104 protein-coding genes and 1 pseudogene are annotated in these 113,457 nt (G+C 72.9%); 44 read left to right on the top strand and 61 right to left on the bottom strand.

Going from position 1 to position 113,457, the window contains the following annotated elements; all coding sequences use genetic code 11:
- Window positions 1-32 precede the first annotated feature (32 nt).
- The 6 genes from J4557_RS02825 to J4557_RS02800 all read right to left on the bottom strand — a co-directional run bounded on the left by J4557_RS02825 (window position 33) and on the right by J4557_RS02800 (window position 6,058).
- A complete protein-coding gene (locus tag J4557_RS02825) occupies window positions 33-836 on the bottom strand; it encodes a sugar phosphate isomerase/epimerase family protein (protein WP_208264743.1) in 804 nt (267 codons plus the stop codon).
- Window positions 833-1,963 (bottom strand): dihydrodipicolinate synthase family protein, encoded by a 1,131-nt coding sequence (locus J4557_RS02820; protein WP_208264742.1) that lies wholly within the window; start codon window positions 1,961-1,963, stop codon window positions 833-835. Before J4557_RS02820 ends, J4557_RS02825 begins: the two co-directional genes overlap by 4 nt.
- A complete protein-coding gene (locus tag J4557_RS02815; protein ID WP_208264741.1) occupies window positions 1,960-3,108 on the bottom strand; it encodes a Gfo/Idh/MocA family protein in 1,149 nt (382 codons plus the stop codon). The genes J4557_RS02820 and J4557_RS02815 overlap by 4 nt, the downstream gene beginning before the upstream one ends.
- Before the next feature lie 83 nt (window positions 3,109-3,191).
- A complete protein-coding gene (locus tag J4557_RS02810) occupies window positions 3,192-3,995 on the bottom strand; it encodes an ABC transporter ATP-binding protein (protein ID WP_243775198.1) in 804 nt (267 codons plus the stop codon).
- 20 nt (window positions 3,996-4,015) lie between these two features.
- Window positions 4,016-5,038, bottom strand: coding sequence for an ABC transporter substrate-binding protein (locus J4557_RS02805; RefSeq protein WP_208264739.1), 1,023 nt, complete (start codon window positions 5,036-5,038; stop codon window positions 4,016-4,018).
- Between the two features lie 93 nt (window positions 5,039-5,131).
- Window positions 5,132-6,058 carry an ABC transporter permease gene (locus tag J4557_RS02800; RefSeq protein WP_208264738.1) on the bottom strand — a complete coding sequence of 309 codons (927 nt, stop codon included), beginning with the start codon at window positions 6,056-6,058 and terminating at the stop codon, window positions 5,132-5,134.
- 189 nt (window positions 6,059-6,247) lie between these two features.
- Between J4557_RS02800 and J4557_RS02795 the strand changes: the two genes are divergently transcribed.
- From J4557_RS02795 to J4557_RS02785, 3 genes are read left to right on the top strand one after another with little or no spacing between them, the layout of a single operon-like run.
- Window positions 6,248-7,306, top strand: a complete 1,059-nt coding sequence (locus J4557_RS02795) for a LacI family DNA-binding transcriptional regulator (protein WP_208264737.1) — start codon at window positions 6,248-6,250, stop codon at window positions 7,304-7,306.
- Between the two features lie 41 nt (window positions 7,307-7,347).
- Window positions 7,348-7,968 carry an RNA polymerase sigma factor gene (locus tag J4557_RS02790; protein ID WP_208264736.1) on the top strand — a complete coding sequence of 207 codons (621 nt, stop codon included), beginning with the start codon at window positions 7,348-7,350 and terminating at the stop codon, window positions 7,966-7,968.
- Window positions 7,965-9,026 (top strand): CU044_5270 family protein, encoded by a 1,062-nt coding sequence (locus J4557_RS02785; protein ID WP_208264735.1) that lies wholly within the window; start codon window positions 7,965-7,967, stop codon window positions 9,024-9,026. Before J4557_RS02790 ends, J4557_RS02785 begins: the two co-directional genes overlap by 4 nt.
- 171 nt (window positions 9,027-9,197) lie before the next feature.
- Here J4557_RS02785 and J4557_RS50695 read toward each other — a convergent pair whose 3' ends face one another.
- Window positions 9,198-9,332 carry a hypothetical protein gene (locus J4557_RS50695; RefSeq protein ID WP_279575951.1) on the bottom strand — a complete coding sequence of 45 codons (135 nt, stop codon included), beginning with the start codon at window positions 9,330-9,332 and terminating at the stop codon, window positions 9,198-9,200.
- Between the two features lie 210 nt (window positions 9,333-9,542).
- Here J4557_RS50695 and ybiA point away from each other — a divergent pair, with 210 nt between their 5' ends.
- Window positions 9,543-10,070 carry a riboflavin biosynthesis intermediates N-glycosidase gene (gene ybiA / locus J4557_RS02780; RefSeq protein ID WP_208264734.1) on the top strand — a complete coding sequence of 176 codons (528 nt, stop codon included), beginning with the start codon at window positions 9,543-9,545 and terminating at the stop codon, window positions 10,068-10,070.
- 33 nt (window positions 10,071-10,103) lie between these two features.
- Here the strand turns inward: ybiA and J4557_RS02775 are convergent, their stop codons facing one another.
- Entirely contained in the window at window positions 10,104-12,215 is a 2,112-nt protein-coding gene (locus tag J4557_RS02775) for a DUF1990 family protein (protein ID WP_208264733.1), read from the bottom strand.
- Between the two features lie 149 nt (window positions 12,216-12,364).
- Entirely contained in the window at window positions 12,365-13,150 is a 786-nt protein-coding gene (locus J4557_RS02770; protein ID WP_208264732.1) for an amidohydrolase family protein, read from the bottom strand.
- A 127-nt stretch (window positions 13,151-13,277) separates the two neighbouring features.
- On the opposite strand from J4557_RS02770, the gene J4557_RS02765 reads away from it, so the two are divergent.
- Window positions 13,278-13,655 carry a MerR family transcriptional regulator gene (locus tag J4557_RS02765; protein WP_208264731.1) on the top strand — a complete coding sequence of 126 codons (378 nt, stop codon included), beginning with the start codon at window positions 13,278-13,280 and terminating at the stop codon, window positions 13,653-13,655.
- Between the two features lie 63 nt (window positions 13,656-13,718).
- Here the strand turns inward: J4557_RS02765 and J4557_RS49220 are convergent, their stop codons facing one another.
- Window positions 13,719-14,867: a terpene synthase family protein gene (locus J4557_RS49220; protein ID WP_243775197.1), complete on the bottom strand. Its 1,149-nt coding sequence runs from the start codon at window positions 14,865-14,867 to the stop codon at window positions 13,719-13,721.
- Window positions 14,868-15,848: a terpene synthase family protein gene (locus tag J4557_RS49215; RefSeq protein WP_243775196.1), complete on the bottom strand. Its 981-nt coding sequence runs from the start codon at window positions 15,846-15,848 to the stop codon at window positions 14,868-14,870.
- 117 nt (window positions 15,849-15,965) lie between these two features.
- Here J4557_RS49215 and J4557_RS02755 point away from each other — a divergent pair, with 117 nt between their 5' ends.
- Both J4557_RS02755 and J4557_RS02750 read left to right on the top strand, forming a co-directional pair.
- The gene (locus J4557_RS02755) at window positions 15,966-16,340 is read left to right on the top strand and encodes a phage holin family protein (protein ID WP_208264730.1); all 375 of its coding nucleotides are present in this window, start codon (window positions 15,966-15,968) and stop codon (window positions 16,338-16,340) included.
- A 55-nt stretch (window positions 16,341-16,395) separates the two neighbouring features.
- Complete coding sequence (locus J4557_RS02750) at window positions 16,396-17,253, top strand: Cgl0159 family (beta/alpha)8-fold protein (RefSeq protein ID WP_208264729.1); 858 nt, start codon at window positions 16,396-16,398, stop codon at window positions 17,251-17,253.
- Between the two features lie 76 nt (window positions 17,254-17,329).
- Here the strand turns inward: J4557_RS02750 and J4557_RS02745 are convergent, their stop codons facing one another.
- On the bottom strand, window positions 17,330-18,046 hold the full coding sequence (locus J4557_RS02745; RefSeq protein WP_208264728.1) for an LmeA family phospholipid-binding protein: 717 nt from the start codon (window positions 18,044-18,046) through the stop codon (window positions 17,330-17,332).
- Between the two features lie 113 nt (window positions 18,047-18,159).
- On the opposite strand from J4557_RS02745, the gene J4557_RS02740 reads away from it, so the two are divergent.
- The 6 genes from J4557_RS02740 to J4557_RS02715 all read left to right on the top strand — a co-directional run bounded on the left by J4557_RS02740 (window position 18,160) and on the right by J4557_RS02715 (window position 26,633).
- Complete coding sequence (locus J4557_RS02740; RefSeq protein WP_208264727.1) at window positions 18,160-20,652, top strand: FHA domain-containing protein; 2,493 nt, start codon at window positions 18,160-18,162, stop codon at window positions 20,650-20,652.
- A gap of 53 nt (window positions 20,653-20,705) precedes the next feature.
- Window positions 20,706-21,218, top strand: coding sequence for a VOC family protein (locus tag J4557_RS02735; RefSeq protein WP_208264726.1), 513 nt, complete (start codon window positions 20,706-20,708; stop codon window positions 21,216-21,218).
- 33 nt (window positions 21,219-21,251) lie between these two features.
- Complete coding sequence (locus J4557_RS02730) at window positions 21,252-21,803, top strand: 2Fe-2S iron-sulfur cluster-binding protein (protein ID WP_208264725.1); 552 nt, start codon at window positions 21,252-21,254, stop codon at window positions 21,801-21,803.
- Window positions 21,800-22,774, top strand: coding sequence for an FAD binding domain-containing protein (locus tag J4557_RS02725; protein WP_208264724.1), 975 nt, complete (start codon window positions 21,800-21,802; stop codon window positions 22,772-22,774). The genes J4557_RS02730 and J4557_RS02725 overlap by 4 nt, the downstream gene beginning before the upstream one ends.
- Entirely contained in the window at window positions 22,771-24,828 is a 2,058-nt protein-coding gene (locus J4557_RS02720) for a xanthine dehydrogenase family protein molybdopterin-binding subunit (protein WP_208264723.1), read from the top strand. The genes J4557_RS02725 and J4557_RS02720 overlap by 4 nt, the downstream gene beginning before the upstream one ends.
- A 146-nt stretch (window positions 24,829-24,974) precedes the next feature.
- On the top strand, window positions 24,975-26,633 hold the full coding sequence (locus J4557_RS02715; protein ID WP_208264722.1) for an L-lactate permease: 1,659 nt from the start codon (window positions 24,975-24,977) through the stop codon (window positions 26,631-26,633).
- 5 nt (window positions 26,634-26,638) lie between these two features.
- Here the strand turns inward: J4557_RS02715 and J4557_RS02710 are convergent, their stop codons facing one another.
- On the bottom strand, window positions 26,639-26,884 hold the full coding sequence (locus tag J4557_RS02710; RefSeq protein ID WP_208264721.1) for a DUF2630 family protein: 246 nt from the start codon (window positions 26,882-26,884) through the stop codon (window positions 26,639-26,641).
- A gap of 64 nt (window positions 26,885-26,948) precedes the next feature.
- Between J4557_RS02710 and J4557_RS51495 the strand changes: the two genes are divergently transcribed.
- Window positions 26,949-27,428, top strand: coding sequence for an STAS domain-containing protein (locus J4557_RS51495; protein WP_208264720.1), 480 nt, complete (start codon window positions 26,949-26,951; stop codon window positions 27,426-27,428).
- 18 nt (window positions 27,429-27,446) lie between these two features.
- Here the strand turns inward: J4557_RS51495 and J4557_RS02700 are convergent, their stop codons facing one another.
- The 7 genes and pseudogenes from J4557_RS02700 to J4557_RS02670 form a co-directional block, all read right to left on the bottom strand.
- Window positions 27,447-27,977, bottom strand: a complete 531-nt coding sequence (locus J4557_RS02700; protein ID WP_208264719.1) for a nuclear transport factor 2 family protein — start codon at window positions 27,975-27,977, stop codon at window positions 27,447-27,449.
- Window positions 27,978-28,063: 86 nt separating this feature from the next.
- On the bottom strand, window positions 28,064-28,801 hold the full coding sequence (locus J4557_RS02695) for a hypothetical protein (RefSeq protein WP_208264718.1): 738 nt from the start codon (window positions 28,799-28,801) through the stop codon (window positions 28,064-28,066).
- Window positions 28,802-28,888: 87 nt separating this feature from the next.
- Window positions 28,889-29,662, bottom strand: a pseudogene (locus tag J4557_RS02690) (arginase family protein); the annotation flags it as partial.
- Window positions 29,663-29,772: 110 nt separating this feature from the next.
- The gene (locus tag J4557_RS02685) at window positions 29,773-30,525 is read right to left on the bottom strand and encodes a succinate dehydrogenase/fumarate reductase iron-sulfur subunit (RefSeq protein WP_208264716.1); all 753 of its coding nucleotides are present in this window, start codon (window positions 30,523-30,525) and stop codon (window positions 29,773-29,775) included.
- Window positions 30,526-30,527: 2 nt separating this feature from the next.
- Window positions 30,528-32,465 (bottom strand): fumarate reductase/succinate dehydrogenase flavoprotein subunit, encoded by a 1,938-nt coding sequence (locus J4557_RS02680; protein ID WP_208264715.1) that lies wholly within the window; start codon window positions 32,463-32,465, stop codon window positions 30,528-30,530.
- Between the two features lies 1 nt (window position 32,466).
- Window positions 32,467-33,156 carry a succinate dehydrogenase cytochrome b subunit gene (locus J4557_RS02675; RefSeq protein WP_307799331.1) on the bottom strand — a complete coding sequence of 230 codons (690 nt, stop codon included), beginning with the start codon at window positions 33,154-33,156 and terminating at the stop codon, window positions 32,467-32,469.
- Between the two features lie 225 nt (window positions 33,157-33,381).
- Window positions 33,382-34,602: a PP2C family protein-serine/threonine phosphatase gene (locus tag J4557_RS02670; protein WP_307799328.1), complete on the bottom strand. Its 1,221-nt coding sequence runs from the start codon at window positions 34,600-34,602 to the stop codon at window positions 33,382-33,384.
- Between the two features lie 338 nt (window positions 34,603-34,940).
- Between J4557_RS02670 and J4557_RS02665 the strand changes: the two genes are divergently transcribed.
- Window positions 34,941-36,632, top strand: a complete 1,692-nt coding sequence (locus J4557_RS02665; RefSeq protein WP_208264713.1) for an ABC transporter transmembrane domain-containing protein — start codon at window positions 34,941-34,943, stop codon at window positions 36,630-36,632.
- A gap of 81 nt (window positions 36,633-36,713) precedes the next feature.
- Complete coding sequence (locus J4557_RS02660) at window positions 36,714-38,462, top strand: ABC transporter ATP-binding protein (protein WP_208264712.1); 1,749 nt, start codon at window positions 36,714-36,716, stop codon at window positions 38,460-38,462.
- 63 nt (window positions 38,463-38,525) lie between these two features.
- Here J4557_RS02660 and J4557_RS02655 read toward each other — a convergent pair whose 3' ends face one another.
- Window positions 38,526-40,667 carry a S9 family peptidase gene (locus tag J4557_RS02655; protein WP_208264711.1) on the bottom strand — a complete coding sequence of 714 codons (2,142 nt, stop codon included), beginning with the start codon at window positions 40,665-40,667 and terminating at the stop codon, window positions 38,526-38,528.
- Between the two features lie 175 nt (window positions 40,668-40,842).
- Between J4557_RS02655 and J4557_RS02650 the strand changes: the two genes are divergently transcribed.
- The 4 genes from J4557_RS02650 (at window position 40,843) to J4557_RS02635 (ending at window position 44,336) form a co-directional block, all read left to right on the top strand.
- Entirely contained in the window at window positions 40,843-42,294 is a 1,452-nt protein-coding gene (locus tag J4557_RS02650; protein WP_208264710.1) for a serine/threonine-protein kinase, read from the top strand.
- Window positions 42,295-42,374: 80 nt separating this feature from the next.
- The gene (gene mshB, locus J4557_RS02645) at window positions 42,375-43,274 is read left to right on the top strand and encodes an N-acetyl-1-D-myo-inositol-2-amino-2-deoxy-alpha-D-glucopyranoside deacetylase (protein ID WP_208264709.1); all 900 of its coding nucleotides are present in this window, start codon (window positions 42,375-42,377) and stop codon (window positions 43,272-43,274) included.
- A 21-nt stretch (window positions 43,275-43,295) separates the two neighbouring features.
- The gene (locus J4557_RS02640; protein WP_208264708.1) at window positions 43,296-43,799 is read left to right on the top strand and encodes a DUF6113 family protein; all 504 of its coding nucleotides are present in this window, start codon (window positions 43,296-43,298) and stop codon (window positions 43,797-43,799) included.
- A gap of 24 nt (window positions 43,800-43,823) precedes the next feature.
- Complete coding sequence (locus J4557_RS02635; protein ID WP_208264707.1) at window positions 43,824-44,336, top strand: flavin reductase family protein; 513 nt, start codon at window positions 43,824-43,826, stop codon at window positions 44,334-44,336.
- Between the two features lie 67 nt (window positions 44,337-44,403).
- Here the strand turns inward: J4557_RS02635 and J4557_RS02630 are convergent, their stop codons facing one another.
- From J4557_RS02630 to rocD, 4 genes are all read right to left on the bottom strand, one after another.
- Entirely contained in the window at window positions 44,404-46,020 is a 1,617-nt protein-coding gene (locus tag J4557_RS02630) for a DHA2 family efflux MFS transporter permease subunit (RefSeq protein WP_208264706.1), read from the bottom strand.
- Window positions 46,017-46,667: a PadR family transcriptional regulator gene (locus J4557_RS02625; protein ID WP_208264705.1), complete on the bottom strand. Its 651-nt coding sequence runs from the start codon at window positions 46,665-46,667 to the stop codon at window positions 46,017-46,019. Before J4557_RS02625 ends, J4557_RS02630 begins: the two co-directional genes overlap by 4 nt.
- Window positions 46,668-46,777: 110 nt before the next feature.
- On the bottom strand, window positions 46,778-47,788 hold the full coding sequence (locus J4557_RS02620) for an LCP family protein (protein WP_208264704.1): 1,011 nt from the start codon (window positions 47,786-47,788) through the stop codon (window positions 46,778-46,780).
- 76 nt (window positions 47,789-47,864) lie between these two features.
- A complete protein-coding gene (gene rocD, locus J4557_RS02615) occupies window positions 47,865-49,031 on the bottom strand; it encodes an ornithine--oxo-acid transaminase (protein WP_243775232.1) in 1,167 nt (388 codons plus the stop codon).
- Window positions 49,032-49,242: 211 nt separating this feature from the next.
- Between rocD and J4557_RS02610 the strand changes: the two genes are divergently transcribed.
- From J4557_RS02610 to J4557_RS02595, 4 genes are all read left to right on the top strand, one after another.
- On the top strand, window positions 49,243-49,698 hold the full coding sequence (locus J4557_RS02610; RefSeq protein ID WP_208264702.1) for an Lrp/AsnC family transcriptional regulator: 456 nt from the start codon (window positions 49,243-49,245) through the stop codon (window positions 49,696-49,698).
- A 34-nt stretch (window positions 49,699-49,732) separates the two neighbouring features.
- A complete protein-coding gene (gene rraA / locus J4557_RS02605) occupies window positions 49,733-50,212 on the top strand; it encodes a ribonuclease E activity regulator RraA (RefSeq protein WP_208264701.1) in 480 nt (159 codons plus the stop codon).
- Between the two features lie 154 nt (window positions 50,213-50,366).
- Window positions 50,367-52,430, top strand: a complete 2,064-nt coding sequence (locus tag J4557_RS02600; protein ID WP_243775195.1) for a M6 family metalloprotease domain-containing protein — start codon at window positions 50,367-50,369, stop codon at window positions 52,428-52,430.
- A gap of 176 nt (window positions 52,431-52,606) precedes the next feature.
- The gene (locus J4557_RS02595) at window positions 52,607-53,854 is read left to right on the top strand and encodes a hypothetical protein (protein WP_208264700.1); all 1,248 of its coding nucleotides are present in this window, start codon (window positions 52,607-52,609) and stop codon (window positions 53,852-53,854) included.
- Window positions 53,855-53,912: 58 nt separating this feature from the next.
- On the opposite strand, the gene J4557_RS02590 is transcribed toward J4557_RS02595, so the two are convergent.
- From J4557_RS02590 to J4557_RS02565, 6 genes are all read right to left on the bottom strand, one after another.
- Window positions 53,913-55,094 (bottom strand): Cmx/CmrA family chloramphenicol efflux MFS transporter, encoded by a 1,182-nt coding sequence (locus J4557_RS02590; RefSeq protein ID WP_208264699.1) that lies wholly within the window; start codon window positions 55,092-55,094, stop codon window positions 53,913-53,915.
- 72 nt (window positions 55,095-55,166) lie between these two features.
- Window positions 55,167-55,742: a TetR/AcrR family transcriptional regulator gene (locus tag J4557_RS02585; protein ID WP_208264698.1), complete on the bottom strand. Its 576-nt coding sequence runs from the start codon at window positions 55,740-55,742 to the stop codon at window positions 55,167-55,169.
- A gap of 44 nt (window positions 55,743-55,786) precedes the next feature.
- Window positions 55,787-60,175 carry an SAV_2336 N-terminal domain-related protein gene (locus J4557_RS02580; protein WP_208264697.1) on the bottom strand — a complete coding sequence of 1,463 codons (4,389 nt, stop codon included), beginning with the start codon at window positions 60,173-60,175 and terminating at the stop codon, window positions 55,787-55,789.
- The gene (locus tag J4557_RS02575; RefSeq protein WP_208264696.1) at window positions 60,168-61,142 is read right to left on the bottom strand and encodes an AAA family ATPase; all 975 of its coding nucleotides are present in this window, start codon (window positions 61,140-61,142) and stop codon (window positions 60,168-60,170) included. The genes J4557_RS02580 and J4557_RS02575 overlap by 8 nt, the downstream gene beginning before the upstream one ends.
- Window positions 61,143-62,819: a VMAP-C domain-containing protein gene (locus tag J4557_RS02570; protein WP_208264695.1), complete on the bottom strand. Its 1,677-nt coding sequence runs from the start codon at window positions 62,817-62,819 to the stop codon at window positions 61,143-61,145.
- A complete protein-coding gene (locus J4557_RS02565) occupies window positions 62,820-63,155 on the bottom strand; it encodes a CU044_2847 family protein (protein ID WP_307799323.1) in 336 nt (111 codons plus the stop codon).
- 113 nt (window positions 63,156-63,268) lie between these two features.
- Between J4557_RS02565 and J4557_RS02560 the strand changes: the two genes are divergently transcribed.
- On the top strand, window positions 63,269-63,610 hold the full coding sequence (locus J4557_RS02560; RefSeq protein ID WP_208264694.1) for an MmcQ/YjbR family DNA-binding protein: 342 nt from the start codon (window positions 63,269-63,271) through the stop codon (window positions 63,608-63,610).
- On the opposite strand, the gene J4557_RS02555 is transcribed toward J4557_RS02560, so the two are convergent.
- On the bottom strand, window positions 63,605-64,573 hold the full coding sequence (locus J4557_RS02555) for an alpha/beta hydrolase (RefSeq protein WP_208264693.1): 969 nt from the start codon (window positions 64,571-64,573) through the stop codon (window positions 63,605-63,607). The two genes, J4557_RS02560 and J4557_RS02555, sit on opposite strands and share 6 nt — an antisense overlap.
- Before the next feature lie 96 nt (window positions 64,574-64,669).
- On the opposite strand from J4557_RS02555, the gene J4557_RS02550 reads away from it, so the two are divergent.
- Window positions 64,670-65,215, top strand: a complete 546-nt coding sequence (locus tag J4557_RS02550) for a PadR family transcriptional regulator (RefSeq protein ID WP_208264692.1) — start codon at window positions 64,670-64,672, stop codon at window positions 65,213-65,215.
- On the opposite strand, the gene J4557_RS02545 is transcribed toward J4557_RS02550, so the two are convergent.
- The 6 genes from J4557_RS02545 to J4557_RS02520 all read right to left on the bottom strand — a co-directional run bounded on the left by J4557_RS02545 (window position 65,212) and on the right by J4557_RS02520 (window position 72,639).
- Entirely contained in the window at window positions 65,212-65,970 is a 759-nt protein-coding gene (locus tag J4557_RS02545; RefSeq protein ID WP_208264691.1) for a translation initiation factor IF-2, read from the bottom strand. The two genes, J4557_RS02550 and J4557_RS02545, sit on opposite strands and share 4 nt — an antisense overlap.
- Before the next feature lie 48 nt (window positions 65,971-66,018).
- A complete protein-coding gene (locus J4557_RS02540) occupies window positions 66,019-67,878 on the bottom strand; it encodes an endonuclease/exonuclease/phosphatase family protein (protein WP_208264690.1) in 1,860 nt (619 codons plus the stop codon).
- Window positions 67,879-67,963: 85 nt separating this feature from the next.
- Complete coding sequence (locus J4557_RS02535; RefSeq protein WP_208264689.1) at window positions 67,964-69,439, bottom strand: hypothetical protein; 1,476 nt, start codon at window positions 69,437-69,439, stop codon at window positions 67,964-67,966.
- 52 nt (window positions 69,440-69,491) lie between these two features.
- Window positions 69,492-71,261 carry a serine/threonine-protein kinase gene (locus tag J4557_RS02530; RefSeq protein ID WP_208264688.1) on the bottom strand — a complete coding sequence of 590 codons (1,770 nt, stop codon included), beginning with the start codon at window positions 71,259-71,261 and terminating at the stop codon, window positions 69,492-69,494.
- Window positions 71,258-72,025 (bottom strand): hypothetical protein, encoded by a 768-nt coding sequence (locus tag J4557_RS02525; RefSeq protein ID WP_208264687.1) that lies wholly within the window; start codon window positions 72,023-72,025, stop codon window positions 71,258-71,260. Before J4557_RS02525 ends, J4557_RS02530 begins: the two co-directional genes overlap by 4 nt.
- Window positions 72,026-72,048: 23 nt before the next feature.
- Window positions 72,049-72,639 carry a hypothetical protein gene (locus J4557_RS02520; protein ID WP_208264686.1) on the bottom strand — a complete coding sequence of 197 codons (591 nt, stop codon included), beginning with the start codon at window positions 72,637-72,639 and terminating at the stop codon, window positions 72,049-72,051.
- 154 nt (window positions 72,640-72,793) lie between these two features.
- On the opposite strand from J4557_RS02520, the gene J4557_RS02515 reads away from it, so the two are divergent.
- The gene (locus tag J4557_RS02515) at window positions 72,794-73,750 is read left to right on the top strand and encodes a zinc-binding dehydrogenase (protein ID WP_208264685.1); all 957 of its coding nucleotides are present in this window, start codon (window positions 72,794-72,796) and stop codon (window positions 73,748-73,750) included.
- Here the strand turns inward: J4557_RS02515 and J4557_RS51490 are convergent.
- Window positions 73,734-74,915, bottom strand: a complete 1,182-nt coding sequence (locus tag J4557_RS51490) for an alpha/beta hydrolase family protein (RefSeq protein ID WP_208264684.1) — start codon at window positions 74,913-74,915, stop codon at window positions 73,734-73,736. The two genes, J4557_RS02515 and J4557_RS51490, sit on opposite strands and share 17 nt — an antisense overlap.
- Window positions 74,916-75,069: 154 nt before the next feature.
- Between J4557_RS51490 and J4557_RS02505 the strand changes: the two genes are divergently transcribed.
- Window positions 75,070-76,974 (top strand): glycohydrolase toxin TNT-related protein, encoded by a 1,905-nt coding sequence (locus tag J4557_RS02505; RefSeq protein ID WP_307799320.1) that lies wholly within the window; start codon window positions 75,070-75,072, stop codon window positions 76,972-76,974.
- 37 nt (window positions 76,975-77,011) lie between these two features.
- On the opposite strand, the gene J4557_RS02500 is transcribed toward J4557_RS02505, so the two are convergent.
- Both J4557_RS02500 and J4557_RS02495 read right to left on the bottom strand, forming a co-directional pair.
- A complete protein-coding gene (locus tag J4557_RS02500) occupies window positions 77,012-77,707 on the bottom strand; it encodes a hypothetical protein (protein ID WP_208264683.1) in 696 nt (231 codons plus the stop codon).
- Window positions 77,708-77,773: 66 nt separating this feature from the next.
- On the bottom strand, window positions 77,774-78,721 hold the full coding sequence (locus J4557_RS02495) for a class I SAM-dependent methyltransferase (protein WP_307799319.1): 948 nt from the start codon (window positions 78,719-78,721) through the stop codon (window positions 77,774-77,776).
- Window positions 78,722-78,837: 116 nt separating this feature from the next.
- Here J4557_RS02495 and J4557_RS02490 point away from each other — a divergent pair, with 116 nt between their 5' ends.
- Entirely contained in the window at window positions 78,838-79,182 is a 345-nt protein-coding gene (locus J4557_RS02490; RefSeq protein WP_208264681.1) for a hypothetical protein, read from the top strand.
- Between the two features lie 64 nt (window positions 79,183-79,246).
- Entirely contained in the window at window positions 79,247-80,119 is an 873-nt protein-coding gene (locus J4557_RS02485; protein ID WP_208264680.1) for a crotonase/enoyl-CoA hydratase family protein, read from the top strand.
- Between the two features lie 82 nt (window positions 80,120-80,201).
- Here the strand turns inward: J4557_RS02485 and J4557_RS02480 are convergent, their stop codons facing one another.
- Together J4557_RS02480 and J4557_RS02475 are read right to left on the bottom strand one after the other, a co-directional pair.
- Window positions 80,202-81,200: a CU044_5270 family protein gene (locus tag J4557_RS02480; RefSeq protein ID WP_208264679.1), complete on the bottom strand. Its 999-nt coding sequence runs from the start codon at window positions 81,198-81,200 to the stop codon at window positions 80,202-80,204.
- Entirely contained in the window at window positions 81,197-81,817 is a 621-nt protein-coding gene (locus tag J4557_RS02475) for an RNA polymerase sigma factor (RefSeq protein WP_208264678.1), read from the bottom strand. The genes J4557_RS02480 and J4557_RS02475 overlap by 4 nt, the downstream gene beginning before the upstream one ends.
- Window positions 81,818-82,108: 291 nt before the next feature.
- On the opposite strand from J4557_RS02475, the gene J4557_RS02470 reads away from it, so the two are divergent.
- The gene (locus J4557_RS02470; RefSeq protein ID WP_307799316.1) at window positions 82,109-82,993 is read left to right on the top strand and encodes a polysaccharide deacetylase family protein; all 885 of its coding nucleotides are present in this window, start codon (window positions 82,109-82,111) and stop codon (window positions 82,991-82,993) included.
- Window positions 82,994-83,045: 52 nt separating this feature from the next.
- On the opposite strand, the gene J4557_RS52495 is transcribed toward J4557_RS02470, so the two are convergent.
- Window positions 83,046-83,294: a putative acetyltransferase gene (locus tag J4557_RS52495; RefSeq protein ID WP_151545574.1), complete on the bottom strand. Its 249-nt coding sequence runs from the start codon at window positions 83,292-83,294 to the stop codon at window positions 83,046-83,048.
- 112 nt (window positions 83,295-83,406) lie between these two features.
- On the opposite strand from J4557_RS52495, the gene fdxA reads away from it, so the two are divergent.
- The 7 genes from fdxA to J4557_RS02430 all read left to right on the top strand — a co-directional run bounded on the left by fdxA (window position 83,407) and on the right by J4557_RS02430 (window position 88,988).
- Complete coding sequence (gene fdxA / locus J4557_RS02460) at window positions 83,407-83,733, top strand: ferredoxin (protein ID WP_190860953.1); 327 nt, start codon at window positions 83,407-83,409, stop codon at window positions 83,731-83,733.
- A gap of 170 nt (window positions 83,734-83,903) precedes the next feature.
- Complete coding sequence (gene dapC / locus J4557_RS02455) at window positions 83,904-84,989, top strand: succinyldiaminopimelate transaminase (protein ID WP_208264677.1); 1,086 nt, start codon at window positions 83,904-83,906, stop codon at window positions 84,987-84,989.
- A gap of 184 nt (window positions 84,990-85,173) precedes the next feature.
- Window positions 85,174-85,806 (top strand): DUF4178 domain-containing protein, encoded by a 633-nt coding sequence (locus J4557_RS02450; protein ID WP_208264676.1) that lies wholly within the window; start codon window positions 85,174-85,176, stop codon window positions 85,804-85,806.
- Window positions 85,807-86,376 (top strand): DUF2617 family protein, encoded by a 570-nt coding sequence (locus J4557_RS02445; protein ID WP_208264675.1) that lies wholly within the window; start codon window positions 85,807-85,809, stop codon window positions 86,374-86,376.
- Window positions 86,373-86,807, top strand: coding sequence for a DUF4247 domain-containing protein (locus tag J4557_RS02440; RefSeq protein ID WP_208264674.1), 435 nt, complete (start codon window positions 86,373-86,375; stop codon window positions 86,805-86,807). The genes J4557_RS02445 and J4557_RS02440 overlap by 4 nt, the downstream gene beginning before the upstream one ends.
- Window positions 86,808-86,817: 10 nt before the next feature.
- On the top strand, window positions 86,818-87,243 hold the full coding sequence (locus tag J4557_RS02435; RefSeq protein ID WP_208264673.1) for a DUF350 domain-containing protein: 426 nt from the start codon (window positions 86,818-86,820) through the stop codon (window positions 87,241-87,243).
- A gap of 191 nt (window positions 87,244-87,434) precedes the next feature.
- A complete protein-coding gene (locus J4557_RS02430) occupies window positions 87,435-88,988 on the top strand; it encodes a polyamine aminopropyltransferase (protein WP_307799314.1) in 1,554 nt (517 codons plus the stop codon).
- Between the two features lie 13 nt (window positions 88,989-89,001).
- Here the strand turns inward: J4557_RS02430 and J4557_RS02425 are convergent, their stop codons facing one another.
- Entirely contained in the window at window positions 89,002-89,703 is a 702-nt protein-coding gene (locus J4557_RS02425; RefSeq protein WP_208264672.1) for a MerR family transcriptional regulator, read from the bottom strand.
- Between the two features lie 77 nt (window positions 89,704-89,780).
- On the opposite strand from J4557_RS02425, the gene J4557_RS02420 reads away from it, so the two are divergent.
- Entirely contained in the window at window positions 89,781-90,923 is a 1,143-nt protein-coding gene (locus tag J4557_RS02420) for an acyl-CoA dehydrogenase family protein (protein WP_208264671.1), read from the top strand.
- Window positions 90,924-91,045: 122 nt separating this feature from the next.
- On the opposite strand, the gene J4557_RS02415 is transcribed toward J4557_RS02420, so the two are convergent.
- Complete coding sequence (locus J4557_RS02415; protein WP_208264670.1) at window positions 91,046-92,698, bottom strand: sialidase family protein; 1,653 nt, start codon at window positions 92,696-92,698, stop codon at window positions 91,046-91,048.
- Between the two features lie 218 nt (window positions 92,699-92,916).
- Here J4557_RS02415 and J4557_RS02410 point away from each other — a divergent pair, with 218 nt between their 5' ends.
- Both J4557_RS02410 and J4557_RS02405 read left to right on the top strand, forming a co-directional pair.
- Entirely contained in the window at window positions 92,917-94,578 is a 1,662-nt protein-coding gene (locus J4557_RS02410; RefSeq protein WP_208264669.1) for a serine/threonine-protein kinase, read from the top strand.
- Between the two features lie 285 nt (window positions 94,579-94,863).
- Entirely contained in the window at window positions 94,864-95,349 is a 486-nt protein-coding gene (locus J4557_RS02405) for a GNAT family N-acetyltransferase (RefSeq protein WP_208264668.1), read from the top strand.
- On the opposite strand, the gene J4557_RS02400 is transcribed toward J4557_RS02405, so the two are convergent.
- The 4 genes from J4557_RS02400 to J4557_RS02385 form a co-directional block, all read right to left on the bottom strand.
- Entirely contained in the window at window positions 95,336-96,043 is a 708-nt protein-coding gene (locus tag J4557_RS02400; protein WP_208264667.1) for an MBL fold metallo-hydrolase, read from the bottom strand. The two genes, J4557_RS02405 and J4557_RS02400, sit on opposite strands and share 14 nt — an antisense overlap.
- Before the next feature lie 210 nt (window positions 96,044-96,253).
- The gene (locus J4557_RS02395) at window positions 96,254-96,445 is read right to left on the bottom strand and encodes a hypothetical protein (RefSeq protein WP_208264666.1); all 192 of its coding nucleotides are present in this window, start codon (window positions 96,443-96,445) and stop codon (window positions 96,254-96,256) included.
- Between the two features lie 144 nt (window positions 96,446-96,589).
- Entirely contained in the window at window positions 96,590-97,480 is an 891-nt protein-coding gene (locus J4557_RS02390) for an acetate uptake transporter family protein (protein WP_208264665.1), read from the bottom strand.
- Between the two features lie 167 nt (window positions 97,481-97,647).
- Complete coding sequence (locus J4557_RS02385; protein ID WP_307799312.1) at window positions 97,648-98,397, bottom strand: polysaccharide deacetylase family protein; 750 nt, start codon at window positions 98,395-98,397, stop codon at window positions 97,648-97,650.
- Between the two features lie 64 nt (window positions 98,398-98,461).
- Here J4557_RS02385 and J4557_RS02380 point away from each other — a divergent pair, with 64 nt between their 5' ends.
- Entirely contained in the window at window positions 98,462-99,526 is a 1,065-nt protein-coding gene (locus tag J4557_RS02380) for an MGDG synthase family glycosyltransferase (RefSeq protein ID WP_243775194.1), read from the top strand.
- Here the strand turns inward: J4557_RS02380 and J4557_RS02375 are convergent.
- The 3 genes from J4557_RS02375 to sigJ all read right to left on the bottom strand — a co-directional run bounded on the left by J4557_RS02375 (window position 99,480) and on the right by sigJ (window position 102,381).
- The gene (locus J4557_RS02375; protein WP_243775218.1) at window positions 99,480-100,376 is read right to left on the bottom strand and encodes a DMT family transporter; all 897 of its coding nucleotides are present in this window, start codon (window positions 100,374-100,376) and stop codon (window positions 99,480-99,482) included. The two genes, J4557_RS02380 and J4557_RS02375, sit on opposite strands and share 47 nt — an antisense overlap.
- Window positions 100,376-101,251 (bottom strand): DMT family transporter, encoded by an 876-nt coding sequence (locus J4557_RS02370; protein ID WP_208264661.1) that lies wholly within the window; start codon window positions 101,249-101,251, stop codon window positions 100,376-100,378. Before J4557_RS02370 ends, J4557_RS02375 begins: the two co-directional genes overlap by 1 nt.
- A gap of 221 nt (window positions 101,252-101,472) precedes the next feature.
- A complete protein-coding gene (gene sigJ / locus J4557_RS02365; protein ID WP_208264660.1) occupies window positions 101,473-102,381 on the bottom strand; it encodes an RNA polymerase sigma factor SigJ in 909 nt (302 codons plus the stop codon).
- A gap of 179 nt (window positions 102,382-102,560) precedes the next feature.
- Between sigJ and J4557_RS02360 the strand changes: the two genes are divergently transcribed.
- Both J4557_RS02360 and J4557_RS02355 read left to right on the top strand, forming a co-directional pair.
- Window positions 102,561-103,223, top strand: a complete 663-nt coding sequence (locus J4557_RS02360) for a hemerythrin domain-containing protein (RefSeq protein WP_208264659.1) — start codon at window positions 102,561-102,563, stop codon at window positions 103,221-103,223.
- Between the two features lie 15 nt (window positions 103,224-103,238).
- Complete coding sequence (locus tag J4557_RS02355) at window positions 103,239-104,711, top strand: MFS transporter (RefSeq protein ID WP_208264658.1); 1,473 nt, start codon at window positions 103,239-103,241, stop codon at window positions 104,709-104,711.
- On the opposite strand, the gene J4557_RS02350 is transcribed toward J4557_RS02355, so the two are convergent.
- From J4557_RS02350 to J4557_RS02315, 8 genes are all read right to left on the bottom strand, one after another.
- Entirely contained in the window at window positions 104,704-105,993 is a 1,290-nt protein-coding gene (locus tag J4557_RS02350; RefSeq protein ID WP_208264657.1) for an MFS transporter, read from the bottom strand. The two genes, J4557_RS02355 and J4557_RS02350, sit on opposite strands and share 8 nt — an antisense overlap.
- Window positions 105,972-107,159 (bottom strand): glycosyltransferase family 4 protein, encoded by a 1,188-nt coding sequence (locus J4557_RS02345; protein ID WP_208264656.1) that lies wholly within the window; start codon window positions 107,157-107,159, stop codon window positions 105,972-105,974. Before J4557_RS02345 ends, J4557_RS02350 begins: the two co-directional genes overlap by 22 nt.
- 478 nt (window positions 107,160-107,637) lie before the next feature.
- Complete coding sequence (locus tag J4557_RS02340; protein WP_208264655.1) at window positions 107,638-108,378, bottom strand: hypothetical protein; 741 nt, start codon at window positions 108,376-108,378, stop codon at window positions 107,638-107,640.
- Window positions 108,379-108,414: 36 nt separating this feature from the next.
- Complete coding sequence (locus J4557_RS02335; RefSeq protein ID WP_208264654.1) at window positions 108,415-109,206, bottom strand: hypothetical protein; 792 nt, start codon at window positions 109,204-109,206, stop codon at window positions 108,415-108,417.
- A 128-nt stretch (window positions 109,207-109,334) separates the two neighbouring features.
- Window positions 109,335-109,667: a DUF6317 family protein gene (locus J4557_RS02330; RefSeq protein WP_243775193.1), complete on the bottom strand. Its 333-nt coding sequence runs from the start codon at window positions 109,665-109,667 to the stop codon at window positions 109,335-109,337.
- A complete protein-coding gene (locus J4557_RS02325; protein ID WP_208264652.1) occupies window positions 109,654-110,133 on the bottom strand; it encodes an SseB family protein in 480 nt (159 codons plus the stop codon). The genes J4557_RS02330 and J4557_RS02325 overlap by 14 nt, the downstream gene beginning before the upstream one ends.
- 106 nt (window positions 110,134-110,239) lie before the next feature.
- Window positions 110,240-111,427, bottom strand: coding sequence for a S8 family serine peptidase (locus tag J4557_RS02320; RefSeq protein WP_208264651.1), 1,188 nt, complete (start codon window positions 111,425-111,427; stop codon window positions 110,240-110,242).
- A 1,409-nt stretch (window positions 111,428-112,836) separates the two neighbouring features.
- On the bottom strand, window positions 112,837-113,106 hold the full coding sequence (locus tag J4557_RS02315; protein WP_208264650.1) for a hypothetical protein: 270 nt from the start codon (window positions 113,104-113,106) through the stop codon (window positions 112,837-112,839).
- Between the last annotated feature and the right edge of the window lie 351 nt (window positions 113,107-113,457).

Genomic DNA, 113,457 nt, shown 5'->3' with positions numbered 1-113,457 from the left:
CGGCTCGCCGCGGGTGGACGTCGCCCGGGGGGTCATACGACGTGCTGGGCGAAGCGGGACAGGGCGAGGTCGAGGGCGGCGGGGCCGGGCATCGCCCAGAGCTCGTCGTTGAAGATCTCGACCTCGATCGGGCCGGTGTAGCCGGTGGCGTCCACCGCCTCGCGGAACCGGCGCAGCTCGATGCGGCCGTCGCCGAGCATGCCGCGGCCGGTGAGGACGCCCTCGGGCAGCGGCGTCACCCAGTCGGCGACCTGGAACAGCGCGATCCGGCCCTCCGCGCCCGCGCGCGCGATGCCGTCCCACACGTCCGGGTCCCACCACAGGTGGTAGGTGTCGACCATGACGCCGACCTGCGCGGACGGGAACGGCGCGGCCAGGTCGAGGGCCTGGGCGAGGGTGGAGACGACGCACCGGTCCGAGCAGTACATCGGGTGCAGCGGTTCCAGCGCCAGCCGGACGCCGTGCTCGCCCGCGTAGGGCGCCAGCTCGGCGAGCAGGTCCGCGACCCGCGACCGGGCGCCGTCCAGGTCCCGGGAGCCGTCCGGCAGGCCGCCGCTGACCAGGCACAGGACGGGGGTGCCGAGCGCCGCGGCCTCCTCGATCGCGCGGCGGTTGTCGGCCAGGGCGTCCGGGTTCTGGAAGAAGCCGCTCCGGCACAGCGACGTGACCGCGAGGCCGTGGTCCCGGACGAGCTTCGCGGTGCGGGCCAGGCCGTACTCGGCGACGGGCTCGCGCCACAGGCCCACGCCCGCCACGCCGGCGGACGCGCACCCCGCGAGCAGGTCGGGGACGGGCCAGTGCCGGGTCGTCCACTGGTTGAGGCTGAACCTGGTCATGCGGCCCCCTGGACGGTCAGCCAGGCGCGCATCCGGGTCGCGGCGAGGTCCGGGTCGGGGAGGAGCCCGGCCGCGTCGGCGAGCCGGAACAGCCGGGTCAGGTGCGGGACGGACCGCGCCGACTCCAGCCCGCCGACCATCCGGAAGTGCCGCTGGTGGCCGGCCAGCCAGGCGAGGAACACGACGCCGGTCTTGTAGTAGAAGGTGGGGGTCTCGAAGAGGTGCCGGGCGAGCGGCAGCGTCGGTGCGAAGATCTCGTCGTAGGCGTCCGAGCCCCGGTCGAGGGCGTGCAGCGCGGCGGCGGCCGCCGGGGCGATCGGGTCGAAGATCCCGAGCAGCGCGTCGCTGTGCCCCTCGGCGTCGCCCTTGATCAGCTCCGGGTAGTTGAAGTCGTCGCCGGTGTAGAGCCGGACGCCGGCCGGCAGGCGCCGCCGGAACGCGATCTCCCGGCCGGCGTCCAGCAGCGAGATCTTGACGCCGTCGACCGACGCGGCGTGCTCGCCGATGAGCGCCAGCACCGCGTCGGCGGCGGCGTCCAGGTCGGACGAGCCCCAGTAGCCCTCGAGCGCCGGGTCGAACATCGGGCCGAGCCAGTGCAGGACGGCCGGGTTCCGCAGCTGCGGCAGCAGCCGCCCGTACACCGCCGCGTAGTCCTCCGGCCCGCGCGCGGCGGCGGCGAGGTGGCGGCTCGCCATCAGCACCGGGACGGCACCGGCGCCCTCGATGACGCCGAGCTGCTCCTCGTAGGCGGCGGTGATCTGCTCCAGGGTCGCCGGGCCGGGCGGGAGCTGGTCGGTGCCCGCTCCGCAGACGATCCGGCCGCCTGCTGAAAGCGCTTCCTCACTGCTGCGCACGATGAGCTCCCGGGTCGTCGCCCAGTCCAGCCCCATCCCGCGCTGCGCCGTGTCCATCGCCTCCGCGACGCCCAGCCCGTACGACCACAGGTGGCGGCGGAACGCCAGCGTCGCGTCCCAGTCCAGCGAGTCGCCGAACGGATCGGCGACCACGTGCGCCGCCGCGTACGCGACCCGCGACGACGCCGGCCCGGACGGCGGGGGATAGGCGCGCGGCTCGCCCATCGTGTACGGGACGAGCGTCCCGTCCGGTTCCGGCAGCTCGATCTTCATCGCCGCAGCTCCGGCACCTCGAGGCGGCGCCCCTCGCGCCACGCCTGGAGCCCGAGCTCCGCGAGCTGCACCCCGCGCGCGCCCGCGTAGAAGTCCCAGGAGAACGGCGCGTCCTCGGTGACGTGCCGCAGGAACATCTCCCACTGCGTCTTGAAGCCGTTGTCGAACTCGGTGTTGTCGGGGATCTCCTGCCACTGCGCGCGGAAGTCCTCCGTCGCCGGCAGGTCCGGGTTCCACACCGGCTTCGGCGTCATCGACCGGTGCTGGACGCGGCAGCGCCGCAGCCCCGCGACGGCCGACCCCTCCGTCCCGTCGATCTGGAACTCCACCAGCTCGTCGCGGAACACCCGGGTCGTCCACGACGAGTTGATCTGCGCGACGATCCCGCCGTCCAGCTCGAAGATCCCGTACGCGGCGTCGTCGGCGGTCGCCTGGTACGGCTTCCCGTCCTCGTCCACCCGCTCGGGGATGTGCGTCGCACCGAGCGCCTGCACGGACCTGACCTGGGCGATCGCGTCGAGCACGTACCGCCAGTGGCAGAACATGTCGAGGATGATCCCGCCGCCGTCCTCGGCCCGGTAGTTCCAGGACGGCCGCTGCGCCTCCTGCCAGTCGCCCTCGAACACCCAGTAGCCGAACTCGCCGCGCACCGACAGGATCCGGCCGAAGAAGCCGCCGTCGATCAGCCGCTTAAGCTTCAGCAGGCCCGGCAGGAACAGCTTGTCCTGCACCACGCCGTGCTTGATGCCCGCCTCGTCGGCGAGCCTGGCGAGCGCGAGCGCGCCCGCCAGGTCGTCGGCGAGCGGCTTCTCGGTGTAGACGTGCTTCCCGGCCGCGACCGCCGCGCGGATCGCCTCGACGCGGGCGCTGGTGACCTGCGCGTCGAAGTAGACCTCGGTGTCCGGACGGGCCAGCGCCTCGTCCAGGTCGGTCGTCCAGGCGTCCAGCCCGTGCCGCGCGGCGAGGTCCCGCAGCTTCGTCTCCGACCGGCCGACCAGCACCGGCTCCGGCCACAGGTCGGTGCCGTCCGCCAGCCGCAGCCCGCCCTGCTCGCGGATCGCGAGGATCGAGCGCAGGAGGTGCTGCCGGTATCCCATCCGGCCGGTCACGCCGTTCATGACGATCCCGATGGACTTGCGTGCCATCCCGTTCCTTCCCAGCCTTCGTAATGTGGGCAGTGGTGATGGAGCCGGCGTCGCGAGGAGCCGGCTCGACGGTGGAGGAGCCGCTAGTCGAGCGCCGCGCCGGCGCCGAGGAGCCTGCGGATCCGGCCCGTGACGCGGGCGAACTCGGGCTGCGCCATGGTCTCGGCGTAGTCCCGCTCCGCGGGCAGGTCCACGTCGATGACCTCGGCGATCGTGCCGGGCCTGTCGGTCATCACCACGACCCGGTTCGCCAGGTACGCGGCCTCGGCGACCGAGTGCGTGACGAGCAGGACGGTGGTCCCGGTCTCCCGCCAGATCCGGTTCATCTCGATGTTGAGCTGCTCGCGGGTGAGCGCGTCGAGCGCGCCGAACGGCTCGTCCATCAGCAGGACGGGCGGCTCGTGCAGCAGCGCCCGGCACAGCGCGACCCGCTGCTGCATGCCGCCGGACAGCTCGTGCGGCAGCGCGTCCTCGAAGCCGGTGAGCCCGGTCATCTCCATCAGCTCGGCGGTGCGCCGCCGCGCCTGCTCGGCGGGCATCTTGCGCATCTCCGCCTGGAGCAGGATGTTCTTGCGGGCGCTGCGCCACTCCAGCAGCGCGGCCCGCTGGAACACGTAGCCGATGTCGGCGCGCGGTCCCGCGACCTGCTCGCCGCGCAGCCGGACGGTCCCGCTGGACGGCTTGAGCAGCCCCGCGACCAGCTTCAGCAGGGTCGACTTCCCGCATCCGGACGGCCCGACGATCGCGACGAACTGCCCCATCGGGACGTCCAGCGACACCTCGCGCAGCGCGGTGACGTCGCGCTTCTTGCTGCGGAACCGGACGGCCACCTCGTCGATCCCGACGGCGGAGGCCTGCTCCGCCGCGGCCTTCCCCGGTTGGCTCATGGTCTTCATCGCCCGTCCGCTCATCCCTGCGCCGCCAGCTGCGGCGACCAGTACTTCGACGGCTCCTCGGCCTTGCCGATGACCCCGGTCTGCTGGAACAGCGTGATCGTCTGCTTCCAGTCGTCCTCGGTGTCGACGCCGGGCGCCTTGCCCTGCGTCGCCTGCGTGTGCAGCAGCGTCAGCGTGGTCTTGAACTGCTCGGCCACGACCGGCGTGGGCGGCAGCTGCTCGGACGCGCCGGCCATGCTGGCGACCGCGCCCTGCGGGTCGGACTCGGCGGCGCTCCACGCCTCGCTGGTGGCGGCGACCATGTCCTTGACCAGGTCGCCGTCGCTCTTCAGCTTCCGCTCGCCGACCAGCAGGCCGTTGGAGAAGAAGTTGACCCCGAAGTCGGAGTAGCGCAGGTACGACACCGGCTTGCCGGACTTGCTCGCGACCGTCGGGCCCTGGTCGTTGGCGAACCCGACGAGGCCGTCCGCCTTGCCGGAGATGACCGCGGCGATCTTCCCGGCCGGGTCGGTGTTCTGCAGCTGGACGTCGCTCTCCGACAGCCCGTTCTTCTTCAGGAACACCGGGAACGTGCGCGACAGCGCGTCGCCCGCGGTGATGGCGATCTTCTTGCCCTTGAGGTCGGCGGGCGCCTTCAGGTTCTTGCTGCTGAACGCCTGCACCGACGCGGGCGTGGTCTGGAGGAACACCCCGATGCTCTTGATCGGCATGCCCTTGTCGACGGCGGCGAGCAGGGCCGGGGTGTCGGCCCAGCCGAAGTCGGTCTGCCCGGCGCCGGTCGCCTGGACGGTCTTCTGCGAGCCCTGGCCCGCCTTGATCTCCAGGTCGATGCCGTGCTTCTCGTAGATGCCCTTCTTCTTGCCGTAGTAGAACGGCGCGTGCTCGCCGTAGGGGTACCAGTTCAGCGTGAGGGTGACCTTCTTCAGCTTCTTGCCCGAGGCGCCGGTGGTCTCGCCCGAGTCGCCGCCGCAGGCGGCGGCCGCCAGGGCCATGGCCGGGACCAGGACGGAGACGGCGAGGATGCGGAGTTTCATGGGACGGTCCTCCATGGGTGGGGTGAGCTACCGGCCGGACGGCCGGTTCGTGGAGGCGGGTTCGGACGGGGCCCGTTCGGAACGGGCGCCGGGTCAGTAGGTGGTGGTGACCGCCTCGCCGCGGCGGCTGGCGTGCCAGGGGAGCAGCAGCTTCTCGGCGATCTCGACGGCGACGAACAGCACGACGCCGATGGCGGACATCACCAGCAGCCCGGCGAACAGCATCGGGGTGTCGATGTTGCCGTTGGCCTGCAGGATCACGTAGCCGAGGCCCTCGTTCGCGCCGACGAACTCGCCGACCACGGCGCCGGTGACGGCCAGCGTCACGGCGACCTTCAGGCCGGAGAACAGGTGCGGCAGCGAGGCCGGGAGCCGGATCTTGCTGAAGGTGGCGAACGCGCTCGCGCCCATCGTGGACGACAGCTGCAGCATCTCCGGGTCGACCGCCTTCAGCCCGGCGACCATCGAGATCACCACCGGGAAGAACGCGATCAGCACCGCCACGACGATCTTGGGGCCGATGCCGAAGCCGAGCCAGACCACGAACAGCGGAGCGATCGCGATCTTGGGGATGACCTGCGCGAACAGCAGGATCGGGTAGAGCGTGCGCTCGACCGTGCTGGAGTACACCATGATCACCGCGGCGAAGACCCCGATGGCCACCGCGAGCGCGAAGCCGATGAGGGTCTCGTAGGTCGTCACCCAGGTGTGGTGCCAGATGTAGCCCCACTTGTCGCCCATGAGCTTCAGCGTCGTCCACGGCGAGGGCACCAGGTACGCCTCGACCAGTTTGAACGCGGTGATCGCCCACCAGGCGGCGAAGCAGGCCACGAGCAGCGCGACCGGCCGCCAGGCCGACTCCAGCGCGCCCGCGATCCGTTCGCCCGCGCCCGGCCGGGCGCGGGCGACGACCCCCGCGGCGTCCGCCGCCGGCTTCTCGTCCGACGTGCCGTGCCCGCGCCGGGGCCGGTTCGCCGAGCGCGGGGGGTCGTCCCCCCGCGAGAGGTGCTGACTCACCATGGTTCCTCCGGGACCGTGCCGAGAAAGCGCGTTCAGAAAGCGCTTTCTGAGGTACCGTAAGAACCTGCGCCGGGCGCGGTCAAGAGGGTCTTTCCGAACCGGCCCGCCGCGCGGCGGCCGGCGAGGGGCCGCGGGACGGCCGCGTCTCCCGCCCGGAGGCGCGGGAGACGGCTCCCACGAGGAGGACGCATGACCGAGGCGGCGGACGAGCCGCGCACCGGGGACCGGGCGTACGTGACGCTGCAGGACGTCGCCCGGCAGGCCGAGGTGTCGCTGGCCACGGCCTCCCGCGTGCTCAACGGGACGTCGCAGGTCAGGGCGGACCTGCGGGAGCGGGTGCTGGCCGCCGCCGCCGAGCTCAGCTACACCCCGAACGCGCACGCCCAGGCGCTCGCCAGCTCCTCCAGCAAGGCGGTCGGGGTGATCTGCCACGACGTCAGCGACCCCTACTTCGCCGCCGTCGCCCGCGGCGTGATGCGCACCGCCGCCGCGCACGGGATGCTCGTCATGCTGGCCAGCACGTTCCGCGACCCGTCCCGCGAGATCGAGTACGTGGCGATGCTGCGCGCGCAGCGGGCCCGCGCGATCCTGCTGATCGGCTCCGGCTTCGAGGACCGCGACTGGGAGCGCTCGATGGCCGGCGAGCTGGAGCCCTACCAGCGCACCGGCGGGCGCGTCGCGGTGCTCAGCCGGCACCGCAGCCTCAAGGTCGACGCCGTCCTGCCGCAGAACCGGGAGGGCGCCGGGGCGCTCGCCCGCGCACTGCTCGACCTCGGCCACCGCGACTTCGCCGTCCTCACCGGGCCCCGCGCGCTCACCACCGTCTCCGACCGGCTCGGCGGCTTCACCGAGGCGCTCGCCGAGGCGGGCGTGCGGCTGCGCGAGGAGCACATCGTCGAGGAGTCCTTCACGCGCGACGGCGGGTACCGCGCGGCGACCGAGCTGCTGCGCCGCGAACCCCGTCCGACCTGCGTGTTCGCGGTGACCGACGTGATGGCGATCGGCGCGCTCGCCGCGCTGCGCGACCACGGTGTCGCGGTGCCGGGCGAGATCTCCCTCGCGGGCTTCGACGACATCCCGATCGTGCGCGACCTGGCGCCGCCGCTCACCACCGTCGCGCTGCCGCTGGAGGCGATGGGCGAGCACGTCATGGGCCTCGCCCTCCGCGAGCCGGCGGCCCGCCGCAGCCGCATCGAGCGCGTCGCCGGCCACGTCATCCTGCGCGACAGCACCGCCGCCCCCCGCTGACCGTCAGGGAACCCGCGCGCCCGCGCGGACATGAGACGGGCATGAACCCGGATACCCCCACGGACGCCGACTTGTGGCGCCGGGCGAGGGACGGCGACGAGCGCGCGTTCGGCGTGCTCTTCGACCGTCACGCGCGCACCGTCTACAACCACTGCTTCCGGCGGACGGCGAGCTGGTCGGAGGCCGAGGACCTCACCTCGGTGGTCTTCCTGGAGACCTGGCGGCGGCGGGCCCGCGTCGACCCGCCGTCCGGCTCGCTGCTGCCCTGGCTGTACGGCGTCGCCACCCACGTCCTGCACAACCACCGGCGCAGCCTGCGCCGCCATCGGGACGCCCTGGCGCGGATGCCCGCGCCGGTGCCCGAGCCGGAGGACGCCGATGAGGTCGCGGCGCGGCTGGACGCCGAGCGGCGGATGCGGCGGGTCCTCGACGCGATGGGGAGGCTGCCGCGGCGCGACCGCGAGGTGCTGATCCTGTGCGTCTGGGAGGAGCTGGACTACGCCGAGGTCGCCGAGGCGCTCGGGATCCCGGTGGGGACGGTGCGGTCGCGGTTGAACCGGGCCCGCGGCAGACTGCGGGGCCTCGTGGCGGAACCCGAGCCGCCAACCGGACACAAGAGGAGCAACAAGAGCAATTCGCACCTCGCGGAGGAGAGCCGATGAACGACCTGATGCCACCGCCCCGGCGGGACATGCCGCACGTCGAGGCCCGCCGCGCCCACCTTCTGCGCGAGACGCGCGAGCGCCGCGCGGCGCCTGCGCACCGGACGGTGCCGCGCTGGACGTACGGCGGGCTCGGCGCCGTCCTCGCCGCGGGCGGTGTCGCCGCGGCCGTCGCCCTCGTCCCCGCCGGCGGGGACGGCGGCGCCGTGCGGAACGGACCGGGGCGGTACGAGAACGTCGCCGCGACCGAGGTCTTCGGCCGCGCGTCCCAGGCCGCCGCCGCGCAGCCCGACCTGCACCCCCGGCCGGACCAGTTCGTCTACACCCGGTCCAAGGCGTTCCAATCGGCGCCCGCGGGCGCGCGCGGCGGTGGGGCGCGGCAGTGGACCGACCGCGAGGACTGGCTGTCCGCGGACGGCAGGCGCCCCGGCGTCGTGGTCGAGACCGGCGCCGGCGACACCCTGGGCAGGATGTGGGTGTGCCGGGGTTCGGCCGACTACGACCGCCGCGAGGCCGACGCGAAGGCGCACGGGCATCAGCCGAAGGTCGACCTCGCCGACCCGCCGAAGGGCTGCCGCAACCAGCCCGCCGTGCGCGGCGGCCTGCCCGCCGACGCCAAGGCCATGCGGGCCTGGCTGTACCGGCACGCCAAGCCGGGCGCCCCGTCCGACGTCGGGGCGTTCCTCGCGCTCGGCGACGCGCTCAGGTCCGGGTACATCGGGTCGACGACCCTCGCCGCCCTGTTCGAGGCCGGGAAGACGATCCGGGGCGTCACCGTCACCCGCAACGCGGTCGACACCGCCGGGCGCCGCGGCATCGCGGTCGGGCAGACCTGGCGGGGCGACCGCCACGAGCTGATCTTCGATCCGAGGACGTACCGGTACCTGGGCGAGCGCCTGCTCGTGGACCACCGCGACACCGTCACGCCGACCCCGGGCGCGCCGTCGAACGGCGTGACGCCGCCGACGGGGACCGGGCTGAAGGACGGGACCGTCCTGTCGGGATACGCGCAGATCCGGGTCGCGATCACCGACCGCGTCATGCAGCCCCCGCGCTGACCGCCCCGCGTTGACCTGCGGCGAGTCCTCGTTGCGGCGGCGGCCCTAACGACGACTCGCCGCACCTCAACGGAGGGGGGCGGGGCGTGCAGGTCGGTGAACCCGGGTGAAAAGAAACAGGACCCGCTCGGTGTGCGAGCGGGTCCTGAGCGCGGCCGAATATACGGCCGGTCAACGTGCGGCGAGGTCGTCCTCCGAGGAGGCCGCCTCGGCGTCCAGAGGACGCTCGGAGTCGCTGTCCGCGGGGCGGCGCTCCGGCCACGAGTTGATCCGCGTGCGACGAGGGTTCGCCAGAGCGTTGTCCATTTCTACTGCTGTCCTCCCGTTGACGACGGCCCGTGATTCTCGGCATCCGGGCCGACCGAAATAAGAAGATCTTCCCCGATACCCCACCCGGTTTAGCAAAATGGTCTAGACCGCGCGGCCTGCACCCGTGACAACGCTCCACCCGGGTGCCGCATTCCGCCGCCCGAAACCGGCTCGCGCCCCGGGTCCGGCCCTGCCACCATCGTCGGCATGGACGTCCAGCAGCTCATCCGCCTGCACGACGCGGGCACCCCGCCGAAGTACCTGTTCTTCTGGGGCCACCGGACGCCGGGCCCCGGCTATCTCAGCCAATGGTGGCCGTCGCCTTTCACCGTCGGCGGAGTGACCTATGCCACGGCGGAGCATTACATGATGGCCGAGAAGGCCCGGCTGTTCTCCGACGAGGAAACGGCCGCCGCCGTCGTCGCCGCGCCCCACCCGGGCGCCGCCAAGGACCTCGGCCGCCGCGTCCGCGGCTTCGACGAGGACGCCTGGGCCGCCCACCGCACGTCCATCGTCGTCGCCGGGAACCGGGCGAAGTTCACCCAGAACGCGGAGCTGCGCGACTACCTCGCCGCCACCCGTTCCCGCGTCCTCGTGGAGGCCAGCCCCCTCGACCGCGTCTGGGGCATCGGCCTCGCCGCCGACGATCCGCGCGCCGCGAACCCCGCCGAATGGCAGGGGCGGAACCTCCTGGGCTTCGCGCTGATGACCGTCCGCGACTCGCTCACCGCCTGACCCGCGTCCCGCTGGCCGCGAGCGGCCCCGGCGTCAGCCGCCCGCGTCCCGGACGCCGGCCCCCGCGTCCCGCGCGGTGCGCCGCGCGGCGAGCGCCGCTTCGGTGAGGTCGGCCATGCGCAGGCACGCCCGCCGCTGGTATTCGAGCTGGGTCGGGCGGCCGAACAGGGCGAACCCGAGCCGGACGACCGGATCGCGGATGCCGGCGACCTGCGAGAAGGCGCGCAGGCGGAACTCCACCTCCCCGGTGTCGAGCCACTTGAGGACCTCCTGGTCCATCTGGCCGCGTTCCAGGTGCCCGTCCAGCGTCCGGTAGTTCCAGCCCCACACGCGCGCCCGCCGCCCGTCCTCCTCGACGACCGTGTCGACGACGTCGCCGACCCGGACGCCGAGGTGGAAGCGCAGCCCGAAGAACCTCGCCTCCAGCAGCATGTCGGCGCCGGGCTCGGGCTCGCCCGACCGGTAGGCGCTCCGGATGATCCGCGGATCGGCGAACTCGTAGTCCCGGACGAGGCGGCGCGCGATCTCCCAGCTGCCCTCCGGCTCCGGCGGGCCGGGGCGCTCCAGCGGGAGCGGCTGGCGGCGGTCGTCGATGTGCCAGCCGGCCGGCCCGGCGTTCTCCGGCCGGTCCCGGGCCTCGAAGTTCACGGGCCGCTCCGGCAGCCCCTCGAAGAGCCGCTGGAGCCGGCGGTGCTCTCGTGGGCCCCTGCGCTGGGTGGTGCCCTTCCGGCGGCGGGTCAGGCCCGTGCCCGTGCGGAGGTCGACCTGCTGGACGGCGTCGTAGGAGCGGCGCCGCACCTGCTGGAGCGGACCGGCGGGCCGCAGCCCCGTGATCGGGTGCCGTGCCGGGTTGAAACGCACCGGCACGGGGTCGTCGGTGCGCGCGGGCCGCGTGAGGACCAGTTCCCCGAACCGCTCCCACGGTCCGAGTTCGGTGGCCACGACCAGGTCCATCCGGATCGGCCCCTCGCCGGCGGCACGGGCCAGGGCGGCGGTGTCCCCCCGGAGGGGGCGCCGCGCGACCGCGCCCAGCAGGACGTGGCGGTCGCCCGCGGTGTACGGCAGCAGGCAACCGTAGAAGCCGGGCCCCCATCGCGCCGCCGGGCGGAGCAGGTGGCGGCCGAGCCGTCCGTGGCCCGTCGTGGCCAGCAGCAGCTCGGCGGTCGCCGGTTCACCGCCGTCCGCGGCGTCCGCGGGCTGCCGCCATCGCAGCGCCAGCCCGAGGACGTCCGGGAACGGGGACGGCAGGCCGACCGCCCGGGACAGCCGCGCCAGGCCCCGCAGCTCCGCCGTGTCGTCCAGCAGCGGGACGCCCCAGAAGCGGGACGTGCCGGACAGCCGCAGCGTCGCGTCGAGGACGAGCCCGCGGGCGTGCAGCGCCCGGCCGCCGCGCGCCTTCGCCAGCGCGGTGAACGCCCGGGCGAGCGCGCCGGCCACCGGCCCGACGAGATGGCGCCCGTCGAACCGCGAGGAGTCCCCGGCGATCTCGGTCCGTTCGGTGAGGACCTCGACGTCCCCCGCCGGCCGCCCCCCGGCCAGCTCGGCCACCCGGCAGCAGAAGTGCGTCCACATGTGGAGCTGCATCTCCTTGGCCATGCGCACCCGGTCGTAGAGCAGGTCCGCCAGCCGGTCGCCGCTCCGCGTCCACGACTCGATGGTGAACCGCAGCGCGCCGTCCTCGGTGTCCTTCGCGCGGAACTCGATCTCGCCCGCCTCGATGTGCCCCTGGAGGGTCGCGAGCCGGAAGGACCGCGGCGTCCGCTCCACCACGCGCACCGGGAGGTTCCACGGGCCCGGCATGTGGACGTCGTACTCGTCGCCGAGCTCCAGCCGCGGGGAGGACCCGGAGATCTTGTCGAAGACCGCGAACTCGACCGGGGACGCGGTGTTGACGTCGGCGCGCAGCCGGTCCATCAGCGCGGGCGCGTCCAGGTCGCTGCCGACGATCCGGACCGAGTAGCGCCGCTGGTAGACGGGGCCGACCCCCTGGCGCAGCCCCTGGACCCGGTCCCCGCCGCGCTGCGGGAGCCGCGCCGGGTCGAAGCCCGGCCCCGTCCGGAGCCGCTCCCGCTGCGTCGTGCGGGCCGTCCGGCGCCATCGCCAGAGCGCGATGCCCGCCCCCGCCGGCCAGCGTGCGGCCCGCACACGCTGCCGCCACCGTCTCCGCACGGCGCCCCCCGGATGACTCGCGCCTTCGCCGCCACGTCCTCACCACGCGTGTCTTCGTGCTGGTCAGGCCCTACCCGCGCCGGCGGTGCCCAACCAGCGCCGCCCGCCGGCGCGGGTCCGCGTCCTCAGAGGGCGAGCATCTCGGCGAGGGTGCCGCCGAGGACCCGGTCGCGGACCTCGCCGGGGGACGTGGCGCGCTCGACGGTCAGGCGCGCGAGCACGGGATCGCCGTAGGGCGCGTCGGAGCCGAACAGGGTGCGGTCGGGGATCTCCGCGATCGCCACCCGCACCGCGAAGACGATGGGCGCGGTGGACAGCTCCAGGTACATGTTCGGCGTGTCGCGGACGAGCTCGATCGCGCGCATCCAGTGGGCCCCGCCGAGCTGGCTCACCACCAGCGGGACGCGCGGGTACCGGCGGGCGAGCCCCGCGAGCGTCTCCAGGTCGTCCCCGGTGGCGGGCGCCGACCCGTGCACCACGACGGGCAGGCCGCCGTGGTCGCGGGCGGCCCGCAGCACCGGTTCCACGAGGTCGGCGCGGCCCGGCGGCGGCGTCAGCTCGCCGATGCCGTGCAGGCCGGCCCCCACCACGTCGCGTTCCACGGTCGCGGCGATCTCCTCGCCGGCCAGGTCGAGCGGGACGGACAGGAACCCGATGAAGCGGTCCGGGCGCGCCGCGAGGGCGGCGGCGTGCTCCGCCCAGGCGGCCCTGTAGGAGTCGAGCGAGTTCGCCCGGCCGCCGAGGCTCCTGCCCAGGACGTCCATCTCCCGGCGCAGCGACGCCAGGTCGGCGGCCCGCTCGGGATGCGGGCGGGTCGCGAACAGCACCGCCCGGTCGACCCCGGCGTCGTCCAGCAGGGCGATGTGGTCCTCGACGGGATCGTGGACGTGCCCGTGCGCATCGATGATCATCTTTTCCTCCGGTGCGGAATAGGGCACCACCGTCACTCCTTGACACCGTTGGAAGGTCAAGCCGAGAAGGCCGCCCGTGCTGATCGGGAAGCCGTGCTGATGGCAGGAGCGCGCTGATGGGAGAGCCGTGCTGATCGGGGAGCTGTCCCGGCGCACCGGGGTGAGCGAGCGGCTGATCCGCTACTACGAGGACCAGGGCCTGCTGGAGTCGCGCCGCCGCGCCAACGGCTACCGCGAGTACGGCGACGACGCCGAGCTGACGGTGGCCCGGATCCGGGCGCTCCTCGCCGCCGGCCTGCCGACGCGGTCGATCGCGCGCCTCCTGCCCTGCGCCGCGGGCGTCGACGCGCTGCGCCCGTGCCCCGGCACGCTGGAGGTGCTGCACGATCGGCTTGAGGAGCTCGACCGCCGCGCCGCCGAGATCGCCGAGGCCCGCGCCCTGCTCACCCGCACCATCACCCGCACCGAGGCCGTCGCCGCACTGGACGGAGACGGCGCCGGCTGACGGCGCACCGCCCACCGGGTCCGGCCGGCGGCGGTGGGAGAGCGGCCGTCCGCGCGGCGACGGTCAGCCGATGGTGGTCGGGCCGAGGCGGAGGGCGGCGGCCTTCGGCGGGCGGACGGGTTCGCGCTGGTCGTAGCGGGCGGTCTCGCGGTGCCACGTGAGGATGCCGGCCATCCAGTCGCGGAGCTCCGAGACGTAGGCGTCGAGGGCGGCGCGGGTGTCGCCGTCGAGACCCATGTCGGCGGCCAGGGCCGGGAGTTCGGCGGTGGCGAGCCGCTCGAACTGGCGGCGGCGGGACGCCATGAGGTCGTTGACGATGGGGATCGCCTCGTCGCGCCCGCAGTCGAGGAAATGCTGCACGGCGAGGACGCCGTTGCTCAGCTCGCCGTCGTACTCGATCTCCTTCTGGTAGGAGAAGACGTCGTTGAGGAGGCACGCGCAGTCCATCGCGGACGCGTCGATCTCCTGGAGGGTGCGGGTGGCGAGGACCTCGGCGGGGATCTCGCGGAAGAGGCCGATGCGCGTCAGGGCCATCGTGAGTTCGGACCCGAAGGTGCGGCGGCGCATCTCGATGTAGTCGACGGGGTCGGGAATGCGGGACTGGAGCTGGTTGTGCAGTTCCCACAGCCAGCTGTCCACCATGTGCTCGACGGCGGCGCGGAACTCCCGGCGGCCCCGGCCGTTCATGGGGGACGCGGTGCGGTGCCAGAGATCGATGAGGCCGGTCTCGAAGGGGTTCTCGGGGACGGGCGTGGGGCCGCAGTCCAGCGGCATGAACGCGGGGATGCGCGAGCAGAACCGTTTCGCGCCGGCGAAGTCGCGGTCGCGGTTGAAGACGGCGGGGAAGTAGTCGTCGCCGAAGGTGCCCCACGCCAGCCACTGGGTGGCGAGGTCGAGGGACTCGGGCGCGGAGTCGGGGTCGATGGACGCCGAGCAGACCGCGAAGTCGAACCCGGCGAGCTTCTCGGCCGTCCAGAGCGGGACGGGATGCCGGGGGAGCGGCGCGAGCATCCCCATGGCGGCGCACCAGGCGATGACGTTCTTCCGCGCCCTTCCCCGGTGCGGGTTCACGCGCGCCCGGTACGGCATGTCGAATTCCGGGAGGGGCGTCGGGCCCACCTTCTGGTACGGGACGTGGGGACGGCTGAGGCGGGCCGACCCGACCAGGGCGGGGATGCGGGTGGCCGACATCCCGATGGACTTCTCGTTCATTTAGCGGCTGGAGCGCAGGTGCCATTCGTGGCCGCCGGACTGCCAATCCTGGAGGCCCTTGACGTAGGCGGTGACGGCGGCCCTCTCCGCGGGGGTGAGCGTGTGCTCCTCGTAGAGCGGGGGGAGCTCGGTGAGGGCGGTGTTCTCGAACTGGCGCAGCCGCGAGGTGAGCAGGTCGTTGACGGTGTCGGCGGCCTGCTGGGGCGCGACGCCGAGGAAGTGCTCGACGACCAGAACGCAGTTGTTGATCTCGCCCTCGGTCTCCGTCTCGCGCTGGTAGGAGAAGATGTCGTTGCGCAGGTGGACGCCGTCGGCGAAGGCGTCCTTCAGCACGCGCAGCGGGCGGGTGCCGACGACGCGGGCGGGGACCTCGACCCCGGCGGCGTGCTCGACGAGGTCCGCCGACCAGGGGGCGCCGCCGACCTTGCGGCGCATCTGGACGTACTCGACGGGGTTGGGGACGCGTCCGGTGCTGATGTTGGACAGCTCCCACAGCGACTCGCGGAGCAGCGCGTCGGTGCTCTCGGCGAAGCGGCGGCGCCAGGCCGGGGAGCGGGCGGGGACGGTGCGGGCCCACAGGTCGGCGAGGCCGCGCTCGACGGCGTTCCGCGGTTCGGGCGGTTCGAGCGACATGAACGCGGGGAGCCGGTCGAGGTAGGCGCGGGCGCCCGCCTGGTCCTGCGGCCGCTTGAACACCTCGAGGAAGTGGTCGTCGAAGTAGAAGACCCAGACGTACCAGTCGGTGACGAGGTCGAGTTCGGGGCGGTCGCAGTCGGGATGGGTGTAGGCGCACAGCAGGGCGTAGTCCATCGCGTCGAGCGCGGCCTCGTCCCAGACATCGGGGGTGCCGGGGTCGCGGGTGTCGTCGAGCATGCCCATCGCGCGCGCCCAAGCCGTGCTGTGGGCGCGGGCCCGCTCCAGGTGCGGGTTCAGCCGGACCGGATACGGGACGTAGAAGTCGGGCAGCTCGAACGGTTGCATCGACCGGACACGCCTTCCTACTCGGGGACGGTTCGCAACTTACAGCAGGCGCAAAGTCGCGGACAGTGACATCTCCCTCTCCTGAATCCTTCGCAATGCAACGGGTAAGTCGAGGTCATGGCGAAGTCGCGAGCCGCGGCGAAGATCAAGGACGATCCGGTGGAGGAGAACCTGGCACTCGTCCGGCAGGTCATCGATGCCGCGCAGCAGGAAATGGTCACGAAGGCGCGCAAGCGGGTGCCCGCGCTGCGGTTCGGCGCGCTGGCGGGGGCGCTCGGGGTCATGGCGACCGCGGCGTCGTACCGCATGAACGTGCAGCTGCTGGAGCGCAAGCTGCCGCCGGAGCTGGCGTCGTTCGTCGCGGCGCTGGCGTACGGGGGCGGCGCGGGGGCGGCCGCGATGGCGGCGTCCCGCAAGTGGAAGGGGCTGCCCGCGCCGCTGCCGACGGAGACGGCCCGGCAGGTCGCGGAGATCATCACCGACTCCGGCTGAAGCGCCGCGGGCCCCCCGATTGACAGCGCCGCATGATCGTCACAGACTCGGCGGAGTGCGCATCGGCGAGCTGACGGACGTCCGGGCCGTCCGGCCGGAGGCGGTCGCCGAGGCGGTGGCCCGCCGGGTCCGGCCCCCGTCCCTCCCCGACCGGCCGTTGATCATCGCGGCGGACCATCCGGCGCGGGGAGCGCTCGCGGCGGGCGGCGATCCGGTCGCCATGGCCGACCGCGGCGACCTGCTCGAACGGCTCTGCACGGCGCTGGAGCGCCCCGGCGTGGACGGCGTGCTCGGCGCGCCCGACGTCATCGAGGACCTGGCGCTGCTGGGCGTGCTCGACGGCAGGCTCGCGATCGGCTCGATGAACCGGGGCGGGCTCGCGGGGTCGGTGTTCGAGATCGACGACCGGTTCACCGCCTACGACGCGGACGCGATCGCGGCGTCCCGGCTCGACGGCGGCAAGATGCTGCTGCGCATCGACGACGGCGACCCGGCGACGGCCCGGACGCTGGAGGCGTGCGGGCGCGCCGTCACGGGCCTGGCGGGGCACCGGCTGCTCGCGATCGTGGAGCCGTTCGTCGCGCACCGCGCCGAGGGGCGCCTCCGCAACCTGCTGACGCCGGAGGCGATGATCCGCGCGGTGTCGGTCGCGTCCGGGCTCGGCGCCACGTCGGCGTACACGTGGCTGAAGGTGCCGGCCGTGCCGGACATGGAGCGGGTCGCGGCGGCGACGACGCTGCCGCTGCTGCTGCTCGGCGGCGACATCGGCGACGACCCGCGCCCCGTGCTGGACGGGTGGCGCCGCGCCCTGCGGCTGCCCGGCGTGAGGGGCCTGGTCGCCGGCCGCTCCCTGCTCTACCCGCCGGACGGCGACGTGCGCGGCGCCGTGGACGCCGCCGCCGAACTCCTCTGACCCCGCCGCGACCCCCGCCGCGACCCCCGCCGCGACCCCCGCCGCGACCCCCGCCGTGATCCGGCGCGGGCGCGGGTCAGGAGTCGCTGAACTTCACGTTGCGGCCGGTCACGTGGAGGCCGACGCCGGCGGCCGAGACGGTGACGCTCTGGAACGTCAGCCCCATCGGCAGGCCCTTCACCGGGACGGTGAAGTCGAGGTCGTTGCCGATGTCGGAGCGCGAGAACCCCTCGATCGACTGGGTCCGCACCACGATGCTGTTCCCCTGCTTGGTGACCGTCGCGGTGGCGGTGGCCTCCGTGATCCCGAGGTCCATCTTGGCCTTGACCAGGTTGTTCCCGGCGGCCGTCAGCACGAGGTCGGGATTGTCGCTGGCGCTCGCGAGGTCCTTGAAGCTGACGAACGCGGTGCCGTCCACGCTGCCGAGCGTGCCGCTGCTGAAACCGGAGTCGACCCGGACGTCCCGAGCGCGCACTTTGAGGTTCGTGATGCGCAAGGGGCCCTCGGTGATTCTGCCCGCCTCGAGCCGCACATCGCCGAAGTGGCGGGACACGACCTGGGTGAGGAACGGGAATCCCTTGATCGTCACTTTCGGCGTCGTCGGGAATCCCTCCTTTTTGATCTGCACAGCCATCTCGTGCTGCGCGAAGACCACGCCGCCGCGGTCGGCCGCCGCGATGAGCAGCGCGAGCAGCACGACGGCGCAGATCAGGACGGTCAGCCACCGTGGCCGCCCGCGCCGCGGAAGGCGTTCGACACGGGTGACGGCGGCCGCGCCCGGCGGATTCGCCATGGCGTTCACTCAATTCCGTCGCCGGGGCCGTGTCAATGGGACCGGTGTCCCGTGAATACCGGGCCGGAAAAAGGGGCCGCGACATTTCCGGGGCGAGGACTTACACTCCCCGCATGACGGCCGGACCTTCCGCCGAATCGCTCGCCGCGCCCGTTCTCGTCGTCCGCACGCGGGACCGGGTGCACCGGCTGCGTCCCGGGGGCTCCTACCGCATCGGCCGCGACCCCGCGTCCGACATCGCGCTGTCGGATCCGCGCGTCTCGTGGTGGCACGCCGTGCTGCGGACGGGCCCGGACGGATGGCTGATCGAGGACGTCGGCAGCAGGAACGGCACGTTCTGCCAGGGCGGACGCATCGAGCGGATGGAGATCGGCGGGCAGCGGACGTTCCTGCTCGGGCACTCCACCGAGGGCGAGAGCCTCTCCTGCTTCCCGGAGAGCCCGCCGCCGAGCCGCCGCCAGGTGTACCCGCCGGCGGCCGGGCACGGGGCGCCGCCCGCCCAGTCGCCGACGCCGCCGGGCCGCGGGGCGGGGAACCCGCGCCCGCCGTCGGGCACGGCGCCGCCCGTCCCGCAGCGGCCCCCGTTGCCCCGCACGGTGCCGCCGCCGCGGCCGGAACCGGCCGCGGGGTTCCGGCCGAGCGTCGACCGGAACCCCAGCCAGATCATCCGGGTGGCGCCGAAGACGCTGCGGATCGGCCGCGCCGCCGACAACGACATCGTCGTGCCGGACCTGGTGGTGTCGCGGCACCACGCGGAACTGCGCAGCCTCGGCCCGGGACGGCACCGGATCGTCGACCTCGGCAGCCACAACGGCACCTACGTCAACGGCAACCGGGTCGAGTCGGCGGAGTTCACCGAGAACGACCTGCTCGGCATCGGGCACGCCACGTTCCAGCTGGTCGGCGAGGAGCTGCGGGAGTACGTCGACACCGGCGACGTGTCGCTGTCGGTGGAGGACCTGATCGTCCGGACGCCCGAGGGCAAGGTGATCCTGGACGGGGTCGGCTTCCCGATCCCGGAGCGATCGCTGGTCGGGGTGATCGGGCCGTCCGGCGCGGGCAAGTCGACGCTGCTCGGCGCGGTCACGGGGACGCGGCCCGCGACGGAGGGGACGGTCCGCTACGACGGCCGCGACCTGTACTCCGACTACGACGAGCTGCGGCACCGCATCGGCCTCGTCCCGCAGGAGGACATCCTGCACACCCAGCTCGACACGCGGAAGGCGCTGCTGTTCGCCGCCGAGCTGCGGTTCCCCGGCGACACCCGCAAGCAGGAGCGCGAGCAGCGGGTGGACGAGGTCATCGGCGAGCTCGGCCTCACCGCGCACGCCAAGACCCGCATCGACCGGCTGTCGGGCGGCCAGCGCAAGCGGGTCAGCGTCGCCCTGGAGCTGCTGACCAAGCCGTCGCTGCTGTTCCTCGACGAGCCGACGTCCGGCCTCGACCCGGGCCTGGACAAGACCGTCATGGAGATGCTGGCGGAACTGGCGCACGACGGCCGGACGGTCATCGTCGTCACGCACAGCGTCGCGAACCTGGACGCCTGCGACCGGCTGCTCGTGCTCGTCCCGGGCGGGCGCCTCGCCTACTACGGGCCGCCCGCGGAGGGGCTGGAGCACTTCGGGAAGAAGTCGTGGGCGGAGGTGTTCCAGGCGTTCGACCGGGAGCCGGACCGGGACTGGGCCACCGAGTTCCGCGGCTCGCCGCGTCATGCCCGGTACGTGGAGAGCGGCCGGCAGGGCGGCGCCGTGCAGGCCGACACGGCGGTGCCCGCGCCGCCGCCCCGGCAGCAGTCCCGGTTCGCGCAGCTCAGCACGTTGTGCCGGCGCTACCTCGCGGTGATCGCGTCCGACCGCAGCTACCTGGTGCTGCTCGGGGTGATGCCGCTGATCCTCGGCGGGCTGAGCGCGGCGATCCCGGCGCCGAAGGGGCTGACGGGGCCCTCGCCCAACGCCGACGCCGCGTCCAAGCTGATGGTGCTGGCGTTCGCGGCGTGCTTCGCGGGCACCGGCAACGCCGTCCGCGAGCTGGTCAAGGAGCGGACGATCTACAGCCGGGAGCGCGCGGCGGGCCTGTCGGCGGGCGTGTACCTGATGTCGAAGCTGCTGGTCCTCGGGGTGATCACGGCGCTGCAGGCGGTGGTGCTGGCGCTGATCGGGACGATCGGGGTGAAGCTGCCGCCCTCCGGGACGTTCACGGCGGTGCTGCCGGAGCTGATGCTGGCGATGGCGCTGCTCGGCGTGGTGTCGATGACGCTGGGGCTGCTGGTGTCGGCGTCGGTGAACAGCTCGGAGAAGACGCTGCCGCTGCTGATCGTGCTGTCGATGGGGCAGCTCGTGCTGTCCGGCGGGCTGGTGCGGCTCGCGGGCAAGCCGGGGCTGGAGCAGCTGGCGTGGCTGTCGCCGTCCCGCTGGGGGTTCGGCGCCGCCGCCGCGACCATCGACCTCGACTCGATCATGCCGCACCCGGGCGGCGCCGACCCGGCGTGGAAGCACGCGGTGAGCGCCTGGGGCATGGACCTCGGCATCGCGGCGGGCCTCGGCGTCCTGTTCTCCCTGCTGGCCTGGTACCGGCTGTACCGGCTGCGGCCCCGGCGCCGCCGCTGATCACGTGACGGCCGCCACGGGTTCGGCCCGGTGCGGCCGGGCATGCGAGCGGTATGAGCGCGAGGGGGATCGATCACGTCGGGGTGACCGTCCCGGACCTGGAGGCGGCCACCGCGTTCTTCGGCGCCGTGCTGGGGGCGCGGCCGCTGTACGACACGCTGCGCAGGGAGGACGGGCCGGTCACCGGACCGGAGACCGAGCGGCGCCTCGGCGTGCCCGCGGGCACCGAGGAGGTCGCGGTGCGGATGCTGCGGCTGCCGAACGGCCCGGGCCTGGAGCTGTTCGAGTTCCGCGGCACCGAGCGCCGCCCGCCCGCGCTGCCGAGCGACTTCGGCTGGCAGCACGTCGGCTTCTACGTGGACGACCTGGACGGGGCGGCGCGGAGCGTGGAGGACGCCGGCGGGGTGCTGCTCGGCGATCCGCAGCGGCTGCCGGGCCCCGAGTCCGGTGAGCACAACCGGTACCAGTACGCGCGGACGCCGTGGGGCAGCACCTTCGAACTGCTCACCTACCCCGATCCGCAGCCGTACGAGAAGGGCACCGCCGAGCGCCGCTGGACGCCCTGACTGCGCGTGCCGATCCCGGGTAGGGCCCCGGGCATGGACAGCGAAGTCACCCCGGTACACGCCGAGATCGCGCTGGTCGTGAACGGGACCGAGCACCGGCTCCGCGTCGACACGCGCGCGTCGCTGCTGGACACCCTGCGCGAGGACCTCGGGCTGACCGGCTCGAAGAAGGGCTGCGACCACGGGCAGTGCGGCGCGTGCACCGTCCTGCTGGACGGCCGCCGGGCGAACGCGTGCCTGGCCCTCGCCGTTGCGCACGACGGCGCCGAGGTCGTCACCGTGGAGGGGCTCGCGCGGGACGGCCGTCTCAGCCCGCTTCAGGAGGCGTTCATCGAGCACGACGGGTTCCAGTGCGGCTACTGCACGCCCGGGCAGCTCTGCTCCGCGACGGCCGTCCTGGACGAGGCGGGGAAGGGCTGGCCCAGCGCGGTGACCGAGGACCTCAGCGCCGACCCCGTCCTCGACGACGACGAGATACGCGAGCGCATGAGCGGCAACCTGTGCCGGTGCGGCGCGTACACGGGCATCGTCAAGGCGGTCCGGGAGGCGGCGCGCAAGACGGAGACGGAAGAGGCCAGGGCATGAGGCCCTTCGTGTACGAGCGCGCCGCGAGCGCCGACGACGCCCTGCGGATGCACGACGACGGGGCCCTCTATCTCGGCGGCGGCACCAACCTCGTCGACCTGATGAGGCTCGGCGTGGAGGAGCCGGCGCGGCTGGTGGACGTGTCCCGCCTGCCCTACGACGGGATCGAGCTGCGGCCCGACGGGAGCCTGCTCATCGGCGCCGCCGTCAGCAACAGCGCTCTCGCGGCGGACCGGACGGTGCGCGAGAGCCACCCCATGCTGGTGCAGGCCGTCCTGGCGGGGGCGTCCGGGCAGATCCGCAACCTCGCGACGGTCGGCGGCAACCTGCTGCAGCGCACGCGCTGCTCCTACTTCCAGGACACCGACAAGCCGTGCAACAAGCGCGACCCGGGCAGCGGCTGCCCGGCCCGGGAGGGCGAGCACCACAACCTCGCGATCCTCGGCCATTCCGAGGCGTGCGTCGCGACCCACCCGTCCGACATGGCGGTGGCCCTCGCGGCGCTCGACGCGACCGTCCACGTCCTCGGCCGCGACGGCGGGCGGACGATCCCGCTCCGGGAGCTGCACCGGCTGCCCGGCGACGAGCCGCAGCGCGACACGGTCCTGGAGAACGGCGACCTCATCACGGCCGTGGAGGTGCCGCCCCTGGACATCCCGTCCCGGTACCGCAAGGTCCGCGAGCGCGCGTCGTTCGCGTTCGCGCTGGTGTCGATCGCGGCCGCGCTCGACGTGGAGGGCGGCACCGTCCGGGACGTGCGGATCGCGCTGGGCGGCGTCGCGCACAGGCCGTGGCGGGCACGCCGCGCCGAGGAGGCGCTGCGGGGCGCACCGGCGATCGGCGAGGAGTTCCAGCGCGCCGCCGAGGCGGAGCTCGCCCGCGCCGAGCCGCTGCGCGACAACGCCTACAAGGTGCCCCTCGCCCGCAACCTGATCGTCCGGACGCTGACCGAGCTGGGGGAGCAGCCATGACCGACCGGCTGGAGAGCCGCGAGAAGGTCACCGGGGCGGCCCGCTACGCCTACGAGTACCCGCTGGAGAACGCCGCCCACGCCGCGGCCGTGCAGTCGACCGTCGCCAAGGGCGAGATCACCGCGGTGGACGCGGACGCCGCGCTGCGCATCCCGGGCGTGCTGGCCGTCCTGTCGTGCGAGAACGCGCCGCACCTGCACGAGGTGCCGGACGGGGAGCTGGCGCTGTTCCAGTCCCGGACGGTCGCGTACCGCGGCCAGTTCGTCGCCGCCGTCGTCGCCGAGACGCTCGACATCGCGCGGGAGGCGGCGCGGCACGTCCGCGTCCACTACGTGTCCGAGCCGTTCGACGTGCGGCTCGCCGTGGACGACCCGCGCCTGTACAAGCCCGACAAGGTGAACCCGGCGTTCCCCACCGACACCGAGCAGGGCGACCCGGAAGGGGCCTTCGCCGGCTCGGCCGTGCGGGTGGACGCGACGTACACGACTCCGGCCGAGCACAACAACCCGATGGAGCCGCATGCGACCGCGGCCCGGTGGAACGCCGACGGCACGCTGACGCTCTACGACTCCACCCAGGGTGCCTCGCCGACGCAGGAGACGATCGCCCGGGTGTTCGGCCTCGACCGCACCCACGTGCGCGTCGTCGCCCCGCACGTCGGCGGCGGGTTCGGGTCCAAGGGCACGCCGCGGCCCAGCGTGGTGCTCGCGGCGATGGCGGCGGGCGCGGTGGGCCGTCCGGTGAAGTTCGCGGTGCCGCGCCAGCAGATGTTCGCCACCACCGGCTACCGGACCCCGACGATCCAGCGGTTCCGGCTCGGCGCCGACGCCGACGGCACGCTGAACTCGATCGTCCACGAGGTGTTCGAGCAGTCCTCGACCGTCACCGAGTTCGCCGAGCAGACCGCGGTCGCGACCCGCGTGATGTACCGGGCGGCCGACCGCCGCACCTCGCACCGGCTGGCCCGCCTCGACGTCCCGACGCCGTCGTGGATGCGGGCGCCCGGCGAGACGCCCGGCATGTTCGCGCTGGAGTCGGCGATGGACGAGCTGGCGTACGCGGCCGGCGTCGACCCGGTCGAGCTGCGGATCCGCAACGACACCGACCGGGAGCCGGAGAGCGGGCTCCCGTTCAGCTCCCGCAACCTCGTCGCGTGCCTGCGCGAGGGCGCCGACCGGTTCGGCTGGGAGCACCGCGACCCCGCGCCCGGCGCCCGGCGGGAGGGCGACAAGCTCGTCGGGACGGGCGTCGCCGCCTCCACCTACCCCGCCTACATGCGGCCCAACAAGGCCAGCGCGCGCGCCGACGCGGACGGCACGTTCACGGTCCGGATCGCCGCCGCCGACATCGGCACCGGCGCCCGCACCGCCCTCGCGCTGATCGCCGCCGAGGCGCTCAAGGCCGACGCCGACCGGGTGACCGTCGAGATCGGCGACAGCGCGCTGCCGCAGGCGACCGTCGCGGGCGGCTCCGCCGGCACCGCGAGCTGGGGCACCGCCGTCGTCCGCGCGTGCGAGGCGCTGCGCGGCAAGATGAACGGCTCCGTCCCGCCCGAGGGCCTGGAGGCGTCCGCCGACACCGCCGACGAGATCCGGGCGCGCGACGAGTACGCCCGGCACGCGTTCGGCGCGCAGTTCGCCGAGGTCGAGGTGGACGCCGACACCGGCGAGGTCCGGGTCCGCCGGATGCTCGGCGTGTTCGCCGCCGGGCGGATCATCAACCCGAAGGCCGCGCGGTCGCAGTTCGTCGGCGGCATGACGATGGGGATCGGCATGGCGCTGATGGAGGAGAGCGTCATGGACCCGCGGTACGGGGACTACGTCAACCGCGACCTCGCCCAGTACCACGTCCCGGCCTGCGCGGACGTCCGCGACATCGACGCGGTGTGGGTGGAGGAGTCCGACCCGCACCTGAACCCGATGGGGTCCAAGGGCATCGGTGAGATCGGCATCGTGGGCGCCGCCGCGGCCGTCGCGAACGCCGTGCACCACGCGACCGGCGTCCGCGTCCGCGACCTGCCGATCACGCCGGCGCGGCTGCTCCCGCTGCTCTGACCGCCCTTCCGGCGGCCCGGGAGTCCGGGGCCGCATCCGAACGGGCCCTGACTGATTGAAAAGTTCACTATCAGATGTGAGGCGGGACACACCACGGGGTATTGATCGTCCAACTCGGGGGCCGCTCCTAACCGCGAGGTGATCCCGTGTACCGACAGGTCCTCGATCCCGTGGCCGGCTCGCTCGGCTGGAGTTCGCTGGTCGCCGCGCTGCCGCTGGCGGTGCTGTTCGTCCTGCTCGGCGCCCTGCGAATGCGCGCCTGGCTGGCGTCCCTGATCGCGCTGGCGGTCTCCCTGGCCGTCGCGATCTGGACGTACGGGATGCCGGCGGGCCAGGCGTTCCTCGCCGGCAGCGAAGGCGCCGCGTTCGGCTTCTTCCCCATCCTGTGGATCGTCATCAACGCGCTGTGGGTCTACAACATCACGGTCGCGACCGGCCACTTCGACGTGCTGCGCCGGACGTTCGCGCGGGTCAGCGACGACCAGCGGCTGCAGGCGATCCTGATCGCGTTCTCCTTCGGCGCGCTGCTGGAGGCGCTCGCCGGGTTCGGCACCCCGGTCGCGGTCACCTCCGTGATGCTGATCGCGCTCGGCTTCCAGCCGCTGAAGGCCGCCGTCCTGGCGCTCACCGCCAACACCGCGCCCGTCGCGTTCGGCGCGATGGCCACGCCGATCCTCACGCTCGGGAAGGTCACCGGGCAGTCCAGCGACACGCTCGGCGCCATGGTCGGCCGGCAGACCCCGATCCTCGCCGTGTTCGTCCCGCTGATCCTCGTGCTGATCGCCGACGGCCGCCGCGGCGTCCGCGAGACGTGGCCGACCGCGCTGTTCTGCGGCGCCGCGTTCGGCGTCGCGCAGTACGCCACCGCCAACTTCGTCTCGGTGCCGCTCGCCGACGTCGTCGCGTCGCTGGTGTCGGCCGCCGCGGTCGTCCTCGTCGTCCGGCTGCGCCGCCCGCACGCCCCGGCCCGCCCGGTGATCGCCGGCGGCGCCGCCGACGAACCCACTCCCGAGTTCGCCGCCCGCGCCGGGCGCGGCGGAGCCCCCGGCGAGGCCCCCGCCGACGCGCGGGCCGACGTCGTCCGCGCCTACGCCCCCTACGCGATCATCATCGCGGTGTTCGTCGTCTGCCAGATCGACCAGGTCAAGAACTGGCTGAACGGTGCGACGCAGACGGTCGGCTGGCCCGGCCTGCACATCACGGGCGCGTCCGGCAAGCCGTCGACGCTGCCGACCTTCACCTTCAACTACTTCACCACGCCCGGCACCCAGATGCTCGTCGCGGGCCTCATCACCATGATCGCGCTGCGCGTCGGCGCGGTCCGCGCGCTGCGCGCCTACGGCACCACGCTCGTCCAGCTCCGCTGGGCGATCCTCACCGTGATGGCGGTGCTGGCCCTCGCGTTCGTGATGAACGCCTCCGGGCAGACGGTCACCCTCGGCACCTGGATGGCGGGCGCCGGCGGCGCCTTCGCCGTGCTGTCCCCGGTCCTCGGCTGGCTCGGCACCGCCGTGACCGGCTCGGACACCTCGTCCAACTCCCTGTTCGGCGCCCTGCAGATCACCGCCGCGAACAAGGCCGACCTGTCGCCCGTCCTGATGGCCGCCACCAACAGCTCCGGCGGCGTCCTCGGCAAGATGGTGTCCCCGCAGAACCTCGCGATCGCCGCGGCCGCCGTCGGCCTGGACGGCCGCGAGGGCGACATCTTCCGCCGCGTCGTGCTGTGGAGCCTGCTGTTCCTGGCCGGGATGTGCGTGCTGTCGGGCCTCCAGTCCACCGGGGTCCTGTCGTGGATGGTGCCGTGACGGCCCTACTGGCGGTAGCCCTCGACCTCGCTCGCCGGGCGCACGTGCGCCTCCTCGGGGTTCTGCCCCGCCTCGAGCCTGGCCCGCCGCTGGCGCAGCAGGTCCCAGCACTGGTCGAGGGCCACCTCCAGCTCCCGCAGCCTCCGTCTCGCGTCCTCACCGGTGGTCTCGGAGCGCTCATGCGCCTGCCGGAGCGCGTGCTCCTCGTCGATGAAGTCGTTGATCCGGGCCAGGATCGCCTTCTCGTCCATGAAAAGCCTCCCGATGATGGTTTTCCCGCGTGGTGGGGTCCAGAAGGTGTCAACAGGTGAGATCGTGGCATATACGGGCGTCCCCACGGTAGGCGGCGCCCCGGTCCCGAAGGGCGAGGAGCGGATGACGGTCTGGCGGATCACCGGCGGCGAGGGCGGTCCCGGCGGGGCGCGCCCGGAGCGCACCGCTCCCCGCTACGACGTCGTGGAACTCGACACCCCGCTGCTGCGCATCGAGGGCGCCGCGGACGCCCCGTGGCTGCGGATGGCCGGCGAGGTCGACGTCTCCAACGCGAGCGACCTCAAGCGCGCCCTGCGCGCCGCCCGCTCCCGGGTCGACGGCGACCTGCACGTCGACCTCGCCCGCATCGACTTCATCGACGTCGCGGGCCTGCGCGCCCTCACCCTCGCGGCCCGCGACCTCGCCGAACGCGAGGGTCTGCTGATCCTGCACTCGGTCACCGCGCACATCGACAAGCTCGTCCGCCTGATCGGCTGGGACGCCGTGCCCGGCCTGGAGCTGCACTGCCGCCTCCGCCGCTGACCCGGCCCGCCGCCGGGTTCAGGCGTCCGCGAGGCGTGCCATGGCGGCGCGGCGCTCCGGCGGGACGAGGGGCGGCTTGCCGGCCGTCCACGCGACGTCCAGGGCGACGGCGCGGAACCGCCAGCCCCCGGGCGTGCGGACGGCCTCCGCGTCGTAGTGCCCGCCGGACACGAACGTCTCGCCGAGGCGGTCGGCGCGGGCCTCCTGCGTGGACGCCGGGTGCACGTGGGTGTGGACGGCGCTCCAGCGCACCGCGGCCCGGTCGCCGTCCAGCGCGATCTCCGGGATGCCGGCGAGGTGCTGGGTCCGCCCGAAGCTGTCCATGGTCAGGTCCATCACCTCGGAGGCATGGCCCGTGTAGGCGCCGACGGGGTAGCGGACCCGGACGTCCTCGGTGAAGAGCGCCCGCGCCCACGCCGCGTCGAAGGGGTGCGCCCCCGGGTCCCGCTGCCGGTCGTCGATCGATCCGAAGAACCGGGCGACCAGCTCGGTGATCTCCGCGCGGTCCGCCAGCGCCCGCACCCTGTCCGCCAGTTCCTTGTCGTTCATCGCCTTCTCCTCTGTCCGGGAACACGATCGACGGTAGGAGCGGGCCGACCGGGCGGGCATCCGTCACCCGACCGGTCGGGCGCGGGTCACGCGGGTCCCGCCGGGCCCGTCGCCGCGCCGCGCTTGGGAGGCGGCGCCGGGCGGGCACCGGGGCGCCGTGCGCGGGAGGGGGAGCGGCGCGGCGCCGCGGCGGGCGCGAGCGGGACGGCGGAGACCGCGGGCGCCTCCGCGGCGCCGGGCCCGGTCGGCAGCGACCGGACCCACGCGGGCGTCCGCGTCTCCTTGACCGAGACGCGGACGCGCCGGTAGGCGGCGGCCTCGCAGGTGCGGTTCTGCGCGATGACCTCCCGGTAGAACCACTCCGAGGCGATCAGCGCCAGGACCCCGGCGGAGCCGCGCAGGGCCTCTTTGAGGGCCCCGGCCTCCAGCAGCCGGAACGGCAGGCTGACCGCGCTGCCCGCCACGCCGTGGCGGTCGTAGTGCACCTCCCCGGCGTGCACCGCGGCCCGCAGCCGGAACCGCGCCCCGGGCGCGGCGGTGCCGTTGTGCCGTTCGAGGCACGCCGCGAGCCGCGCCGGAAACGGTCCGGCGAGGTGCTCCTTCGGCACGGCGGGGTCGACGAGGATCAGGGCCCCGTCGCCCCGGTCCTCGCAGGTGACGTGCTCCGCGGGCACCCGCGACTCGGCCAGGGCCGTCTCCAGGGCGCGGAACAGGGCGTCGCGGACGGCGAGCTGGTCCCAGTTCGCCCGGACGCCGAACTTCTCGACGTCCACGCAGACGATCGACCGGTGCAGCGCGAACGGCACCTCGCGAGTACCGTGCATGTGCTCATGCTGATGCACAGTCTTATGCACGTGCATGACGAGCATGGTAGGGCACGCGGTGCCGTCCGGCCCAGGGTTTCCGGCGGGTCAGGACGCCAGCAGGGCGGCGACGAGGCGGGCGCGGACCTCGTCGTCGCCCGGCCCCGGCGGGTGCCAGGGGCAGGCGATGTCGAGGGCGGCGACGCGCCCGGTGGCCTTGACCCGCCGGACGGCCGCCACGACGGCGTCGAAGGACGGGCCGCCGCCGACGGGGAACCTCAGCCCCGGCAGCTCCGCCTTGTCGACCACGTCCACGTCGATGTGCAGGACGAGCGGGCCCTCCGGCAGGTCGACGGCGCCCACCGGGCAGCGGCGGACCCGCGACGAGGCGAGGAACTCGGCCTCCGCCGGGTCGAGGTCGCGGGCGTCCACGAGGACGGCCCGGTCCTCCGGCAGCGGCCGCAGGCCCAGCGGCGACGCCAGCAGTTCGGGATGGTCGCCGAGGATCTGCCGCAGCGGCATCCCGCCGATGTACCCGGAGGTGCTGGTCTCCGGCGTGTGGACGTCGCCGTGCGCGTCGAACCACACGATCGAGGCGTCCACGCCGGCGCGCTGCACGCCCGCGAGGACGGCCTCGGAGACCAGGCAGTCGCCGGAGACCACCGACGGGACCGCGCCGCCCGCGACCTGCGCGGCGACCTCGGCGGCGACGGGCTCGTACAGCGCGCCGATCCGCGCCCAGACGTCGCCGTCGGGAAGCTCCCTCGCGATGGTGACCACCTCGGCGTCGGGGAGCGGGAACGTCGTGCCGGGGAGGCGTTCGTCCTGGTGATAGGGGACCAAGGTAATCGTCATGCGCACACAGTAAAGCGGCCCCGCCCGGTTCTCCGGGCGGGGCCGTGGCCTGAGCCGGCGGTCAGTGTTCTATCTGGGGGCCCAGACCCCCGGCAAGGGCCGCTGACGCGCTCCTTCGCCGGCGCTCAGTCGACGCCTCAGCGCTTCTTGCCGCCGGCGGTCGCCTTCAGGTAGTCGCGGTTCAGGTTCCCGATCACGTCGAGCTTGATCCCCTTCGGGCAGGCCGCGACGCACTCGCCGGTGTTGGTGCAGCCGCCGAAGCCCTCCTCGTCATGGGTGTCCAGCATCGACACGACGCGGTCCCAGCGCTCCGGCTGGCCCTGCGGCATGAGGCCGAGGTGGGTCACCTTCGCGCCGAGGAACAGCGACGCCGAGCCGTTCGGGCAGGCCGCGACGCACGCGCCGCAGCCGATGCACTCGGCGGCCTCGAACGCGCGGTCCGCGTCCGGCTTCGGGACGGGCGTGGAGTGCGCCTCCGGGGCGGTGCCGGTCGGCGCGGTGATGTAGCCGCCCGCCTGGATGATCCGGTCGAACGCGGACCGGTCCACCACCAGGTCCTTGACGACGGGGAACGCCTTGGCGCGCCACGGCTCGACGTCGATGACCTCGCCGTCCTTGAACTTGCGCATGTGCAGCTGGCAGGTGGTGGTGCGCTCCTCGGGGCCGTGCGGGGTCCCGTTGATGACCAGCGAGCACATGCCGCAGATGCCCTCGCGGCAGTCGTGGTCGAACGCCACCGGCTCCCCGCCGTCGGCGATGAGCTTCTCGTTGAGGACGTCCAGCATCTCCAGGAACGAGGCGTCCGGGGAGATGTCGTCGAGCTTGTACTCGACCATCTTCCCCTTGTCCTGGGGGCCGCTCTGGCGCCAGACGCGCAGTGTGAGCTTCATGATTACTTGTACGACCTCTGCGTCGGGTGGACGTATTCGAAGTTCAGGTCCTCCTTGTGGAGGACGGGCTGCTCGCCCTCGCCGGCCCATTCCCAGGCGGCGACGTAGCCGAAGTTGTCGTCGTCGCGCTTGGCCTCGCCGTCCTCGTCCTGGCTCTCGGCGCGGAAGTGGCCGCCGCAGGACTCGGTGCGGTGCAGGGCGTCGATCACCATCAGCTCGGCGAGCTCGAAGAAGTCGGCGACGCGGCCGGCCTTCTCCAGCTGCTGGTTGAGCTCCTCGCCCTTGCCGGTGACCTTGACGCGCTTCCAGAACTCGTCCCGCAGCGCCGGGATGAGCTCCAGGGCCTTGCGCAGGCCCTCCTCGGTGCGCTCCATGCCGCAGTACTCCCACATGATGTGGCCGAGCTCGCGGTGGAAGGAGTCGACGGAGCGGTCCCCGTCGATCGACAGGAGCTTCTCGACGCGCGACGTCACCCGCTCCTCGGCCGCGGCGATGCTCGTCTCGTCGACCGGCGGGAGGGCGTTGCGGGCGATGTAGTCGTTGATGGTGTTCGGCAGCACGAAGTAGCCGTCGGCGAGGCCCTGCATCAGCGCGGACGCGCCGAGCCGGTTCGCGCCGTGGTCGGAGAAGTTCGCCTCGCCGATCACGAACAGGCCGGGGATCGTGGACTCCAGGTCGTAGTCGACCCACAGCCCGCCCATCGTGTAGTGCACGGCCGGGTAGATGCGCATCGGCGTGTCGTACGGGTTCTCGCCGGTGATGCGCTCGTACATCTCGAAGAGGTTGCCGTACTTGGCCTCGACCTTGTCGCGGCCGAGCCGCCCGATCGCGTCGGCGAAGTCGAGGTAGACGCCGAGGCCGCCGGGGCCGACGCCGCGTCCCTCGTCGCAGACGTTCTTGGCGGCGCGGGAGGCGATGTCGCGGGGGACCAGGTTGCCGAAGGACGGGTAGATGCGCTCCAGGTAGTAGTCGCGCTCGTCCTCGGGGATGTCGGACGGCCTGCGGGTGTCGCCGGCCTTCTTCGGCACCCAGACGCGGCCGTCGTTGCGCAGCGACTCCGACATCAGGGTCAGCTTCGACTGGTGGTCGCCGCTGACCGGGATGCAGGTCGGGTGGATCTGGGTGTAGCACGGGTTGGCGAACAGCGCGCCGTGCCGGTGCGCGCGCCAGGAGGCGGTGACGTTCGAGCCCATCGCGTTGGTGGACAGGAAGTACACGTTCCCGTAGCCGCCGGACGCCAGCACGACCGCGTCCGCGGTGTAGTGCTTGATCTCGCCGTTGATCAGGTTGCGGACGACGACGCCGCGCGCCCGGCCGTCCTCCATGATCAGGTCGAGCATCTCGTGCCGCGGGTACAGCTCCACGTTCCCGGCGTCGACCTGCCGCATCAGCGCCTGGTAGGCGCCGAGCAGCAGCTGCTGGCCCGTCTGGCCGCGGGCGTAGAACGTGCGGGACACCTGCGTGCCGCCGAACGAGCGGTTGTCGAGCAGGCCGCCGTACTCGCGGGCGAACGGGACGCCCTGCGCGACGCACTGGTCGATGATCTGCCGGGAGATGTCCGCGAGCCGGTACACGTTCGACTCGCGGGACCGGAAGTCGCCGCCCTTGACCGTCTCGTAGAACAGCCGGTAGACGCTGTCGCCGTCGTTGCGGTAGTTCTTCGCGGCGTTGATGCCGCCCTGCGCGGCGATCGAGTGGGCGCGGCGCGGGCTGTCCTGGAAGCAGAACTGCTGGACGTGGTAGCCGGCCTCGCCGAGGGTGGCGCCGGCCGAGCCGCCCGCCAGCCCGGTGCCGATGATGATGATCTTCTTCTTGCGCTTGTTGGCCGGGTTGACCTGCTTGGCCTCGAACTTGCGCGTCGTCCAGCGGTCCTCGATCGGGCCCTTGGGCGCCTTGGCGTCGGCGATCGGCTCGCCGGACTTGTAGAAGCGGTCGCTCATGTCAGCTCACCCATCCGAAGGTGACGGAGATCGGGACGGCGATGAAGCCGAGGGTCACGAGCCCGGCGACGCCGCCGGCGAGCAGGCGCAGCGTGCCGTTGCTGCGGGGGCTGCGCAGGCCCAGGGTCTGGAACGCGCTCCAGATGCCGTGGTTGAGGTGCAGGCCGACCAGCAGGACCGCCAGGACGTACCAGATGGTGATGTACCAGCGGGAGCCGTCGAAGTCGGCGATGACCCGGTCGTAGGGGGTGGCGTCGGATCCCAGCGGGTTCACCGCGAAGAAGGTGAGGTCCAGCAGGTGCCAGATGACGAACAGCGCGATGATGATGCCGCCGTACCGCATCGTGTAGGTGGCGTAGCCCTGCGCGTGCGACTTCTTCTTCGACTGGTACTTGACGGGCCGGGCGCTCCCCGCGCGGCGGGCCAGCGACACCGCCGACCAGATGTGCAGCACGACCGACACCGTGAGCACGATCTCCAGGAGCGTCAGCAGCGTCCGGCGCGGGACGGCGGGCTCGCCCATCGTGCGCAGCCAGTGCGCGTAGTGGTCGAAGTCGCTCGCGCCGAGGAAGATCTTCAGGTTCCCGATCATGTGCGCGATCAGGAACAGCACCAGGACTGCGCCGGTCACGGCCATGACGGCCTTCTTGCCGACGGTGGATCGGTAGATCGCAGGTATCGCTATAGCCACGCCGCGAACCGTATGTCCAATTTGGACAAGAGCGCCAAGTCATCAGCGCACTCAATCCGATAGCCACAGGCTATGAACCGAGCCGGGACGGGCCTCCGCGCGCCGCGGACCCTCCATGATCGTGAGTGACTTCACAGAGAGTTCGGGAACCAGCCCGCGCAGTGACGCAGACGACATTGACCGCGGCGCCGCCGGTGTGCGGTCAGGACACCGCCGCGGCGCGGGTCACGACGCGGTGGCCTGCCGGGACAGCAGCAGCACCGCCAGGTCGTCGGTCAGGGCGTCCCCGTTGAGGCCTTCCACCTCGGTCACCAGCTCGTCGATCAGCGACCGCCCGGTGGCGCCCCGGCCGCGCGCCCCGCGCGCCAGCCGGACGAGGCCCTCGGTGCCGAGCCGGGTGGAGCCCGCGCCGACCCGCCCCTCGATCAGGCCGTCGGTGTAGAGCATCAGGCCCCACGACTCGCCGAGGTCGATCTCCGTCGTCGGCCATTCCGCGCCCGGCACCAGGCCGAGCGCCGGGCCGTGCGCGTACTCCGGCAGCGCCGCGACCTCGAAGCCGCCGTCCGGCTCGTCGCGGAACAGCAGCGGCGCCGGATGCCCGGCCAGGTGCATGCGCGCGGTCCGCCGCGACGGCGCGATCGTGACCATGCAGAGGGTGGTGAAGATCTCCTCGCTGCGCCGCTCGTGCCCGAGGACGGTGTCGAGGGTGCCGAGCAGCTGCTCGCCGGTGTGGCCGGCCAGCACCAGCGTCCGCCACGCCATCCGCAGCTGGACGCCGAGCGCCGCCTCGTCGGGGCCGTGCCCGCACACGTCGCCGATCATCAGGTGGACGGCGCCGCCCTCGGTCTGCACCGTGTCGTAGAAGTCGCCGCCGAGCAGCGCCCGCCGCCGGCCCGGCCGGTAGCGGGTGTGGTGCCGCAGGGCCGGGTCGTCGATCAGCGGGACGGGCAGCAGGCCGCGCTCCAGCCGCGCGTTCTCGCGGCCCAGGATGCGCGCCTCCACCAGCCGCCGCTCGGTCTCCTCCGACCGCTTGCGCTCTATGGCGTAGCGCACCGCGCGGGCCAGCAGCGGGCCGTCGACCTCCTGCTTGACCAGGTAGTCCTCGGCGCCGGCCGCGACCGCGCGGACGCCGAGGCCCGCGTCGTCCAGCCCGGTCAGCACCACCACCGCGGCCGTCCCGGACATGTCCAGCACCTGCCGCAGCCCGTCCAGCCGGTCGATCCCCGGCGCCGACAGGTCCACGATGATGCACTGCGTGCGGCGGGTCAGCCGGCGCCGCGCGGTCGGCAGGTCCGCCGCGACGGTGATCAGCGCGTCCAGGCCGCTGTCGCCGAGCATCTTCTCGACCATCAGCACGTCGGCGGGGTCGTCGTCGATGAGGAGCAGGTCGACCCTGTCCTCGGCCCCTGGCGTGAAGGGATGCGTCTGGTGACTGATAGTGCTCACTAAGCTTCCGGAAAAGTCGGGGCTGGCGACGGCACTGGCAACGGCCGGACCGTTCCGGTTATTCCTGCGGTGGCAGGACCCGAGGACCGGACCGCACCGGGGGAGCGGCATCTGCCCAGCCGCCGCGGTCCCGGCTCGGGGAGCGGAGGAACCTCGCTCCCATGCCCTCCGACCTTAGCGTGTCCCCGCGTTCCCGCGCACCCCTGTGATCGTCCGCGAGGCGGGTCCCGGACGGCCCGGAAACCCCGCCCGGCGCGCTGACCCCCGGTTCCCGCCGGGCCCGGCGCGGGGCAGAAAATCGTTCGAACTTCCGGGGGGCCGCCGCATATCTTCGTCCGGTGAAACCGTTGCCGGAGAAAGATCCAGGCAGCCCCGACCACCGATCTCCCGCCCGCTACCTGCTCTGGCTGCTGCGCGCCGAATGGCGCGGCGTGCTGGCCGGGGGCCTGCTCGGGGTCGGCTGGATGCTCAGCCAGGCGCTGATGCCCGCCGCGATCGGCCGCGCCATCGGCGAGGGCGTCGCCGGCCGCGACGACCGCGCGCTGCTCGTCTGGACGGCGGTGCTGCTCGCCCTCGGCGGCGCGCAGGCCGCGACCGGGGTCCTCAGGCACCGGCGCGCCGTCTTCCTCTGGCTGTCGTCGGCGTACCGGACCGTCCAGATCGTCACCCGGCACGCGACCCGGCTGGGCGCGACGTTGCCGAAGCGGCTCGGCGCCGGCGAGGTCGTGAGCATCGGCCTGTCCGACGTCTCGCACCTCGGTGACGTCGTCGACATCGTGTGCCGCGGCTCCGGCGCCGTGGTCGCGATCGTCGTGGTGGCGGCCGTGCTGCTCGCGACCGCGCCGCGACTCGGCCTGGTCGTGCTGGTCGGCGTCCCGCTGGTGCTGCTGCTCGCGGCTCCGCTGCTGCGCCCGTTCCGCGAGCGCGAGGAGGCGAACCGCGAGCTGGTCGGCGAGCTGAACGGCCGCGCCACCGACCTCGTGGAGGGCCTGCGGATCCTGCGCGGCATCGGCGGGGAGCGGCTGTTCTCCGGCCGGTACCGCGCCCTGTCCGGCCGGGTCCGCGACGCCGGCGTCGCCGCGGCCCGCGCCGAGTCCCGGATCTCCGGGGCCGAGGTGCTCCTGCCCGGCCTGCTGATCGCCGCCGTGACCTGGGCCGGCGCGCACTACGTGGCGCGCGGCGAGATCGGCGTCGGCGACCTGGTGGCCTGCTACGGCTACGCGGTCTTCCTGATCGTCCCGCTGCGGACGATCGGCGAGGCGGCCGGCAAGATCACCAAGGGGCTGGTGGCGGCGCGGCGGGTCGTCCGGCTGCTCGACCTGGAGCCGGGGCCGGACGGCGGCACCGCCCGCCCGGCCGGCCCCGCCGAGCTCGTCGACATCTCCTCCGGCCTCGTGGTGCGGCCCGGACGGGTCACCGCGATCGCCGCCGCGCAGCCCCGCGACGCGCAGGCGATCGCCGACCGGCTCGGCGGGTACGCGCCCGGCGACGTCGACTTCGCCGGCGTCCCGCTGCGCGAGGTCGCCGGCCTGCGCCGCCGCGTGCTGGTCGCGGTCAACGAGGACCGGCTGTTCGCCGGGACCCTCGCCGAGGCCCTCGCGCCGCCCGGCACGCCCGCCGCCGTGCTCGACGGGGCGCTGCGCGCGGCGTCCGCCGAGGACATCGCCGCCGCGTCCGGCCTGGACCGGCACGTCGCCGAGGCGGGACGGGAGTTCTCCGGCGGGCAGCGGCAGCGGCTCCGGCTGGCCCGGGCGCTCGCAGCCGACCCCGAGGTGCTGGTCCTCGTGGAGCCGACCAGCGCCGTCGACGCGCACACCGAGGCGCGCATCGCCGGACGGCTCGGCGAAGCGCGCGCCGGCCGCACCACCGTCGTGTGCACGACCAGCCCGCTGATGCTGGACCGCGCTGCGCACGTCGCGTTCGTCGAGGACGGGCGGGTCGTCGCCGAGGGCACCCACCGCGACCTGCTGCGGTCCGAGCCGCGCTACGCCGCGGCCGTCACCCGCGGCGAGGCCGCCCCGCACCGCTGAGCACCGCCGAACCCGAACCACCGACCACCGGACCGCTGAACCACCGACCACCGGACCGCAGCACGGAAGGGCCCGAGAACCGTGAGCACCGAGATCCTGCCGGTCGCGGAGCCCGCGCAGGTGCGCGCGTACGCGCGGCGCGTCGCGCTGCGGCACCCGCGCGCCCTCGCCGGGACGCTGGCGCTGCACGGCCTCGCGGCCGTCGCGGGCCTCGTCGCCCCCCGGCTCCTCGGCGAGCTGGTCGAGGGCGTCCGCGACGGGACCGCCCACATCGACACCACCGCGCTCGCCATCGCCGGCTTCGTGATCGTCCAGGGCGTGCTGACCCGGTACGCCTACTTCACCTCCGCCCGCCTCGGCCAGCGCGTCCTCGCCGAGCTGCGCGAGGAGTTCGTCGACCGGCTGCTCGGGCTGCCGCTGTCGGCCGTCGAGCGGGCGGGCACCGGCGACCTCGTCACCCGCGCGTCCCGCGACGTCGACACGCTCGGCACGTCGCTGCGCGAGGCGGTCCCGGAGACCCTCGTCGCGATCGTCGTCGGCGCGTTCACCTTCGGCGCGCTGCTGGTCAACGGGCCGCTGGTCGCGCTGCCGTGCCTGGTCTCCGTCCCCATCCTGTGGGGCGTCATGCGCTGGTACCTGCCGCGCTGCCGGGACGGCTACCTGCGCGAGCACGCCTCGTGGGCGCTGATCGCCGACGGCCTCGCCGAGACCGTGCACGGCGCCCGGACCGTCGAGGCGTTCGGCCTCGCCGAGCGCCGGCGCGCCCGCGGCGACGCCGACATCGCCCGCTCCTACGCCGCCGAGCGGTACACCCTGCGGCTGCGGACCGTGCTGTTCCCCGTCGCCGAGTTCGGGTTCGTGCTGCCGGTCGCGACGACCCTGCTGTTCGGCGGCCTGTTCTACGCGCACGGGATGGCCTCGCTCGCGCAGGTGACGGCCGCGACCCTGTACGTCCAGCAGCTGATCGAACCGGTCGACATGCTGCTGTCCCGGCTGGACGAGCTCCAGCTCGGCGGAGCGTCCCTGGCCCGGCTGCTCGGCGTCGGGAACGTCCCGCCGGACCGGAAGGCGGGCACCCGGCGGCCGGACGGCGAGCGGCTCACCGCGCGGGACGTCCGCTACTCCTACCGGACGGGCCGCGACGTTCTGCACGGCGTGGACCTCGACCTGCGGCCGGGGGAGCGGCTCGCGATGGTCGGGCCGAGCGGCGCGGGCAAGTCCACGCTGGGCCGCCTGCTCGCCGGGATCGACGGCCCCCGCTCCGGCTCGGTCACGGTCGGCTCGGACGGGCCCGTCCCCCTCGTCGAGCTGCCCCTGGACGACCTGCGCGGCCACGTCGCGCTCGTCACGCAGGAGCACCACGTGTTCCGGGGGACGCTCCGCGAGAACCTGGCGATGGCCCGCCCGGACGCCTCCGACGCGCGGATGCGCGAGGTCCTGGTGACCGTCGACTGGGACGGCCCCGGGCTGGACGCCGAGGTCGGCGAGGGCGGCGCGACGCTGTCGCCCGCGCAGGCGCAGCAGCTCGCGCTGGCCCGGCTCGTCCTCGCCGACCCGCACACGCTGGTGCTCGACGAGGCGACGTCGCTGCTCGACCCGCGGGCCGCGCGCCGGCTGGAGAGCACCCTCGCCGCCGTCCTGGACGGCAGGACCGTCGTGGCGATCGCGCACCGGCTGCACACCGCGCACGACGCCGACCGCGTCGCCGTCGTCGAGGACGGCCGGATCACCGAGCTCGGCACCCACGACGAGCTGCTCGCCGAGGACGGCTCCTACGCCGCCCTCTGGACCTCCTGGCACGGCCCCGAATCCCGCACCCGGACGCCGTGAACGGGCGCCCGCCCGCGGCGAGCCGTCGTCATGGGCCGTGCCATGACGACGGCTCGCCGCCCCTCAACGAGCGAGGGCGGACTTGAGGTACTCGACCTGGATCAGGAGGAGGTTCTCCGCCACGACCTCCTGCGGGGTCATGTGGGTGACGCCCGACAGCGGCAGGACGGTGTGCGGGCGGCCCGCGGCCAGCAGCGCCGACGACAGCCGCAGCGTGTGCGCGGCGACCACGTTGTCGTCGGCGAGCCCGTGGATGATCATCAGCGGGCGCTTCAGGTCGGCGGCCATCTCGATCAGCGAGTGCTCGGCGTACGCCTCCGGCTCCTCGTCCGGGTGGCCGAGGTACCGCTCGGTGTAGTGGGTGTCGTACAGCCGCCAGTCGGTGACCGGCGCGCCCGCGATGCCCGCGTGGAACACGTCCGGGCGGCGCAGCACCGCCAGCGCCGCCAGCCAGCCGCCGAACGACCAGCCGCGGATGCCGACCCGGTCCAGGTCGAACGCCGCCGGATGCAGCCGCGCCGCCTCGATCAGCGCCGTGATCTGGTCGTCCAGCACCGGCCCGACGAAGTCGCCGCGGACGGCGCGGTCCCAGACCGGGCCGCGGCCCGGCGTGCCGCGGCCGTCCGCGATCACCACGGCGAAGCCCTGGTCGGCGAGCCACTGCGCCTCGCAGTACGCCCGCTGCACGGCCAGCACCCGCTGCGCGTGCGGGCCGCCGTAGGGGTCCATCAGGACGGGCAGCCGCCCGTCGCCGGGCTTCCAGCCGGTCGGCAGCACCACGGCGGTCCGGATCTCGCGGTCCCCGGCGCGCAGCAGCTCGACCCGCGGCGTGATCACCGGGGTCTCGGCGAGCGACGCGACCGGGTGGATGCCGGACGGCTCGCGCACCTCCACCTCGGTGCCCGGGCGGTCCAGCCGCGACCCGGTGACCACCGTCACACCGCCCGCGCGCGCCCCGCTGAACACGCCCTGCCCCTCCGACAGCCGGACGATCTCCCCTTGTCCCGCACTTCGGGCGCCAGCCCCGGGGGTCCGGGGGGCCGCCCCCGGAGAATGCGCTGCTTCGTAGGAGTACAGGTGGACCTCGGTGGGCTCCTCCGACGCGGTGAACAGGATCGACCCGCCCTCGACGCCGAGGATCGAGCGGACCTGCAGCCCGCCCGGCGTGACCGGCTTCCCGCCGACCGTGATGCGGCGCGTGTCGGTCTCGCGGTCCTCGGTGACCCAGACCAGCTCGCCCGTCCCCGTGTGCGCGGGCAGGCCCGGCACGATGTCGGTCCACACCGGGTCGTGCTCGTTGTGCACCAGCGACGTCTCCCCGTTGGACGGGTCGACCCGTAGCACCCGCTGGGACCGCTGGTCGCGCGGCTGCACGACGATCAGCAGGCCGTGCCGGTCCCAGGACGCGGTGACGACGTAGGGGAACATGCCGCGGTCCCAGGCGACGGCGAGCCGGCCGCCGTCCACCTTCACCAGCGCCAGCGACACCAGCGCGTTCGGCGTGCCCGCCGCCGGGTAGGCGATCTCGGCGGGCGTCCGGTCCGGGTTCGCGGGGTCGGCGATGTGCCAGCGCTGCACCGGGGTCTCGTCCACCCGCGCGACGAGCAGCGTCCCGCCGTCCGGCGACCACCAGTGGCCGCGCATCCGGCTCATCTCCTCGGCCGCGACGAACTCGGCGAGGCCGTAGGAGATCTGGTCCGACTCCGGCTGCACGACCGCGCGGTCGTCCGAGCCGTCCATCTCGATCACCCGCAGCGTCCGCCCGGACACGTAGGCGACGCGGCGGCCCGCGGGGTCGGGGCGCGGGTCGAACACCGGCGCCTGCGCGGGCAGCTCGCGGACCTCCCCGCTCTCGATGCCGGCGGCGTAGAGCCGTCCGCCGAGCGTGAACACGGCCTGCCGCATGTCCCGGTCGGTGGCGTACCCGACGATGCCGCCGGCCTGCTCCCGCGCGCGCTCGCGGCGGGCCCGCTCCTCGGCGGGCAGGTTCTCCTCGCCCGGGACGTCCAGCGCGGCCGGGTCGGCGACGAGGCGCTCCTCGCCGGTGCCGGTGTCCAGCGTCCACAGGCAGGTCACCGGATCGTCGCCCGCCCTGGTGCGCAGGAAGATCACGCGCGTCCCGTCCGGCGCGATCTGGAAGGCGCGCGGGACGCCGAGGCTGAAACGGCGGGTGCGGGCGCTCTGCCGCGGATAGCTGATGCTCATGGCATCCGAGTCTGCCAGCCCGCGAGCCTCGCCGAACGGCGGCGCGGCGCCGTTGCCTGCCCCTATGATGCCGGGCGGTCATAGCGGCCGGGGAACGGCCCTTGGGCATGGCCCCGCTCGCGTAAGCTCAAGACCTCCCCAAGCTTTTGTCTCGCGGGCGTTGAAGGAGTGGTCCATGCCGGAGCTGCAGCCGGGCGATCCCCGGCGGCTGGGCTCGTACGAGATCGTCGATCGTCTCGGCGAGGGCGGCCAGGGGGTCGTCTACGCGGGCGTCGACGCCTCGGGTAACAGGGCCGCCATCAAGCTGCTGCGCACCGATCTCGCCGCCGACGCCGGCGCGCGCAACCGGTTCGTCCGCGAGGCGCAGGCCGCCAAGCAGGTCGCCCGCTTCTGCACCGCGCAGGTGCTGGAGGCGGACGTCGCGGGCGACCAGCCCTACATCGCCAGCGAGTACGTGCCGGGCCCGTCGCTGTACAAGCAGGTCACCGAGACCGGGCCGATCACCGGCGCGGCGCTGGACCGGCTCGCGATCGGCACCGCCACCGCGCTGGTGGCGATCCACCAGGCCGGGATCGTGCACCGCGACTTCAAGCCGCACAACGTGATCATGGCGCCGGACGGCCCGCGGGTGATCGACTTCGGCATCGCGCGGGCGCTGGACACCGGCCAGACCAACGCGACCAAGGCGATCGGCACCCCGTCCTACATGGCCCCCGAGCAGGTGGCGGGCGCCACCCTCACCGAGGCCGTGGACGTGTGGGCGTGGGCGACCACGATGGTGTTCGCCGCGACCGCGCGCCCGCCGTTCGGCGACGACACCGTGGTCGCGGTGATCAACCGGGTGATGAACGAGCCGCCGTACCTGGAGGGCGTGCCCGCGGACCTGCACCGGCTGGTCGCGGCGTGCCTGGTGAAGGAGCCGGAGCGGCGGCCCACCGCGCAGCAGCTGATGATGGCGCTGATCGGCAGCGGGCCGGGCGGCGCCGGCCAGACCCGGATGGACGACCCCGGGCAGGCGAACACGATGCTCGCGGAGGGCTCCACGCTCGCCGCCGGCGCGGGCGTCGCCGCGGCCTTCGGCGCGCACCAGGGCGGGCCCCACGGCGGGCAGACGCAGCGGGTCTCGCCGGCGAACTACACCGGCACGCTGCCGCCCGTCCAGCAGCCCCCGTACCGCGGCGGCGGCCGGCACACCGGCTACGACGACTTCGAGCCCGAGCGCAGGTCCAAGTGGCCGATCTTCGCGGGGATCGCGGCGATCGCGGTGCTGGCGCTCGTCGTCGGCCTGTTCATGGCGGACCGCGGCGGCGGCGACACCCCGGGCACGGGGTCGTCCCCGACGGTCTCGGACTCCGCGTCGGCCTCCGACACCCCGACCGAGGACCAGCCCACGCAGGAGCAGCCGACGTACACCCGCCCGACCCGGCCCACGCACACGGTGCCCACGCGCATCCCGACGAGCGAGGCCCCGACCAGCGAGGCCCCGACCAGCGAGGCCCCCACCAGCGAGGCCCCGACGTCGCACACGCCGACCACCAACCCGACGCACACCTCGGGCGGCGGTGACGGCGGCGGCACCGGCGGCGGTGGCGGCGGCACCGGCGGCGGGGCGGGGACCGGCGGCTGACGGGCGGCCGCCCCGCCGCCGGGGCCGCGCGGGCAGGGCGGTCATCGCCGTGCCCGCGACCCCTGAGTAGGCTCGTGACCATGAAGGAGCCGCGGATCCTGTTCGTCCATGCCCATCCGGACGACGAGTCCATCGGGACCGGGGCGACCATGGCCAAGTACGCCGCCGAGGGCGCCCACGTCTGTCTCGTCACCTGCACGCTGGGCGAGGAGGGCGAGGTCATCCCCGATGAGCTGCGCCACCTGGCCTCCGACAAGGAGGACCGCCTCGGCGAGTACCGGATCGGGGAGATGGCGGCGGCCGCCGCGGCGCTCGGCGTCCGCGACCACCGCTACCTCGGCGGTCCCGGCCGGTGGCGCGACTCGGGCATGATGGGCACCGCCACCAACGACGACCCGCGCAGCTTCTGGCAGGCCGACGTCGAGGAGGCCGGCGCGGAGCTCGCGAAGATCATCCGGGAGGTCCGGCCGCACGTCATCGTCACCTACGACGAGCGCGGCAACTACGGCCATCCCGACCACATCCAGGCGCACCGCGTCGCCTGGCGGGCGTTCGAGATGGCCGCCGACCCGTCCTTCACCGGCGGCGGGGAGCCGTGGCGCGCCGCGAAGTTCTACGCCTACGCCACCCCGCGCACCGTGCTGGCGCGGGCGATCGCGGTGATGCGCGAGGCGAAGCTGCCGTTCGCGCGGGTCGCCGGGCTGGACGAGCTGGGCTCCGGCGTCCCGGACGGGCAGGTCACCACGGTCGTGGACGCCCGCGCGCACCTGCCCGCCAAGCTGGCGGCGCTGCGCGCGCACCGCACCCAGATCACGGTGGCGCCGGAGGAGGCCGGGCCGTTCTTCGCGCTGTCGAACAACCTCGGGCAGCAGGCGTTCGGCACCGAGTACTTCATCCTCCAGGCGGGCGAACTCGGCCCCGTCGGCCCGGGCCGCCGCGAGACCGACCTCTTCGCCGGTCTGGACGACGCGGACGGCTGACCGGCTGGATACGCTGAGGCCGTGGACGAGGACGAGGCACGGGTGAGCCTGGCCAAGGACGATCTTCCCGCCGGCGCGGCGGGCGGCGCGTCCGCGGCCGTCGAGGCGGGCGGCCGCGGCGAGGGCCCGCTGGGCGCGGTGGTGACGGGCGCGGCGTACGCGGCGCTCGGGCTGCTCGGCGGGGTCTTCGGCCTGGTCGGCTCGTACGCCCAGGAGTGGACGGCCGGGGACGTGCCGGTCACCTCGATCGTGCTGGTGCCGCTGGTGTACGCCATGGTCCGGCTGGCCGGGCTGGGCATGGGCGGCAAGATCGGCGCGGCGGTGCCGGCGGTGGTGTGGGGCGCCGCGGTGATCGTGATGTCGATGCAGCGGCCGGAGGGCGACCTGGTCGTTCCGGGCACGCTCGCGGGGTATGTGTACATCGTCGGCGGCATGGTGGCCGCGGGGATCGCGGTGGCGCGGGTCCCGTCGCCAGGTCCGGCGGGGCAGTGGCTCACCGGGAGGGCGGCGCGCACCCGCGGGTAGGGGGATCGCTAGGGTGTGCGCGTTGTGAGCGGCGACCGTGTGGACCCGGGCGCGGATCCCCGCCTGTTCCGGCGGGTGGCGGGCAGGTTCGCGACGGGCGTCGCGATCGTGACGAGCGTGGTGGACGGCGCCGACCACGCCATGACGGTGAACGCGTTCGCCTCGGTGTCGCTGGACCCGCTGCTGGTGATGTTCTGCCCCGAGAAGATCGCGCGCTTCCACGACCTGGCGCTGGACGCCGGCGAGTGGGCGGTGTCGGTGCTGTCCGAGGGGATGCGGGACGCCTCGCAGTGGTTCGCGACCCGCGGCCGGATGCTGGACGGCCAGCTCCAGGGCTGGGACCACGTCCGCGGCCCGGTCACCGGCGCCGCGATCTTCCAGGACGCCGTCGCCGCCCTGGAATGCCGGACCCACGCCGTCCACGACGCCGGTGACCACAGCATCGTCGTCGGCGAGGTCCTGAGCCTGCACGTCCCGTCCCCCGACGCCCGCCCCCTCATCTTCTACGGCGGCGAGTACGGCCGCCTCGCTCGTTGACGTGCGGCGAGCCTCCGTCATCAGCCCTGCCATGACGGCGGCCCGCCGCACGTGAACGCGGTCCGGGTCAGCTCTTGACCGTGGCGGGGGCGGGTTCGGGGGCGCCCGGTGCCGGGGTGGAGCGGTAGCCCTTCACGCCGAAGCAGGCGGCGGCGCCGGCCAGCACGACGGCGATCGGCAGGATCATCGTCGGCTTCAGCGCGTGCACGAAGCCGTGCGAGAACACCTGGCCGGCGACCTGCTGGACCTGGTGCACGACGCTCTGCGGGACGCCCGGCGGCAGCTTCTGCCGGGTGCCGGTCTGGCCCGCGCCGACCTCCAGGCCGCCCTTGGCGGCGCCGGCGAAGCCCTTGACGAACCCGGGCCGCACGTCCGGCGGGAGCGCCGCCGCGCGGGTCGCGGCCTCGTCCTTGAGCGACGAGGCGAGCTGGTTCTGCAGGACGGCGCCGACGGCGGCGCTGCCGAGGACCGAGCCGATCTGGCGGACGGTGTTGTTCACGCCGGACGCGGCGCCGGCCAGCCGGGGCGGCACATTGCGGGTCGCCTCGGTGGCCATCGGCGCGAACACGCCGCCGATGCCGAACCCGGCGACGACGAGAGCGGGGATGAACGCGGTCCAGCCCGTCCCGACCTCGGCGACGAGCACCAGCCACAGCATGCCGATCGCGTAGAGGGTGAGGCCGCCCATCAGGATGAACTTGCCGCCGATGCGGTCGGACAGCTTGCCGGCGACGGGCGCGAGGAACATCGACACGACCGAGGACGGCGCCATCACGAGGCCGGCCTTCAGGGCGCTGAAGCCGAGGACGGACTGCATGTAGATCGTCATCGGCAGGAACATGCCGATCATGCCGATGGAGACGGCGGCGCCGACGAAGTTGAGGATCGTGAAGTTGCGGTCGCGGAACAGCGAGAACGGGACCAGCGGCTCGCGGTCCTGCTGCGTCCGCTGGTAGACGTAGAAGATCACGAAGAGGCCGAGCCCGGCGGCGATCAGGCCCCAGATGCCCTCGTTCCAGTCGTACTTCTGGCCCTCGGTCAGCGCGAACGTCAGGCAGAACAGCCCGGCGGAGGCGAGAGCGACGCCGGCGATGTCGAAGCGGTGCTTCACGGTGGGGGTGTGGCCGGGCAGGATCGGCACGGCGAGCGCCAGCACGATGATGCCGATCGGCAGGTTCACGAAGAAGATCCACCGCCAGTCGAGGCTGGTGACCAGCAGCCCGCCGATGGTCGGCCCGGCGATCGTGGACACGCCCGCGACGGCGCCCCAGACGCCGAGCGCGGTGCCGCGCCGTTCCGGCGGGAACACCCCGATGATGATCGACATCGTCTGCGGCATCAGCAGCGCGGCGCCGAGGCCCTGCACGGCGCGGGCCGCGATCAGCTGGGTCGGGTCCTGGGAGATCCCGCACGCCAGGCTGGACAGGGTGAACAGCGCCACGCCGGCGATGAACAGGTTCTTCTTGCCCCACAGGTCGCCGAGGCGGCCGGCGGTGATGAGCAGCACGGCCAGCACCAGGATGTAGGCGTTGACCACCCAGAGGACCTCGTCCAGCGAGGCGTTCAGCTTGTCGATCATGCTCGGGATCGCGATGTTCACGATCGTCAGGTCGAGCAGCGTCATGAAGAAACCGAGTGAGAGCGTCAGCAGGATCGCCCATGGGTTCCCGCGCCACTTGCTCATGGTGCCCCCTCGTCGTTACGGCGTGCGTGGTAGTCGGTGCGATGGTCGTGCTGGTCGGGCGGGTGGCAGGAGGTCACCCCGGTCTTGCCGGTCCAGGTGAGGCGCCCGGATTCCAGGTCGTCGGCCAGGTTCTGGACGAACTCCAGCTCGCCGCGGAACCGGGCGATGGCCCATTCCTGGTCGAGCAGCTTGTGGCGCTCCAGCCCGCGCTTGCGGAGCGAGTCGTTGGCCGCCTGGTTCCCGACGAGCAGCGCCTCCAGCGCGATGGCGCGGGCCCGCAGCTGCCGGGCGACCTCCGCCTCGGGCAGCAGGTTGATGAACGCCAGGCCCGTCCCGAACAGCGGGAACTCCTCGACGGGCTTGGCGAGCAGCTCGGCGAGGCGGATGTGCGCGGCGTCGCGTCCGGCGCTGGTGACCGCGTAGACGGTCCGTTCCGGGCGGCGGCCCTCGCGCGCCGTCTCGAGCGGCTCGATCAGGCCGGCGGAGGCGAGCCGCTCCACCGAGTGGTAGAGCGAGCCGTGCGTGACCTTGACGGCCTGGTCGTAGGCGTGGTCGCGGATCCGCTGCTGCATCTCGTACGGGTGCATGGGCCCGCCGCACAGCATGCGCAGGACGGCCAGCGCGAGCGGTGTGAGGGGTCGGGACATGGAGCGACCTTCGTGGTCGACGTCGATTAGTCCACTTAGACTAATCCATGTAGACCTCTGTCGTCACATTGTCTTGATGCCCGACTTATCCGTACAGGTCACGCCCTGTTTCAGCGGACGGTCCCGACCGAGTTCGCCGCGCCGTTGCGGGCCACGAAGTCGCCCACCCGGTCGCCGCGGACGTCGGCGAACAGCTCGTCGCCGGCGGCCTTGTCCAGCAGCACCACGCTCTGCCCGCCCCGCGACGCGAACCGGTCGACCGGCGCCGTCAGGTACTCCATCAGCGGCGTCTTCAGCAGCCGCGCCGCCAGCCCGCGCAGCGTGCCCGCGGTCACCGAGTCGTCCACGGTCACCGAGTGCGTCGCCGCCCGGATGAACCGGTCGATCTTCAGCGGGTTGCGGGTGTCGAGGGCCTTGCCGGCCAGCGCGTGCAGGAACGCCTGCTGCCGCTTGATCCGGTCGAGGTCGCCGCCGGGCAGGTTCCACCGCTGCCGGACGAAGTCGAGCGCCTCGACGCCGTTCAGGTGCTGGTGCCCGGCGGGCCAGGTCCGGTTGTGCATCGGGTCGTACGTGCGCTTCTCGACCGTCACGTCCACGCCGCCGAGCGCGTCGGTCATCTTCACGAACCCGCCGAAGTCCAGCGCGGCGTAGTGGTCGACGCGCACGCTCGTGAGCTGCTCGACCGTCCGGATCAGCAGCTTCGGCCCGCCGTAGGAGAACGCCGCGTTGATCTTCCCGGAGCCGTGCCCGGGGATCGGCACCCAGCTGTCCCGCGGGATCGCGACGACCGACACCCGGCCGTCCCGCCCGGACAGGTGCACCAGCATGATCGTGTCGGACCGGGCGCCCATCGACGGCATGTCCGAGCGCCGGTCCGACCCGATCAGCAGCCAGTTCTCGCCGCGTCCCGTCGACACCGGGCGGCCGCTCCGCTCCGGCATCGCGCCCGCGATCCGCTTCACGCCGTCGTTGTAGGCGTTCTCCAGCAGGTAGGCGCCGCCGCCGAGCAGCGCCAGCGCGCCGGTGGCCAGCACGCCGCAGCCGATGAGGACCCGGCGTCGTCGGCGGCCGGTCGGCTTCTCCTGCTCCGGGCTGTCCTGCGGGGACGGGTTGTGCTGCATGCGCACACCCTCCCCCGGGCGGAGGCGCGCTCCGCGCGGACAGGCGGGTCGCGGGTAACTCTTTACCGGGCGGGGCTCAGCCCTTGAGAGCCGCCTCCAGCTGGTCCAGCGCCCAGTCGAGGTCCTCCCGCTCGACGACGAGGGGCGGGGCCAGGCGGAGCGTCGTCTCGTGCGTCTCCTTGGCCAGCACGCCGAGCTCCATCAGCCGCTCGCTGACCGGACGGGCCCGGCCGTACAGCTCGACGCCCGCCCACAGGCCGCGGCCGCGCACCTCGCGGACGAGGTCGCCGGGCAGCCGGCCGAGCCGGTCGTGCAGGTGCGCGCCGAGCGCGCGGGACCGCTCCTGGTACTCGCCGGTCCGCAGCATCGCGATCACCTCGCGGCCGATCGCGCAGGCCAGCGGGTTGCCGCCGAACGTGGAGCCGTGCTGGCCCGGCTTGAACACGCCGAGCACGTCCCGGTCGGCGACCACGGCGGACACCGGCATGATGCCGCCGCCGAGCGCCTTGCCGAGGATGTAGACGTCGGGGACGACGTTCTCGTGCTCGACGGCGAACGTGGTGCCGGTGCGGCCGAGGCCCGACTGGATCTCGTCGGCCATCATCAGCGTGCCGTTCGCGGTGCACAGCTCCCGCACCGCGCGCAGGAACCCGCTCGGCGGGACGTTCACGCCGGCCTCGCCCTGGATCGGCTCGATCAGCACGCCGACGGTCGAGGCGTCCATGGCCGCCTTCAGCGCGTCGACGTCCCCGTACGGGACGGTCCGGAACCCCGGCGTGTAGGGGCCGTAGGAGTCCCGGGCGTCGGGGTCGGTGGAGAAGCTGACGATCGTGGTGGTGCGGCCGTGGAAGTTGCCCTCGAACGTGATGATGTTCGCCTCCCCGGAGGGGACGCCCTTCACCTCGTAGCCCCACTTGCGGGCGGTCTTCAGCGCCGTCTCGACGGCCTCGGCGCCGCTGTTCATCGGCAGCACCATGTCCTTGCCGCACAGCTCGGCCAGCTCGGTGACGAACGGCCCGAACTGGTCGTGGTCGAACGCGCGGCTGACCAGGGTGACCCGCTCGAGCTGCCGCCGGGCGGCCGCGACGAGGCGCGGGTTGCGGTGCCCGAAGTTGACGGCGGAGTAGGCCGCCAGCATGTCCAGGTAGCGGCGGCCCTCGACGTCGGTGAGCCAGGCGCCCTCGGCGTCGGCGACGACGATCGGGAGGGGGTGGTAGTTGTGCGCGCTGTGCTCCTCGGACATCGCCCGCAGCTGTTCGGTCGCCGTCACGACGCTCCTTTACGCGTTCGGGTCCGGCCGGTCGGGCCGGGCATCGCCGGGACACCGGACGGGGGTGCCCGGTGCCGAGGGGGGGAGTGACCGCCGCGGCGGGTGGCCGCCCGGTCCATATCCAGCGTATGTTCGGGTCTTACGGGCGACCAATGACGAAAACCGACTTTGGGGGTGCTGTTTGTTGCGTCTTGACGATCTGGACCGTCGAATCGTTGCGCGGCTCCTGGAGGACGGCCGCGCCTCCTACGCGCAGATCGGCGACAAGGTAGGGCTGTCGGCGCCCGCGGTGAAGCGGCGGGTCGACCGGCTGCGCGCGGACGGCGTGATCAACGGGTTCGCGGCGGTGGTCGACCCGGCCGCGCTCGGCTGGACGACCGAGGCGTTCATCGAGATCTTCTGCACCGGCGCGACGTCCCCGGAGGAGATCTACTCCAGCGTCCGCGGCCACCCGGAGGTGGTCGCGGCCTACACGATCAGCGGCGACGCCAGCGCGCTGGTGCACGTCCGGGCCCGCGACATCCAGCACCTGGAGCAGGCCCTCGAACGGCTGCGCCGGGAGGAGAACATCACGGCGACGAAGACCGCGATCGTCCTGTCCCGCCTGATCGGCCGCCCCACCGACGCCCCGTCCGGCTGACCGCCCCCGGTTACCGAGCAGTAGGCTGCCGGGCATGGACTTCGCGACCGCTGACCTCATCGACGACTTCGGGGACGAGCTGCGCAGCTGCGAGACGCAGTTCCGGCGGTACGGCGGCCGGGCGTCGTTCGCGGGGCCGGTGTCGACGGTGCGCTGCCACCGCGACAACGGCCTGGTGAAGCGGGTGCTGAACACCCCCGGCGAGGGCCGGGTGCTGGTCGTCGACGGTGGCGGGTCGCTGGCGTCCGCGCTGATGGGCGACATGATCGCGGCGTCCGCGGTGGCGAACGGGTGGGCCGGCGTGGTGATCAACGGGGCCGTCCGGGACGTGGTGGCGCTGCGCGGCCTCGACCTCGGCGTCAAGGCGCTCGGCTCCAACCCGCGCAAGAGCGCCAAGGACGGCGCCGGCGAGGTGGACGCGCCGGTGGCCTTCGGCGGCGTGGAGTTCGGCGCGGGCGACTGGCTCTACAGCGACGAGGACGGCATCGTCGTCGCCACGCGCGCGCTGCTGTAAGGACCGTCGCAGGCAGACGAGCCTGGAGCGAGCGGCGCGGAACAGGCCACGGCGGGACATGCCAGGGCGAACGCCGCAAGATCGTATAAGTAGGCCGTAGCGCGGCGGAACGGCGCTCCTTACGTTCTCAGTGACCACCTGAGACAGGGGAGACATGCGCGCCAAGAAGACGCTGCTGGTGCCCGTGACGGCGACGGTGCTGCTCGCGGGACTCGCGGCCGTGCCGGCCGCCGCGCAGACCGAGCCTCCGATCCCGAAGCCCACCGCGAACCCCTGGCAGATGCGGCACTGGCCGCAGACGCAGCCGTGGCAGCGGAGCCGGCCGTCCGCCCGCACCTACGCGGCCGGCGGCCCGCGCCCGATCGACCCGCAGAACTACGAGCTTCCCGACACGATGACCTGGGACGACTACACCTCGGTCCCCGGTACCTCGTGGGCCGACCCGTCCCACCAGGGCTCGATCAAGAACTTCAAGGGCGCGGTCGTCCTGGTCGACTACCCGAACCAGCCGTTCGTGATCACGCAGCCGAGGAACTCCACCATCTTCGGGAACCCGAACGCGGTCGGGGACGTCCCCCGCGACCGGGTCGCCGGGTTCTACCAGGACTTCCTCAACAAGCCCGAGGACCTGAACCACGGCCACACCCTGCACGAGTACTGGATGGAGGACTCCGGCGGCCGCTACGGCGTGGACCTCACCGCGTTCGGCGCGTACCGGATGCCCGCCAAGGACCACGAGTACGGCGTGGACGGCATGCAGGGCGGGACCGGCTGCCCGACGGGCGACACCTGCGGCCGCGACCTGCGCAAGGACGCGCGCGCCGCGTGGATCGCGGACGTCGGCGAGGAGACGGCGAAGAAGTTCGACTTCGTCTTCTTCCTCAGCGCCGGGCAGGACGAGTCGTCCACCTGGCAGGAGTTCGGGCAGATGAAGTTCCAGACCAAGGAGGACGTCCCGGCCGAGTGGGGTCCGGGCGACCCGAGCCTGCCCAACTGGGTGAAGACCCGCTACGTCGACTGGACGTCGTGGCAGGCGGGCGCGACGATCTGGCCGAACGCGATCACCGGCAGCTCCACGCAGGCGGAGAGCTCCGGGATGGGCGTGTTCGCGCACGAGTTCAGCCACATCCTCGGCATCGGCGACAACTACAACAACCCGTACGGGGTGCCGCCGCGCCGCTCGTACACCGGCCCGTGGGACATGCTCAGCCGCGGCAGCTTCAACGGCCCCGGCGGCCCGCACAGCCGGTGGACGATCCCGGCGGTCAGCGGCGCGTCCATGGGCTCGGAGCACATGCTCCGCAACAAGCTGAAGCTCGGCATCGTCGACGCCGGCAAGGTGCTCCAGCTCGACCGCGGCACGCTCCCTCAGGACGGCACCGTCGTCGCGACCATCACGGCGCGGTCCGCCGAGCCGAGCGAGGGCGGCCTCGCGGGCGTCAACCTCAAGCTGGGCGCGGGCGGTGACAAGGAGCCTGCCTGCGACACCGGCGCCGACCCGCTGTGCGACGGCGGCAAGTTCGACAACTACACCCTCGAGGTCGTCGACCGGATGGGCATGGACTCGTTCACGCCCGACTCCGGGGTGCTGCTGGCGAAGACCAAGGACCAGGACCGGGCGCCGTTCATCTGGATCCAGGACGCCAACCCGCAGGACATCGACAAGACCGACTTCGTCCTTCCGGACGGCACGCCGCAGAAGATGACGATCGGCGACTACCGCCAGTTGTCGGACGCGCTGTTCCATGCCGGGACGGATTCCGGAAGCGAGTTCGAATACGTCGACAAGGCGAACCGGCTGCACTTCTACGTGCTGAACCTCAAGCGCGACAAGAAGGGCGTCCTGGCGTACACGGTCGCCATTCGGTCGCTGGACGGGGCCGGTCCGCAGCGGCGCGGAGTGAAGGTCGACTCCGGCAGCGCCGAGCCGGCCGCCTCCGGCTGGGTGAAGTGCAGGATGCGCGTCGAGAACCGCGGTAAGGGCGGCACCGGCGTCCACGGCTCCGACGTCTTCCGGCTGAAGGCGGCGGTGGACGGCGCGGGCTGGACGACCTGGCTGCCGAACGAGCTGGCCACCGCGAAGGCGGGCGGCGGCACCGACGTGGTGGTGTGGGCGAAGGCCGGGCCGGGCGCCGAGCGCAAGGCGAAGCTGAGCCTGACCGGCACGTCCGAGAGCGACCCGTCGAAGTCCGACCACGGGACCTGCCGCCTTCCGTGATCCCGACATTCCCGCAGACGGGACGGTTTCCGATGAGGAAGCCGTCCCGTCCGCCATCGGGCGGCCGGACGCCCGCGGCGCGGGTCCGGTTCACCCGTCCGGTGTAATGGTCATTTGCCTTTCCGTCGACGGCGCGGGGGGTTTTCCGCGATACGGCGCCGGAAAGGAGGGGCGTCGTGATGATCATGAATCGGAGAGCGAGCGGGCGGCGGCCTTCCGCCGCCGCCTTGGCGGCCGGTGTCCCGCTGGCCGCGCTGGTGGCATCCGCCCCCGCCGTCGTCGGACCCGGGCCCGCGGCGGCGTCGACCTCGGCGCGGGACGCCGCGCCGCGCAAGGCGGACTTCGGCCTGCGGCGCGGCGCGAACCTCGACCGTCCGCTGCGCGCGCTCGGGCAGAGACTGACCAGGAGCGGCGTCCAAGCGCTGATCAACGGCTCGGGGCAGCGCCACCTCACCGGCGGCTGCGCCGCGGCGGCCAAGGTGCCCGCGGGGGCGCGCACCTACTGCTTCGACAGGAAGGACTCGGCGACCCGCAAGTGGTACCCGCAGGGCGTCACGACCGTCTCGGACGCGGCGGTCGACGGCCGGTGGGGCGCCGGCCGCCCGATCCTCGTGTCCTGGCACAACGACGGCGCCGTCCGGCTCACGTTCGTGAACCCGGACCGGCGCACCTACCGGCACGTCCTGCTCGTCTACCCGGCGATGCGGGACGGGAGGGTCTCCTACGGCGACATCGACCTGCACGCCGGCGGCATCGCCTGGTTCGGCGACAAGCTGTACGTCGCCGACACCCGCGCGGGCCTGCGCGAGTTCGACATGCGGCAGATCTACGACCTCGGCCGCAGCAGGAACGGGGCGACGGACCACGCGGAGCGGGTCGGCCTCCACGGCGGCAAGTACTACGGGCACGGGTACCGGTACGTCATGCCGCAGACGGGCAACTGGCAGTACGCCCACGGCTGGGCCGGCACCCGGTGCGCGGGCCACGGCGCGCCGCGCGTGTCGTGGATGTCGGTCGACCGCACCACCCGCGGCCCGTCGCTCATCGCGGGCGAGTACTGCAAGGAGAGGGAGCCGCGCGGGCGCGTCGCGACATGGCCGCTGCGCAACGGCACCGGCCTGGTCGCCGGATCCGGCGGCACCGCCTACCCGAACTGGGTCGCGAGCCTGCCCGGCGACCGCGTGCAGGGCGGCGTCCGCGCCCACGGCCACTGGTGGTTCTCGCAGAGCGACAGCTCCGAGCGCGGCACGATGCTCCAGGCCGACCAGCGCGGCCACGGCTGGAGGAACCTGTCAAGGCGGACCATCTCCTACGGGCCCGAGGACCTGAGCTGCGACCGCGCCCAGCACCGCGTCTGGACGCTCGCCGAGTACCCGAACAAGCGCGCTCTGTGGGGCCTGTACGCCCCGCAGTGCCGCTGGTAGACGACCCACGCGGGACGGGCCGGCGCGGACGCCCGCGCCGGGCCGTCCCGCGTCCGGCTCACGCGTCGACGGCGACCTTCCGCTCCTCCTGCCGGACCGCCCGCCGGCCCGCCCGGCCCAGCGCCACCGTCGCGAGCGCCGCGACGCCGAGCCCGGCGCCGATCCACGCGGTCGCCGGGTACCCGGCCCCCGCGTCCAGCGCGAGCCCGCCCAGCCACGGCCCCGCGGTGATGCCCACGTTGAACGCCGAGGTGTTCGTCGCCGCGACGAGCGTCGGCGACCCGTCCGTCAGGGCGAACACCCGCGAGTTCAGCGCCGGGTTGGTCGCGAACCCGAACGCGCCCAGCAGGAACACGAGGACGACCGCCGGCACCGCCGAGCCGAGCGTCAGCGCCAGCGCGGCCGACACCGCGACGAGCCCCGCGATCCCCGCGTACAGCAGCGGGACGGTCCGCCCGTCCGCCAGCCGCCCGCCCAGCGTGATCCCGATCAGCGAGCCCGCCCCGTACAGCGCCAGCACGCCCGGCACCCACCGCTCCGGGATCCCCGTCGCGTCCTCCAGCATCGCCCCGAGATAGCTGAAGGTGACCAGCAGCGCGCCCGTGGCCAGGGCCGTCGTCGCGTAGGCGAGCCACAGCCGCGGCCGCGCCATCGCCCGCAGCTCGTCGCGGACGCGCGGCGCCGTCCCGGTCCGGGCGCCGCCCTTCACCGTCGCCGCGACCGCGGCCATCGCCGCCGCCGACATCGCCGCGACCGCCCAGAACGCCGACCGCCAGCCGAGGTGCTGCCCGAGCAGCGTCCCGGCGGGCAGCCCGACGATCGTGGCGAGCGTGAGCCCGCCCGCGACGATCCCCATCGCGCGTCCGCGCGCCCCCGCGGGCACCAGCCCGATCGCCGTCGCCGCCGCGACCGCCCAGAACCCCGCGTACACGAACGCGCCCGCGACGCGCGTCGCGAACAGCACCCCGTACCCGGGCGTCAGCGCGCCCGCCGCGTGCATGACCGCGAAGACCCCGAGGAACGCCAGCAGCGCCCGCCGGTGCGGCCAGCGCAGCGTGAGCACGGCCAGCACCGGCGCCCCCACCAGCATCCCGGCCGCGAACGCCGAGATCAGCAGCCCCGCGTCCGGCACGGACACGCCGAGGTCCGCCGCCATCTGCGGCAGCAGCCCCGCCAGCATCATCTCCGAGGTGCCCTGGGCGAAGATCGCCAAGCCCAGGACGTAGACCGCCGGTGGCATCGCACGCCCCTCTTTTGGAATGATCAGTTCAAAACTCGGCCGTGAAAAAAGGCGGCACTTGCGCCGCCTCCGTCAGATCGCCGCCATGGCCGTGTCGGCGATCGCCCGCAGCGTCCGCCCGTCCGCGCCGCCGCGCGCCGCGACCCGCATCCCGGCGATCGTCGCCACCACGAAGTGCGCCAGGGCGCCCGCGTCTCTGCCCGCGTCGATCTCCCCGGACCGCTGCCCGGCCTCGATCGCGGCCCGGAGGGCCGCGAGGCGCCTCTCCTGGTCCCTGCGCAGGCGTCCGGCGACGTCCTCGTCGCGCGGCGCCATCTCGATCATGGTGTTCACCACGAGGCAGCCGACCGGATCGTCCGCCGGCGCCTCCACGGCCCACCCCAGCACCGTCCGCAGCCGCTCCCGGACGGGCCGCCCCGCGTCCTCCAGCACCTCCACGGCGTTCGCCGTCCGGGCGTCCATGTACAGCGTCAGCGCCCGCGTGAACAGGTCGTGCTTGCTGGTGAAGGTGTTGTAGATGCTGCTGCGCCCGAGGCCCGTCGCCTCGCACAGCTCCTGCGTCGACGTCGCCTCGTACCCGCGCTCCCAGAACGCCCGCATGGCGGCCTCCACCGCCCGCTCCTCCTCGAACTGCCTCGGCCGCGCCATGCGCCGACCCTAACACGTTATGGACAGCTCGATCCAATACCCCGTCAGTCCGGCTCCGCGAGCTGCATCAGCCGGTGCCGTCCCCGCCGGCTGAACGTGGCCCGGCCGCGGGGGCCCCGTCCGCCGCCGGGTCGCGGAACCCCCCACAGCCGCGCCTCCTGCCCGGAGGATCCCGTCAGGACGGCCGGCGCGCCGAGTTCGTGCAGCCGCTGCGCGACCGGGTCGGGAGGGGCGTGAAGCGGGGACTCCTGCTGGTTCAGGATGAGATGCAGGCCGTTGTACCCGGTCTTCTCCAGCGAGGGCAGCAGACCGGGCAGCGGATCGGTGGCGACCAGCGGAACGCGTCCCGTCATCACCAGGTAGACGTCGATGCCCTGCCCGAGGCGCCGACGGAGCGCGATATCGCCCCTGACCGCCCCCATGATCTCGGCGATCTCCGCCGGCGTGCGCCCGTAGCGTCCCAGGACGTCCTGCTCCAGTCCCGCGGCGAACTCGCTCAGCCGGCCGTTGGGATCGAGCAGGTAGACGACGCGCTCCGGAGCCGGATGGCGAGTGGCGATCTCGCCGATCAGCAGGCGGACGAGGGCGGCTCTGCCCGTGTCCGGCGGGCCGGAGATCAGCAGGTGCCGGTCCGCCTCCAGATCCAGGAGGACCGGCTCGTGCGTCCGGTCGGCGATTCCGATGGGGATGCGGCGGCCGGGAATCTCCGGCAGCTCGCTCGCGTGCAGGACGTCCGGGAGGCCGGACGCGGGCGCGCCGGCCGTCTCGTCGCCGTCACCGGCGCGGTCGCGGAAACGGGCGGACGAGAAGTCCATGGACCTCTCGAAATGCCCGATCAGCTCGGGCGCCTCGCGCAAGAGCGCCGTCCGTTGGTCCTCGACGCACAGGACGACCACCGGATCGGTGCCTCGCCGCACTGCCTCGGTCAACGCCTCGGCGGCAGCGCCCATCAGCTCGCCGGTCGCCGGCGAGAAGAGATCCTCTCCGCGGACGAAAAGCACTCCGCCGCCGGCGTCTTCGCCGATGAACGCCGTGCGGGAGGGCTCTGTCACATGCCCGTGCTCCAGCAGCCCGGTCTCGGCGAGCATCTGGCCGTACAGCCGTGCCGCGTCCCGCATCTCCGGGCAATGGCGACCTTCGAACATGACGTGCCGGGGAGCGTCGGGTTCCGCCGCCTCTATGGTTCCGATCTCGAGTCGTGCCAGTTCGCGGAATGCTTCGATCGTGGTCCGGTCCGTGCTCTCGGGCACCCTGTCGAGGAATTCGTGGATTCGCTGAATCTTCGCCTCTGCGGAAAGCGGGATCGCAGGCCGGGTCCGGTCGGTCGCCTGCTCGGCGAATGCGGCGATGCCGCGCTCGGACGGAAGACGGGCCGGGGTGAACCGGCGCGGTGCGTCGCCGGTCACCACGGAGTAGGCGTCGCCGTCGGGGAAGGAGAGGCTCGCCTGGCCGAGGACGGTCCGGAGTTCGGCGGGCGGCAGGCGGTTCGCGGCTATCCGCCAGTCGAGGAACGGCAGGAACCGGCTCCAGATCGTGGTGTTCTCGACGGTGGACGACGCCAGGATCAGCTTCACGCCGAGGGCCTTGCCGCGCTGTGCGGCCTGGAGGAGCGTCTCCCCTACCTCGCCCCTGCTGGACGGGAATGTCAGCGATACGTCCGCCATCAGCACCAGGTGCGGCAGATCCTCGGGTGACGCATGGCCCCTGCGCGTGGCCAACTCGGCCGACAGGAAATCGATGAACTCCTGCAGCTTGTGCGGCCTGCCCAGCAGTTCCTCGTCGGAGTAGAGGACGTGCGGGAGGGAAAACGTTTCGCCCAGCGGGTGCCCGCCCAACCCGGCGAAGGCGAACGTCATCTGGGAGGGCGGGTGTTTGGCGGCGAGTGCGAGCGCGATCACCCTCAGGATGTGCTGTCGGGCAAGGTTGTCACCGACGACCAGACCCGATTCGCCGCTCGCGAGGTCGAGGAAGGGCGCAGCGAATCCGTTCCCATCGGGGTCGTGCCCGATGTTCGGCAGTCTGGGGATCGAGACGGGCAGTCTCCAGGCGTTGGTGAACGCCGCCTCCAGGCCGGCCCCGTTCAAGGCGAGGACGTCGTCCGCCGTGGAGGACCGACGCGGTGGGGGGCGCCCGGCATCGGACGACGGCGCCGCGGGTTCTGCGGGTTCGTCGGGCCAGGGGAGGCGCGGAGCCCGGGGCCCCCGTTCGCGCATGCGCGCGACGATCGGGTCGCTCTCGGTGAGCGCGATGTGCGCGGGGCGGAAGGTCACCGGCGCGGCGTCGGCGCCGGTCGTCGTCAGGGACGCCGAGTCGCCGCCGTCCGGGCCGGGGACGGTGATCCGCCATCGCGGGAGGAAGGGGAGGTCGGTCTCGTCCGGCGAGCAGAGGACGAACCGGATTCCTTGGGCCGGCCCTTCTTCGCACAGGCGGAACAGGGGCTCCTGCAACTCGGGGCGTGCGCCGAGGAGGGGGGCGACGTTGTCGATGACCACGACGAGGGCGGGGGACGTGGCGGGCGAGCGGTCACGGGTGCTCTGCGCCCGCGACCGCAGGGTCTCGCGGCGGGCCCGTTCGGCTTCCAGGGCGGTGAGCAGGCGGGGGAACAGCGGGGAGTCGATCGACATGCTGTGGACGGCGGTGACGACGTGCGGGAGGCTTCCCAGCCCGACGAAGGACGCGCCGCCGGAGAAGTCGGCGAACGCGAGGGCGGCAGTGGCCGGGGAGTGGCCGAGAGCGAGGCTGAACAGCAGCGTGCGGAGGACGCGGTCGCGTTCGGCGCGGCGGCCGACGATCGTCCCGTGCGGCATGTCCCGGCCGTCGCGCAGGAGGTCGACCCGGACCGTCTCGCCGGTGCCGTCGACGCCGACGGCGGTGGGGTGCCCGGGGCGGTCCCAGCCGTCGCCGATCAGGTCGTCCAGCGGCGTACCGAGAACGTCCAGGAGGTTCGGAGCGGGTGGGACCGGCGCCGGCGGGGCGGACGTGGCGGGGGCGGTGAGGAGGGCGAAGTGGGGGGTGTCGGCGGTGAGGGTGAGGGGGCCGTCGGCGGTGGCGAGGAGGGCGCGGAAGGTCTCGGCCGCGCCGGCGCGCCGCTCGATCTCGGCGGAGACGGCTTCGAGGACGCGGCGGGTGTGCTGCGCCTCGGGGCGCGGGAGGGTGTCGAGGAGGGCCTCGCGGGCGCCGGGGACGAACTCGTAGCGCACGTCGTCCAGCGGCCGGAGCAGCCCGCTGAGCAGGACTTCGGCGAGGCGGCCGGGGTCGGAGCCGCCGAGGACGCCGTGCTGGATGAGCCGCATCACCGGCAGGGACGGCACGGAGACGGCGACGTGGGCGGCGAGTTCGGCGGCGTCGGATGAGGCGGTGCGCAGGAAGCGGCGGACGCGTTCGGCGACGGGGACGTCGCGGTCCGAGGGGGCGGGGCCGGACGGCCCGGACGGCAGGGCCGCGATCGCGGCGGGCTGCGGGCCCGCGCCGGAGACGAGCCGGGCCCAGGCGCCGAACCAGCGGGGCGCGACCTCCAGGACGGGGACGGGGACGCCGGGCGGCGGTGCGCCGTCGTGGGGGGTGAAGCGCAGGCCGGTGTTGGGGCCGCCGGGGCGGGGCAGGACGGCGACGCCGGGGGTGGTCGGTGCGGCGGTGCGGCGCCAGAGGCTCTCGGCGAGGGGCTGGAGGATCGCGGTGGGGCCGGCCTGGGCCCAGCGGCGGACGGCCGGGGCGGCGCGCCCGTTCCACCAGTGCGGTCCGGAGCAGTCGCTGAGGAGGAGGACGGCGTGCCTGCCGGACGCGTCCTGGAGTGTGCCGGGGGCGCGCGGGGGCGAGCCAGGGGCGGAGGAGACGCGGCCGGTGGGGGTGAGGTAGGCGACGCCGACGTTCTGGAACGCGCCCTGCCGCAGCAGCGTCTCGGCGAGTTCGCGGGCGAGGGGGCGCCACAGCCGCATGGTGGGGCCGGTGTCGACGACGAGGGTGAGCGCCAGCCAGCGTTCGGACTCGGGGACGAGGACGGGCGTCCACAGGCGGGTGTCGGCGATGCGCTCGGCGGTGGCGTCCTCGTCGAGCTCGCGGCGGTGCCGGGACGGGACGCGCCGCTTGACGGGACGGAGCGCGCGCTGCACGCCGAGGGGGTCGGACAGCATCGGCGCGGTCGGGACGAGCACCTCGGCGGCGGCGCCGGCGGGCGGCGCGGTGCCGGTGGCGGGACGGTGGTGCAGCGCGGCGCGGGGTTCCGGTGCGGGTCCGGGCGGCTCCGCGAGGCCGTCGGGCCCGGGCGGCGGCGGAGCGGCCGCCACCGGCGGGGCCGGCTCCGGTGCGGGCGCGGCGGGCTCGTCCCCCGCGGGCGCGATGTGGGCGGCGAGCCACAGCAGCTCGCTCAGCTCGCGCGCGTCGGGGGCGCCGTGCGGGGAGACCGCGCCGAGGACCTCGCGGAGCCGGTCAATCATCGTCGAGGGGGCCGCCGAGCCGCCGCATGATCCGGTCGGCGAGGGCGGCGCGGTCGCCGGCGCCGGCGTGCCGGCACAGGTAGACGGCGTTGAGGAGCTGGTCGGTGGCGAGGGTGCCGGACGCGGAGCGCTCGAAGAACCGGCGGACGAGGTCGTCGCTGCGGTCGGCGAGGTCGCCGAGGTGCTCGCGGACGATGGCGGACAGCTCGGCCTCGTCGGCGGGCTGGCGGAGCTCGACGGTGACGCAGCGGCGCAGGAACGCGGGCGGGAACTCGCGCTCGCCGTTGCTGGTCATCACCACGAGCGGGAACGCGCTGCAGCGGACCGTCCCGGCGGTGACGGCGACCCGGGAGCCGGGGCCGTCGGCGGTCATGACCTCGGCGGACGGGTCGGCGCGCCGGGTCAGCTCCGGGATCTCGTACTCGCCCTTCTCGAAGATGGTGAGCAGGTCGTTGGGCAGGTCGATGTCGCTCTTGTCGATCTCGTCGACGAGCAGGACGCGGGGCCGGGCGTAGGGGAGCAGCGCGGTGCCGAGCGGGCCGAGCCGGATGTAGCGGCCGATGTCCTCGTCGGTCGCTGGGACGTCGCCGTCGCGGGCGGCGTAGAGGCGGGTGAGGGGGTCGTACTGGTAGAGGCCGTCGCGGAGGGTCGTCCGGCTGGTGATGGGCCAGTGCAGGACGGGCCCGAGGCCGAGTTCGTGCGCGACCGCGTAGGCGAGCGTTGACTTGCCGGTACCGGGCGGGCCCGTCACCAGCAGCGGGCGCCGCAGGTACAGGGCGGCGTTGACCTGCTGGACGGCGTCGTCCGACGGCCGGTAGGTCGTGGCCTGGTGGGTGTTGCCGGAGCCGCCGGACGGGGCGGGCAGCAGCGGGCCGCCGTCGAAGGCCCGCCAGGGCGGGGGCGGCGGCAGCCTGTCGATGCCGTCGTGCCGGCTTCGGCTACCGGTGTAGAGCAGCCAGTCGGGCATCTATTCCTCCATGGCGAGCCGGGGGTCGGCGGGCAGCCGGGACGGGTCGTCCCACAGCAGGGTGAGGTCGCGCCCGCAGTGCGGGACGTCCTTCGGGGCGCCGAGGGCCTTGCGGCGCAGGTCGAGCGCGATGTCGGGGAGGTCTTCGGGGCGGGCGTCGCGGACGGCGGCGGCGAGCGCCTCGCCGAGCCGGCGGCCGTGGCAGTCGTCGTGCGCGGGGCCGCCGCAGGTGGTCCGCGTCCACAGCATGACGGGGACGCCGTTGCCGAGCGCGGCGGCGAGCCGGGTCTTGGACGGGGACGTCTTGTAGACGAGGGCGCAGTGGTCGGGGTTGGCCTCGAGCCAGTCCTGGAAGGCGGCGGCGCCGCGGTGGTCGTCGCAGTCGATGAGCCGCGGGTCGGTGCGGCCGCGCTCCTTCAGGACCCGCCAGCGCCGGTGGGCCTGGTCGCGCCGGATCGAGCCGGGCCGCAGCCGCTTCACGTCCCGGACGACCAGCGGGTACCGCCGCATGGGCGTCCTGTCCTCGACGTCGATGTACCAGCGTTCGAACGGCTTGCCGAGCCATCCTTCCGGCACCGCGAACTCGATCATCCAGCGTCCGCCGACGAGGGCGCGGCTCGCGCGGGCCACCGCGTCCTGGACGGTGTCGCGGACCTCGCTCTCGGGGACGCGGACGGTGGCCTGCGCGGTCTGGTCGGCGTCGTTGAACCAGGTGTGGACGGTGAGGTCGTACTCCTTGGGGAAGGTGGCGTGCTCGAGCCGGACGATGACCGACGCGGGCGCGGGTGCGGGCGCCTCCCGCGCGGGCTCGACACCGGGGAGGTGGCACCGGGCCCAGGCGGCGAGCCGGTGCCGGTGCGGTTCGGGGAGGCGTCCGCCGAGGGCGCCGAGGTAGCCGGCGAGCCGCCGCTCCGGGAAGCCTTCGGCGACGTAGCGGACGGACGCCCACGCGGAGCCGAACCGCTCGCGGGGGCGGCGGCCGACGGCGTGCTCGAGGTCGGCGGCGAGCGCCTCGGTGAACGGCACGTCCTCCAGCAGTGCCCGCAGGTCGCTCCGGGCCGTCCCGGTGAGCCAGCGCAGCGGCAGCAGGTCGTCGAGCGCCTCCCAGTGGGCGCGGAGGCGGGACAGCGGCAGCATCCAGCCGATCCCGGCGCGGCCGCCGCGCAGCTCGGCGTCGGTGACCATGCCGATGACCTCGCCGGTCGCGATGTCGTAGACGGCGGACCCGCTGTACCCCTTCTCCAGCGGGACGCCGTGGGCGGTCCGGATCTCCCACCATTCGTTGCGGGTCACCAGGTGGGGGCCGGTCGTGACGGTGGCGTGCCGCTCGTTGTCGTCCTTGCGCGCCGGGAACCCGTAGACGCCGAACTCGCGGCCGCCCGCGGCGAGCCCGTCGACGTCGCCGGGGTCGGCCAGCGCCGCCGGCTCGAACGGGACGGGCTCGGCGAGCTCCAGCACCGCCACGTCGCCGAGGTCGCGGGGGCCGCGCCAGCCGCCGGACGCGACGACCCGGACGGGCAGGTCCTCGGCGAGGCCGGGGAACCCGACGCGCGGGTCGTCCCGCCCGGCGACGGTGTGCGCGCAGGTCAGCAGGCGGGTGGGCGTGATCAGGAACGCGGCGCCGAGCTTGCCCGCGGCGGGCGTCCCGACCCAGGCGCGCCACTGCCAGTCGCCCACCTACTCCTCCCCGGCGGCGGCCCTCGGCTCGCCCCAGGTCATCTTGACCTTCAGGTGGCCCTCCACGGACGTCTTCGCGATGACGGCGCCGGCGGCGGCGTTCAGCTTGACCCCGAACTCCAGCTCGACCGCGTCGGGCTTGAGGTCGCCGCCGCGCAGCGCGGCGAGCGCCGCCTCCGCCGCGTCCCGGACCTGCTGGAACGAGTCCTCGAGCTTGGCGGTGGCGGTGCCGATCAGGTCCCCGCCGCGGGAGACCGCCTCCATGCCGGGGTCGTCGTCGTCGCTCTCGACGACGATGCTGCCGTGCTCGGTCTGCCAGCGCACCAGTTCGCTCACGTTCCCCGCCCCCTCGGTGTCCGGCGTCGCGCCGCCCCGCCAATGTAACAAGATCATCAACTGCGGGGCGGGGGTCGGTGATACTTTTCCGGCGATGGCCACGGGAGGTCAACGTGATCACGGTGGAGCAGGTGCGGGCGCTGGCGGTGACGCTGCCCCGCACGTCGGAGCACCTCATCAGGGACCGGGTGAAGTTCCGCGTCGGCTCGATCGTCTACGTGGCGTTCTCGCGGGACGAGACGGTGATGGGGTTCGCGTTCCCGAAGGAGGAGCGGGCGGCGCTGGTCGCGTCCGAGCCGGGGAGGTTCCGGCTGCCCGGCGAGTCGGACCTGCGGTTCAACTGGGTCGAGGCGTGGACGGCGGCGCTGGACGAGCCCGAGATGCGCGAGCTGGTCATGGACGCGTGGCGGATGGTCGTCCCGAAGAAGGTCGCCGCCGCCCGCCTCGGCTCATGACGTGACCGCCGGGCCGGGCGGGGTGTCGAGCGCGGTGCGGAGCGCCGCGAGCCAGTGCCGGGTGGTGCGCCGCGTCAGGGCGGTGCCCGGCGCGGACGCCTCGAACAGGTGCCACGCGCCCGGCACGTCCTTCACCTCGACCGGGACGCCCGCCTCCATCAGCCGCCGCGCGTAGTCCAGGCCCTCGTCGCGCAGGGGGTCGAGCCCGCAGGTCAGGACGTAGGCGGGCGGCAGGCCGGACAGGTCGTCGGCCCGCGCCGGCGCCGCGTAGGGGGAGACGGTACCGGGCGGGAGGTAGGCGTCCCACGTCGCGCGCATCTTGGCGCGGTTGGTGAGGCGCGGGTCGGTGATCCGGCGGGCGGACGCGGTGTCGAGCCGGTCGTCCAGGCAGGGGATCAGCAGGGTCTGGAACGCGAGGGCGGGTCCGCCCCGGTCGCGGGCCGCGAGGCACAGCGCGGCGGACAGGCAGCCGCCCGCCGACGCGCCCGCCACCGCGATCCGCGCCGGGTCGGCGCCCAGCCCGGCGGCGTTCGCGGCCAGCCAGCGCAGAACGGCGTAGCAGTCCTCGAACCCGGCGGGGAACGGGTGCTCCGGCACCAGCCGGTAGTGGACGTTCACGACGAGCGAGCCCGTCCCGGTGCAGACGTCGCGGGCCATCGGGCTGGGGCCGTCCAGCTCGCCGTAGCTGAACCCGCCGCCGTGGATGTAGAGGACCGCGGGCAGCGGACCGGGCGCGGCGCCGGCGGGACGCAGGATCTGGACGGGGATCGCGTTGCCGTCCGGCCCCGGGACGGTCGCCTCCTCGATGAGGACGGTGCCGTCGGCGCGACGCATCAGCGGCGCCATGAGCGCCTTGAACCCGGCGCGCGTCGCCTCGATGTCGGCGAGCGGGTCGTCCGGCCTCGGCGCCATCCCGGCGAGGATCCCGGCGAGCTCGGGGTGGACGTTCATGCGGCCTCCCATGGTCTCATTGATACCGTCTCAACGGTATGGAAGATATGGTCTCACTGAGACGGTGTCAAGGCGCCCGGAGCACGGCCGGGCGCGGCGGGAGGGCCCATGGAGGAACCCGGCGTGCAGGCGTGCGCGGTGCTCGGGCTGATCGCCCGGCACGGCCCGATGACGCCCTACGAGCTGAAGGCGCGCGTCGAGGAGAGCGTCGAGCTGTTCTGGCCCGTCCCGCACGCGCAGCTCTACCGCATCCCCGCCCGCCTCGCCGAGGACGGGCTGCTCCGCGAGGAGACCGAGGAGGGCGGGCGCCGCCGCCGCGTCTTCCACCTCACCGACGCCGGCCGCGCCGCGCTGCGCCGCTGGCTCGCCGACCCCGGCGGCCCGCGGATCGAGACCCGCGACCCCGCGCAGCTGAAGCTGTTCTTCGCCGACCTCGGCGACCCCGCGGACGTCGTCGCGCTGGCCCGCGAGCAGGCCGCGCTGCACCGCCGCTGGCTCGCGGACTACCGCGAGCGCCGCGCCTCCCTCGACCCGTCCGACGAGGCCAGGCTGACCTCACGGGCCCGCATCCTCAAGCTCGGCATCATGCACGAGCAGGCCTACGTCGAGTTCTGGGAGCACCTCGCCGAGCATCCCGACGACCTCGACCTCTAGTGCGGCGGCGGCTGCGGGTGGATCGCGTTCCCCACGTCGCAGCCGCCCTCGCCCGGCATCCGCTGCGTCCGGGACGGCGTCCACGTGCTGGTGCGGCCCGGCGCGACGCGGGCGAGCGTGCAGTCCAGCGCGTCGTCCAGGTAGGGATGGGGGCGGACGGTCAGCGCCACGCCGACCACGTCCCCCTCCTTGCGGATGCCGACGCCGATCTCCGGGTCCAGGCGCAGGGACGCGACGGCCGCGCGGACCTCGGCCTCGTCCACCGTGCCGCCGGACGGGACGCGCGGCAGCGCCTTCGCCAGCCGCTCGTCCGGGATGCGCGGGGTCTTCGGCCAGGGCGCGAACGTCATCGGCGCGCCCGGCGGGCAGGCCACCTCGCGCGTCCCGTAGCGGTGCCATTCGGTCGTCGTGGAGAACGACAGCTCGAAGCAGCGCGTCACCGTCACCGGCTCGCTCTCTCCCCAGGCCGAGCCGGTGCCCGCAGTGCGCAGCACCAGCCGCATGCCCCGGCCCGCGGTCGAGGTGCCGGTCACCTTCATGACCTCGACGCCGTCGAGGCCGGCGGCCCGGTGCGCCACGTCCTGCGCCGGCCGGACCCGCGAACCGTAGAGCCTGTCGCCGGCCTTGTCGGCGGCGTTGCGCGCGTCCTCCACCGCCCTGTCCTCGGCACTGGCGCCGGACGCGGGGAACGGCGCCCCGCCGCAGCCCACCAGGGCGAGGGCGGCGGCGGACAGGACGATCACGAGTCGGCGCATGCGCCCATGCTCCCGGCGCGGCGGACGCGGCGGCATCCGCTCAGATACTCATTTCGCGTCCAGGGTGACCGCGATGGGCCGGTGGTCGGAGTAGGCCACCGGTTCGTTGGCCTGGTCGCGCCCGGTCAGCCCCGGCGTGACGAGCACCTGGTCGATCTGCTGGTCGGGGCGCGGCGCGGCCGGGAACGTCGCGAACGGCCGCGCCGCGGCGAGCGCGTCGGTCAGCCCCGCGTCCAGCAGGACCCGCCACGGCGCGCTGCCGGGCTCCAGGTTCATGTCGCCCGCCATCACGACCCGGCGCCCGTCCCGCGCCTCCTCCTGGGCCAGCCGGGCGAGCTGCTCGGCCTGCCCGAGGTCCTTCCAGCCGTCCGGCGGCTGCGTGTGCGTCGCGATCACCGTGAGGTCACGGCCCTTCCACCGCACCCCCACCCGCAGCGCCTCGGCGCCGGTCGGGCCGCCCTTCACCAGCGGCGTGTTCCGGACGGACGTGACCGGCAGGTCCGTGAGCACCGCGTCGCCCCACACCTCGTCGCCGGCGGGCGCCCAGATCGCGCGGAGCCCGAGCCGCTCGGCGATCAGCCGGAGCGAGTCGCGGCCGCCGTTCAGCATCCACGCCCGGTCCACCTCGCTGAGCACCACGATGTGCGGGCGCAGCCTGCGGAGCGCGTCCGCCTGGCCGGTGACGGTCATGGTGCCGTCCAGGCCGTAGCCCATCCGCAGGTTGTACGCGGCGAGCCGCAGCCCGCCGTCGTCCACGGGCCGCCACTTCGGCCCCGTGTCCCGCCACAGCGGGACGGCCGCGACCGCGACGGCGGCGACCACCGCCGTGCCCGCCGCCCACACCCCGACGCCGCGCGGTTCCGCCGCGCGGGGCGCCCGGACGGCCAGCGCCGCCACTCCGAGCGCGGTCACGACCGGGACCCAGCGGTTCGGCGTGCCCAGGTCGTAGGCGGAGTAGTAGGCGAACATCAGCACGACGAACAGCAGCCAGCCGCCCGCCATCGCCGTCCCGCGCCGGCCGGGGCGGTCCGGGCCGGGGACGCGCGCCGCCCAGCCGAGGCAGCCCGCCAGCGCGAGCTGCCCGAGGACCTGCGCGCCGACCGTCCAGCCCGGCGAGACGCCGTGGACGCCGCCGACCGTCGCCCGCCCCGCCGCGAACCCGAGCGCCGACAGCAGGAGCCCGGCCGCCGGGACGAGCGGGTGCCGCGTCCAGAACCGCGGGCGCGCCGCCACCGCCACCGACAGCACCGCCACCGCGGCGATCAGCGCCGCCGCGACCCCGCCGGACCAGCCCGCGCTCGCCTCCGCGTGCGCCGGGTTTCCGGTGTAGACGCCCCAGAGCAGCACGGACGGCCCGGCGCCCAGCCACCCCCGGGGCGCCGCCGGTGCCCCGTCCGCCTCCCGGTGCCGCGCCAGCGCGACGGCGAACAGCGCGAGGTACACCAGCAGCGGGACCCACGGCACGACGCCCGCCCGCCACACGAGGTCGATGCCCTCGATCGCCGCGTGCAGCGCCGTCGCCACCGCCAGGCCCGCCGCGAAACCGGTCATGGCGGGCGCCGTGTCCCGCGCGGTCATCGCGGTGGCGACCAGCCAGACCAGCCCCGCGAGCAGCCCGACGCTCGCGGTGTAGAGCTGCGGGTCACCGCCGTCGGTGGCCTGCAGCACGATCCGCGCGACGATCAGCGCCGCACCGCCGCAGAGCGCCAGCCGCCGCGCCGGGACCAGCCGCGCCAGCGGCACCGCGAGGAACGCGGCGACGAACCACGACAGCGCGTACGCGCCCATCACCTCGGCCGGGGTCTCGCCCGCGCTGCCGACCAGCGTGATCAGCGACGGCAGGAAGACGCGCAGCACGTCGGTCAGGACCAGGACGCCGAACAGCACGTCGAACCGGATGCGCGCCACGGGGGCCTCCCTCAGCCAGAATGTGAAGGAGTCTCACGTACAGCCCGGTCCGGGCGCAATACCCGCGACGATCTTCGCGCGGCCGTCACGCCCCGGCCGGCTGGGCCTCCGCCTCCGCAGGCTCGGCGGACTCCGCCTCCGGCCCGTCCGGCGTCCTGCGGCGCCCCCACGCCAGCGCCGCCGCGAAGCACGCGAACGGCACCGCGGGCAGCATGTACCGGTAGTCGAAGTCCACCGTGACCGGCGGGATCGCCAGCAGCGTCACCGACGTCGTCCACAGCAGCGCGATCTCCCGCCGCCGCCCGCGCCGCCGCAGCAGCAGCCCCGCGAGGCCCGCCAGCAGCACCGCACCGAGCATCGTCCCGCGCACGAAAACCTGCTTCTGGTACGCGCGCAGCCAGCCCGCGAACGGATCGACGATGTGCGTCCTCCCCGACCCGTGCTCGTACTCCCGGACCACCGAGACCCGGTCACCGCCGCCGATCAACGGCAGCGGCTCTCCCCCCTGCGCCCACGGCCGCGTCGGGAAGTGATACCGCGCCTCCGTCCCGACGGTCGGATAACGGTGCCGCTTCCACGAGAACGTCCGCACGAAGAAGTCGTAGGAAACGGTCTTCACATAATCGAGCGGCTGCGTCCGGATCGCCCACAGCGCGAATTCCTGCGCCTGCCCGTTGGTCCTCTCGTCGAACGGCTTCCCGTTCGTCCAGCCCGTCGGCGAGTTCTCCACCCAGATCTGGTGCGACGCCGCGGGACGCCCCTCCGGCGACCCGTACGGGCACAGATGCGCCAGGTCCGGCGGCGGCCTGTGCCTGTCGCAGTCCGCGAACGTCGACGTCCGCCCCCACAGGAAGATCCCGTCCACCCCGGTCATCCCGAACCGGCCGTAGTCGGAGTGGAACCACACCGCGTACCCGCCCAGCGGCAGCACGAACGCCGCCGCCAGCGCCGCGAACGACGTCCACCGCGCCCGCCGCAGCAGCAGGTACAGCAGCGCGATCAGGAACAGCGGCACCCCCACCGTCCGCGTGACCGCCGCCACCCCCAGCAGCGCCCCCACCAGCCCGGCCCGCCGCCACCCGGCCGAACCCGGCCGCGCCAGCAGCAGCATCGCCCCCAGGATCAGCACGGTGAACACCGTGTCCGACAGGACCAGATGCTCCAGTTCCGCCTGGTAGGCGTCCAGCAGCAGCGGCGCCACCGCCAGCGCCGCGACCCACCGCCGGACGCCGAAGTTCCGGACCAGCGCCGCATAGCCGACGACCGCGATCCCCACGATCGCCGCATGCTGGACCGCCGTCACCAGCGCCAGGCTGTGGAACGGCTTCAGCCCCCACAGGAACAACCCGTATCCGGACGGCCGCAGCGGATGCGGGAACGGGCCGTCCGCGATCCGCAGGAAGTCGAAACTGTCGTTGAACCACAGCGCGGGCGGGAACCCCAGCACCACGAACACCCGCAGCACGATCCCCGCCAGCAGCAGCGCCGAGAAGAACCGGTTGCCCGCCACCGCGGCGCGCACCGGCCCGAACCTCAGGCGGCCGAGAACAGGGAAGAGCAACACCGGGACCCTAACTGTGGACGTCCGCGCCACGATAGCGCCTGCGCCGCGATCACCCGTCCAGGACCTGGATGACGGGCAACCTCCCCTGCGTGAACGCCCCGGCCGCCTCCGGCGAGACCGGCCTGCCCTCCTGGGTCAGGTTCGTGAGCTTCACGGGTGCGTACGGCGTGACCAGGTACTTCCCGGGCTCCAGGAGCTCCTTGCCGGGCAGCACGACCGTCCGCGTCTCCGTCCACCGGCTCATGTAAGCGCACTCCGACCGGCTGAACGGCTGTGATTCTCCCGTCCGCTTGTAGTCGGCGGGCAGGTAAACTCCGTCCGCCTTCTGCGGGAGCCGCGCGGATCTCGCCGGCGGCGACTTGTAGAAGCCGAGATAAGCCTTCGCTTTGAGGCCCAGCTGATCGGTGTCTTCGCCGATGGCGAAGTTGTAGACCTTCGTCTTCGGCGGCTTGGCCTTGTCTCCCATGCATTGGCGGCTGCCGTCGGGAAGGTAGTACGCGGCACCGACCGTGCGGGCCCGGAACTGCGCGACCACCCGCAGTCGCGTGCCGGGCCTGGCCCGGGCGGGACTGACCGAGATCTTGAAGTCCATGTAGGGGGTCTGGGCGGCGGGCATGTTCGGCTGGCCGAGCAGGGCTCCGGGCCGGGTGAAGGCCGCGTGGAAGGCGCCGTGGCTCTCCCCGCCGACCCCCGGACCCGGCCAGAGGAACCAGGCGGCCGCGACCGCACCGGCTCCCACGGCCGCGATGCCCGTCGCGCCTTTCGCCCCACCCACCTTGGAGAGCACGCCCTTGGCGGTGGAGGCGCCGGTCTTGGCCGCGGTGTCCGCGGAGACCGCGGCTTGCATGTATCCCGCCGCGGCATGGCTCGTCGCCCCCTGGGCGAGCGCGCCCACGCCGGTGGACGACGCCCCATGAGTGAGCAGCGCGCCGCCGAGAACGGTCAGCGGAATCGCCGCCCCCACGGTCGCCGCGACGCCGCCGAGCGCGATGAGCCCTCGCCGCTCCCAGTCGGGCCCGTACTCGCGCACGGCGAGCGCCTCGAGTTCGCCGACGAACTCATGCGCGTTCCATGTGCGCTCAGCGGGGTTCTTGGCCAGACCGTGCTGGACGAGGGAGTGGAGAGGCCCGGGTACTCGATCCAGGGAAACGGGCGTGGCCGTGTGCTGGGCTCGGAGCTCCTCCAAGGTCGTGCCCTGGAAGGGCTTCTCACCGCTGACGCACTCCACGAGGACGCAGGTGACCGCGTAGAGGTCCGTCGCGGGAGTGGCGGGCTGCCCCTCCCACTGCTCGGGCGCCATGTAAGCGGGCGTTCCGGAGCGGTCCCCCTGCCCGGTCAGGACCGCGATGCCGAAGTCGATCAGCTTGCTCTGACCGTCGTCCTGGACGAGGACGTTCGCGGGCTTGTAGTCGCGGTGGACGACGCCCACCCCGTGCGCCGCCGCCAGTCCGAGCAGCGACCCCTTCATCAGGGCCAGTGCGGCTTCGGGTTCCAGCGGCCCGGCCTGATCGTCGAGCACGCGGCGCAGTGACCGTCCGGAAACCGCTTCGAGGACGATCGCGGCGCCCTGCGGCGACTCGACGTAGTAGAACAGCCGCGCCACATGAGGATCGACGATCCGCCGGAGAAGTTCCGCTTCGCCTCTGAAGGTGTCGAGGGCGGCGGCGTTCCCGAGCAGGTCCGGGGCGAGATACTTGATCGCGACCGCGGGACCGCCCGTCCGGTGACGTGCGAGGACGACCGTCCCCTGGGCTCCCGACCCCAGCTCTTCGATCCCGACGTAGCCGGGCACCGCCCAGCCGCGTGATGCGTCCGTCACTGGCCCGTGGTGGTCTGGATCTCACCGACCACGAGCGGTGTGGCCTCCGACTGCATGGGCTGCTGCCCGAGGTCGCCACCGGCCTCGTCGCAGTCCGCGCCTTCGCAGGACCACGTGACGTTCCACCGGATGGTGGCGGTGATCTGATACGCGCCGCCCGGCTGTCCCGCGGACGACCGCTGGTAGGTGTAGCTGCATGCCTTGCCGTCCTCGCTGCCCGCGTTGTCGCAGGTCCGCGTGGCTTCCCCGAGGTCCCAGGTCACCGTGGCGGGTTCACCCGTCAACTGCACCGTCTGAGCGCCCACGGTGATCGGCTGGGTCTTCACGACGTGGAAGCCGTCCACCCACAGGGACGTCCGAAGGCGCACGAAGGTCTTGCCCTTCGGCGCGGTGTGCACGATGGGGACGGGGAACGCCGCGGCGGCCTGCGCCTGGGCCACGAGGTCGGCGGTGGCCGGCTTCGCCGGCGGTGGCGGCGCCTGGTTCCCGGGGACCTGGACGAAGCCCTGCCCCTGGTTCGGGTTCAGGCCGACCGGAGCCGGAGGCGCCACCGGGCCGCTGCCTCCGCCGGAGTTCCCGCCCGATCCGCCGCCCTCTCCCGGCGAGCCGGGCTGGTGGACGGTCCCGTTGCAACTGCCGGTGCTCCCGCTGAGGTGGCAGGGGGCGGCTTGGGCAGGGGCGGCCGCGAGGAAGGGGATGACGAGCGCCGTTCCGGCGAGGGCACCGATCGCCGTGCGGCGGCGGGCGGGGGAGTGGGGAGACATCACGTGTCCTTCCCTGCGGACCGTCAGCATGTGCGGTCCCGGACAGTGGCGGCGACCTTCCAGGCGCCGGAGTCGTACTGGACGGTCGTCCGGTAGACGAAGGATCCGCTGGGCACCTCGCCCGTTCGCTTGCCCGTCCTGGCCGAGTAGCGGTAGCCGGCGAGGGTGCGGACGCAGTCCATGACGTAGACCTTCGATCCGTCCTTCGACTGGGCGTAGACGCGGGGATTGAACGTGTTGGCGAACCGCCAGATCTCGCCCTTGGCCTTGGTGGACTCGATGTCCTTGGTGAGCTGGGCGAGGAGGGGGTCCATGGCGACGGCGGGGAGGCCGCTGGGGTCGTTGGTGGCGTAGGCCTGCTTGTAGGCGGCCTGGTAGGCGCGGTAGCGCTCGATGACCGTCTTGTAGAGCTGCGCGGTCGGCACGGCGGACGGGGCGGGCGCGGTGGCGGCGGGGGCGGCGCCGCCGGTGTCGAAGGTGCCTTCGGGGCTGAGGGCGCCGGACGACGGGTGGGACGCGCCGCAGCCGGTGAGGAGCGCGAGCGGGGCGGCGGCGAGCGGGATCGCGGCGCGCCGGAGCCGTGGCGGGGTGGAACGGACCAACCGGGCGCGCATCGTCATCCCTGAGCGGCAGCCGACAACGGGGCGGAATACGCGCGAAAGCTTACAGAGACGGGTGTGACGAGAAAAGGGATTCGTTGCGGGCCGTTGACCTCGATCTTGGTCGAGGTTGCATGCTGGAGGGACGAACCGTGAACGGAGGGGCGCTGTGCGTGCGGTGTGGCTGAGGGAGTTCGGTGGTCCGGAGGTGCTGGTGCCGGGGGAGGCGCCCGATCCGGTGCCGGGCGACGGGCAGGTGCTCGTCGCGGTGGAGTACGCGAATGTCACCTTCGTGGAGACGCAGATGCGGGCGGGGAACGGGCCGCAGCCGGTCGCGCCGCGGCTCCCGATGATCCCGGGCAACGGCGTCGGCGGGACGGTGGCGGCGGTGGGGCCGGGGGCCGATCCGGGGCTGGTCGGGCGGCGGGTCGTGAGCAGCCTGAACGGCAGCGGCGGGTACGCGGAGCTGGCGGTGGCGGAGGCGAAGGGCCTGTTCGAGGTGCCGGACGGGCTGCCGCTGGACGAGGCGGTCGCGCTGCTGGCCGACGGGCGGACGGCGACGCTGATGATGCGGGCGGCGCGTCCGGCGCAGGGGGAGCGGGTGCTGGTGGAGGCGGCGGCGGGCGGGGTCGGGACGCTGCTCGTCCAGCTCGCGAAGGCGGAGGGCGCGGTGGTGGTCGCGGCGGCCGGCGGACCGCACAAGACGGCGACGGCGCTGCGGCTCGGTGCGGACGAGGCGGTCGACTACCGGAAGCCGGGCTGGAGCGCGGGGACGGCCCCGGTGGACGTGGTGTTCGACGGCGTCGGCGGGGACGTGGGACGGGAGGCGTTCACGCTGCTCCGCGCGGGCGGGCGGATGGTCAGCTTCGGGCTGGCGAGCGGCGAGTGGGCCGCCGTCCCGGAGGAGGAGGCGCGGGCGCGGCAGGTCGCCCTCGTCCAGCGGAAGCCGTCGCCGGGGGAGGTCCGGGACGCGGCGCGGAGCGCGTTGCGGGAGGCGGCGGCCGGACGGCTCCGCCCGGTGATCGGGCAGCGGTTCCCGCTGGTCAACGCGGCGGACGCGCACGCCGCGATCCAGTCCCGCGCGACCACGGGGAAGACGCTGCTGGTGGTCAGCGGACTTTCGTGAGGAAGAGGCGCAGGGCGGTCTCGTAGGCGGACGGGTCGACGTTCCACGCCTCGGTGTGGTCGCCCTGCGTCGCGATGTGGGTGACCATGCCGGGCGGCGCCGTCCGGGCGAAGGTGAACGCGGGGCCGTTGGCGACGGTGGCGTCGTCGGCGGTGGTGTACAGCAGTGTCGGCGTGCGCAGCTTGGGGGCGTAGCGGCGCTGGTCGTAGTCCTTCAGGTCGATGCCGATGCGCCGTTCGAGGACGGTCTTGGCGACGCTGGTGACGAACGCCGGCAGGTGGCGGGCGTCGCCCTGCTTGTCGAGGGTGGCGTTCCAGTCCATGACGGGGGAGTCGAGGACGACGCCGCGGACGAACGACGGGTCGTGCCGCAGCGCCGTCATCACCATCGCGCCGCCCATCGACCATCCGTACAGGACGACGCCGGTGGCGCCGTTCGCGCGCGCGTACGAGACGGCGGACGCGACGTCCTTCCATTCGGTGTCGCCCAGGTGGTTCTTGTGGTCGCGGGACTTCGGCGCGCCGACGTCGTTGCGGTACGCGATCGACAGCATGGGCAGGCCGAGGTCCTGGACGGTCCGCATGGCGCGGAACGTCTCGGCCTTGTCGGCGTTGCGCCCGTGCACGGCGATGACCCAGGTGTTCTTGGGGGACGACCCGGGCAGCAGCCACGCGGGCATGGCGCCGAGTTCGGCCGGATAGGTGACGTCCTTGAAGTCGAGCCCGAGCGCCGATCGCGGGTCGCCGGAGTACACCCAGTGGTCGATGCCGGCGGCGGCGCCCTTGACGGGCGTCCCGTGGGAGATCGACACCAGCTTCCGGACGACGTGGTCCTCGCCGCCGCCGCCGACGACGGGGCCGAGCAGGGCGCGGCCGCCGTGCTCCCAGACGAGCGCCCACGTGCCGGGCCGCTCCGTCTCGGGCTCGCGGGGGAGCGTGACGGTGCCGGCGGAGACGTCCTCGATGGTGAACGGGTACTCGGCGGTGTGGTCGACCTCGGTGGCGACGCCCGCGAAGTACCAGCCGACGCCGCCGACCGCCGCGCACAGCAGCACGGCGACCGCGGTGATCGTCGCCATCAGGACGCGGGCGCGGCGGCGGCGCCGCGCGGCGGCCGGCCGGCCGGGCGGCGCGGGGACCGCGGATTCGGGGGCATCGGTGGACACGACATAGGACGTTAGTCCACGTCCCAGGGCGCTCCGGGCGCCTCGACGGCCATGCCCCCGAGCGTCCGTGACGCCGGGTCCCGCCGCAATGGACCGATCCGTGCGGTTAACCTGCCGCTCAGGTTCCATAGGGATCACATGAGGGGACGCGCGGGTGACGGGGCAGAGCGAGCGGATCGCGGAGATCGAGGAGCGGATCGTCCGGTTCGCGCGGCAGACCGCGCCGCCGCGCTGGCGCCGCATCGACCTGCGGTGCGCGGCGACCGTGGTGGCGAGCGACGTGACGTTGACGATGCTGACCGGCGAGAACGCGGTGGTGCCCGCCGAGGTCGTCCCGGACGAGCTGTCGGCCCTGCTGATGGAGCTGCGGCGTGCCCACTACCTGTCGGAGCAGGGCACCTGGTTCTCGATGCTGGCGATCGTCGAGCCCGCCGCGGCGCTGTTCTTCTACAACGACGCGTTCGACCCGGGGTGGGACCCGCCCGCGCCCGTGGAGGCGTGGCGGCGCGACCAGATCGTGATGCCGCGCGACGGCGCGAACGTCCCGGGCTGGCTGCGCGACCGGCTGGAGGGCCGGGAGCCGGCCGAGCCCGCCGGGCGGCCCGTCCCGGCGCCGCTGGACCCGGTCGAGCAGACGGAACTGCTGGCGGGCCCGTTCACGGTGCTGGTCGCCGACCACGCGCCGCCGTTCTGGGAGCGGATCTCCGGCCATTACCAGGCGGTCGGCGGGCATGTGGAGTTCCCGCCGATGACGGTGCGGAAGGCGGACGGGACGACCGCGTCGTGGGCGCCGCCAGCCGCCGCGGCCGGGCTGCTCGACCGGCTGCGCGCCGGGACGCACGCCTTCCAGGGCTCCACATGGTCCCGGATCGACGTGGAGGTCGTGTACGCGGACGGCGACGTCCGGTGCCGCGCGAGCTTCACTTATGACGAGGAGCCCCGCTGGGCTTCCGAGCCGTCCGCGGACGACGTCCGGCGCGAGCTGGAGCGGCTCCCGCGCCGGGACGTGCCCGAGTGGATGACGCGGCGCCTGGGCCCCGCCCCGGTCGCGCCTCCGCGGCCGACGCGGTTCGAGAGCCCGGTGCGGAAGGCCCGCGTGTTCGACCGGGCCGGGAGGGACGGCGGCCCGCCCGAGGTGTCGCGCCCGCCCGTGCCGCCGGAGGACGTCGAGCGGGTCGTCCGGTATCTGGAGGACGCGCCGACCGTGATGGCGGCCCGGTCGAGCGCCCCCGACCTGCTCGACCCGTCGCGCGGCGAGCGCGTCCCGCTCACCTTCCACACCGACGGCGCGTGGGTGTGGTCGGGGGCGGTCGGCTACTACCTGCGCGAGCACGGCGTCCCGCCGGAGCCGGACCTGGTCGCGCACATCCGCGCGCGCCGGTTCGCGGTCCCGGCCGTCGGCGACGACGCGATGGACGCGGCGAGCGCCGCCGCGATGGGACGCACCGCGCCGCGCGGCATCCGGACGGAACCGGAGCCGGAGCAGTGGCTCGCCCTCCTGCAGAACCGCCTGGACGCCCTCCAGGTCGACCGCGCGCGCTACCGGCTCCGCGGCGAGGAGGAGGGGGCGTGGTGCCTCGTCCAGGAGAGGGCGGGCTGGACGGTCTTCCACCTCGACAACGGTGAACGGACCCGGCAGGCCGCCTTCGACGACGGGGAGCAGGCCGCCGCGTACCTTCTCGGCAGCCTGCTCATGGTGGTGCCGCAGCAGCAGACCATCGAGATCCCGAAGATCCAGCCGCTGAAGGGGGAGCCGCCGCTCTCTCTCCTGCGCGACCGTCAGATCACCGAGCTTCCCGCAGGAACCGAGGTGGACCGCTACGGAGGCCACGGCGGGAACACCGCCTACGCCGCGCGCACACCGTTCGCCCAGCGCTCGCTGCCCGCCGACTGGCAGGAACGGGAGTACCACGTGTACCGGCTACTGCGACCCTTGCAGGCTCTCACCGGGACCGCGGTGCCGTGGTTCGAGCAGCCCGGCGGCGGGACGGCGTACGTGTTCGAACGCTCGATCGCCTACCTCCTCGCCGACGGCACGCTCCTGGAGGTGCACGACTGAGGGCCGTACCGGTGGCGGTGCGGGCGCACGGCGGTGGCTAGACGGCGCCGATGGCGGAGACCAGGCCCAAGGCCAGCGTCAGGTCGAGGTGGATGAACGTCTCCAGCTTCGCGCCCGGCGGGACGGCCGGGTCCGCGGCGATCTCGTCGAGGACGGCCAGCGCGGCAGGGCTGTCCAGGTCGTTGCCGAGCGCGCGCTCCGCCTTGCGGGCGTAGTCGCGGTCCATCGGGCGTCCCGGGCTGCGCGCCCACCCGGCGACGAGGCTCCGCCACGCGTCCAGCCGCGCGACGGCGGTCATGAACCGGGACGTCGTCAGTGCGAGCGGGTCGCGGTACGGCGCCTCCAGCATCGCCAGCCGCGCCGCGAGGGGGTCCATGCTCGCGTTGGCCATGACCGAGTACCAGTCGCCGGTCTCGTGCGGGACGAGCACCCAGTGCCCGGCGACGTCGACGTTCGTCGAGGAGGCGATGTAGAGGTCGGCCTCCGGCGGCGGCGCGTCCCAGCTGAGGAGCTCGAACGGCGCGATGTTGTAGTCCGTCCAGTCGCGGTCGTGGACGGACAGGTCCGGCGAGCACGCCACCGGGACCCCGCGCCCGGCGCGTTCGGCGACCCGCCGCAGCAGGTCGGCGACCACGAGGGCGCGGTGGCCGGCCCCTTCGAGGACCTGGACGCGCAGGACCCGCCCCGGCGGGACCTCTTCGGCCTGCCCGGTGCGATGGTCGTAGAGGCGCATGCCCCCAACCCTAAGCAACCCGTGCGAACCGCCCGCCTTCCGGCCCCCGGTCGGCCGGGTCGCCCGTCAGCGGGCGGACCCGTCCGGGGCCCCCGCGGGGGCGGGCGCCGCCCCCGGCACCGGACCCGGACCCGGCGCAGGACCCGGCACAGGACCCGGCGCAGTACCCGGTGCGGGGCCGGGAGCGGGGCCGGGAGCGGGCGGTGCGGGCTCGGCAGCGGAGGCGGCCGACGGGTTCGGCGGGACGGGCGGGGGCTCGGGCATCGGCGGGGCGTCCGGCTTGCGGACGGCCGCGAACCGCAGCCGCACGTAGTCGGCGACCCAGCCCGACTCGCGGCGCAGCGCCGGCGCGGCGAGGTCGTTCACCCGGCTGAGGAGCGGCTCGACCAGCTCCGGCGGGACGTCGGCGAGGGCCACGGCGGCGTAGGCGCGGACCCAGTCGGCGGCGCCGTTCGGCCCCTCGGTCATCTGGCTCGGCCGCTCGGCGTGCTCCAGCAGCCGCAGCGAGAAGCCGGCCTCCTCCAGCTTCGTCGCGTACTCGGCCGGGCTCGGGAAGTACCAGGGCAGCTCGGGCTCGCCGAGGCCGAAGACACGCCAGGCGGTCTGCATGGCGGCGACCAGCTCGGCGCAGTTGCCCTCGCCGCCGAGCTCGCCGACGAACCGGCCGCCGGGCCGCAGCGCCGCGTGCACCTGCGCGATCACCGCGTCGGGGTCGCGGGTCATCCAGTGCAGCGCGGCGTTGGAGGCGACGGCGTCGCAGGCGTCGGTGATGGTGAAGGTGTGGGCGTCGCCCAGCATGAAGGAGATGCCCGGGTTCAGCGCGCCGGCCTGGGCGACCATGTCCGGGTTCCCGTCGATGCCCAGCACCTCGGCCCCCCGGGCGGCGATCTCCGCGCTGAACGCGCCGGTGCCGCAGCCGAGATCGATGATCCGTTCCCCGGGCTGCGGGTCGAGCAGGTCGACCAGGGGCGCGCCGTGCGCGGAGACGTACCCGAAGGCGGAGTCGTACGTCACGGCCCAATTCACTGTCGTAATTTATCGGACATGCGATCGGCGGGTGCACGGTTCCCCCCGCTCAGGCCCCCCGGGTGACCTGCGTCACGGCGGCCCGTCGCGTATCGTCCCGGGCCATGGAGAAGCCCGATGTCGTGCGGATCGTCGGCGCCGAGCGGCCGGACGGCCTCGCCCTGCGCACCGCCGGGCTCGGCGGGCGCGGGCTGCCGGAACTGCGCGCGGACGGCCTGCCGCCCTACCTCGGCCAGGGCTGGGCCCGCGTCCTCGGCGAGGCGGCGCGCGTGTTCGCCGCCGCCGGCGGCCGTCCGGCGGAGCTGGTGCTCGCGCCGGACGTGACGGTCCGGCTGCGGCGGGAGGAGGACGGCGCGCTCGTGCTGCTGCCGCCCGCCGGTCACGAGGGCGGCCTGGACGAGTGGCGCCGCGACGTGGTCCTGCGGATGTTCCCGGCGGCCCGGGTCTGACGCGCCCCCGCCGGACTTCCTAGAATCGCGTTCGGAAACCCGCCGGCGCGAGAAGGGGACGCACGTGGCCTACGCCGAGATCGAGTACGAGGTTCAGGACGGGATCGCCACGGTCACCCTGAACCGCCCCGACAAGATGAACGCCTACACCTTCACGATGCGCAACGAGATGCTCGACGTCTTCGACCGCATCGACGCCGACGACGACGTCCGCGCCGTGGTGGTGACGGGCGCGGGCCGGGCGTTCTGCGCGGGCGCCGACCTCAGCGGCGGCGGCGACACCTTCGACAAGGAGAAGTCGAAGGACATGTTCGCCGGCGAGGACGACGTGCTGGAGGACGGCACCCCGCGCGACGGCGGCGGCACGGTCGCGCTGCGCATCGCCCGCTGCCTCAAGCCGGTCATCGGCGCGTTCAACGGCGCCGCGGTCGGCGTCGGCGTCACGATGACGCTGCCGATGGACGTCCGGCTGGCCAGCGAGAAGGCCAAGTTCGGGTTCGTGTTCGCGCGGCGCGGCATCGTCACCGAGGCCGCGTCGAGCTGGTTCCTGCCGCGCCTGGTCGGCATCGCGCAGGCGATGGAGTGGGCCGCGACCGGCCGCGTCTTCGACGCGCGGGAGGCCCTGGACGGCCGCCTCGTGTCCCGCGTGTACGCGCCGGACGAGCTGCTCCCGGCCGCGTACGCGCTCGCCCGCGAGATCGCCGGCAACACCTCGGCGGTGTCCGTCGCGACGATCCGGCGCCTCATGTGGTCGGGCCTGTCGGCGCCGTCCCCGTGGGACGCGCACGCCGCCGACTCCCGCCTGATGGCCGAGCTGGGCGGGGGCGCCGACGCCATCGAGGGCGTCACGTCGTTCCTGGAGAAGCGCCCCGCCGCGTTCCCCATGCGCGTCAGCAAGGACCTGCCGGAGAACATCCCCGACTGGCCCACCCGCTAGCGCCGTCCGCCCGTCCGCGGCCGAGTGCGGGACGCCGAGCCGCGCCGCCCTCGTGAGTGAGCGAGAGCGGCGCGGTCAGGCGTCAGGGCCGCTGCCCGGGACGGTCGACGACCGCGGTCCGCTCGACCGCCTGCTCCCCGGTGACGGTCCCGGCGGGGATGACCGCGGGGCCGCCGCCCCCGGCGCGGGACCTCGGCAGCCGCTGCTCCTCGACCACGACGAACCTGCGGCCGAGGTAGTCATAGGTGCCCCTCGCCAGCACGAACTCCTCGCGCAGCCCGTCGGGGCCCGTGCGGGAGACCGTGATGCCGGGACGACCGAGCGCGTCCTTCGTGCCCTCCTTCACCTGGACCCTCGGGATCCGGGCCAGCGCCCGGAAGATGGTCGCGCGCCGCGACTGCGGCGTGGACGGCCCCTGGCCGAGGAAGTCCGCGAGCCGGCCGAACACCCACTGGTCGCGGCCGTCCTCGGTGCTGTAGAGCCGCCCGTGGTTCTCGGCGTTGTAGGACTTCCCGCGCCGATCGATCCCCGCCAGCAGCGCCGACGCGTCGTCCGGCAGGGCGCGCAGGTAGTCGTACCACTGCGCGGGCGACCGCTCCTCGCTGTCGCCGTCCCGCCCCACGTTCGTGACCTCGAGGCGGGGCCTCTTGCCCGGGGGCCCGTCGTACTGAGCGGACTTGCGGCCGTCGAACCGCACCCAGCTCTCCATGTGCCGCATGAAGGACGGGGCGTCCTTCTGCCCGGCCTGGTAGGTCCTCGTGTAGACCCACTGGCCGGGCGCCGGGCGGTGGTCGGGCCGCCCGGCGACGGTCCTCGCGGCGCGCTCCAGCACCTGCGTCGCGCTCACCGGGCGCGCGGTGATCGGCGGTGCCGGGTCATGGCGGTCCGCGACGACCGCCACGGCGGCGGCCGCCCCGGACACCGCGATCCCGGCGGCCAGCCCCGCCCGCCACATCGGCACCCGGGGCCGGGACCGGCCCCCGGCCGCCCGCACCAGCCGCTCCCGTCCCGGCGCCAGCCGGTCGCGGCCCGGCTCGGGCACCTGCGCGCGGAACGCGCCCAGTTCTTCGAGGTCGTTCATTCGCCCGTCCCTTCCTGGACGTCCGTCGGATCGGTCCCTCCGAGGGCCGCCCGCACCTTCCGCCGCGCCCGGTGCAGCCGGGACCGCACCGTCCCGACGGGGATCGACAGCGCCTCGGCGACCTGCTCGTAGGACAGGTCCGCCCACGCGACGAGCAGCAGCACGTCCCGGTCGCCCTGCGGCAGATCGGCCAGCGCGCCGGCGAGCGGCCGGGAGGCGGCCGCGGCGCTCACCCGCGCGTCCACCCGGTCCATGGCGTCGGTCACCGGGTCGGCGCCGGTGCGGGCCAGCGCCCGCAGCATCCGCGTCTCCGCCCGGCGGTGCTTGCCGACGAGGTTCGCCGCGATCCCGTACAGCCACGGCCGCGCGTCCGGGCGCGCCGGGTCGTAGCGGTCGCGGCGGCGGAACGCGGCCAGGAACGTCTCGGCCACGACGTCGTCGGCGGCCTGGTCGCCGAGCCTGCGCGCGACGTACCGGTGGATGGAGGGCGCGTGCCGGTCGTACAGGCGCGCGAAGGCCTCGGGGTGCCGCCCGGACCGTTCGATGAGGCGCGCGTCGTCCTCCGGCGATGGCGTGGTGCGGTCCGGCGGTGCCGGCGCGCGTGGGCTGACGGTCATACGGCTCCGTCCTCTGCGGTGGGTCCGTGCGGGGGCGCCGCACGGTCACCCGTCATCACCCGCAGGGACGCCGGGAGTTCACGGCCGCCGGGGAGTGCCGGTGAGGGAACCGAAGGGCGACACTTCCCTCACCCAGGGTGGCGCCGGGGGCCGGTACCGGCTGCATCATGGGGCTGCGTCCCCCCGTCGCGCCCCAAGGACGATCTTGATAATCCGGACCTTGGTGACGTGTGTTGCGAGTGAGGCGCAGGGTAAGAAGCGGCCCGAGGCAACACGTTACGGGGGTGCGTGGTGCGGATCAGGAAATTCGCCATCATCGCGGTCGGTCTCCTGCTCGTCTCGGGATGCGGGCACGCGGAGAAGAGGCAGGCGCGGACGGCCGGCCACCAGGTCGCGGCGGGCAAGAAGGCGCGGACGGCGCCGCGCCCGCAGCAGCCGCCGGCCCAGCGGAAGATCGACTGCGACCGGACCAAGTGCGTCGCGCTGACGTTCGACGACGGCCCGGGCCCGTACACGAACGGGCTGCTCGACGTGCTGAAGAAGGAGGGCGTGCGCGCCACGTTCTTCCTCATCGGGCAGAACGTCGCCGGCTTCCCGGCCGCCGTGCGGCGCGAGGTGATGGAGGGGCACGAGATCGGCGACCACAGCTGGAACCATCCGCAGCTCACCGCGATGTCGCCGGCCGCCGTCAAGACGCAGATCCAGCGCACCCAGGACGCGATCACCAAGGCGTCCGGCGGGATCAAGCCGACCATCATGCGCCCCCCGTACGGCGCGACCAACAAGCGGGTCGGGCAGACCATCGGGATGCCGCTGATCCTGTGGAGCGTCGACACCGAGGACTGGCGCTACCTGAACACCGCCCGCGACACCCGGGTCGGGATCAAGGAGCCGCAGGCCGGCGGCATCATCCTGTTCCACGACATCCACAAGCCCAGCGTGAAGGCGATCCCGGCGGTCATCGCGGGGCTGAAGAAGCGCAGCTTCACGTTCGTCACGGTGTCGGAGCTGTTCCAGAACCGGCAGCTGAGGCCCGGGCAGACCTACTCCGAGCTGCTGCCGCCCAAGACCGCGTCCCCGGCTCCCGTCACTGCGAGCCCGCCGCCGACCGGCTCGCCCGCCGGCCCCGCGCCGTCCAAGTCCGGCTCCCGGCCGCAGCAGGCCGAGCACGACTGACGCTCCTGAGGGACGCCCCCGGCCAGGTGGCGCGGCCTCCGCGCGGACGCCGTCAGACTCCGCGGCGCTTCGGCGGGGGCATGGGCGGGACGACCTTGCCCGCGACCACGATCTCCTCGGGCACCTCGACCAGCTCGCCGTTGCGGCGGCGCACCTGAAGCGTCTTGTTGGACCAGGATTCGAGTACGCCCACCACGTCGCTGTACTCTCCCGTTGGCAGACGACGGCGCAGCGAGACCCGCTGACCCACGTCCGCGCTACTGATGGACACCACCAGGCGCGCGGCAAAGCGGCCAGACATGTGAGGACCCCCATGTCGAATCGACTGCGCGGTGGTGGCCATACTATTCACAGCGAGCTTGCGGTGAGCCGTGACGTGCGGCGGGGCCGGAAACCCGAGAGGAGTCACTGACGTGACCTACGTCATTGCGCAGCCCTGCGTGGACCTGCTCGACAAGGCATGCATCGAGGAGTGCCCGGTCGACTGCATCTACGAAGGGAAGCGTCAGCTCTACATCCACCCGGACGAGTGCGTCGACTGCGGTGCGTGCGAGCCGGTTTGCCCGGTTGAGGCCATCTACTACGAGGACGACGTCCCCGACCAGTGGAAGGACTTCTACAAGGTGAACGTGGAGTTCTTCGACGACCTGGGCTCGCCCGGCGGCGCCTCCAAGGTGGGCAAGATCGACAAGGACCACCCGATCGTCGCGGCGCTGCCCCCGCAGAGCCAGGACGACTGACAAGGGGCGGAAACCGGCCGGTGCGGCGGGTCGCGACCTTTCGGGAGCGTCCCGGCCGGACGGCCATCGCGGTTCAACGCGTCCGGGCCGTGGTCTACCGCGCATTCCGCGGAAGGCCACGGCCCTGCTGATCCGGGGCGCCCGCGCGTCCCTTCGAGGAGGGCTGGGTCTTGTTCACGCTGCCGGACTTTCCGTGGGATCGGCTGGAGCCGTACAAGAAGCGCGCGGCCGAGCATCCGGACGGCATCGTCGACCTGTCCGTCGGCACGCCCGTGGACCCGACGCCCGACGCCGTCCGCAAGGCGCTCGCCGAGGCGTCCGACGCGCCCGGCTACCCCGCCACCTACGGCACGCCCGAGCTGCGCGAGTCGGTCGCGGGCTGGCTGCGGCGCCGCGCGGGCGTGACCGGCGCCGACCCGGCCGCGGTGCTGCCCGTCATCGGCACCAAGGAGCTGGTGGCGTGGCTGCCGACGCTGCTCGGCGCCGGCCCCGGCGACAAGGTCGTCTTCCCGGAGCTGGCGTACCCGACCTATGACGTGGGCGCCCGGCTGGCCGGCGCGGAGCCCGTCGCGACCGACGGCCTGCTGAAGCTCGGCCCCGTCCGGCCGAAGATCGTGTGGGTGAACTCGCCGTCCAACCCGACCGGGAAGGTGCTGCCCGCCGAGCACCTGCGCAAGGTCGTCGCGTGGGCGCGCGGCCGGGGCGCGATCGTCGTCAGCGACGAGTGCTACCTGGAGTTCGGCTGGGACGAGGAGCGCCCGCCCGTCTCGATCCTGCACCCGGACGTCTGCGGCGGCTCCCACGAGGGGCTGCTCGCCGTGAACTCGCTGTCCAAGCGGTCGAACATGGCGGGCTACCGCGCCGGGTTCGTCACCGGCGACGCCGCGATCGTCAAGCGGCTGCTGGAGGTCCGCAAGCACGCGGGGATGATCGTCCCGGCGCCGGTGCAGGCGGCGATGGTCGCGGCGTTCGACGACGACGTGCACGCCGACGAGCAGCGCGCCCGGTACGCGCGGCGCCGCGCCGGCCTGCGCGCCGCGTTCGAGGGGCACGGGTTCCGCATCGACCATTCCGAGGCGTCGCTGTACCTGTGGGCGACGCGGGACGAGCCGTGCTGGGAGACCGTCGCGCATCTGGCGTCGCTCGGCATCCTCGTCGGGCCCGGCGAGTTCTACGGGACGGCCGGCGCCCGGCACGTCCGCATCGCGTTCACCGCCACGGACGAGCGCGTCGCCGCGGCCGTCGCCCGCCTCTGACCCCGCCTCCGCGAGCCCGGAGACCACGTACGCCCGGAGCCCGGATCCGCCTTCGCGGATCCGGGTTTTCCACATGAAACCGGATCTTTCTCCTTTGCGTCTGATCGCGGTATGGGCGTGGACCGCGACAATCGGTAGGATCCGCAGGTCTCCGCCCGCTTTTCCGGGTGCGTCGATGGAGGGGATGTCCGTGGGTGGTACCGCGCTGGTGCTCGCGATAGCGCTGATCGTTGCCGCGGTGGCGGTGGTGGGCGCGGTGGTCGTGCTCGTCGTGGTGCTGACCCGGCGCCGGCCGTCTCCGCCGCCCGCGCCCGCGGTGCCCCACGACCCGTTCGCGCCCGAGCAGAGCGTCGCCGGCGACCCGCGCACGCTGAAGGCCGGCGACATGGTCGAGTACCTCGGCACCCGCTACTTCGTGCGCGGCTCGCTGCGGCTGCGCGAGGGCGGCTTCACCTGGTCGGAGCACCTCCTGGACGCCGACACCATCGAGGGCCAGAAGGTGTGGCTGTCGGTGGAGGAGGACCCGGACCTCGAGGTCGTCTTCTGGACCGAGTACGAGATCGGCGACCTGCGCCCCGGCGACCGGACCGTCACCGTCGAGGGCGTCGAGTACCGCCGCGACGAGCACGGCACCGCCGACTACACCAGCGAGGGGACGACCGGGGTCGGCGTCCGGGGCCGCGTCGAGTACGTCGACTACGAGGGACCGGGCGGCCGGTACCTGTCGTTCGAGCAGTACGGCGGCGGTCAGTGGGAGGCCGGGCTCGGCGAGCGGGTGCCCGCCGGCACCATGACCATCTACCCGGGCAGCGGCTGAATGCTGACCGTCCTCGACACCCCCTACCAGGACGCGCGCGCCGACGGGCTGTCGTTCGCGCTCGGCCTGCCGCCGCTGGACGCGCTCGCCGTCCTGCCGGTGGAGCGCGGCGGGCTGACCGTCCAGCTGCGCCTGCTCGGCGCGTCCCACCAGGTGATCGCCGGGCCGCTCAGCGAGACCGTGGCGTGCCTGCCGGGGGACGGCGCCGAGCCGCTGCCGGGCAGCGCCGCGACGACGCTGCCCGGCTGGTCCTACGCGTTCACCGCGACGACGGCCGTGCACGCCGACGACGCGGCGTTCGGCCGGGCCGTCGACGCGATCTGCGCGCGGCTCGCCGACCGCGGCGACGCCCTGACCGGCGCCTTCCCCGGTTCGCGGTACGCCGTCACCGCCCTCGCCGTAGACGGCGCGGACCCGGCCGACGGGGCGCGTCCGGACGGCGCGGCCGGCGGCGGCACGGGCGCGGAGAACCCCGAACAGCGGGCCGGGATCGGCTGGCGGACCTGGCATGCCTACCCCCAGACCCGGGAGATCGTGATGACGCGGAGCCGGTTGGTGAGACCTACATGAACAGCACGCACCGGGCCGCGGCCGGCGGGGCCGCCGCCGTCCTGCTGGCCGTGACGCTCGGCGGCTGCGGCGACTCGCAGTCGTCGTGGCTCGCGAAGAAGTACCACAAGATCGGATACAACACGTTCCAGTCGTCGCAGCCCCCGCGGACGGTCGCGTCGGCGATCAACCGCAAGTTCAAGGCGATCGACCGCGTCGACGACCTCGCGACGTACGGCAGCGGCGGCGGGGTGTTCCTGCGCTACCCGAAGCTGGTCGTCGGGGTGACGCCGTACGGGAGCGGCAGCCACATCACCGTCGACAAGCCGTCCGGCGGCTACAACCGCTACTACTCCCATGTCGGTCACCGCTGGAGCGCGCCCGGCAGCGGCGGCTGGAACAAGCACGGCATCGCGTCCTTCCGCGGCGGCGGTCCAGGGTCGGGCAAATGAGGAGCAACGGATGAACGACATGGCTCATGACATCGGCGCGACCTTCGCCTACGGCGCGGTCGGCATCGCGCTGATGGCGATCGGCTACCTGGTGGTGGAGGTGACGACGCCCGGCCGCCTCGGCCACCAGATCTGGACCGAGGGGAACAAGGGCGCCGCCCTGCTGCTCGGCGAGAAGCTCCTCGGCATCGGCGCGATCGTCACCACCGCGATCGTCACCAGCGACAACGACCTGAGCAACGGCCTGGTCGACACCGCCGTGTACGGCGCGATCGGCATCGTGCTGATGGTGGTGGCGTTCTACTTCCTCGACATGATCACGCCGGGCAAGCTGGGCGCGACGCTCGTCAACGGCGACGCGATCCACCCGGCGGGCTGGGTGGTCGCCGCCGCCGACATCGCCGTCGCCGCGATCGTGGCCGGGGCGGTCTCCTGACCTCCCGCGACCTCGACCGGACGGCCCCGCCGCCGGCCGCCGCCCCGGACGCCCCGGCCGCCGGTGCCCCCGAAGCGCCCGCCGCCGGGGCCCCGGACGCGCCCGCGGCACGGACGCCGGACGCGCCCGCCGCCGAGCCCGCCGCCGAGCCCGGCTCGGGCTCGGGCTCGGGCTCCGAGGGCGGCGCCGCGGTGGGCCGGCTCGGCGCACCGGCGCGGGTGGCGCGCGCCCTGATCCTCGCGGCCGTGTTCACCTGCGCGGCCTGCGGCCTGGTGTACGAGCTGGCGCTCGTCGCGCTCGGGAGCTACCTGGTCGGCGACTCCGTCACCCAGGCGTCGATCGTGCTGTCCGTCATGGTCTTCGCGATGGGCATCGGGTCGCTGCTGGCCAAGCCGCTGCAGAAGCACGCCGCCGCCGCGTTCGCCGTCGTCGAGGGCGCGCTCGCGCTGGTCGGCGGCCTGTCGGTGCTCGCGCTGTACGCCGCGTTCTCCTGGCTCGACATCTACGTCCCGGCGCTGGTGGCGGTGTCGTTCGCGGTGGGCGCGCTGATCGGCGCGGAGATCCCGCTGCTGATGACGCTGCTGCAGCGGATCCGCAAGCAGGACGCGGGCAGCGCCGTCGCCGACCTGTTCGCCGCCGACTACGTGGGCGCGCTGATCGGCGGGCTCGCGTTCCCGTTCGTCCTGCTCCCGACGTTCGGGCACATCAAGGGCGCGCTGCTGGTCGGCGCGGTGAACGCGGTCGCCGGCGTCGCGGTGGTGCTGTGGCTGTTCCGCCGCCGGCTCGGACGCGTCGCCCGGGTCGGGATCGGCCTCGGCATGGTGGCGGTGCTCGCCGTCCTCGGCACGACGTACGCGCTGTCCGACCGGATCGAGGTGACCGCGCGGCAGGCGCTGTTCGAGGACCCCATCGCGCTGGCGAAGGACACCCCGTACCAGGAGATCGTGATCACCCGGAAGATCACCCTCGCGGGCACCACCGACCTGCGCCTGTTCCTGAACGGGGACCTGCAGTTCTCCTCGGCGGACGAGTACCGGTACCACGAGTCGCTCGTCCACCCGCTGATGTCCGGGCCGCACGGGAACGTCCTGATCCTCGGCGGCGGTGACGGGCTGGCGCTGCGCGAGGTGCTGCGCTACCGCGACGTCCGCACCGCGACCCTGGTCGAGCTCGACCCGGAGATGCTGCACCTCGCCCGCACCTACGGGCCGCTGGTCGCGCTCAACCGGCGCTCCTTCGAGGACCCGCGCGCCCGCGCCGTCAACGCCGACGCGTTCACCTGGCTGCGCGGCCAGACCCGCCGGTACGACGCCGTGATCGTGGACATGCCCGACCCCGACGACGTCCCCACCGCGAAGCTGTACTCCGTCGAGTTCTACGGCCTGGTCAAGCGGGTCCTCGCGCCCGGCGGCCGGATGGTCGTGCAGTCCGGGTCGCCGTACTTCGCGCCGAAGTCGTTCTGGAGCATCGAGAAGTCGATCGCCGCCGCCGGGCTCGCCACCACCCCGTACCACGTGGACGTGCCGAGCTTCGGCGACTGGGGCTTCACGCTCGCCTCGCCGGCCGGGAGGCCGCCCGCGCTCGCACTGTCCCCGGACGCGCCGCCGCTGCGCTTCCTCGACGCGTCCGTCCTGCAGGCCGCGTCCGTCTTCCCCAAGGACCGCCGCTCCCGCGACGTCGGCGTCAACACCCTCGTCCACCCCCGCCTCGTCCAGTACGAGGGCCAGGAGTGGAAGGACTCCTGACCCGCCCGCACGGTCAACGGTCGGTGGAGGTGCGGATGGCCTTGTCGACGGCGAGCTGGAACGACGAGACGAGCGACTGGATCATCAGCGGTTTGAGCTTGCCGGCCAGCTCCATCAGCCGGTCGCGCTCCTCGGGGGAGCGGCCGCTCTCCCGGTAGGAGCGGACGACGGTGTCCTGGAAGACCTGCTGGAGCTCGGCCGCCAGGGCGGTGGTGTGCCGTTCGACGGCCTCGTGCGAGGCGATCAGGGTGTCCAGCGGCATCGGGAGCGCGGCGAGTTCGGCGCTGGTGCCGAGGAGCGCGGGCATGATGACGCGGACGCTGTCCGGCCCGACGTGCTCGATGACGCCGAGCGCTTCGAGGCGCTTGAGGGTGTCGTCGTCGAGATGGCGTCCGGCGCGCCGGTCCAGCTCGTGCCGGCCGACGTCCTCGGGACGTTCCGGCGCCCACGGCGACAGCAGCGCGCGCTGCAGCGCGAGGTCCTCGGCGGGCGCGTCCAGGGGGATCTTCCGCAGGTGCTTCTCGATCGCGGCGAGGGTCAGGCCGAGCGACTGGAGTTCCCGGACGAGTTCGAGCCGCGCGAGGTGGTCGGGGCCGTAGAGGCCCGTCCGGCCGCGCAGCCGGGGCGGTGGCAGCAGGCCGCGTCCGGCGTAGAAGCGCACGGTGCGGACGGTGACCCCCGCGCGCGCGGCCAGCTCGTCCACGGTGAGATCCATAGCCGCTCCTTTGACGTGACAGTGCCAGTGTTACATTAATCCTGTATCAGCACACACTTACCGAGGGAGACCGCCTGATGGCACGGGAGATCTTCACCGCGGAGCACGAGGCGTTCCGCGACATGGTCCGCGCCTTCATCGAGAAGGAGATCGCGCCGTACCACGAGCAGTGGGAGAAGGACGGCGTCGTCTCCCGCGACGTGTGGCTGGCCGCGGGCCGGCAGGGGCTGCTCGGCATCGACATGCCGGAGGAGTTCGGCGGCGGCGGCAATTCCGACTACCGCTACTACGTGATCCTCAACGAGGAGTTCGCGAAGGCGGGCGTGCACGGCCCCGGGTTCTCGGTGCACAACGACATCAACGGCGGCTACCTGCGCCAGCTGTGCAACGACGAGCAGAAGGCGCGCTGGTTCCCCGGCTACTGCTCCGGCGAGATCATCACCGGCATCGCGATGACCGAGCCCGCCGCCGGCTCCGACCTGCAGGGCATCAAGAGCACCGCGATCAAGGACGGCGACCACTACGTCCTGAACGGCTCCAAGACGTTCATCTCCAACGGCATCCTGTCCGACCTGGTGATCGTCGTGGCGAAGACCGACCCGTCCGCCGGGGCGAAGGGCGTCAGCCTCCTCGTCGTCGAGCGCGGCATGGAGGGCTTCGAGCGCGGCCGCAACCTCGAGAAGGTCGGCATGCACGCGCAGGACACCGCCGAGCTGTTCTTCGACAACGTCCGCGTCCCCAAGGAAAACCTCCTCGGCGAGGAGGGCATGGGCTTCATCTACCTGATGACGAACCTGGCCCGCGAGCGGCTGTCCATCGGCGCCACCGCGATGGCCGCCGCCGAGTCGGCGTTCGAGCAGACCCTGGAGTACTGCAAGACCCGCGAGGCGTTCGGCCGCCCGATCGGCAAGTTCCAGCACAACCGGTTCACGCTCGCCGAGATGAAGACGGAGCTGACCGTCAGCCGCTCCTTCACCGACGAGTGCATCGTCAAGGAGAGCAAGGGCGAGCTGAGCGTCGACGAGGCCGCGATGCTCAAGTACTGGAACACCGAGCTGCTGAAGCGGGTCGTGGACCGCTGCCTCCAGCTGCACGGCGGCTACGGCTACATGATGGAGTACCCGATCGCGAAGGCGTACCAGGACGTCCGCATCCAGACGATCTTCGGCGGCACGACGGAGATCATGAAAGAGATCATCGGCCGCGGCCTCGGCGTCTAGCGCGGGCCCGCGGCGCGTTCAGGCGCCGTGCAGGCGGTGGTCCGGGCGGGCGCCCGGACCACCGCCTGGCGGTCGCGGTTCGACGTCACGGCCGGCCCCGGGACGGGACCGGCCCGCCCGGATCAGGGCGTGACGACGCTGACGTAGCTGTCGGTGTTGCCGAACTGCGCGGGGCACTCCGCGGGGACGACCGGCTCGGTGATCGTGCCCGCGTCACCGGGCGCGTCGGTGCCCTCGGCCGGGTCGTCCGGGGCCACGGGGATCCCGGCGGCGTTGAGCGCCTTCTGGTAGGCGTCCACGGCCGGGCACCCGGCGCCGTTGCGGCCGTCGGTGTAGATGAAGTACGCCTTGTCCGCGGTGGAGACCACGGTGTTGTAGTCGCCCCAGAACTGCCGCTGCAGGTTGTTCTGGGCGCTGACCGCCGGGTCGGAGGAGGCCGTGCTCACCTTGCGGGGCGCCGACCAGGTTCCCGTCGCCGAACGGCCGACGTACCAGGAGTCGATCGCGGCGTTGCCCGTGCCGTAGGTGGACGGGTCCTTGGCCGTGAGGCCCTGGAAACCGACGTCGACGCGGCCGTCCGGGGCGACGTCGAGTCCCTGGAAGAAGGCGTACCCCTGGGCCGCGCCGCTGACCTGCACCGGCGCCGACCAGGTGCGGCCGCGGTCGGTGGAGGTGGCGACCACGACCCGGCCTCCGCCGGACGTCCGGTTCACCCACGCCAGGTGGACGGTGGTCTTCCCGGCGCGCGGGTCGGCCGCGAGCGAGGCGAAGCTGTCGGTGCGGAAGTTCGCGCCGGGGATCGGGTCGGCGATGTCGGCGACGGAGCCCGCCACGACCGGCTTCCCGTAGGTCGCGCCGCCGTCGGTGGAGACGGCCACGACCTGGGAGGAGGCCTCTTCCCAGGCGACGTACACGGTGCCGTCCGGGCCGGTTCGCACCGCCGACCCCTGCCGTCCGCCGATGCCGCCGTTGTTGTAGGCGGGCGAGAGCTGGGCGGGCGCACCGAAGCCGGCGCCGTAGTCGGTGGAGCGGGCGACCATGACCGGCGCGCTCGGCCCGGCCGGGTCAGCCGACCGGAACTGCGTCCACGCCACGTAGATCTGCCCGTAGTACGGGCTGGACGGCGACAGGTCCGCCCACGCGGACGGCTTGTCGTTGAAGTTGTTCGGGTTGGCCTTGGTGGCGGCGACGGTGGGCGCCGACCACGTCCGGCCATGGTCGTCGGAGTGGCTGAGGACGATCAGCTCGGGCGCCTTGTTCGGCGGGTAGGGGCTCTTCCCCGGCTTGTAGGAGGCCAGGCTCACGTAGTAGGCCCGGGTGCCCTTCTTGTCGGGGCGCGGGCCGTAGAACAGCACCGGGTCGCCGTCGGAGAGCAGCGCGCTCGACTTCCAGGACGCCTGGTCGTCGATCAGGCCGCGGTTGACCCACGTCGTCCCCCCGTCGTCGGAGGTGTAGACGCCGTTAGTGCCGACCCCGGGGAAGAACGAGCAGTCGCCCGGCGTGCTGTTGCGGACGGCCGCGCCGCACGCGGGCTGCTCCTGCTCGTCGTTGGCCCCCGCGATCAAGTGGGCGGGGGCGGCCGGGTCGGCGGCGATCGACGGCTCGTTGGACTTGTTGGTGGGGAACACCGCCGTCTTGTTCGAATCCGGCTGCCCCGCCACCTGGGGGTTGTTGGCCTGGACGTCGAACCCCGCGCTTCCGTAGGCCGGGGACACGACGAGACCGAGGCTGACCAGCGCACCGCCGATCAGCGGTACAAACCGCCTCTTGTGCATGAACACACCCCTTTCAAAGGGCATTTCAATCATTAGTGATTCGCACGGATCGATCAGCTGTTACACAGAGATTTCTGCTATTGCGCTGAGGACCATTTAAAGGTCGCATTTCGCCGCAAAATCGTGGACCATGTCAGCCGGAATGTGATGCGCCGTGCATCCGCCGCTTCCGCGATCTACCTCCGCGATGCCCCATGCGGGCCGATATCGTCCTGCCCATGCCGGAGAAGGATGCGCGCACGCTGAACGAGCGGTACCGGTTCGTGGAGCGGCTCGGCCGGGGCGGCATGGGGACCGTGTGGCGGGCCCGCGACGACCTGCTCGGACGCGACGTCGCGGTCAAGGAGATCCTGCTCCCGCACGGGCTCGACGAGGCGGAGCTGGCGGCGGCGCGCGGCCGGTCGCTGCGCGAGGCGCGGGCCGCCGCGCAGGTCCGGCACCCCGCCGTCGTCACGATCCACGACGTCGTGATCGAGGACGGGCATCCGTGGATCGTCATGGAGCTGGTCCATGCGCCGTCCCTGGACGCGCGGCTGCGCGCGTCCGGCCCGCTGGGGGTCGCCGAGGCCGCCCGGGTCGGCGCCGCGCTCGCGGGCGCGCTCGCCGCCGTCCACGCGCACGGCATCGTCCACCGGGACCTCAAGCCCGCCAACGTGCTGCTCGCCGACGACGGCGAGGTGGTCCTGACCGACTTCGGCATCGCGGTGATCGAGGGCGACGCCCGCTACACCCGGTCGGGCCTGCTGATCGGCACGCCCGGGTTCATGGCGCCGGAGCGGCTCGCCGGGGAGCCCGCCGGCCCCGCGTCCGACTTGTGGTCGCTCGGCGCGGTGCTGTACGCGGCCGTGGAGGGACGCCGCGCGTTCGAGGGGTCCGCTCCGGCGGTGGTCGACGCGGCGGTGCTGGCCGGAACGCCCGCCCCGCAGCAGCGCTCCGGCCCCCTCGGACCGCTGATCACGGAGCTGCTCTCCCGCTCGCCGGACGACCGCCCGGACGCCCTGTCGGCCGCCGCCCGCCTCACCGCCATCGCGTCCGCGCCCGTCTCCGCGCCCGCTTCGTCGGACGCGGCCACGAAGGTGGAGGGCCTTCCGCGGCCTCCCGGCGAGCGCACTGCTCCCGCCGGGATGACCGTTCCCGCCGAGAAGACCGCGACCGTCGCGGCGACCGCGACCGCTCCGGCCGGGGCCCAAGACACCGCGGACGCGGGCGTCCGCCAGGCCGGCGCGGTTCCCGGGTGGCTGCGCGACCCCGACCACGCGAGCCCGCGGGACCCGTCGGCCGCGCAGCCGACGCCGAAGTGGCTGCCGGGCATCGCCATCGCCACCGTCCTGGTCATCGGCGGCCTCGTCGCCTGGGGCGCCGGCACGGTCGCCGCCGGCGGCGACGGCAGGAAGGCGGTCGAACCCGTCGCCGCGCCGTGCTCGCTGCTGACGGCGTCGCAGCTGTCCTCGCTGGGCCTCGGGGCGCGCGGGACGGACGCCTCCCTCGATCCGGAGCCGACCCCGACCGAGAGCGGTGCCAGCCCGAACGAGGCCTGCGCGTGGACGTGGCCCAGCAGCGCGTCGCCCGACGCGGGCTCGTTCGACACCGCGCCCCTCGCACTCGACCTGACCACCTACACCGACGCGTCCGTCGCGTCCGATGCGTACAACCGGCGCCATTTCAGCCCCGCCATCACCTCGGACTACTTCGCCGGCGCGCGCATCGGCGACGAGTCGTCCGCCGCCGCGGACGACCGCGACACCCCGCCGACGATCACCGTGGTGTTCCGGGTCGGCCGGACGGTCGCCTCGGTCGTGACCCACGGGTTCGACCGCCGGGACGTGGCCCTGCGGGCGGCCGGCTGGGCCGGCGCCGCGATCGCCCGCGCCGGCCGCTGACCCGCCGCGCCACGGCGGCGGACGCCGGACCCGCCGCGCGTCAGGCGCCGCCGGGGATCCCGCCGGCGCGCGATGCCGCAGCGGACTGGGCGATGTCGGCGGCGCCGTCGTCGCCTTCCGTGAGGTCGCGGACGCGCCGTTCGGCCCGTCCGGCACCCCGGTCTCATTTGTGTCCTTTCTCATGGCGCGGACGTCGCCGGGGGAGGACGAGTGTTGGCACATCCCGGAACGGGTTAGGGTGGCGCGTTCGATGGTCTGGTATGCCCTGATCGGTGAGTGTGCGCTATGAGAATCGTCGTTGACGACCTGTCCGGCCCGGAGATCGCCGAGTTCCTGGACGAGCACGTCCGGCAGATGCGGTCCATCACGCCGCTGGAGAGCAAGCACGCGCTCGACCTCGACGCGCTTCGCGAGCCGGACGTCACGTTCTGGTCGGTGATGGACGGCGGGGCCGTCGTGGGCTGCGGAGCCATCAAGCGGCTGGACGCGTCGCACGCGGAGCTGAAGTCGATGCGCACGTCGACGGAGCGCAAGCGCAGCGGCATCGCGTCGCGGCTGCTCGGCCACATCATCGCCGAGGCCGAGCGCATCGGCTTCGCCCGGCTGAGCCTGGAGACCGGCTCGGACGACTTCTTCCTCCCGGCCAGGCGGCTGTACGAGAAGTTCGGCTTCGAGTACTGCGAGCCCTTCGCCGACTACCGCCCGGACCCGAACAGCGTCTTCATGACGAGGACGCTGGGACGGGCGCCGGGGTCCGTCAGGCGTTCCTGACCGCGTCGGCGACCTCGGACGGGGAGGTCGCCCACGGGGTGCCGTGGCCCGGCAGGACCCAGGACGCCTCCAGTCCCGCGAGCCGGTCGAGGGAGGCGAGCGCCTCGTCCGGGTCGTCGGTGAACGGCGCGGGCTGCGGGCCGGTGCGGCCGGTGAGGACGTGCCGGGTGGTCAGGGCGTCCCCGACGAAGACGGCGTCGGCGGCCGGGACGTGGACGCCCACGCTGCCGGGGGAGTGCCCGGGCATCCCGATGATCACCGGGGCGCCGGGCAGGTCCAGGACGTCGCCGTCGCCGATCTCGGTCACCTCGGCGACGTGGCGGGTGCGCAGGCCGTTCTTGCTGATCGAGTATCCGAGGAACCCGAGGGTCGGGCCGATGCGCATCGGGCCGAACGGGGTCTTGGGCTTCTCGCCGGTCCGGGCGCGGGCGGCGTCGGCGGCGTGCACGTACACCGGGACGCCGTGCTCGCTGCGCAGCCGCTCGGCGAAGCCGATGTGGTCGGAGTCGCCGTGCGTCAGGACGAGCCCGCGGATGTCGTCGGCGGACTTGCCGAGGGTGCGGAGTTCGCGCTGCAGGTCGCGCCAGTGGCCGGGCAGGCCCGCGTCGATGAGCGTGATGCCGTCGGGGGTGTCGACCAGGTAGGAGGCGACGAGGTCGTTGCCGAGGCGGTACAGGTTCGGTGCGAGGCGCATGGGATCTCCCGGGCTCGGGACGCGGAGCCCGGCTAAGCTAATTGACCGGTTGGCTACTGTCAATAGCTTTTGCCGGGCGAGCCCGCGACCTACCAGGTGAATTGGTGCCCCCGGCCGACGACGCGCGCCCCGCGGCACGCGATCGTCGGATACACATCCGGTGGATCGCCGCCCGCCGTGGAGCGGGGCCGGCGATGCCCGGAGGGCGGGTCAGATGTAGGCGTGCCGGGTGCGGACGTGCTCGCGGAGGGCGTGCAACTCCAGCAAGGCCTCATGGCAGTGGTCGCAGACCCACACCCCGCTGGGGATGGTGATCTTCCGCTTTGCCGCGTCGTCGCGCGCGCACGCCAGGTGGTAGGCATGGGCGACCCGTCGCCACGTCCTCCGAAACGCCGATCGCATCCCGCTCCCTCCAAGCGCCGATGGATTGACGCCCAGGATAGGCGAGCGGAAACGTAAAACTTCCGTGAGCTGGGTAAAGTCTCCATCCATGCCCGTGCCCCGACCCCTTGGGCCGGGGACGGGGCGCGGCACGGAGTGCCGGGATCACTGACCGATCTTGACGCCCGGCTCGCCGTAGCGGTACTCCAGCGGACGGCTGGCGCGACGTCCCGGAATGTTCTGGCCTGCCCGGAACGCGAAGAGCGGCAGGATTGTCCGTCCGAAGCTGTTCTCGAGCATCAGCGCGGCCGCCGTGTATACGGCTATCGCCGCGGAGATGACGAACAGCCAGCCTCCGACGCGGAGGGGCCAGGTGGTGCCGGCCCAGAATCCGGCGGCGGTGAAGCCCGCCCCTGCGGCGAGGGGCCACAGGACCGCGGACATGGCGAGGTTCTTGCCCATCGCCGCCAGTGCGCCGCATCCGGTGATCACGCAGAGCGCGATGAACCAGAAGGCGAAGCCCTGGTTGATCGCCCCGATCCGGGGCGCCAGTGCCAGCGGGTAGGCGCCCACGGCGACGAGCAGGAACAGCAGGCCCCAGCCGATCCAGAACGCGCCCCACATGCCGTGCATGGCGGTGGCGAGGCCGTCCCGGGCCCGGTAGGACCACATGCCCGCGAGGAACTGCCCGAGCCCCCCGAAGGTGAGCACGAACGGGAAGAGCACGAGCGGCGTGAGCGCCGTGCCGTACCAGTTCGCCTGCCAGGCGCCGACCATCATGGTCGCGCCGGCGAGCCCGAACAGGCCCAGGATCGACGGCGCCGCGATCGGCGTCAGGGAGACCCGCGTACGGTCCTCCCAGAGAGCGAACTGCTCGCGTTCCATCGCACCCTCCCTCGGTGCGGCGGAAGCGGCCGGCACGCCCCGGCCCGCGGGCATGTCGTGCGCGGGCATGTCGTGCTCGCGGCCGGGCATGTCGTGCCCGGGGCCCGTCATCGGCGTGCCCTCGCCGGGAGCCGGCGAGTCCCTTCCAGTGGACCTTCTGCGATCCCTCATGACATCTCCTCCCCCATAGGAGAATCTCCCCCAACGACTTGTAACCGTGAATCAGGGAGCGAAACGCACAAAGCGGGCAAACGTGACGGCGGGCGGTTCCGTTCACATACCTGCGGCGCCCAGGGGCAGAAGATTCCGTGTGACAGGGGTGCCAGGGGACACGGCCGTCAGGCCGGAATCCCGTGATCGCGCAGAGGGCCCACGGTGAGCCCGGCGGACCGGCACACCGCCACCACGTTCGGCAGAGCCCCCAGCGACGACTTCCACGCCCCCGGCGCGGACGTGACGTCGCTGTCGTGCAGCAGCAGCGTCGCCCCGCCCGCGATGCCGGGCGAGAGCGTCGCCAGCACCGACTCGGGCGTCGCGGACGCCGTCCAGTCCCGCCCCCACGCCGACCACAGGATCGGCCGCAGCCCGTTGCGGCGCGCCGCCAGCAGCGCCTCGGCGCTCAGCGCCCCGTACGGCGGCCGGTACCAGCGAGGCCGCTCGCCGCACACCGCCTCGACGGTCCGGACCGTCCGGGCGATCTCCGCCGACACCCGCCCCGGCCGCGTGAGCAGGGCGTTGTCGTGGTCCCAGCCGTGCACGCCGAGCTCGTGGCCCTCGGCCGCGATGCGCCGCCCGACGTCCGGGTGGCGGCGCAGCATCGAGCCGAGCACGAAGAACGTCGCGCGGCAGCCGAGCCGGGCCAGCTCGTCGAGGAACAGCGGTGTGGACGCGCCGTCCGGGCCGTCGTCCAGCGTCAGCGCGACATGGTCCGGGAAGCCGCGGCCGGCGATCCGGGGCGTCCAGCGGCGGACCGGCGCCAGCCAGGTCGCCGCGGGCAGGGCGTGCGCCGTCAGCACCGCGGCGACCCCGGCGACGGGGCCGGCGACCGCGGCGGCCGGGACGTGGCGCGCCCGGAAATGTGTGTGCACATGACCATCTTGCACAGGGGGGTCCCATCTAATGGGCAAGCGGCTCTTAATTCTCACAGCGGGCATGGGGGCGGGTCATGACGCGGTCGCCGGCGAGCTCGGGCGGCGGCTCGCCCCGCACGGGGTCGAGGTCTCCGTGGTGGACGTGCTGGACCTCGTGCCGCTGCGGCTCGGGCACGCCCTGCGCCGCGCCTACGCGGGGGCGATCCGGTCCGCGCCGTGGCTCTACGCGGCGGTCTACCGGGCGTTCTTCGTCTCCCGGCGGCCCGGGCCGCTGCGCCCGCCGCCGCCTTCACCGCTGACCGCGCTGATCGCCGCGCGGCTCCACCGGCGCGTCCGGGAAGTCCCGCCGGACGCCGTCGTGTCGACCTTCCACGTCGCCGCGCAGGCCGCCGGCCGGCTGCGCGGTGCCGGAGGACTGGACGCGCCGTCCCTGGTGCTGGTCACCGACTTCGCCGTCCACCGGATGTGGCTGCATCCCGGCAACGACCGGTACCTGTGCCCGGACAAGGCGGCGGCGCGGGCGGTGACGGCCGCGACGGGACGTCCCGCGAGCATGTGCGCGCCGCTCGTGCCGCCCGAGTTCCACCGTCCCGACGTCCGGGAGGGCCGCGAGCGGCTGCGCAGGGCGTCCGGAGCGGGGCCGGACGAGCCGGTCGTGCTGATCTCGGCGGGCGCGTGGGGCGTCGGGCGGGTGGTGGAGGCGGCCGGCGTGCTGTCGGCGTCCGGACGGTACCGGCCCGTCGTGCTGTGCGGGCGGAACGGGCACCTGCGCCGCCGCATCCTCGGCACCGGGCTGGCCCCCGCCCTCGGCTGGCGCGACGACGTCGCGGAGCTGATGGCGGGCGCGTACGCGCTGGTCGACAACGCCGCGGGGATGACGTGCCGGGAGGCGTTCGCGTGCGGGCTGCCGGTGATCTCTTACCGGCCGATCCCGGGCCACGGCCGCGACGGGGCGCGGGCCATGGCGCGCGGCGGTCTCAGCGTCTACGCGCACTCGCCCGCCGAGCTGGTCGAGGCGCTGGACCGGCTGAAGGACGGCGCGCTGCGCCGCACCCGCGCCGCGCGGGTCGATGCGCTGTTCAGCGCCGAACCCGCCGAGCGCGCGGTCTGCGCGGCGCTCGGCTGACGGTGTGCTGCTCGTGCAGCACCGGGCAGCGGGCGATCCCGATGCTGCCGACGAGGATCAGCGCGATCCCGGCGAGCTCCAGCGCGATCCAGCCGCCGGTGCGGATGTGCTCGTCGAACAGGAACACGCCCAGGCAGATGCTCGCGACCGGGTCGGTCACCGTGAGCGCGGGCTGCACCACGACCAGGGTGCCGCTGGCCAGCGCCATCTGCAGCAGGATCAGGCTGGCGACGCCCGTCGCGACCATCGCGTACAGCTCCCAGGACGTGAAGGCGGCGCCGAGCCCCGAGTCGGTGATCGTCTGGGTGGCCGTCTTCATGTAGGCGGCGGTGAGCGCGAACCCCAGGGACGTCGTCATGCCCAGCAGGACGGCGCGCAGCGGCCCGCTGACGATCCAGGCGGCCATGATCAGTCCGGCTGCGAGGCCCGCCGTCGCGCCGGTGGCGATCGCCCAGCCGAGCGCGTCGGGACGGCCCGGACCCTCCGACGGCGAGGCGGCGGTGAGCAGCGCCGCGAGCCCGGCGGTGAGCGCGCCGACCGACGCCCACGGCACGCTGCGGAAGGCTCCGGGCACCAGCCAGCCGAGCAGCAGCATCGTGAACGGCAGCTCCGCCGCCAGCAGCGGCTGGACCAGCGCCAGCCCGGCCCGGTCCAGCGCGGCGGCCTGGAGCAGGAACGCGGCGATGAGCGCGCCGATCCCGCCGAGCCACTCCGGCCGGCGCAGCAGGTCGAGGATCAGCGAGGGCCGGAACGTGTGCTCGTCCGGCGCGCCCTTGGCGACCTGCCGCTGGAGCACCGATGCCAGTGCGTTGGCGGCGGCGGCGAGCACCGCGAACAGCACCGAGAGCATCAGCACTCCACCTCGTTCTTCCGCGCGCCCACCCGGTCGCCCGGCTTCCCGAGATAGGGCGACCGGCCGAGGACGATGATCCCGGCGACCATGGCGGCGAGACCGATCGCCTCCAGCGCCAGGCTGCCCACCGACACCCGGAGCCGCTCCCCGAAGACCACGATGCTCAGCGCGATGCCGGTCAGCGGTTCCGCGGCGGTCGTCGCGGGCAGCGAGATCCGCAGCGGCGCCGCGTCGAACGCGCTCTGTGAGAACAGCAGCGCGGTCGCCCCGATCAGCACCAGGCTGTAGGGCTGCCAGTCGCGGGCCGCCTGCCAGATCCCGTGGTCGAACAGCAGCAGGACGCTGCGGGTCAGCGCGTCCTGCAGGCCGTACAGAAGCCCGGCGGCGCAGGCCAGGGTGATCGCGCGGACCCGCAGGTCGCGGTGCTGGCCGGCGATCGTCAGCAGCCCGACCAGGCCGATCACCACCGCGCCGGCGAGCCAGCGCGGGGACACGGTGCTCGGCTCGGTGCCGCCGTGCGGCTCCCCGATCGTCAGGAACAGCACGACGCCGGCGGTGAACAGGAGCGCGCCCTGCCACTCGGCGCGGCCGAGCCGCTCCCGGTAGATCAGGTGCGCGGCGACCAGCGCGAAGATGAGGTTGCTCGCCAGCAGCGGCTCCACCTCGGCGATGTCGGCCAGGTTCAGCGCCACCGCGAACAGCACCTGCCCGACGATCATGGTGCCGATGCCGGCCAGCCAGAGCCGGCTGCGCAGCAGGTGCAGCAGCAGCCGCGGGTGCAGCATCTCCTCCAGCGGCTCCCGGTAGGCGGCATGCTGCTGGGCGACGAAGCCGAGTCCGGTGAACGCGGCCGCCGCCACGGCGAAGATCATCCCGAGAATGCTCATAACGGTCGGGCGATCCGCGCCCGGCGCCTCCGGGCCGCGAAAGATCGCGCTGACCCCCTACCCAGGCTGGCCTGCCCGAATCGGCACCCGGAGCCGGGCCCGAGCCGCTCGGGGGCCGCCCGGGGGGAGGGGACGGGCCGGGAAGGGGGACGGTCCGCCGCCGCGGCCCTCGGCGGCGGACCGCGTCTCTCAGCGGACCGCGTCTCTCAGCGGTGCTCGTCGATGTGGGTGAGCTTGTCCGGATTGGTGACCGCGTAGATGCCGCGGATCCGGTCGCCGTCCGGGGCGAGGTCGAGCACCATCACGCCGAACGGCGCGTCGTCGTTGTCGAACAGCACCGCGGACGGGTCGCCGTTGACGGTGCGGTACCGGATCTCCAGCGGCCACCGCTCCCTCCCGGTCCCGCCCGTGATCGTCCGGGCGACCCGGTCGGCGCCCTGGATCGGGCGCAGCGCCGCCGGCCGGGCCTTGCCGCCGCCGTCGGTCCAGAGCGTCACGTCCGGCGCGAGCAGCCGCATCAGGTCCTCGATGTCGCCGCCCAGCGCCGCCCGCAGGAACCGCTCGGTCACCTGCCGCTGCACCTTCGGGTCGGCCTGGAAGCGGGGACGGCGCGCGTGCACGTGCTCGCGGGCCCGGTGCGCCAGCTGCCGGACGGCCGACGGGCTGCGGTCCAGGATCGTCGCGATCTCCGTGTGCGGGTACCCGAACACCTCGTTCAGCACGAAGACGGCCCGCTCCAGCGGCGTCAGCGTCTCCAGCACGACCAGCAGCGCCATCGACACCGCCTCGGTCCGCTCCGCCGAGTCGTCCGCGCCCGCGTCGCTGACCAGCGGCTCGGGCAGCCACGGCCCCACGTACGTCTCGCGGCGGCGGCTGATCAGCGCCTGCCGGGCCAGGGCGGTGTTCACCGCGATCCGCACCAGGTACGCCCGCGGGTTCCCGATCTCCTCCGCGGTGCCGTCGCCGTGCCTGGCCGCCCATGCCAGCCACGCGTCCTGCAGCACGTCCTCGGTGTCGGCGACGCTTCCGAGCATGTTGTAGACGACCGAGAACAGCAGCTCCCGATGATCGGCGAACACCCGCGTCGCGGTGTCCTCGGCGGTGCCTTCTGGCATGGGTCGACCTCCTGTGCGCTCGCCCCCTAGAGGGGTCGCACCCCCGAAAGTGTGACATCCGCCCCTGAACTGTGATGTGAGCCTCATCCCGGCCGCCCGGTGTCACACTCGCCGGCCCGCCGTCCCTCTTTGGTGGCGAGAACGGGTCAATCCCGGCAAGACACTAGGGGGCCAAACCCATGAGCCGCACCACGCGACCAGGCACGGGGACGCGATCCGTCCCGCGCGACCAGATCGACGTCTCGTTCATGTACGCCGTCCACGACGCCTTCCAGCGCGACCTCGACCGGCTCGTCGCCATGGCCGAGGCCGGGGACGTCCCCGGCGCCGCGCTCCGCGCCGGCTGGGACCGCTTCAGCACGTTCCTGCACGTCCACCACACCGCCGAGGACACGCACCTGTGGCCCGTCCTGAAAGACCGGGTCGCCGACACCGCCGTCCTCGAGCAGATGGAGGCCGAGCACAACTCCCTCGATGGGCTGCTGGACGGTGTCGACGCCGCGATCAAGGCGTCCTCGCCCGCCGAGGTGCTCGCCGCGCGCGCGGCGGAACTCGCGCAGGGCCTCACCGCGCACTGCGACCACGAGGAGGAGCTGGCGCTCCCGCTCGTCCAGAAGCTGATGACCGGGAAGGAGTGGGACGCCTTCGGCGCCGAGCAGCGCAGCAAGCTCGGCATGAGCGGCGCCGCGAGCTTCTTCCCCTGGCTGCTCGACGGCGCCGAGGACGAGACGCGCCGCAAGGTCCTCGGCATCGTCCCGCCGCCCGTCCGGCTGCTGTACCGGGCCGTCTGGCGGCCCCGCTACGAACGCGCGCCCCGCTGGCAGACGCCGGCGAGCGCCTGAGACCTGGAGATGACCATGGCGACAACGGACGCCCGCCCGTCCTTTCTCGCGACCGGGCGCGGCAAGATCACCCTGACGCTGCTGTGCGCGATCGCGTTCCTGGACTTCATCGACGCCTCGATCGTCAACGTGGCGCTGCCCGCGATGCGCAAGGACCTGGACTTCTCCGTCCAGGACCTGCAGTGGGTGCCGTCCGGATACCTGCTCACCTACGGCGGGTTCATGCTGCTCGGCGGGCGCCTCGCCGACCTGCTCGGCCGCCGCCGCATCGTCGTCGCGGGAACCGTCCTGTTCTCGCTGTCGTCGGTGACCGGCGGCCTCGCGCAGACGTCCGGGATGCTGGTCGGCGCCCGGTTCGCGCAGGGCATCGGCGCGGCGCTGATGCTGCCCGGCACCCTGTCGATCCTCACCACCACCTTCAAGGAGGGCGGCGACCGCGGCAAGGCGCTCGGCGTGTGGGGCGGCGTCGCCGGCGGCGCGTCCGCCGCGGGCGTGCTGCTCGGCGGGCTGCTCACCGACGGCCCCGGCTGGCGCTGGGTGATGCTCGTGAACGTGCCGGTCTGCGTGATCGTGATCGCGGGACTGTTCCTGCTGGTCGAGGGCGACCGGCGCAGCGCGCGGCTCGCCGACTTCGACTTCCTCGGCGCCGTCCTCGTCACCGCCGGGATGCTGCTGCTCGTCTACACGATCGTCAAGGCGCCGGACGTCGGCTGGGGCGCGGCCCGCACCGTCGGCGGCCTCGCCGGCGCCGTGGTGATCCTGCTGGCGTTCCTGCTCAACGAGCAGCGCGGCCGCAACCCGCTGCTGCCCCTGTCGATCTTCCGGATCCGCGGGCTCGGCGCCGCCGACGTCGCGATGCTGGTGGCCGTCGCCGGGATCAGCTCGATGTTCTTCTTCCTCAGCCTCTACATGGAGAACGTCCTCGGCTACTCGCCCATGAAGACGGGCTCGGCCTACCTGCCGCTCTGCTTCGGCGTCGGCATCGCCGCCGGGATCTCCTCGCAGCTGCTGGCCCGGATCGGCACCCGCCCCGTGATGGTCGCCGGGCTGCTGCTCGCGGGCGGCGGCGTCTTCTGGCTGTCGCGCATCCCGGTGGACGGCGCCTACCTCACCGACCTGCTGCCCGGCCTCATGGTCGCCTCCCTCGGGCTCGGCCTGGCGTTCGTGTCGATCACCACGGCCGCCAACGCCAACGTCGCCCCGGACCGGGCGGGCATCGCCGCCGCGCTGCTCAACGCCTCGCAGCAGCTCGGCGGCGCGCTCGGCCTCGCGATCTTCTCCGCGCTGGCCACCGCCCGCACCCACGACCTGGTCGCCGACCGCAGGCCGATGCCGGACGCGCTGACCGGCGGGTTCTCCCGCGCCCTGCTCGCCTGCAGCATCTTCCTCGCCGCCGCCGCGGTCGTCGCGCTGCGGGCCGCCAACACCCGCGGCGAGGCGGAGCAGCCGCTGGAGGACGCGCCGTCCGAGGCCGTCCCGGTCAGGTAGCGGCCGGCTCCCGCGCCTTCGGGGCGCGGATCAGGAAGGTGCCGGCCAGCACCACCAGGCCGGACATCATCAGCACGAACTGGGCGGGGACCATGCCCAGCGGCCGCGCGCCGGCCTCCTTCAGGAGGTCGGCGGCGCCGCCCGCCAGCAGCGCCGCCAGCGCCAGCCCGAACCGCAGCACCGCGTGGAAGGCGGTCAGCGCCAGGTTCCGGTCCACCCCGCCCAGGCTCTCCTGCAGGTACGTGATCCCGCCCACCAGCGCGCTCGTCGCCGCCGCGCCGAACAGCACCGCCCCGGCGAACGACCACGGCTTGGACGCCAGCCCGCCCATCGACGCGATCACCACCCCCTGCACCGCCGTCGCCACCCGGACCTGCGTCAGCAGGCTTCCCGTCTTGCGGTGCAGGAGCAGCAGCCCCACCACCGCCCCGACCCCGAAGCACACCACCAGCGCCCCGAACCCGATCTGCCCCGCGTTGATCACGCCCTTCACGAACACCACGCCCAGCGAGAACAGCGCGCCCAGGCCCAGCGCCACCACCGCGATCCCCGGCAGCACGCTCCGCACCACCCGCAGCTTCAGCCCGTTGACGAAGCCGTGCTTCTCGCCCGCCTCCCGCTCGTCCCGCTCCATCGCCAGCTTCTCGCCCGGCCCCGGCCCGAGGTCCGGGATCCCCCGCACCGCCAGCCACGACGCCAGGTACGTCAGCGCGTCCAGCCAGAACACCAGCACGTACCGCCAGTGGCCGCCCCAGCCCGCCTGCTCCGAGATCCACAGGATCAGCCCGAACATCCCCGCGCCGAACGGGATCATCCCGTACGAGGTGGCCATCGTGATCCCGTTCGCCAGCTCCAGCGTGCCGGTGTCGTGGTCGTCCTTCCCCTCCTCCCGGCCCTCCCCGATCAGGAACGGGATCGCCGCGTCCCGGGCCGGCAGGAACACCAGCCCCACGACCTCGATCATGAAGGCCCAGAAGTACACCCACCACAGCCCCGGCACCACCGGCAGCGCCACCGCCATCCCGACCCTGATCAGGTCGGACGTCAGCATCACGCTGCGCCGCCGCCAGCGCGTCACCACCCGCGCGGCGACCGGGGCGCCCAGCGCGGACGGCAGCAGCCGCAGCACCAGCACCCCGCCGACCGCCGTCGTCGACCCGCTCAGCTCCAGCACGAAGTACATGAGCGCGAGCGTGCCCATCCAGTCGCCGAGCGCTGACACGGTCTGGCCGATGATCAGCCGCCGGAAGTCCGGCCGGGTCAGCTGCTCCTTGAATGCCATGCGGTTTCCGTCCACGGGGTCCGGCTACGGGGGAGGTCGCCGACGGGACGATCGCGGATCGGGCGGTCGTCCAGCAGCGCCGCGAGCCGGGCCGCGGCGGCGTCCCAGCTCCACCTTCCGCGTACCCATTCCCGCCCGGCCGCGCCCATCGCCGCCGCCCGTCCGGGCGACGCCAGCAGCCGGTGCAGCGCGAGCGCCAGCTCGTCCGGACGCGACGCGTCGACCAGCACGCCCGTCCGCCCGTCCACCAGGGCCTCCGGGCTGCCGCCCGACCGGCCCACCACGACCGGCACGCCCGCCGCGGACGCCTCCAGCACCGACAGCCCAAGCCCCTCGGTCTGCAGCCCCCGCCTGGCGTCCCGGCACGGCAGCGTGAACACGTCGGCGGCCGCGTAGTAGTACGGCAGGTCCGCCGCCGGCACCGTCCCGGCCAGCGTGACCGACCCGCCCGCCTCCCTCGCCGACTCCGCGAGCCGCCGCCGCATCGGCCCGTCTCCCACGATCACCAGCCGCGCGTCCGGCCTTCTGCGAACCACGTCCCGCCACGCGCGCAGCAGCACGTCATGGCCCTTCCTTCGCACCAGCCGCGCCACGCTCAGCACCACCGGCCCTTTTCCCAGCCCGTGCCGCCACCGGACCCGCGCCCCGTCCAGCCCCGGCCGGAACCGGCCCGTGTCCACCGCACCGGACATCTGCACCAGCCCCGCCCGGTCACCGGCAACCTCCCTCAGCCCCGGAAGCGTCCCGGGGCTGAGATAGGTGAGCGCATCGAATGACCGGGCCGCCGCCCGCAGCGCCGCCCGCGTCGGCGGCGCCCGGAACCACCCCAGCTCCTGCCCGTGCGTCGACCCGATGATCCGCCCCACCCCTGCGGCCCGCACCAGCGGCGCGTAGAGCCCGAACGGCGCCACGGCCGTGATCCACACCGCGTCGACCCCATACTCGGCGACGAGCCGCCGCAGCCCCCTGAACAGCAGGTAGCCGCGCCGCCGCACCACCGGAAAGTCCAACCCCGCATCGAAAACCGCCGCCCCCACCCGCGCCGGCGCGACCACCACCACCCGGTCGGCGGGCAACCGCCGCACCAGCTCCCAGGTGAACGTCTGGACCCCGCCCGACTCCGGGGGGAAGTGCCCGCTGAGGACCAGAGTCCGCGGTATCTCCATGCGATCCCAAATGCCCGCCCAGCGTCCCCCCAACCGAAGCCCACCCCCACAAACCCGTCCCCGCCCACCCCCGCGGCGCGGCTTCGAGCTCTCAACCACCAGCGTCCCCGCACCAGCCTGCGCAACCCAGCCGCTATTGAGCCCCGCACTGCGACTGCCAACGGCCGACCATCACCGAGCCCCCAATTCCCGAGCCCTCTCCACCACACCTGTACCGAGATGACCACCTTGGCCAACTCCGCTCGCAGCAACACAAACGCCGCTCTACATTCGTCATCACCAGCCCGTCACGCTCCCCCGGAACTTGCGATGCCTCCATCTCGGCGCTGCCAACCCACCCTGCCCCGCATAGCGCCACTACCCTGACCGTATCCGAGGGATATGTAGTTCAAATTCTCTCAAGGATTGGCCTTGAGCTTTGGCACTTATTGCCGAGGGAAGAGTCCTCTGAGACCCTGGCATCGACTATGCGCAAGCGTTACTCCATGGCTCTGACCACGGACGCAACTATGTTGCGCGCATCCCTTGTGGTTTGAGCGTAACTAAAAATATCGGAAGTGGGCGCCGAATGTTCAGAGGAAGCACTCGATGTCTGAGCTCCCTCCCAGAACACCTCGATAGTTACATTCTTGGTGCGACAGTAAAGATAGGTGCCGTGAACGTCATACTTGCGATTGTCGTCGTAGGTGTTCCCGGTCATCTTCTGCGAAATTGGGAGTGAGAATGCCGCATCGCCCATATTTGAGATAGATGTGGCAGCTCCGGTGTTCGCTCCACCGTCCCCCTTGGCTTTTGAATGATCACGTTGTGAATGCTGTAGCTTGTACGTATAGGCTTGCTCGGCCTCTTTTCGGCTTGCCAGTCGATGTATGCGAACGGACAGGAATCGACTTCTGTCTGCAGCGAACGACTGCCAGGTGTAATATAATTCCTGGCGCAGGTTGTTGAAGGGGTCGGGGTTTTCCTTCAAGTCTGCTGCGCTTGCGGGCAGGCTCTTGCGGAGAATGTCACCAGCCTCTGGGAGCTGCAGTACAAGCCCGTCCGAGCTCAGAACCGCGGCAGCCGGGGAACTCACCTTTCGAGGGGTGCTGGTAGCTTGCTTGTGGGACTGCCAAGGTTGCAGCCACAGTGCAATCAGGGCGATTGGGATCAAAAGGCCGCCGCATGCAATGCAAAGGAAGACTTTTTTTCGTGACCCATCTTTGAGGTTTCTCGTCATCAACAGTCCTTACAATTCTTGGATCATCTCAACTCGCTACTTGGCGACGAGTGCCGCGAACCCGCCGATTTGTGAGATGATGGAGCCCACTTCGCTGATGGTGGTCCCATATTTTTCTATGGGCTTGATTTGGCTCACTACATCACCTACCTGCTGGACTCCGTCCCCGATCTTCTGCATGTCGCCGATGGCCGAACCGAGATCGGTCCCAGAACTCTTCAGTTTTTTTATTTGATCAATATACTTATTGTGGGCATCGGTTGCCTTGGGGGCGTACCAATGTTTTTCTCCTTGATTGAGGAGTCCACCCGGGTCTAGTGCCCCAGAGAGAGGTGACTTTCCCTGGTAGTATCTGAGCCCCTCGTCCAGCGCGCCAGCCAAGGTGGCGAGTTCGGTCGCGGCGAGTTTCCGTGCTTCGTCGGCCTCCTTATAAGCATTCGCGAGATAGTCATTGAAGGCTTTCGCCATCTCTGTGTACTGGCTTGGGCCGGCAGGAGGCGAAGGATAATTAGTTCTGCGGAAGGCTTCATCTTGCACAAAGTAGCCAGCCGCAAAGCCTACCTCTAATTGCTGGTCGATGCCGTGCTCGATTTCCGCCAGCCTGCACGCGAGTTTATCGATCACCCCTCCGACTGCGCTCGCAATGCGATTGACTGCCGTCATGATCGCCGCATCCTGCCCATAACTCGCCCTGAAAGCGGACGCCGATCTGCCTGACCACTGATCATGGTCCTGGCCAATCAGGTCGTTAACCTGCTTTGTCAGTTGGATGACGGCCGGGTTCCCCTCCTTTGCGATGCTGTAGAGTCGACCTGCCAGTTCATACATACCAGTAAAGTCGCCTCGTATGTAATGCATCCACGTAGTTGGCAATGGTTGCCGTGTCTCGGGGACCGTTGCCTCGGGAAATTTGGCCAGAGGACGGGCCGGTGGATCTGGATTCGGCGGCAAAGGTATCAGTCCTTTCCCAGGTCGGGTACGGATCCGGGAATGGTGATAACCTTCACGGCAGCCTGAAGCAACTCTGTCATGGTGGCCTCCTTGGCCTGATAGTTTTCGGCCGCCAACTGCAGCTTTTCTCCGTGCTGCCAGGTGGCATCGGCGACCATGCCGTGGAGTAAGGTAAGCATCTGCACCGTATTATGCATGATTTCATCGACCTGGCCGTCGCCGGCAGTTGGCTTCCCGAGCCCGCTCTGCGGCATGTTCTTTTTGTACTCGATGGCGACACGCTTAAAATTCGCTCCAGCATAGATGAGCGAGTCGGTGTATACATTATAACCTGTCATTTCTCGCCTTTCTGTGAGATGGTGTTGTTTGCTGCCCCGGATTGCCGGTCAAAACGGGGTTCACTACCAACGGAACACGGCCTCCGATCTGCTTGAGAAGTCGAATGATTTCGATGCGGGCATAACTTTGCTCGTCGCCGAGGGAGTTCGCCAGCAAAGATTCGCTAGTGTAAATCGGCAGGACAGGATTTCCATTTGGAAGTTGCCGCACTTCGTAGCGAACTTCTTGTTCGCCGGGCGTCGTGTCTTCCGCAGCCGCGACCGGCACAAAAATCTCTAACGCTTCTTCGTGTCCGGCATTCCGAACGTCGGTCTGGCTAGTATCAGCAGTCTGCTGACCAGACATTTGCTGGGCCTTGGCGGGATCGGTTAAATGTAGGCGCTCTGCCACCTCCTTGTAGGTGCTCGGGGCAGTCGGTGTACTCTCATTCAGAAGTTCTCGTAACGGGTGCTTGCTGCTTGGCATATGAAATCTTTCGATTCTACTTAAGGTCTGAAATTTATTTGCGACGCGAGATATGTCATGCCGTATGACGGCAATCGTATTTCGCGTTGATTGCATTGATTGCCTACTAAGTGGACCTCCGATGTCTGAAGGCGGCGTAGGTCAGTCCTGTGATGGTAAGCAGGGCGATGGTTGTCGCGATTAAGACTATCGCCCACGTTGTAGATTCGTCATGAGGTGATGATCTCACGGCATGCGAGGGCGACTCCCTCCTGTGGAGGATTTCAGTCTTTCCTGCGTTTTTTTGTGATGTAGTGGATCTTGACTTGCTGTACACCGGGTTTGGGAAGTCGGCAGGCACGTGAGCGGTCAAGGCCTTGTAGGGGATCAGGGCGCCGTAGCCGGTCTTCTCATCCCGGCCCTTGGGGCCTACGTCTCGCGCGGTGGCCAGCATGCGTTGAACGATCTCTCGTCCGGACATGCGAGGGAAGTGAGACCTCAGCAGGGCGACGACACCCGAGGTGAGGGCCGTCGCCGAGCTCGTTCCGTTGCCTCCCGGACTGAACACCCCCGCCTTGCCAATTGATCCTACGGAGACACTCGGAGCGGCGATCATGACATTGGGGCCCGGTGTTGAGTCCTGCCAGGGGGAAAGGTGAGCATCGATCCCTCCTACGGCGAGAACTCCAGAGCAGTTGGCGGGGGTGTCTGTCGAGTCGAGGTGTGCATCGTTTCCTGCAGCCGCGACGATGACCACGTCGTGCTGGATGGCATAGTCCACCGCAGCCTGCACGCTGCTCGGACAACTGCCGGTAGGGACGCCCTCCGACATGTTGATCACCTTGGCGCCGTGATCCACGGCGTAGCGGATCGGCTTCTCATAGTCGCCGCTCACCTTACTGATAGGCAGAATGCGACTTTTCGGGGCGATACCGACCATCCCGCTGCCGGAGCCCTGGCCCGAGATCAGGGCCGCCATCCCGGTTCCATGCCCACCTAGCTCCGAATCAGTGTCCACCCGCCCTTCGTGGTCGGACGGGCCGGCGAAGTCCTTGCCAGGGAGCACTACGCCACGGAGTTCTGGAAGCCGTGCCTCCACTCCGGTGTCGATCAGACCTATGGTGATGCCCTCGCCTTCGGTCAGCGGCCATACTTTTTGAGTTATCTGCCATGCCTCGAACCACCACTCCTCTGCACGTGGCCGGGGCGCTGCCTGGGCCAAAGGACAGTCGAGGAGGAGAAACGGCAGGGATATGGCGGTGGCCAAGGTGATCCTCGACCAGAGGGCTCGCCGAACAGAAAGATCAGCTACCATGAGTCGCATTTCTCGTGGTCTGGTCATATTTGCCGATGACTCTAGGTGAGAACTCGGTTTCGTCTTCCCAGAGTGAATTGTCTTCGGCAACGTAGACGTCTCTCGCTCTTTCCCCATTCCGGCCGCTGAGTCCAACGCCTCCGGCCATGGGCAGTCCGTTGCCGGCAGCGCCCTCGTTGGCCGGTTGTAGGACGCCGTTGCGAAGTACGCCTCGAGAGGGCACCTGCCCTGGCCCTTCGATGGCGCTGGAGGGCAAAGTATGCCTCTGACCGACGCTTCCCAGTCCCCTGTATTCGTTGCCGCCTATGACTCCCCGGGACGACATGCGATTCGGAGCCTCCAGGGCTGGCTGTCCGCCCTGCGGGTCCGGCTCCGAGAACAGGGGGAGGCGAGGATTTTCGCGTCCTGCCGACGGCGGTGAAGCCACAGGTGGACTGCCCGTCCCGGCTGGCGGCCATGGTGCGCCTCCAACTGCGGGAGGGACCCGTCCGAGGCCAGGGACGGTGTGGCTGTCTTGATGTGGAGTCTTCACGCCTGGCGAATCGGGCGCCGTCCCTGGGTGCTGGCTGAAACCAGGGCCTGAGCCCGCCAGGTCCGTGGGGGTCCCGCTGTGTGATGGTGCTGGGAGCGATGTCCCGGGGCCCTGGGAAGGCGCCCCGATCGTTCGCGGCCCCGAGGAGTGTTCCGGAGCGGACGTCGGCGTTGATCCAGTCGCGTTTGTTTCACCGTCAGGGGTTGGAGCGCTGACGCCCGGGAGGCCGGTACTGGCCCCCGGAGCACCGGCAGCGGGAACCCCACCGGGCGCCCGTCCCCCTCCGGCTCCAAGGTAGGGAGTACCTCCCTTGGAATCCGGTGGGAGGCCGAGAGCCAGTCTGGCGGGGATCTGGTCGAAGGCGGAGGCGAGGGACGTGTTGGTCTTGGCCAGAGCTTCCTGGGCGGCTTTGGTGTCGGCTGGCGATGCGGCGGCCTCGCCGAGAAGCCCCGGCACAACGCCTCCCGGGCCCGTCGGCGCCGGGATCGGGGGCGGGGTCCGGAGGGCGGCGGCTCCGCTCGACATCGCCGTCCCGAACTGGCCGCCTGCTTTGGCGATCGCGGCGGCGTTCTCGGCGAGCTGTTTGATCTCGGCCGTGCCGGACTGCTGTGCGTCCCCGCTCCAAATCTCGTTCAGACGCCTGGTGTGCTGTCCCAGCCGCCGCTCCAGGTCCTGAAGGGCGTTCTGCAACGTGGTGTAGGCCTGCTGTAGGCCCTCGAGATCGCCCGGCTTGACACCCGCGAAGAAGGACTTGATGGTCAGGTAGTCGTACTGAGCAGGATCACCGGGGCCGAGGGTGCCAGGCCGGATGCCGCGCTCAAACTGATGCAGGGTCAAGGCAGGTACCTCAGTCCGATCAACTCTCCTCTGACTTCGACTACCACGGGGTGACGTTCTTAGGTGTTGCCGTGCGGGCGGCCGCCCCCGCCTCCCCCTCAGCCTTGCCATAGGTCTTGGCGGCGGCCTCTATTCGACTGGCTTCGGTGTAGCACCCCCGCACGAAGAGGCCGAGGGCGTCCAGCATGTTGGTGTGGGCGGTGTTGACTTTGGAGGCGAGTTGTTGCGCTACGTCCCAGCCGCCTACCTCGTGGACCTGGATCTTGAGGGCTTGGACGGCCTGTTCTACGGCCTTGATGTCGTTGCGCATCTCGTCGGCGACCTTGAGGAGTTCGCGGCGGCGGACCTCGTACTTGCCGGCGCCTCGGGACGGGGGGCTGGTGGCGGGTGGCTGAGACGTGGGTGCGGGACTCGGGGGCGTCGCGGGAGAGCCAGGCGGGGGAGATCCGTGGGGGAACAGGAGCTGGGTCAGGTCGTCGGGCGGAGGATCGTGGGGAGGCATGGGCGGTCGTCCTTGGGGGTGGGTCAGGCGCTCCACATGGCGGTGTTCTGGCGTTCGGCGCCGAGGTGGATGTCGTGGGATTCGCCGATGACCTTGCTCATGCCGGAGACGGCGGTGGCCATGCGCTGGGCGGCGAGCTTCCATTCGCGGGACTTGTTC

Origin of the sequence: Actinomadura nitritigenes (genome assembly GCF_017573545.1) — a bacterium.
GTDB classification, from domain to species: domain Bacteria; phylum Actinomycetota; class Actinomycetes; order Streptosporangiales; family Streptosporangiaceae; genus Spirillospora; species Spirillospora nitritigenes.
Note: the sequence above shows the minus strand (reverse complement) of the source record. Positions and strands in the feature narration are given on the sequence as shown.

Bases quoted from the DNA above. Each gene is read 5' to 3' on its own strand.
- rraA (WP_208264701.1), top strand. From the start codon at position 49,733: ATGGACTTCGCGACCGCTGACCTCATCGACGACTTCGGGGACGAGCTG.
- J4557_RS02800 (WP_208264738.1), bottom strand. From the start codon at position 6,058: ATGGTGAGTCAGCACCTCTCGCGGGGGGACGACCCCCCGCGCTCGGCG.
- J4557_RS02820 (WP_208264742.1), bottom strand. From the start codon at position 1,963: ATGAAGATCGAGCTGCCGGAACCGGACGGGACGCTCGTCCCGTACACG.
- J4557_RS02370 (WP_208264661.1), bottom strand. From the start codon at position 101,251: ATGATCTTCGCCGTGGCGGCGGCCGCGTTCACCGGACTCGGCTTCGTC.
- J4557_RS02355 (WP_208264658.1), top strand. From the start codon at position 103,239: ATGGCGACAACGGACGCCCGCCCGTCCTTTCTCGCGACCGGGCGCGGC.
- J4557_RS02345 (WP_208264656.1), bottom strand. From the start codon at position 107,159: ATGGAGATACCGCGGACTCTGGTCCTCAGCGGGCACTTCCCCCCGGAG.
- J4557_RS02825 (WP_208264743.1), bottom strand. From the start codon at position 836: ATGACCAGGTTCAGCCTCAACCAGTGGACGACCCGGCACTGGCCCGTC.
- J4557_RS02360 (WP_208264659.1), top strand. From the start codon at position 102,561: ATGAGCCGCACCACGCGACCAGGCACGGGGACGCGATCCGTCCCGCGC.
- J4557_RS02520 (WP_208264686.1), bottom strand. From the start codon at position 72,639: ATGCGCGCCCGGTTGGTCCGTTCCACCCCGCCACGGCTCCGGCGCGCC.
- J4557_RS02555 (WP_208264693.1), bottom strand. From the start codon at position 64,573: ATGGGAGGCCGCATGAACGTCCACCCCGAGCTCGCCGGGATCCTCGCC.
- J4557_RS02545 (WP_208264691.1), bottom strand. From the start codon at position 65,970: ATGCGCCGACTCGTGATCGTCCTGTCCGCCGCCGCCCTCGCCCTGGTG.
- J4557_RS02735 (WP_208264726.1), top strand. From the start codon at position 20,706: ATGAGCGCGAGGGGGATCGATCACGTCGGGGTGACCGTCCCGGACCTG.
- J4557_RS02810 (WP_243775198.1), bottom strand. From the start codon at position 3,995: ATGAGCCAACCGGGGAAGGCCGCGGCGGAGCAGGCCTCCGCCGTCGGG.
- J4557_RS02720 (WP_208264723.1), top strand. From the start codon at position 22,771: ATGACCGACCGGCTGGAGAGCCGCGAGAAGGTCACCGGGGCGGCCCGC.
- J4557_RS02390 (WP_208264665.1), bottom strand. From the start codon at position 97,480: ATGAGGGATCGCAGAAGGTCCACTGGAAGGGACTCGCCGGCTCCCGGC.
- J4557_RS02500 (WP_208264683.1), bottom strand. From the start codon at position 77,707: ATGCGCCTCTACGACCATCGCACCGGGCAGGCCGAAGAGGTCCCGCCG.
- J4557_RS02405 (WP_208264668.1), top strand. From the start codon at position 94,864: ATGAGAATCGTCGTTGACGACCTGTCCGGCCCGGAGATCGCCGAGTTC.
- sigJ (WP_208264660.1), bottom strand. From the start codon at position 102,381: ATGCCAGAAGGCACCGCCGAGGACACCGCGACGCGGGTGTTCGCCGAT.
- J4557_RS02600 (WP_243775195.1), top strand. From the start codon at position 50,367: ATGCGCGCCAAGAAGACGCTGCTGGTGCCCGTGACGGCGACGGTGCTG.
- J4557_RS02710 (WP_208264721.1), bottom strand. From the start codon at position 26,884: ATGGACGAGAAGGCGATCCTGGCCCGGATCAACGACTTCATCGACGAG.
- J4557_RS02730 (WP_208264725.1), top strand. From the start codon at position 21,252: ATGGACAGCGAAGTCACCCCGGTACACGCCGAGATCGCGCTGGTCGTG.
- J4557_RS02590 (WP_208264699.1), bottom strand. From the start codon at position 55,094: ATGCCACCGGCGGTCTACGTCCTGGGCTTGGCGATCTTCGCCCAGGGC.
- J4557_RS02620 (WP_208264704.1), bottom strand. From the start codon at position 47,788: ATGCAGCACAACCCGTCCCCGCAGGACAGCCCGGAGCAGGAGAAGCCG.
- J4557_RS02790 (WP_208264736.1), top strand. From the start codon at position 7,348: ATGAACCCGGATACCCCCACGGACGCCGACTTGTGGCGCCGGGCGAGG.
- J4557_RS02350 (WP_208264657.1), bottom strand. From the start codon at position 105,993: ATGGCATTCAAGGAGCAGCTGACCCGGCCGGACTTCCGGCGGCTGATC.
- J4557_RS02490 (WP_208264681.1), top strand. From the start codon at position 78,838: ATGGAGAAGCCCGATGTCGTGCGGATCGTCGGCGCCGAGCGGCCGGAC.
- J4557_RS02740 (WP_208264727.1), top strand. From the start codon at position 18,160: ATGACGGCCGGACCTTCCGCCGAATCGCTCGCCGCGCCCGTTCTCGTC.
- rocD (WP_243775232.1), bottom strand. From the start codon at position 49,031: ATGTCCGAGGAGCACAGCGCGCACAACTACCACCCCCTCCCGATCGTC.
- J4557_RS02435 (WP_208264673.1), top strand. From the start codon at position 86,818: ATGAACGACATGGCTCATGACATCGGCGCGACCTTCGCCTACGGCGCG.
- J4557_RS02680 (WP_208264715.1), bottom strand. From the start codon at position 32,465: ATGAGCGACCGCTTCTACAAGTCCGGCGAGCCGATCGCCGACGCCAAG.
- J4557_RS02655 (WP_208264711.1), bottom strand. From the start codon at position 40,667: ATGAGCATCAGCTATCCGCGGCAGAGCGCCCGCACCCGCCGTTTCAGC.
- mshB (WP_208264709.1), top strand. From the start codon at position 42,375: ATGAAGGAGCCGCGGATCCTGTTCGTCCATGCCCATCCGGACGACGAG.
- J4557_RS02755 (WP_208264730.1), top strand. From the start codon at position 15,966: ATGGCGAAGTCGCGAGCCGCGGCGAAGATCAAGGACGATCCGGTGGAG.
- J4557_RS02315 (WP_208264650.1), bottom strand. From the start codon at position 113,106: ATGCGCAACGACATCAAGGCCGTAGAACAGGCCGTCCAAGCCCTCAAG.
- J4557_RS02770 (WP_208264732.1), bottom strand. From the start codon at position 13,150: ATGATCATCGATGCGCACGGGCACGTCCACGATCCCGTCGAGGACCAC.
- J4557_RS02400 (WP_208264667.1), bottom strand. From the start codon at position 96,043: ATGCGCCTCGCACCGAACCTGTACCGCCTCGGCAACGACCTCGTCGCC.
- J4557_RS02450 (WP_208264676.1), top strand. From the start codon at position 85,174: ATGTCCGTGGGTGGTACCGCGCTGGTGCTCGCGATAGCGCTGATCGTT.
- J4557_RS02415 (WP_208264670.1), bottom strand. From the start codon at position 92,698: ATGCACAAGAGGCGGTTTGTACCGCTGATCGGCGGTGCGCTGGTCAGC.
- J4557_RS02815 (WP_208264741.1), bottom strand. From the start codon at position 3,108: ATGGCACGCAAGTCCATCGGGATCGTCATGAACGGCGTGACCGGCCGG.
- J4557_RS02445 (WP_208264675.1), top strand. From the start codon at position 85,807: ATGCTGACCGTCCTCGACACCCCCTACCAGGACGCGCGCGCCGACGGG.
- J4557_RS02330 (WP_243775193.1), bottom strand. From the start codon at position 109,667: ATGACAGGTTATAATGTATACACCGACTCGCTCATCTATGCTGGAGCG.
- J4557_RS02695 (WP_208264718.1), bottom strand. From the start codon at position 28,801: ATGCACGGTACTCGCGAGGTGCCGTTCGCGCTGCACCGGTCGATCGTC.
- J4557_RS02380 (WP_243775194.1), top strand. From the start codon at position 98,462: ATGGGGGCGGGTCATGACGCGGTCGCCGGCGAGCTCGGGCGGCGGCTC.
- J4557_RS02805 (WP_208264739.1), bottom strand. From the start codon at position 5,038: ATGAAACTCCGCATCCTCGCCGTCTCCGTCCTGGTCCCGGCCATGGCC.
- J4557_RS49215 (WP_243775196.1), bottom strand. From the start codon at position 15,848: ATGCAACCGTTCGAGCTGCCCGACTTCTACGTCCCGTATCCGGTCCGG.
- J4557_RS02685 (WP_208264716.1), bottom strand. From the start codon at position 30,525: ATGAAGCTCACACTGCGCGTCTGGCGCCAGAGCGGCCCCCAGGACAAG.
- J4557_RS02525 (WP_208264687.1), bottom strand. From the start codon at position 72,025: ATGTCTCCCCACTCCCCCGCCCGCCGCCGCACGGCGATCGGTGCCCTC.
- J4557_RS02340 (WP_208264655.1), bottom strand. From the start codon at position 108,378: ATGACGAGAAACCTCAAAGATGGGTCACGAAAAAAAGTCTTCCTTTGC.
- J4557_RS02480 (WP_208264679.1), bottom strand. From the start codon at position 81,200: ATGAACGACCTCGAAGAACTGGGCGCGTTCCGCGCGCAGGTGCCCGAG.
- J4557_RS02475 (WP_208264678.1), bottom strand. From the start codon at position 81,817: ATGACCGTCAGCCCACGCGCGCCGGCACCGCCGGACCGCACCACGCCA.
- J4557_RS02585 (WP_208264698.1), bottom strand. From the start codon at position 55,742: ATGGCGCGGCCGAGGCAGTTCGAGGAGGAGCGGGCGGTGGAGGCCGCC.
- J4557_RS02550 (WP_208264692.1), top strand. From the start codon at position 64,670: ATGGAGGAACCCGGCGTGCAGGCGTGCGCGGTGCTCGGGCTGATCGCC.
- J4557_RS02785 (WP_208264735.1), top strand. From the start codon at position 7,965: ATGAACGACCTGATGCCACCGCCCCGGCGGGACATGCCGCACGTCGAG.
- J4557_RS02625 (WP_208264705.1), bottom strand. From the start codon at position 46,667: ATGTCCCGACCCCTCACACCGCTCGCGCTGGCCGTCCTGCGCATGCTG.
- J4557_RS02630 (WP_208264706.1), bottom strand. From the start codon at position 46,020: ATGAGCAAGTGGCGCGGGAACCCATGGGCGATCCTGCTGACGCTCTCA.
- J4557_RS02745 (WP_208264728.1), bottom strand. From the start codon at position 18,046: ATGGCGAATCCGCCGGGCGCGGCCGCCGTCACCCGTGTCGAACGCCTT.
- J4557_RS02650 (WP_208264710.1), top strand. From the start codon at position 40,843: ATGCCGGAGCTGCAGCCGGGCGATCCCCGGCGGCTGGGCTCGTACGAG.
- J4557_RS02440 (WP_208264674.1), top strand. From the start codon at position 86,373: ATGAACAGCACGCACCGGGCCGCGGCCGGCGGGGCCGCCGCCGTCCTG.
- J4557_RS49220 (WP_243775197.1), bottom strand. From the start codon at position 14,867: ATGAACGAGAAGTCCATCGGGATGTCGGCCACCCGCATCCCCGCCCTG.
- J4557_RS02335 (WP_208264654.1), bottom strand. From the start codon at position 109,206: ATGTATGAACTGGCAGGTCGACTCTACAGCATCGCAAAGGAGGGGAAC.
- J4557_RS02320 (WP_208264651.1), bottom strand. From the start codon at position 111,427: ATGGTAGCTGATCTTTCTGTTCGGCGAGCCCTCTGGTCGAGGATCACC.
- J4557_RS02375 (WP_243775218.1), bottom strand. From the start codon at position 100,376: ATGCTCTCGGTGCTGTTCGCGGTGCTCGCCGCCGCCGCCAACGCACTG.
- J4557_RS52495 (WP_151545574.1), bottom strand. From the start codon at position 83,294: ATGTCTGGCCGCTTTGCCGCGCGCCTGGTGGTGTCCATCAGTAGCGCG.
- J4557_RS02700 (WP_208264719.1), bottom strand. From the start codon at position 27,977: ATGAACGACAAGGAACTGGCGGACAGGGTGCGGGCGCTGGCGGACCGC.
- J4557_RS02395 (WP_208264666.1), bottom strand. From the start codon at position 96,445: ATGCGATCGGCGTTTCGGAGGACGTGGCGACGGGTCGCCCATGCCTAC.
- J4557_RS02410 (WP_208264669.1), top strand. From the start codon at position 92,917: ATGCCGGAGAAGGATGCGCGCACGCTGAACGAGCGGTACCGGTTCGTG.
- J4557_RS02575 (WP_208264696.1), bottom strand. From the start codon at position 61,142: ATGCCCGACTGGCTGCTCTACACCGGTAGCCGAAGCCGGCACGACGGC.
- J4557_RS02725 (WP_208264724.1), top strand. From the start codon at position 21,800: ATGAGGCCCTTCGTGTACGAGCGCGCCGCGAGCGCCGACGACGCCCTG.
- ybiA (WP_208264734.1), top strand. From the start codon at position 9,543: ATGGACGTCCAGCAGCTCATCCGCCTGCACGACGCGGGCACCCCGCCG.
- J4557_RS02325 (WP_208264652.1), bottom strand. From the start codon at position 110,133: ATGCCAAGCAGCAAGCACCCGTTACGAGAACTTCTGAATGAGAGTACA.
- J4557_RS02420 (WP_208264671.1), top strand. From the start codon at position 89,781: ATGGCACGGGAGATCTTCACCGCGGAGCACGAGGCGTTCCGCGACATG.
- J4557_RS02580 (WP_208264697.1), bottom strand. From the start codon at position 60,175: ATGATTGACCGGCTCCGCGAGGTCCTCGGCGCGGTCTCCCCGCACGGC.
- J4557_RS50695 (WP_279575951.1), bottom strand. From the start codon at position 9,332: ATGGACAACGCTCTGGCGAACCCTCGTCGCACGCGGATCAACTCGTGG.
- J4557_RS02795 (WP_208264737.1), top strand. From the start codon at position 6,248: ATGACCGAGGCGGCGGACGAGCCGCGCACCGGGGACCGGGCGTACGTG.
- J4557_RS02425 (WP_208264672.1), bottom strand. From the start codon at position 89,703: ATGGATCTCACCGTGGACGAGCTGGCCGCGCGCGCGGGGGTCACCGTC.